We start from the raw sequence: 113,969 nt of genomic DNA, 5'->3' as shown, positions 1-113,969 counted from the left end.
CGCCGGGAGGCCAGTCCGGGCGGCGCGGGCGGCCATACTATCATGCGGCCCCGTTGACCCGGAACGCCTGACCGGCGCGCCCTCCGCACCGTGGCGTCGGGCCGACACCGCCGTGCTCGCTCACACCCCCGCAGGCTCGCCGCGCGCGAGTTCGAGACGCTGGGCGCCGAGCCGGCAGATTTCGGCGCGGCAGCGGCGCACGTGGCGTTCGGCCAGCTCGACGGCAACCCCGACGCCGCCCGCCCGAATCGCACCAATCAGCTCGGCATGCTCCGCATACGTTTCGCCGACGCGCTCGCCGTACACGAAGCCCAGCCGGTACACCACGTGGATGCGGTCGGTCACGCGCCGCAATGCCGCTGAAAGCTCGGCGTTACCCACGGCGTCGACGAGCGCGAGATGAAACGCCTCGTCGAGCGCGGCCACGCGGCGCGCGTCGGTGAGCCGAGCCGCCTCCGGCACGAGCCAGATCGCGCCCAGCGCGTCGAGCGCCTGCACCGCCGCGCGATCGCCGCGCGCGTGGCGCTCGCAGAGTCGGCGGATCGCGAAGGTTTCGATCAGCTCGCGCATTTCGTAAAGATCGTCGAAGCGGCTGAAGTCGATCGGCGCGACTTCCCAGCCGCCGCGCACGTAGCCGCGCATCAGGCCGTCGCCCTGCAGGCGCTGCAGCGCTTCGCGCGCGGGCGTGCGCGACACTTCGAAGCGCGCCGCGACGGCCGCCTCGGTCAGCCAGACGCCCGGCAAGAGGCGCAGCTCGAAGATGTCCTCGCGCAAACTCTCGTAGACGCGGTCGGCGCGCGACGCTCCGCCGCGTGCGGCGCGCAGCGGCGTGGGCGAGCTGGTGGCGTTAAGCGGGTTGGGCGAGCGCGTGGAAAGCGTCGAAACGAGCGAGCGGGCGTCGAGCGCGGAGGCCGGCGGCGTCAACGGCGCGGCGGGCTGTGCGTTTGTTTGCACATCGGCGCTCGCAAGCGGCGACGGCGACGACGGAATGAGTAGATTGGGTTCGCGCATGATCGGCGCAATTATCGGCAGCGCGGCAAGGCTCCGTATTGACCTCGCTCCAATCCTGCGTCCGTCGGCGCGCATACGCCCAGCAGCCCACGGAGGCGTCCCGGCGCCTTTGTATAATCGCGGTTTCGGCCCGCATTCACGCTGCATTCAGCCCGCATTCAACGCGCATTTAACTTTTTGACCGGCGTTCACCTTTCATGCTCAGTTTCGCCCTCGGCTTCATCGTTTCACTGCTGGTCACGCTGCTGATCGTGCGTTACGCGCATCTGCATGAAAGGTTTTCCGTCGATTCCGATCTCGCGGGCGTGCAGAAATTCCACGCGCGGCCCGTGCCGCGCATCGGCGGAACCGGCATTCTGGCGGGACTCGTGGTGGCCGCCGCGCAGCTTCACCACGCCTGGCCGACCGTGTCCGGCGGCATTCTCGGCATCGTCGCCTGCGGGTTGCCTGCGTTCGGCTCCGGGCTCGTCGAGGATCTGACCAAGAAGGTCTCGCCGCTCGCGCGCCTCGTCTGCACGATGGCCGCCGCCGCGCTCGCGTATTTCCTGCTCGGCATCGCGGTCACGCGCATCAGCGTGCCGCCGCTCGACTTCCTGCTTTCCTACGCGGCCATTTCGTGCGTGATCACGGTGCTGGCCGTCGCGGCGCTCGCGAATGCCGTCAACATCATCGACGGCTTCAACGGCCTCGCCTCGATGGTCGCCTTCATGATGTTCGCCTCGCTTGCCTACGTGGCGTTCCAGGTGCACGACCCGGTCGTGCTCTCGGCCTCGCTGATCATGATGGGCGCGGTGATGGGCTTCTTCATCTGGAATTTCCCGGCGGGCCTGATCTTTCTCGGCGACGGCGGCGCGTACTTCATCGGCTTCATGCTCGCCGAACTGGCGATCCTGCTCGTCATGCGCAACCGCGACGTCTCGGCCTGGTATCCGGTGCTGCTGTTCATGTACCCGATCTTCGAGACCTGTTTCTCGATCTACCGGAAGAAGTTCGTGCGCGGCATGTCGCCCGGCATTCCCGACGGCGTGCATCTGCACATGCTGGTCTACAAGCGCCTGATGCGCTGGGCCGTGGGCGCGCGCACCGCACGCGAACTCACGCGCCGCAATTCGCTGACGTCGCCGTATCTGTGGCTGCTGTGCCTGATCGCCGTGATTCCGGCCACGCTGTTCTGGCGCCACACGCTGCATCTGTTCTGCTTCGTGGTGGTGTTCGCCTTCACTTACGTGTGGCTCTACGTGAGCATCGTGCGCTTTCGCTCGCCGAAGTGGCTCGTGGTGCGCAAGCAGCGCCGGACCTGAAGCGGCGACGGCAGTGGCAGCGGCGGCGAGCGGCGCAAGTGCCGCACCCGCCGCGCATCCTCCGCGTACAGATGGCCCCGCTGCGCCCCGCCGTGCGGGTACAATTTACCGGATGGCTGCCCGGTGCCGGCCATCGCCTTACCGCACGCCGTTGTGCACCGCGATCAGGGAATCCATCACAAGGAGAGCCGACATGAGCCGTTACCTTGCTTTTGCCCTTGCGCTGTTCGCCGTCACCCTCGCCGCCTGCAACACCATCGCCGGAGCCGGCGAAGACATCTCGAAGGGCGGCAACGCCATCACCAATTCAGCGGACAAGGCCAAGTAACGCGATAGGCCTGCCCCCGGCCCCGCCTTCGCGCGGGGCCGTTTCGTTTGTGCTTCGCCCTCAATGCTGCGCGCGCAGCCTCGCCACTTCCTCCTCCAGCTCGCGGATGCGCGCGTCGCGCTCGTCCAGCGCCGCTTTCACGTCGGCGGCCTCGAAACGCTGCGGAATATGCTGCGGGCAGTTCAGATCCCACGCCGTCACCGTGAAGACGATCGCGCGGTCCGCGCGCGCCTTGTAGCCGGGCGGCATCAGCCGTTCGATCAAGGCCGGGTCGTCGTCGATCACGCGCGCCTCGCCCCAAATCTTGACGCGGCGCCTGCGCGCGTAATCGATCAGGAACAGATACGCCTTCGCGTTGTCGGTCAAATTGCCGAGCGTGATGTATTGCTGATTGCCGATGAAATCCGCGAACGCGATCGTGCGCGCGTCGAGCACGCGCAGGAAGCCCGGCGGCCCGCCGCGATGCTGGATGTACGGCTGGCCTTCGCTGTTCGCGGTGGCGAGGAACACGCTGCGCTGCGCCTCGACGAACGCCTCGATATCGGGCGTGAGGTCGGTGCCGAAACCGCGCTGCGTCTCCATCCGGGCATACATTTCGCGGGAACCCAGCTGCGTCTGCATCGCCTTCACGGTGGGCGTGAACGCGACGTCGCTCGGGTAAGCGTGAACGGGCGATTCCATCTTCGGCTCCTTCTGGCTGCGCGGCAGCGCGCTGGAGATACCAAGATAGGGCCTACCGTCGGCAAAGAGAATCCCGCGCGATCGGGAATCATCCTCCCGAATTTCGGGAGGCTCGCAGCACAGAGAAAAAGCGCGCGTGCATCGTAGCTCCTTTGCGCTGCGCGAAGCGCTACCCTTGTAGCTCGCGCCGCGCCGCGCGAGTCCACTCATCGCTTCGGCCGGGGCGTTCGCCTCATCCGCCGCAGCGCATTGGCTGTTTCAGGCCGGGAGGAAAGCATGTCGAAAACGATCTGGGTCGTCGTCGCCAACCGCGTCACCGCACGCATTTTCGCGACGGATAATCCGCTCGGCGCCATCGAGGAAGTCGAGACGCTGCTTCATCCCGAAAGCCGCGTGCAGGAACAGAGCCTCGTGAGCGACCGCTCTGGCCGCACCGAGCGCTCGGGCGGGTCCGGCCGCCAGTCGAGCGACCCCGACACGCAGCATCACGAGCACGAAACCACGGTGTTCGCGGCGCAGGTCGCGGCCCTGCTCGCGAAGGCGCGCAACGACGCGCGTTACGGCACGCTCGCGCTGATCGCGCCGCCCGCGTTTCTCGGCGCGCTGCGCAAGGCGCTCGACGCGCAGACGCGCCATCTCGTCACGCTCGAACTCGACAAGGATCTCGCGCTGCTCGATCCGCGCACGCTGCGCACGCATCTGCCCGAGCGGCTCGTGCGCGCGGAAACCTGAACCTTCGCGCGTAAAAATCGCGTCGATCCCGCGCCGATCCTGCGTAATGCCCGCCTAACCCGCGAGGTGCGCGAGACAGGTGCGCACGAAGCCGATCGCGTGTTCGCCGGCCAGCATGCCTAGCAGGCCGACGAGCGCGATCGTGGGCGGCGCCGGCGACTTCACGTCGAGCAAGCTGTAGAGCAGGCCCGCAAGCGCGCCCACCGCGAACGAAACCAGATAAGCCTTCATCGTTGCGCTCCCCGCCCTTGCGTCCGGTTCATCACGTCCGTCAGGCCATGTCGATCACGACGCGTCCGCGCGTGCCCGCGGCGACCGCCGCATAGGCGTCCTTCGCGCGTTCGAGCGGATAGTGCGCCGCCACCACGGGCGCGGCGAAGCGGCCCGCGTCGAACGCTTCGGCCAGCGCGCGCATGATCGGCGCGGCGTCGGCGACGCCGAGCTTGGCGCTGTCGGCGCCCAGCAGCTGCGTTTCGTTGTGATAGAAGTCGATCAGGTCGAACTCCACGCGGCGCTTGCCCGTCGCGCTGATCTCCACCACCCGGCCGCGCCGCTTGGCGAGCGAGAGCGCCAGTTCGAACGCCACGCCGCCGACCGCGTCGTACACCACGTCCGCGCCCGCGCCGCCCGTGAGTTCGCGCACGCGGCGCGCGGTGTCGGCGTCCATCTGCACGAAGGCGTCGATCAGGCGCGCCGCCGGCGAATCCGCGTCCGGCGCCTCGCGGCCGATGCCGATCACGCGCGCGCCGCGCGCCTTGGCGATCTGCGTGACCGCGCCGCCCACGCCGCCCGACACGCCGATCACGGCGATCGTTTCGCCCGCGGCCAGTTGCGCGTAATCCACGGTGCCGAGCCAGCCCACCACGAAATTCACGCCGATCGAAGCCGCCTGCGCATGCGTCAGCGACGCGGGCTTTTTCGCCAGCGCGGCCACGGGAATCTCGATGAACTCGGCGTGCGTGCCGTCGCGCGTAAAGCCGATGTCGCCGCCCGTGCCCCAGACTTCGGCGCCGAGCCATTCGTCGGGGCCGGCGACCACGACGCCGCTGAAATCGCGGCCCGGCACGCGCGGCGGCACGGTGTGATCGAAATGGCCCGAGACGTTCTTCACGTCGCTCGGATTGACCGACGCGTTTTTCACCTGGACCAGTGCGTGGCCGGCGGCGGGCTGCGGCGTCGGGAGATCGACGAATTCGAGGACGTCGGGCGTACCGAAGGTCGTGAAACGGATGGCTTTCATGGCATGACTCCGTGAGTGCGTTCTAGCGTGAGAAGCAGTCTAGATTGCCGGGATGCCGTGATGTGGACAGATGTTTTCGAATTTCGGACAAGGCGCGCGCAAGAAAACGGCCCGCGCGGTGGCGGGCCGTTTTGGCATCGTCGAGACACGCCGCTCAGAGCGCGTTCAGCGGAATCTTCAGATAGCGCACGCCGTTGGCCTCCGGCTCGGGCATGCGGCCCGCGCGGATATTCACCTGGATCGACGGCAGGATCAGATTCGGCATGGCCAGCGTGCGGTCGCGCGCCGTGCGCATCTGCACGAAGGCGTCTTCGGTCACGCTGTCGTTCAGATGGATGTTGCCGCGGCGCTGCGCGGTGACCGTGGTTTCGAACGCCGGGCCGCGCGACTCGGGCGGGTAGTCGTGGCACATGAAGAGACGCGTCTCGCCGGGCAGATCGAGCAGACGGCGCACCGAGCGATAGAGCGTGTGCGCGTCGCCGCCCGGGAAATCACAGCGCGCCGAACCGACGTCGGGCATGAACAGCGTGTCGCCGACGAACACCGCGTCGCCGATCTGGTAGGCAAGATCGGCGGGCGTGTGGCCGGGCACGTGCATCGCGCGCGCCGTGAGCGGACCGACGTGGAAGGTCTCGTTGTCCTTGAACAGATGATCGAACTCGCTGCCGTCGGCGGCCACCGTATCGCCGAGATTGAAGACCGTGCGGAACACGCCCTGCACCGTGCGGATGTGTTCGCCGATCGCGATCTTGCCGCCCAGTTGCTGCTTCAGATACGGCGCGCCCGAGATGTGGTCGGCGTGCGCGTGGGTTTCGAGCAGCCACTGCACGGTGAGCCCGTACTCGCGCACGAAAGCGATCACGCGGTCGGCGGAACCCGTGGACGTGCGGCCCGACTTCGGATCGTAGTCGAGCACGGGGTCGACGACCGCGCACACCGAGCCGCGCCCCGTGTGCACGACGTAGGTCACCGTGGACGTGGCGGGATCGAAGAACGGCTCGACGAGCGCCGCGGGGGACGCAGGGGTCACGGGGGCGGCAGCGATGGGGGACTCGGACATGGGTGCTCCAGACGACAAACTCGGACAGATTCGGACAACGGCGCGCAGCGGCCGGAACACGCTGCGACGCCTTCCCTTTCGAAAAATGCGACTAAAACGCGCGCGAGACTGCGGGGCGGCGTACGGGCCGACGCATTCATTCCGACAACGTCATCGCGATGCTTTATTGAAACACATATTATGAACGGATATAATGTTTGTCAACAAACTGTCAGCCTGTCCGGGACGCTGTGACGCGGCCGGGCCGACCGAACCTTGATCCGGCGCTCACCGGCGCCCATTCGCCGCACGACCATGAACTCACCGATCACTCCCGAAGCGCTCGGCGCCCTGCGCGAATCTGCCGAGAAATGCTGTGCGCTGCTCAAGGCGCTCGCGCACGAAGACCGTCTGCTGCTGCTGTGCCAGCTCACCGAAGGCGAGCGCAACGTGGGCGAGCTTGAAGCGCTCGTCGGCGTGCATCAGCCGAGTCTCTCGCAGCATCTGGGCGTGCTGCGAGAGGAAGGTCTCGTCGAAACGCGCCGCGAGGGCAAGTACATCTATTACCGCCTCGCCAGCCACGAAGTCATCCAGGTGATGCAGACGCTGTCGAGCCTCTACTGCGGCCGCCTCAAGGCGCGCCCCGCGTAAGCCGTGTGATGGCCAGGTGACGCCCATGAATATCGATCTCGCTCACTTCACGCCGCTCGCCTCGCTCGCGGGCGGTCTCATGATCGGTGCGGCGGCCGCGCTGCTCGTGCTCGGCAATGGGCGCGTGGCGGGCATCAGCGGCATCGTCGGCGGCTTGCTACGCGTACGCGATGCGGCGGGAGAGCGGGCGTGGCGGCTCGCGTTCGTCGCGGGGCTGTGCGCCGCGCCTTGGGTGTGGTGGCTCGCGCGGATGAATGTCGGCGCCACGTCGGATGCGACGTCGGGCGCGGCTTCGTCCACGACAGCCAGCGCCGCCCTGCCCGCTTCAAGCATCGCCGCAGTCATCACCGCATCGCCGCTCACGCTGATCGTCGCGGGCCTGCTCGTCGGCATCGGCACGCGTTACGGCTCGGGTTGCACGAGCGGTCATGGCGTGTGCGGCATCGCGCGCGGCTCGCTGCGTTCTTTTGCCGCAACCGGCCTCTTCATGGCCGCCGGTTTCGTCACGGTCTACGTGGCGCGGCACCTCGTCGGAGCCTGAAAAATGCGCGCAATCCGCCCATTCGTCGCCCTCGCCTGCGGTCTGCTGTTCGGCCTCGGCTTGATCGTCTCGGGTATGGCGAACCCGGCCAAGGTGCTAGCCTTCCTCGACCTCGCGGGCCGCTGGGACCCGTCGCTGGCTTTCGTGATGGCGGGCGCCATTCTCGTCGCCGCACCCGCTTTCCGTTTCGCGCGCACGCGCACCGCGAGCCTGCTCGGCGCGCCCATGCAACTGCCCACCGCCACGCGCATCGATCTGCGGCTCGCCATCGGCGCGCTGCTGTTCGGCGCGGGCTGGGGTCTCGCGGGCTTCTGCCCCGGTCCCGCGCTCGTCAGCGCCGCGAGCGGTCAGCCGCGCGCGTGGCTGTTCGTGGCCGCGATGCTCGCGGGCATGGCGCTGTTCGCCGTGTTCGAGTCGCGCACCCGCCGTTCTTAATCTGCCCCACTCAGGAGTTTTCGAGTCCATGCAAATCGTGCAACACGACGCGCGCTTCGCGAGCGCCGATCAGATCTCGCCCGCCGACCTCGCCGAGATCGCGGCTGCGGGCTTTCGCTCGGTCATCTGCAACCGGCCCGACGGCGAAGGCGGCCCGACGCAACCCGCGTCCGCCGAGATCCGCGCAGCCGCGGAGCAACTCGGCCTGCAATTCGCCTGGCTGCCCGTCACGCCCGGCAAGATCGGCCCCAATGAAATCGCGCAGTTCACGCAACTGCTCGCCGACCTGCCCGCGCCCGTGCTCGCCTACTGCCGCACCGGCAATCGCGCGACCAACCTCTGGCAGTTCGCGCAGGCCAGCGCCGCCGCGCATCCGGTCGCCGAACCGGTCGCGCCCGCCGTCACGGCCACGCCCGCCTGCGACTGGAACGCGGACGAGAAAGCCTGGGACGTCGTCGTGATCGGCGGCGGTCTCGCGGGCATCTGCGTGACGTCGAGCCTGCTGCGCCGCCAGCCGAATCTGCGGATCGCCATCGTCGAGCCCAACGATCATCACGACTATCAGCCGGCCTGGACGCTCGTGGGCGGCGGCGCATTCGACGTGAAGAAAACCCGCCGTCCGATGGCGAGCGTGATCCCGCGCGGCGCGACGTGGATCCGCGCCGCCGCCGAGCGCGTCGAGCCGCATGCGAACCTCGTGCGCCTCACCAACGGCGAGTCCGTGGCTTATCGCCAACTGATCGTCGCGCCGGGGCTGCGCCTCGCGTGGGAACGCATCGCCGGTCTGCAGGAAACGCTCGGCAAGAACAACGTCACCTCGAACTATCGCTACGATCTCGCGCCGTACACGTTCGAACTCGTGCAGCGCATGCAGGGCGGCACCGCGCTGTTCACGCAGCCGGGCATGCCGATCAAGTGCGCGGGCGCGCCGCAAAAGGCGATGTATCTGGCCTGCGATCACTGGATGAAGCGCGGCGTGCTCTCGAAGATCAAGGTCGAATTCGATCTCGCGGGCGCGGTGCTGTTCGGCGTGCCGACCTTCGTGCCGCCGCTCATGGAATACGTGAAGCGCTACGACGCGAAGCTCGAATTCAACGCGAACCTCGTTGCGATCGACGGCCCGGCGCGCAAGGCCACCTTCGAAGTGAAGGACGCCGACGGCAACGTCACGCGCGTGGAAAAGCGCTTCGACATGATTCACGTGGTGCCGCCGCAGGTGCCGCCCGATTTCATCCGCGACAGCGAACTCGCCGACGCCGCGGGCTGGTGCGAAGTCGATCACGCGACCTTGCAGCATCCGCGCTGGCCCAATGTGTTCTCGCTCGGCGACGTCAGCTCGACGCCCAACGCGAAGACGGGCGCGGCGGCGCGCAAGCAGGCGGTGATCGTCGCCGAAAATGTGCTGGCCGCGCGCGCGAACCAGCCGCTGCGCTATCGCTACGACGGCTACGGTTCGTGTCCGCTGACGGTCGAAAAGGGCAAGGTCGTGCTCGCGGAGTTCGGCTACGGCGGCAAGCTGCTGCCCACGTTCCCGCTCGACCCCACGCGTCCGCGCCGTCTGATGTGGTTCCTCAAGGCCAGCGTGCTGCCGCGCTTCTACTGGAGCGGCATGCTCAAGGGCCGCGAGTGGTTCACCGGCGCGGCGCACGAGTAAGCGTCGCGCTGCCTGCCGAACCTGACGTCACTTCGGAGAAGTTCCACATGGCGCATATGGATATGGTCACGCTGGTCAGCGCCGCGCTCGGCTCGGTCGTCGGCCTGATCCTCGCGCTGACGGGCGCGGGCGGCGCGATCGTCGCGGTGCCGCTGCTGGTGTTCGGGCTCGGCCTCGAAGTCGCGCAGGCCGCGCCGATCGGCCTGTTCGCGGTGGCGCTCGCGGCGGGCATCGGCGCGCTGCTCGCGCTGCGCGAAGGCAAGGTGCGCTACAAGGCCGCCGCGCTGATGGCGGTCTCGGGCGCAATCATCTCGCCCGCCGGGCTGTGGGTCGCGCATCGCGTGCCCGACGCGCCGCTCATGATGATATTCGCGCTCGTGCTGGCGCGCGTGGCGTGGCGCATGTTTCATCAGCAACGAGCGAGGACCGACGACGACGCGCTCGATCTGCAAGGCGGCGCCGACCTGTGCGCGTCCGACCTGCCCTGCCGTCTCAACGCCGATCGCGGCAAGCTCGACTGGACCGCGCCCTGCGCGCGGGCGCTCGCGCTCTCGGGTGCGATGGCGGGCTTTCTCTCGGGTTTGCTCGGCGTGGGCGGCGGCTTCGTGATCGTGCCCGCGCTCAAGCGCGCCTCGGACATTCCGATGCAAGGCATCGTCGCGACGTCGCTGGCCGTGATCGCGCTGGTCTCGACGGCGGGCGTGGCCGCGTCGGCGGCGAGCGGCCACATGCTCTGGCTCAACGCCGTGCCGTTCGCGGCGGGCGCGCTCGTCGGCATGCTGATCGGCCGCGTGTTCGCGCGCCATGTGAGCGGCGCGCGTCTGCAGCAGTCGTTCGCGGTGTTCGCGGGATGCGTGGCCGTGGGCATGGCCGTGAAGGCCGTCCACGCGATGATGGCGGCGGGCGTGGTGTAACGCGCGCGGCTTCGGTTCAAGCGGGGCGGCTGAGTGCCGCCGCGCCGCTCATCCCTCGAAATCGAGCCCGCCGATCAGCACGTCCGGCTCGCCCTGCGTGCGCGTGGAAAAGTCCACCGGACGCGCCGTCTCCCACGAGGCCATCTTGCGCATCGTCGCGTCGAGATAATGCGCGAAGCGCGCCTCGCCGCCGGGCTCCATGAGCCGCTCGATCTCGTCGACGTCCCACGTCAAAAACACGTTCAGCGGATACGCATACGGATGGCGGTTCTCGCTCGACGTCCCCGAAAGGCGCACGCGCGTGGGATGGCCGCGGCCCGCGTTCGGCACGACCTCCACGTGCACGTCCGGCCCAAACTGCTTCGCGAGCCGCGCGGCAATGCGCGGCGCGAATTCTTCCTCGAAGCGATGGACGGCTTCGTTGCTCATGCGCGCGTGTCTCCCTGTTCGGCGAATCGCGGATGCCGCTTGTGTGCGGCTTGTCCGTGCTGTGTTCGCAGCTTGCCGAAACATCCTACCGCGACGTCAGCGCAGCAGCCAGTCGCCGTAGGATTTGCTGCCGATCAACAACACTGCGTGCACGTCTCGCGCTTCAAGCGATACCTCACGCCGTCTCGCGCATTCGACGCGCCGCCAGCAAGGTGCTGCGCAGCCCTTCGAACGAATAGATCAGCAGCGCGACCCAGATCGCGCCGTATCCGAACGCGCGCACCGAGCCGAACGGCTCGCCATAGATCAGCACGCCGGTGAGCAACTGGAGCGTCGGCGTCACGTACTGAATGAGGCCGAGCATCGAAAGCGGAATGCGCCGCGCGGCCGCCGCGAACAGCAGCAGCGGCACGGCCGTGATGGGCCCCGCCGCCACCAGCAGCAGTTGCAGGCCGAGCGGCGCGCGCGCGAAATGACTCGCGCCCGCGAGGCCGATGATCGTCAGATAGATCAGCGCGACCGGAAACAGCAGCACGGTTTCGAGCGCGAGCCCTTCGAGCGCGCCGAGCTTCGCGGTCTTGCGCAAGAGCCCGTAGCCGCCGAAGGTCACCGCCAGCGCGAGGCTGATCCACGGCGGCGTGCCGTTCTGCCAGGTGAGCCAGGCCACGGCGAGCGTCGCGATGGCCACGGCGCACCATTGCAGCGGCCGCAGCCGTTCGCGCAAAAACGCATAGCCGAACACCACGTTGATCAGCGGATTGATGAAGTAGCCGAGACTCGCCTCGACGATATGCCCCGCGTTCACGGCCCAGATATAGAGCCCCCAGTTGGCCGACAGCAGCACGGCGCTCGCCGCGAAGCGCGCGAGCAGACGCCGGTCGCGCAGCGCGGGCCGCAGCCACGCCCAGTGATGACGCACCACGAGCACGCCGAGCACGAACACGAGCGACCACGCCATGCGATGCGCGAGCATTTCGAGCGCGGGAATCTGGTGCAGCGTCTTGAAGTAGACGGGAAACAGCCCCCACAGAGTGAAGGCGGAGAATGCGTACGCGATGCCGGGATTCATGATTCGTTCTGGTGTCTGACTGCGGGCCGGCCGCGAACTGTCGGCGATCGAACCGCGCTGCGAGAAGGCCGGGGCAAGCTGGCTCGCGCCCATCCGATGGACGCACTCACGCCGACGACAGGCCGACACGCGAGGTCCGGAGCGAGCGAAATATCGGCCAACCCTGCGCCGAACCGCCGGTTTTGCGACAATAGCGGATTTTCGCCGCCAGCCCTTGCCGCTGTCCAGCCTGACGACGCGCTTACGATCCCCACGCGATCGACGCCGCCGCGCCAGTCCGGACGTGATCGCGACACGGTGCGAAGCGTCATAGCCCAGGCAGTCAGGCCACTTTAGTCCGCGATAGTCCGCGCCGTCCGCGATGACCCTACCCCATATCGATCTGCTGTATTCCGTCTCCGGCCTCGCAGTTGGCTTTCTGGTCGGCCTGACCGGCGTGGGCGGCGGCTCGCTGATGACGCCGATCCTCGTCCTGCTGTTCAACGTGCACCCCGCGACCGCCGTCGGCACCGACCTGCTTTACGCGGCGGCGACCAAATCGGCGGGCACGCTCGTGCACGGCCTCAAGGGATCGGTGGACTGGCGCGTGACGCTGCGGCTCGCGGCCGGCAGCGTGCCCGCCGCGACCATCACGCTGATCCTGCTGCACCGCTTCGGCATGGATACGCCGCGCGCCGGGCATCTGATCCAGTCGGTGCTCGGGGCGGCGCTGCTCATCACGGCTGTCGCGCTGATCTTCCGGCCGCAGCTCGCGGCGTTCGCCTCGCGCCATCGCCATGCGCCGGGCGAAGCGCGCACGCTGTTCTTCACCGTGCTCACGGGCTCGGTGCTCGGCGTGCTGGTCTCGATGACTTCGGTGGGCGCCGGCGCGATCGGCGTGACGGTGCTGCTGCTGCTCTATCCCGCGCTGCCGACGGTGCGCATCGTCGGCTCCGACGTCGCGCATGCGGTGCCGCTCACGCTGCTCGCGGGCGCGGGGCACTGGCTGCTCGGCTCGATCGACTGGTCGATGCTGCTCTCGCTGCTGTGCGGCTCGCTGCCGGGTATCGCGATCGGCAGCATGCTGTCGTCGCGCGCGCCCGAGAAGCTGCTGCGCGTGCTGCTTGCGGCCACGCTGACGCTGGTCGGCGTGCGCCTCGTGCTGGCCTGAGCGTTACGCGGCTGAATTCAGCCTCGCGCGATTCAGCGTGGCGCGATTCACATAGCGAAACCGGCGCGCCGCGCCTCAGCGGCGCGCGCGCCACGACCCGCCGGCGCGCGCCATCGGCGTACCCGGCGTGCCCCCGGCCTGAAGCCGCTTCAGGCGCTTCAGGCGGATTCAACCCGCGTCAGAGATACGGCGCCTGGCGAAAAAACCGCCCGTTCAGATCGACCTCGAATTGACGCAGCCACTGCCCGCGCGCATCGATGCGATACGCCTGGGCCCAGGCGCCGCGCCGCACGACGAGGAGTTCGCCGTGCTCGGGATCGTCGGGATCGGTTTCGCCGCGCACGTCGAAATGGATGGGCGCAAAGCCATGCCGCGCACAGGCCAGCTCGAACGCGGCCCGGTCGATCAGCGGCAAATCGGTATAGGTGTGGATAGTCATGACAGTTACCTGCAATGAGTCCGCGCACGATCCACGGATAGCATGACCGGGACCTGCGCACTTCCAACATATACCGCCAATTGCGCGTCCGCTGTGTGTCAGTCCGCACTTGCGCGCGCGCTTTTCCTCGCGCGCTGGAAATAGTCCGATAAAAGCGAGCCGATAAACGCAGGCCGAAAACCGCGGACGATGAAAGCACCCCAAAAAAACAAAACGGGCTCCGGCGCGATGCCGGAGCCCGTTCGTGCCGCCCGCGCGCCCGGCGGTGCTGCCGGAGGCGCGAGTGATCGGCTTACGACTTTATTGCTGCATGACCGTCAGCTTGTTCGTCACCGACTTCACGCCCGCCACGCCTTGCGCGACCTGGCCGGCCTGATCGATCTGGTCCTGCGACGGCACCGAGCCGGTCAGCGTAACCGCGCCGCTGCGCGAGCGCACCGTGATGTTCGACACGTCGATGCCCTGCGCCTTCGAAAGCGCCTTGCGCACCGTGTAGCCCAGCTTGCGGTCGGCCTTCTTGCCGGCCGGAGCGGCCTTCGTGGTCGTGGCGGCAGCCGCGCCGCTCGCTGCCGAGTTGTCCTGCGCGTACACGCTGCACGCCACCGTCACGCAAGCGACTGCGGCCAGGGTCTTCAGAATAGCGACCGATTTCATGTTCTCTCCTTGTTGCTATCGCGTAAGTACTTCTCTCGTTGCTTCGCTCATTGCTTCGCCCAATGCTTAGCTCCGTAGCGAGGATGGACCGCTTCGGCCGACGGCAGACGGCGCATGCACCGTCTGCCGGTCGCGCACCGGCGGCTTCGTTACGACACCCGCGGGCAGCCGCCGGAGGCGCCTTCGAGGGCGCGCGCGACGACATAGCCGTGGTCTGGCCACGCTGATGCGAGAGAGTGCGAGAGGCTGGAATGGGCACGGTGCGCTGGGCGGGGGCGGGATCGGTCGATCCACCCTGACGCGCCCTGGCCGCGTACCTCGTTATTGTCTTTTGTTCGTTTTGTTCTGTGTCTCGCGGCGGACGGCAAGGGCCGCCGCGGCGCTCCACAATTTAGCCTGGGCGGGGCGCGAGCGCAAAGGATTTAAGGGCGCGGCGCGGCTTGCGCGCCACGGCAACCGCGCGGCACGCTCACGGCAACCTGTTAGCCGCCGCAACGGCGATTCTCATGTACCATCGGCGGGCGGACCGGCCGCGAACGGCCCGGGCGGACCGCCCGCCCGAAACGGCCGACGCAGCGAGCGCGCCGGGCGCACTGAGCACAGCGCGCGCCGACCGTGCAGACGCCACGTCCGCGCACGTGCACCGGCGTCCGACTACCCGGCGCGCATCGCCCGCCCCACGAACCTCCGAGGCCCGCCTTTCCCCGATGAAGTCCCCCACCGGCCGCAAACCTCCTCCCCGTCTCGTCGCGCGTTTCGTGGCGATTTCGTGGCGCGACCTGGCCGTCTCCTTCGGTCCCATCCTGCTCGTGAGCGTGGCCGCCATCTGGCTCGCCGTGCGCCTGATCCAGCCCGCGCCGCCCAGCACGCTCACCATGAGCGCCGGCCCCAAGGGCAGCACGTTCTGGAACGCCGCGCAGAAGTACAAGGCGATCCTCGCGCGCAACCGCATCACGCTGAACGTGCTGGAGTCGGAAGGCTCGGCGCAGAACCTGCAGCGGCTCGCCGATCCGGCTTCGCACGTCGACGTCGCCTTCGTGCAGGACGGCCTCGCCAGCAAGGTGCCCGACCGGCTCGTCTCGCTCGGCAGCGTCGCCTACGTGCCGCTCGCGGTGTTCTATCACGGGCCGCCCGTCACGCGGCTGTCGCAGTTCGAAGGCGAGCGCCTCGCCATCGGCGCGGAGGGCAGCGGCACGCGCGAACTCGCGCTGACGCTGCTCAAGGCCAACGGCATCGTGCCCGGCGGCAAGACGCAGTTGCTGCCGCTCTCCGGCGACGACGCCGCCCGCGCGCTCGTCGAAGGCAAGATCGACGCGGCTTTCCTGACCGGCGACTCCGCGCAGCCGCCCGTCATGGGCCGCCTGATGCGCATGCCGGGGGTGCGCTTTTTCGACTTCACCCAAGCCGATGCCTACGCACGTCGCTTTCCCTACCTCACGGCGATCACGATCCCGATGGGCGCGTTCGATTTCGGCCGCAACCTGCCGCCGCATCCGTTGCAGTTCATCGCGCCGACGGCCGAACTGGTCGCGCGCGACTCGCTGCATCCGGCGCTGTCCGATCTGCTCGTCGATGCAGCCAAGGAAGTGCACGGCCGCTCGACGCTGCTCCAGCGCGCCGGCGAATTCCCGGCGCCGCGCGCCCAGGACTTCCCGATCAGCGACGACGCCGCGCGCTACTACAAATCGGGCAAGGGCTTCCTCTACCGCGTGCTGCCGTTCTGGCTCGCGAGCCTCGCCGACCGCCTGCTGGTGGTGCTGGTGCCGATCATCGTCGTGCTGATTCCGGGGCTGCGGCTCGTGCCCGGCCTCTACGCCTGGCGGGTAAAATCGCGCATCTACCGCTGGTATGGCTCGCTGATCGCGCTGGAACGCGCGGCGCTCGCCGACAACTCGCCCGCCGAGCGGCGCACGCTGCTGCGCCAGCTCGACACCATCGAGGAATCGGTCAACGGCATGAAGATGCCGCTCGCGTATGCGGATCAGTTCTACGTGCTGCGCGAGCACATCGGCTTTGTGCGCTCGCGGCTGTCGCCCGCCCGCGAGGGCGGCGCGGCGCGCGGTGAGCATGGCGCGAGCGGTCTGGACGGATTCGGCGCAATCGGCGGATTTGGCGGTATGAGCGGCGCGCCCGAGAACGCCGAAGTCGATACGGGCGACGCGATGGACGAACGCGTCGCCGAAGAAGCGCCCGAGGCGAAGGAAGCCGGCGCGGAAGCGAACGTGGAAGCGAACACGGAAGATAACGCGGAAGCGAACGTGGAAGACAAGGCAGAAACACGCAACGAAACACGCGGCGCCTGACACCGCCCGCGCAGAAATTGCAGCACGCAGCACCGAATACGATCGATACTCAAACGACGGGTCGCCGCTGCGGCCCGCATGAAAGCCCATAGCGGAGGAACAGCATGATCAGCGGCATCGACGCCAGCCAGCCAGCCTGGTTCTACGACTTCGTGTCGCCGTTTTCGTATCTGCTGCTGGAGCAGTACGACAAGTGGCCGGGCTTCGACTTCGCGCCGACGCCGGTCCTGCTCACCGACCTGCACCGCCATTGGGGCCAGCCGCTCGGCGCATCGATTCCGGCCAAGCGCATCTTCACGTACCGTCACGCGCTGTTCCGCGCCGAACAACTGGGCATTCCGTTCAAGATGCCGCCCGCGCATCCGTTCGACTCGGTCAAGCCGATGCTGCTCGCCATCGCGGCGGGCGGCGACTTCGCCTGCGTGCGCGAGATCTTCCGCTTCATCTGGCGCGAAGGCCGCGACCCGTCGACCGAGGAAGGCTTCGAGCAATTGTGCGAGCGCGTGGGCATCGCGCACGGCGAGGCGCTGATCGAGGAAGAAGCGGTGCGCGCGCAACTGCGCCGCAACACCAACGACGCGATCTCGATGGGCGTATTCGGCGTGCCCACGTTCTGGATGAACAAGCAGTTGTTCTGGGGCGAAGACGCGCTGCCGATGGTGCTCTACTGCGCGCGCACGCCGAACTGGCTCGACTCGCGCGAGGTCAAGCGCATCAGCGCGCTGCCTTCGGGTTTGCCGAAGCCGGAAAAGGCCTGAAAACCTGCGGCGAACGCGGGCGAGCGACGTCCAAGCAACGTATAAACCACGTCCGCCGCCCGCGCTGATCCCCGCCATACCGCGCGCCCTATGGCCAGCGCGCGCGCCGCGGCTTAAGGTTATGCCTGACGCCGTGCGCACGAAGCGCGGCGCGTGCGCGCTCACTGCGTTCCCCGCGTTCCCGCTTTCATCGCCATGGACGACTCTGCCCTTTCCCTCGATATCTGGCTCGTGCGCGTGCTGCGCACGCTGCTGGTCGAGCGCAGCGTCACCCAGGCCGCGCTGCGGCTGAACCAGACGCAGCCCGCCATCAGCACCGCGCTGCGGCGGCTGCGCGAAGTGCTCGGCGACCCGATCCTCGTGCGCGGCAAGGCCGGCATGGTGCCGACGGAATACGGCGAGTCGCTGCTGCAATACGCCCAGCGCGTGCTGCGCGACGTCGATTTCGTCGCCACGCCGCACGGCGAATTCGATCCGCTGCGCTCGAAGCGCACGTTTCGCCTCGCCGCGCCCGACTATCTCAACGACTTCTTCATGCCGACGCTGATCGCGCGTTTTCGCGAGGCGGCGCCCGCTGCGCGGCTGGAGATCCTCTCGCTTTCGCCGACGCTCGACCATCACGCCGCGCTCGACGCGGGCGAACTCGACATCGTGATCGGCAACTGGCCGAAGCCCGATCCGCGTTTCGCGCGCAGCGACCTGTTCGCCGACAAGATCGTCTGCCTGATGCGCGCCGACCATCCGCTCGCCCACGCGCCGCTCTCGCGCGAAGATTACCTTGCGGCGGGCCATCTCGCGCCCACGCCCTACACCGGCGCGAACGCGAGTCCCGTCGAGCTGGGCTTCGCGAAGGCGCGCGCGCATCGCCATATCGTCGCGACGCTGCCGTATTTCGGCCTCGTGCCGCAAGTGCTGCTGCAATCGGATCTGATCTTCACGACCACGCGCCGCTTCGCGCTGCACTACGCGGGCATGCTGCCGCTCGCGGTGGTGGAGCCGCCGTTCGCGTTTCCGCGCATCCGCTGCTATCAGATGTGGCATCCGCAACCGGACCGTCCTAGCGACGTGGGCTGGCTGCGCGAGTTGATCGATGCCGTCTCGGTGTCGTTGACGGTGCCCGCGCGCAAGCGGCGCGCGAAGCAGGACACGTCCTCGAAAGCCGCCATCTGACGCCGCAAAAACAAAAAAGCCGGACAACAACGTCCGGCTTTTTTCAAACTTCCGCAAGCGTGAGCGCGCTACGCCCGCGCGAATCCGCTCTCCTGCGCATGCCGATGAACGTCGAGCGGCATCGCCACGCGCAACTGCATCAACTGCGCGGCCACGGCCACCGCAATCGACGACGGCGCCTTGTCGACGATTCCCGTCACGCCGATCGGGCAAGTGATCTCGTCCATGCGCTCGCGCGCGATGCCGCGCTCGGCCAGCCGCCGCTCGAACTTCACGCGCTTGGTTTTCGAGCCGATCAGCCCGAACCACGCGAAATCGCGCCGCTTCATGATGCGCAGCGACAGCTCGAAATCGAGCGCGTGATTGTGCGTCATCACGATGAAGTAAGCGCCCGGCGGCGCGCTGTCGACGATCGCCGCGGGCGTGTCGGTGGCCTCGACCTGCACGTTGGCGGGCACTTCGTCGGGGAACAGTTCGTCGCGCTCGTCGACCCATTGCACCACGCACGGCAGCATGCCGAGCAGCGTCACCAGCGCGTGGCCCACGTGCCCCGCGCCGAACAGCACGACGTGCATCGGCCCGTATTGCGGCACCGGCGTGCTGCGTCGGCCGATCACGACGCGCCCCGTCGCATCCACGCGCACACAATGATTCGGATGACTGATCATGTTGCGTTTTCCTCGCTGATCCGTGGACTCAGGCCCGCGCCATCGCACGCACCGCACGCACGCTCTTGAGGATTTCCTCAGCGGTCGCGGGGGCGTTCATCGGCGGATTGAAGCGGTAATCGGCCACGCTCGCCACGGCGTCGCGAATCGCGAAGAACACCGAGAACGGCAGCAGCAGCGGCGGCTCGCCCACGGCCTTCGAGCGGTGAATGCTGTCCTCCGCGTTGCGGTTCTTGAAGAGCTTCACGCTGAACTCGGGCGGCGTGTCGTTCACGGTCGGGATCTTGTACGTGGACGGCGCGTGCGTCATGAGCTTGCCGTCCGGCTTCCACCAGAGTTCCTCGGTCGTGAGCCAGCCCATGCCCTGAATGAAGCCGCCTTCCACTTGCCCCACGTCGAGCGCGGGATTCAGCGAATCGCCCACGTCGTGCAGCGCATCGGCGCGCAGCACGCGCATTTCGCCCGTGAGCGTGTCGATCACGACTTCGGACACGGCCGCGCCATACGAGTAGTAATAGAACGGCCGGCCGCGCAGCGTCGCCTGATCCCAGTAGAGCTTGGGCGTGGCGTAGAAACCGTCGGACCACAATTGCACGCGCGCGAGATAGGCCTTCTGCACCAGCGTGCCGAACGGCACCACTTCGTCGCCGACGATCGCGCAGTCGTTCGCGAACCGCACGTCCGCCGCGTTCACCGCGCCCTTGCCCCAGGTGGTGGCCGCGAGCGTCGCCAGCCGCTCGCGCAACTGGCGCGCGGCGTCCTGTGCGGCCTTGCCGTTCAGATCGCTGCCCGTCGAGGCCGCCGTGGCGGACGTATTCGCGACTTTGCTCGTGTCGGTGGCCGTCACGCGCACGCGGCCGAACTCGATGCCGAGTTCGTGCGCGACGACCTGCGCGACCTTGGTGTTCAGCCCCTGGCCCATTTCCGTGCCGCCGTGGTTCACGAGCACCGAGCCATCGGTGTAGATGTGCACCAGCGCGCCCGCCTGGTTGAAGTGCGTGACGTTGAACGCGATGCCGAACTTCACCGGCGTGATCGCGATGCCCTTTTTCAGCACCTCGTTGTTCGCGTTGAACGCGCGAACCGCCGCGCGGCGCGCGCGATAGCCGCTCGTTTGCGCCAGCTCGTCGATCAGTTCGTGAATCACGTTGTCTTCGATGGTCTGGCCGTACGGCGTTTCGTTGTTCTCCGTCTTGCCGTAGAGATTGCGCTTGCGGACGTCGAGCGGATCGAGGTCGAGCGAGCGCGCGATGTCGTCCATGATGTACTCGATCGCAAACGCGCCCTGCGGGCCGCCGAAGCCGCGGAACGCGGTGTTCGACTGCGTGTTGGTCTTGCCGCAGAAGCCCGAAATCGACACATCGGGCAGCCAGTAGGCGTTGTCGAAGTGGCAGACGGCGCGCGTCATCACCGGGCCGGAGAGGTCCGCCGAAAAGCCGCAGCGCGAGGTCATGTCCACGCTCACGCCTTCGATGGTGCCGTGATCGTCGTAACCCACTTCGTACGTGTAGTGGAAGTCGTGACGCTTGCCGGTCACCATCATGTCGTCGTCGCGATCGGGGCGCAACTTCACGGGGCACAGCAGCTTCCACGCCGCGAGCGCCGCGCAGCACGCGAACAGGCCCGACTGCGATTCCTTGCCGCCGAAGCCGCCGCCCATGCGCCGGCATTCCACCAGCACGTTGTGCGATTGCACGCCCAGCACATGCGCGACAAGGTGCTGCATTTCGCTCGGATGCTGCGTCGAGCACCAGACGTGCATGCCGTCGTCGTCCTTCGGCACGGCGTAGGCGATCTGCCCTTCCAGATAGAACTGCTCCTGCCCGCCCAGCAGCATCTCGCCTTCATGACGATGCGCGGCCCGCGCCGCGCGCGTGGACGCGTCGCCGCGCGCGAGCTTCATCGGCGGCAACACGTATTGCTGCGCGGCGCGCGCCTGCTGCGCCGTGAGGATCGGCGGCAGTTCCTCATAGTCGATTTCGGCGCGGCGCGCGGCGAGACGCGCCGTATCGTGCGACGTCGCCACCACGACGAACATCGGCTGGCCGACGTATTGCACGACGCCGTCCGCGAGCACCGGATCGTCGTGGATGATCGGGCCGCAATCGTTCACGCCCGGAATGTCCTCGGCGGTGAGCACGGCGACAACGCCGGGCGTCGCGCGCACCTTGGCGAGATTCATCGCGACGATGCGCGCATGCGCTTTCTGCGAGAGACCGAGCGCCGCGTGCAGCGTGCCCGCGACGACAGGAATGTCGTCGGTGTAGGTGGCGCGCCCGCTCACGTGCAGATGCGCCGATTCGTGCGGCCGCGAGACGTGGACCTGCGCGAACGGCTCGCGCGCTTTCGCTTCTTCCAGGAACGGTTCGGCTTGCTGGTTCATGATGTCGTTCTCCGTATGTTGTTCCGCTTTTTTCCCGTTTCCTGTCCGGTCAAACCGCGCTGCTTTCGATGCTGTCCGCGTTATCCGCACTTTCCGCCGCCACCGCGCGCACGTTCAGCGCCTGCGGCGCGAGCGGATTGTGCGGACGCGTTTCCAGCCAGAAGCGATACAAGGTGTTCTTCGCCGATTCGAGCCGATACTCGCTCGTCGCGCGCATGTCCGAGAGCGGCGCGTAGTCGTTGCCGAGCGCGATCATCGCGGCCTGCACGGTGGCTTCGTGCCACTGCGCATCGGCGAGCACGGCTTCGGCGTGGCTCGCGCGCTTCGGTGTGGCCGCCATGCCGCCGAACGCGATGCGCGGCTCGCGGATCGTCTCGCCATGCTCGCCATCGGCGAGATACGAAAACGCGGCGCACACGGCCGAGATATCGGAGTCGAAACGCTTCGAGACCTTGTAGGTGCGGAATTTCAGATTCGCGCGCGCGCCGCTGCGCGTGGGCACCTTGAGCGCGAGCACGAATTCGTGTTCGGCCATGTCCTTCTTCTGGTACGCGAGATAGAGGTCTTCGAGCGCCAGCTCGCGCTCGACTTCGCCGCCGCGCAGCACCACGCGCGCGCCCAGTGCGATCAGGCCCGGCATCGAGTCGCCGATCGGCGAGCCGTTCGCCACGTTGCCGCCGAGCGTGCCCGCATTGCGGATCGGCAGCGAGGCGAAACGCAGCCACATTTCTTCGAGTTCGGGATAGTGCTTCGCGAGTTCGGCATAGGCGCGCTCGACCGTCACGCCCGCGCCGATGCGTATCCATTGCTCGTCCACGTCGATCGCGCGCATCGCCTCGACCTGCCCCACGTAGACGATGTCGCCGAGATCGCGCATCTGCTTCGTGACCCACAGGCCGATATCGGTGCTGCCCGCGAGAATGCGCGTGTTCGGGCGCGCGGCCTTGATCGCGGCGAGCGCCTCGACCGTGCGCGGCGCGTCGAACTGCTGGCCGCGATGCTCGTAGTGGAAGGTCTCGGCGCGCTCGATCGTCGCGAGCGAGGCCGCAATCGCCTTCACGTCGACGGGCGCCTTGGGCGCGTCGAGCTTGAACATCTGCTCGGCGGCGTCGAGGATCGGGCGATAACCCGTGCAGCGGCACAGATTGCCCGTGAGCGCATTGGCGATCTCGTCGCGCGACGGCACGCTGCACGACGCCTTGCCCGCGCAGCCTTGCGCCGCTTGCTCGTGGCTGTGCTCGTGGCTGTGTTCATGGCCGTGCTTCTCGTAGAGCGACCACATCGACATGACGAAACCGGGCGTGCAGAAGCCGCACTGCGAGCCGTGGCAATCGACCATCGCCTGCTGCACGGGATGCAGCGAGCCGTCGGGCTGGCGCAGGTCTTCGACCGTGAAGAGCGCCTTGCCGTCGAGCGTCGGCAGGAACTGGATGCAGGCGTTGACGGCCTTGAAGCTGACGCCGCCCTCGGCGGTGCGCTCGCCCACGACGACCGTGCACGCGCCGCAATCGCCTTCGGCGCAGCCTTCCTTGGTGCCGGTGCAGCGCGCGTCTTCGCGCAGGTATTGAAGGACGGTGCGGGTCACGCCCGCGTCGCTGACTTCGCGGATCGCGTTGCGGTGATAAAAGCGGATCGGCTGATTCATGGTTTCTGGCTCGTCGTTGTATGCGTGTGCGCGGCAAGCGTCTGCGGCTCGCCACGCAACAGTGGACGATTTGAAAGCTATCACCACCAATATTGCGATCCCATAGGCGCAAGTGCATGGGGGATATATCGTTGAGACGATAAATCGCGCTCGCACGCGCATGGCGGGCTTATGTCGCGACGTCCTGATTGCGTTATTTCTCTCACGTTTCACGCAAACAGGACACCGAAATCTCCGCGTCGATGCCTCATCCCGGCGCTCGCGCCCCGTTTTTTCCGCGATGACACGGCCTGGCGGCGTCCGGGCTCGCCAAATTGCGCCAACATCGCGCAACCTCGCCCATTTCCGCCTGCGCAGATGACAGAACGTTTAAGCAGCGAAACACGCGCAAAAGGTGTTGTTCCGCTCACCGAAACGTTTTTTCAACGTCTGCATAAGAACCGGTTCCATGGGACAATCACGCCTTTCCCGCCGTTTTCCATCCGCGTTTTCCCCATGTCCGCTGATTTGGCGCCCCCGCGCTCCGCCGCATCGACGACCCTGCAGATCATTCCGGTCGTCTTTTTCACCTTCCTCTGCTACCTGACGATCGGCATTCCGCTTGCCGTGCTGCCGGGCTACGTGCACAACGACCTCGGTTTCAGCACCGTGGTGGCGGGCGCGGCGATCAGCGTGCAATACATCGCGACGCTCTGCTCGCGCGCCCTCGCCGGCCGCTCGGCGGACACGCTCGGCCCGAAGAAAACCGTGTCGATCGGCCTGATGATCTGCGGCGCGAGCGGCGTGCTGCTGCTGCTCGGCACGCTCGTCGATCACTGGCCCGGCCTCTCGCTGACGCTGCTGGTCGTGAGCCGCCTGCTGCTCGGCTGCGGCGAAAGCCTGTGCGGCACCGGCGCGATCCTCTGGGGCATCGGCCGCGTGGGCACCTCGCACAACGCCAAGGTGATTTCGTGGAACGGCATCGCCACCTATGGCGCGCTCGCGCTGGGCGCGCCGCTCGGCGTGGAGATGGTGCATTTCGTCGGCTACTGGACGCTCGGCGTCTCCGTGATCGCGCTGGCCGCGCTCGGCTTCTGGCTCGCGCGCCCGATCGCGCCGGTGCCGGTCGTGCACGGCGAGCGCATGTCGTACCGCAGCGTGTTCACGCGCGTGCTGCCGCACGGCCTCGGCCTCGCGCTCGGCTCGGCGGGTTTCGGCTCGATCGCCACTTTCATCACGCTGTTCTACGCGGCGCGCCACTGGGACAACGCCGCGTTCTCGCTGACGCTGTTCGGCCTGATGTTCATCGGCGCGCGCCTGCTGTTCGCCAACACCATCAAGACCTTCGGCGGCTTCCGCGTGGCCATCGCCTCGTTCTCGTGCGAGTGCGCCGGTCTTTTGCTGCTGTGGCTCGCGCCGACGCCGCATTTCGCGCTCGCGGGCGCGGCGCTCACGGGCTTCGGCTTCGCGCTCGTGTTTCCGGCGCTGGGCGTCGAGGCGGTCGGCCTCGTGCCGGCGGCGAGCCGCGGCGCGGCGCTCTCGGCGTACTCGGTGTTCCTCGATCTGTCGCTCGGCATCACCGGCCCGCTCGCGGGCTATGTGGCGAATCTGTTCGGCTATGGCTCGGTGTATCTGTTCGCGGCGATTGCGTCGGCGGCGGCCGTGGCGCTGTCGGTCTCGCTGCATCGCAAGAGCGTGAAGGCGGCCGCCGAAGCGAAAGCCGCCGCGAGCGCCACACAACGCGCCGACTGAGCTTTCGTCAGACTCGCGGCTACACCGCACCCAATAGAAAAACCGCCCGCAACGCGCTTCGCGCTGCCGGCGGTTTTTTTCATCGCAGCCGATATCGATGCCTTACTTCTTCTGCACCGTATCGGTCGCGAGCTTCTTGCCCGTCGCCTCGTTGTAGCGCTGCACGTATTCCTCGGTGAGCTTGCGCACCGCGCGGCCGATCTTGCGGTAATCCGACTCGTTGAGGTTCGCGAGCGACACGCGGCCCGACGGATGCGGCGTGCCGAAGCCCTTGCCAGGCAGCAGCACGACGCGCGCTTCGCTCGCGAGACGGAACAGCAGCTCGTTGGGCTGCACCTGCTTGAGCAGCCACTCGACGAAGTCGCGCCCGAACAGCTTCTCGCCCAGATATTCCATGTCGAGAATCGTGTAGTAATCGACCTGGTTCGGATCGCTCTCGTCGTAGGCGATGCCCATCTCTTCGAACAGCGCGCGCTTGCGGCTGCGGATCACGCGCTTGAGCGCGTTCTTGTACGCGTCGGGCGTATCCATCAGCGAGAACAGCGAGAACAGGACCATCTGCACCTGCTGCGGCGTCGACAGACCGGCCGTGTGATTGAGCGCGACGGTGCGGCTGTCGGCCACCAGACGGTCGATGAACTTGAGCTTGTCCGGCTCCGTCGTGATCGACTCGTAGCGCTTGTGCAGGATCTTCTTTTCGTCCTTCGGCAGCTTCGCGAGCGTGGCGTCGAGCACGTTGTCGCGATGCGTCGCGATCGCGCCCAGACGCCAGCCGGTCGCGCCGAAATACTTCGAATACGAGTACACGAGAATCGTGTTCTTCGGCGCGAGCGCGAACAGCGAAACGAAGTTGTCGGCGAAGGTGCCGTACACGTCGTCGGTCAGCAGGATCAGGTCCGGACGTTCCTTGATGATCTCGGCGATGTATTCGAGGCTTTCGTCATCGATCTTCACCGACGGCGGATTGCTCGGATTCACGAGGAAGAACGCCTTGACCTTCGGATCGCGCAGCTTGTCGAGTTCCTTCTTCGAGTACTGCCAGTGGTTCTCGACGGTCGCATTCAGATGCACGACGTTGAGCTGATAGTCGTTGAGTTCGGGAATCTCGATGTACGGCGTGAAGATCGGCATGCCGAGCGCGATGGTGTCGCCCGCCTTGATCAGGAAGTTCTCGCGCATCGTGTTGAAGATGTACGTCATGGCCGCCGTGCCGCCTTCCACCGCGAACACGTCGAACTCGCCCACGAACGGATGCTTGCCGATCATCTCGCGGCGCAGATACTGCCCGACGATGATCTCCGAGAGCTTGAGCATGCGGTCGGGCACCGGATAGTTACAGGCCAGAATGCCTTCGCACATTTCGTAGAGGAAATCGCCCGCGGAAAGACCGAGCTGGTCGCGCACATACGACACCGCGCCGCCGATGAAGTCGATGCCCGGCTCGCCGTGCTTTTCGTGCAGGAACTGGTCGAAGCGCTCGACGATGCCGGCGCGCTGCGGGAAGCCGCCCACGCCTTCGGGCATGTACGAGAACGAGCGCTCCGATTCGCGCATCGCGAAGAGACCGAGCTGCCAGAAGCCGTGGCGCGGAATGGTGGCGAGGAAGTTGGGGTTGCCGCGACCCGCGTTGAGCATCGAGAAGTTGGCCGGACGTTCGGCCGCGCCGCCGCCGGCCGCCTTGATCAGTTCGTCCTTGAGCTCGAACGGGCTCAGTGCGTCGAGACCCGCCTTTTCCTTCGTATCGTTGCCTTTACCTTTTGCCATGGTGCTCTCCATTGGAAGACGTGATGCGCGCCGCTTCGTTCGTCATGCTCACCGTGCGCGGTGAACGTCGTCGTTGCGTGGAACGCGGCGCGCGTTTCGACAGATCATCGAGGACGGGCCTGCGCTCCTCGCGCGGCCCGCTTTGGCTTCATGTCATGCGAGACCGACCACGAGCGGCCCGAGCAGCGTGAGCAGCACATTGGCGATCGCGTAGGTGATGGCGAACGGCACGGTCGGCACGGCGCTCTCGGCCTTGTCGAGAATGCCGCCGAACGCCGGGTTCGCACTGCGCGAGCCGGACAGCGCGCCCGCGAGAATCGCCGCGTTGTTGTACTTCAGCACGTAGCGGCCAAACAGCATGGTGAGAATCAGCGGCACGATGGTCACCACCACGCCGAGCAGGAAGATCGTGATGCCGCTCTGCTTGACCGTCACCACCGCCTGGAGGCCGGAGTTCAGACCCACCACGGCGACGAACGCCGCGAGCCCGAAGTCCTTGAGCAGTTGCGAGGCCGCGGGCGGCATCACGCCGTACATCGGATGCTTGCCGCGCATCCAGCCGAACAGCAGACCCGCGAGCAGGCAGCCGCCGCCCGAGCCGAGCGTGAGCGGAATGCCCGCCACGTTCACCACGATCAGGCCGATCAGCAAGCCGAGCACGAGGCCGACGCCCATGTAGATGAAGTCGGTCTTGTTGCTGTACGCAAGCTCGTAGCCGGCTTCCTGCACGGCGCGTTTGGTGTCGGTGGCCGTGCCGTAGATCGTGATGACGTCGCCGTGTTCGAGCTGCGTCTGCGGCAGCACCGGCACGGGCTGACCCGCACGCTCGATCTTCTCGATGTAGACGCCGTGCCGCATGTCGCGATCGACGTTCTTGCGCACGTCGGCGATCGTCGTGTGATTCATGCCCTTCTTCGTGAAGACGAGCTGGCGCGTCTGCATCACAAGGCTCATGCCGCCCGAGTCCGGCACTTCCGGCCCGATCAGCGCGCCCACTTCGACCATCTGCTCGCGGCGGCCGACCACGAGCACCACGTCGTCGCGACTCAGCACGAAATCGGGCGTCGAATCGAGCACCTTGCCCGCGCGCCGGATCTTCTCGATCGCGATGAAATCCTTCTCCGCCGCTTCGAGCTGCTTGACCGTCTGGCCCGCGCCCGCGTCCACGCGGAACACGCGGCCGAACAGTTCGGGCAGCGCCGTGATCTGGCCCGGCCCGCTCGCCGCCGAGCCGCCCGCCATTTCGCGTTCGGCGTCCATCGACGCGTCCTTGAGGCTGCGGCCCATGAACTTCGGCAGGATGTTCACGCAGACGATGATCGCGCCGAGCGAACCGAACACATAGGTCACGGCATAGCCGATCGCCACGTCGGCCTGCATCGCTTTCATCTGATCGGGCGGCAAACCCAGACGCGCGATGGCGTCGCCGGCCGTGCCGATGATCGCCGATTGCGTCATGCCGCCCGCCGCGAGACCGGCGGCGAGACCCTTGTTGAGGTGAAAGAGCTTCGCGCAGATGACCACCGTGACGAGGCCCGCGACGGCCATGAACACGGCCATGGCGATCTCACGCAGCGTCTTGCGGTTGAGCGAGTTGAAGAAGCCCGGCCCGGAGTCGTAACCCACGGCGTAGATGAACACCGCGAACATCACCGACTTCACGCCGTTGTCGATGGTCACGCCCGCCTGACTGATGACCACGGCCGCGAGCAGCGATCCGCCCACGCCGCCTAACTGGAACTTGCCGAAATTGATCTGGCCGATCCAGTAACCCACGGCCAGCGAGAGGAACAGAGCGATTTCCGGAGATTTGTGAAAGATGTCATGTAGCCATTCCATCGTGCCCTCGCTTGGAAAGTGTGACAGCCTGATGCCGATGAAACCCGACGCTTGAGCCGCCGCGCGGGTCAGCCGAACTTCGCCGCGAGCCCGACCACGACGGGCCCCATCAACGGCAACAGGATGTTCGACAACGCATAGGTGATCGTGTAACCGATCACGGGAGTGGAATTGCCGGTGACGCCCACGAGCGCACTGATCGCCGGCGTGCTGCACTGCTGCCCTGCAATCGCGCCGAGCAGCATCGGCGCTTCGAGCTTGAGAAACATGCGCCCGATCCAGAGTGAGAGGAGGCCCGGTATCAGCACCATCAGGATGCCGGCGAGCGGCAGCGCGAGGCCGTACTCGCGCACGAGCTTGATGGCGTCCGGACCGGCGGACAGACCCACGGCGGCGATGAAGGTCGCGAGGCCGAAGTCCTTGAGCACCTGGGCGGCCGCCGAAGGCAGCGAGCCGACCACGGGAAAGTGCGAGCGCGCCCAGCCGAACAGCAGGCCCGAGAGCAGGCAGCCGCCGCCGGTGCCGAGCACCAGCGAGACGCCGCCCACCTTCAGCCCGAAGCGGCCGATCAGCATGCCGACAAGCACGCCGAGCCCGAGATAGACGAAGTCGGTCTTGGTGGTCTGCTGGATCACGTAGCCGAGTCGCTGCGCGCCGCGTTTGACGTCGCTGGGCGCGCCGAGCAGCGTAAGCACGTCGCCGCGCCGCACCACCGTGCCGGGCAGCGCGGGCACCGTGGTGTCGAGCCGCGTGATCGCGCTCACGTAGATGCCGCGGCCCGCTTGCGCCGAGGCGCGTTCGCGCATCTGCGCGAGCGTGAGGCCGTCGGCGTCGCGGCGCGTGAGCATCACGTCCACCCGCTGCGCGAGCAGCTTCGTGAAGCCTTCGCCCGAGACTTCCTCGCCGAGACTGGCGGACGCATCGACCATGCTTTCGCGGCGCCCCGCAATGAAGACAACGTCGCCGCTCTGCAGCACGAGCTGACCGTCCGCGTCGATCTGGCGCTGTTCGCGCAGCACGCGCTCGACCGTGATGTTGTTGCCGAAACGCGCCTCGAACTGGGCGACCTGGATGCCGGCGGCGGGACCGGCCCTGAACGCGCGGCCCACCAGCGGCGGCAGCGCGAGACGCTGACCTTCGTCGAGCACGCCGTCGCCGCCGAGCTTGCGAAAGAGACGCGCGGCCTCGTCGCGCAGATTCACGCGCAGGATCAGCGGCGCGACCTGGCTCGTGAACAGCACGATGGTGATCAGACCGAACAGGTAACTCACGCTATACGCGGTCACGATGTGCGCCTGCAACGTGCCCACCGCCTCGGGGCTGATGCCGAGCCGCGCAATCGCCTCTGAAGCCGTGCCGATCACCGCCGACTCGGTCGCCGCGCCCGCCAGCAGGCCCGCGGCGGTGCCCGCGTCGAGCTTCATCAGGACGACTGCAATCATGACGAGCGTCATCACCGAGACGATCTCGACGATCGAAAGCAGCCCGTAACGCCAGCCCTTGCCGATGTTGGCGAAGAACTGCGGGCCGCCCGTGAAGCCGAGCGCGAAGATGAACAGCGCGAAGGCGATGTTCTTGAGATCGGGCGCGATACGCGCGCCCGTCTGACCGAGCAAAAGCGCCACGATCAGCGTGCCGCACACGCCGCCAAGCGAAATGGGCCCGAATCGAATCGAACCAATCAGATAACCGAGTGCGAGACTCGTAAACAGGGCAATCTCGGGTTGCGACTTCAGCAATTCGACGATCATGTCTGGTCTGCCGATTTACGTTCTTTTTGCCCAAACGCGCATAAAAAGACATGCCCATGGCATGTACGCATCTATTTCCGGGCGCATCGCATATTTGCGCGACACGCAATAAATCCGGAAAACCGCTTTTATTCGCTATTTATGTAAAGGCTGTGAACCGGCATAAAAATCATCGGCTGCAACGCATTGACAACAAACGTTTTTCGCCAGGAAATCTCCGCAATCGGCCCAGACATCGATTCCTCGCAAGCTTGTACAAGACCCGGAAAACCGCTATCCGCTGGATGAACACCGCTCGATCGTAATTCAAATTCAAATACGACTGCGCGAACGTGCCATATTCCCGCCTCATTCAATACCCATGCCAGCCGCGCATTTGAATCTTTTACAACCATGAAATGACACTGCTTTTTGAGATAGATATTGTAATTTCACAGGACTGTCAATATGATTTTCATTCAAAGTCGTAATCGCGAGCTAGCCGCCAGTCCGCTTCATTCGCGCTCGGCTGTTCTGTTCGAGCGCACGCCCCTTAACCGGTAAATGCATTCAGCATGCGAGGCGAATTTCCATGAACCAGATACACGCCATGCGCGTCTTCGTCAGGGTTGCGGAATCACAGAGCTTTCGCCGCGCCGCGCAGCACCTCGACGTTTCGAACGCGCTCGTCACCCGTTCGGTCGCGATGCTCGAAGCGCATCTGCACACGCGGCTCATCAACCGCACCACGCGTAATCTTTCGCTCACCGAAGCAGGTCAGCGCTATCTCGAGGGCTGCCGCAGCGTGCTGGAGGAACTCGATCACCTCGAACATACGCTCGCGCATACCGAGCGGGAGCCGAGCGGCACGCTGCGCGTGGTGGCCGCCGGCGCGCTGTCGCTCGCCACGCTCACGCCGCTGATCGACGGCTACCGGCGGCGTTATCCGCGCGTGCATGTGCGCCTCACGCTCGCCGAGCGGCCCGTGGACCTGGCGGAGGACGGCTTCGACGTGGGCATCGTGGCAGCGTCGACGGAAAGTGGCGACGGCAACGGCGAACTCGTCGAGCGCTCGCTCGGCACCACTTCGTTCGTGCCCTGCGCATCGCCCGCGTGGCTCGCGGAGCACGGCGAGCCGGGCACGCCCGACGCGCTCGCGCAGCACGCGGCCGTGACGCTGCCGCCCGAGGAGCGCAGCGCGACGTGGCGCTTCGCGAAGGCCGGCGAACGCGCGCAGCCGGTCACGCTCCAGCCCGCTTACGCGGTCAACAACATGCTGATGGTGCGGCTCGCGGCGCTCGCGGGCATGGGCGTGGCGATCGTGCCCGCGCCGCTCGTCGCCGACGATTTCGCCGCCGGCACGCTCAGGCGCCTGCTGCCCGACTACGAGATCGACGCGCCCGAGGCACGCATGTCGATCGTGTATCCGAGCCGCCAGTATTTGCCCGCCAAGACGCGGCGCTTCGTCGATCACGCGGTCGAGCATTTCGAGCACGCGCACGACGGCGCGCTGGCGAACCGGTCGGCGTCGAGCGTGGCGTCGTCGGCTTCGACTTCGGCAGGCGGCTCCGCGTGGCGGCCGATGAACGGCGCGCCCGGCAGCAGCGCCGTGTTGCAGGCGATGAACGAACGCTGAGGCACGTAAGGAAGCACGTAAGGCAGCACGTAAGAAGCGCTGCACCGCCGGCGCGGGCAGCGCCATCGCGGCTCAACCCGGCGGCGTGCCGTATTCCGCCGGCTCGCTTTCCAGACCCGCGGCGCCGCACAACTCGCGCAGCAGCGCCGCCTCGCGCTCGTGCACCTCGACCGGCAGCCACTGCGCGCCGGCCCACGCCAGATAGCGCGCGCGATGCTGGCCGTTGCGGAACGCCACCACGCCCACATGCGCGATGCCGAGCCAGCCTGCAATCCCCGCCGCGCGGCGCTTCGAGATCGTCACGTAGGGCATCTGCGGCACGCGTTCGTTTTCCGGATCGAGAAATTCGCGGATCCCGCGCACCTTGCCGACATGCCAGTCGTCGACGGGCTTGAGCACGTAGTCGGTGTCGTCGCGGTCGGCGCACAGCAGCAGCTTGTGCAGATCGACGACCACCACTTCGTGGCGCGTGCCGTCGGTCGTGAAGACGCGTTTGAAGCGCACATGATCGTAGCCGGGGTGATCGGGCAAGGACACGATCCAGTGCGTTCCGCACGCGGATTGCAGCGGTTTCGACAGCGTTGAAGGATTCGGTGGCAGCGCGCCGGGCGTGGGCAGTGACGTCGGGGACATGCGGGTGATGCGCCTCTCGCGGGGAGGAAAAACGGCCTAAGCTACGAGGGATTCGTGACGGTTTCGTGACCTATGCGGCGTGGATGCGCACGCCCCGCGCACGCGAGGAAAAGCCCGATGAGCCAAGGTGAAAAAGGCAACGACAGAAGCGACGAGCAACGCGACGACGCAGCGCCACGCGAAAGCACGCCGGACCACGCGATAACGGAGACGTTCGGCGACGCCGTGCGCATCGAAGCCCGCGCCCAGGTCGCGACGATCGTGCTCGATCGACCCGCGCAGCGCAACGCGATCGACCGCCCGACCGCCGATGCGCTCGCCGCCGCATTCGCGCGCGTCGAGGCGCATCCGCACTGGCGCGCGGCCGTGCTGTTCGGCGCGGGCGGCACCTTTTGCGCGGGCGCCGACCTCGGCGCGCTCAACGACGACACGCGGCGCAACGCCCTGCGCGAAGACGGCGGCGGCCCCGGTCCGCTCGGCCCGACGCGCATGCGGCTCGCCAAGCCTTGCATCGCGGCCGTGACGGGCTACGCCGTCGCGGGCGGGCTCGAACTCGCGCTGCTCTGCGATCTGCGCATCGTCGAGGAAGACGCCATGCTCGGCGTGTTCTGCCGCCGCGTGGGCGTGCCGCTGATCGACGGCGGCACGGTGCGTCTGCCGCGCCTGATCGGCCTGTCGCGCGCGCTCGATCTGATCCTCACGGGGCGCGCCGTCGACGCGCGCGAGGCGCTCGACTTCGGTCTTGCGAATCGCGTCGTCGGCAAAGGATGCGCGCGCGCCGAAGCCGAAGCGCTCGCAGCCACGCTCGCCGCGTTCCCGCAAGCGGCGCTGCTCGCGGATCGCCGCTCGGCCTGGGACAACAGCGCACTCGACGACTTCGCCGAAGCATTGCGCCGCGAAGGCGCCGGCGGCTATCGCGCCGCGCTCGACGAAGGGCTGCCGATGGCCGCGCGTTTCGCGCAAGGCGCGGGACGCCACGGCGAACCGCTTTGAGCGCGCGAAAACCTCGCCACACTTGATTCTTGAAGGCCCTTGTTCAAGGCGCTAAATTGAATCTGTCAGTCGCCACGATGCACCGCCCGCGCCGTCCGCCACACTGCATCGGCCCGCTTTTTTCCGGGCAATCCTCAGACGAGACGCCGACGCGAACAACAACCCCGCACGCGCATCAGGTGTGTTTTCGTGGAAGAACGCAAGAAAAGCGTGCCGGATGCAGCGAGGCGCATTTCAGTACAATTCGGCATTGGCTTAATCAGTACGCCAAATTCAGCACGATTGGCACGTTCAGCACAACCGTCGCACAAAAACAGCGCGCGAGCCGCTCACCGCCGGCCTCGCGAACCGAACCGACCACGCCGTCCCCGCCGAGAACCGGCCCACACGTCCATGCCCTTGCCCCTGCTTGCCCTTGCCGTCGCCGCGTTTGGTATCGGTACCACCGAATTCGTCATCATGGGACTGCTGCCCGACGTCGCGCGCGATCTGTCCGTGTCGATTCCGGCCGCCGGCATGCTGGTCTCGGCGTATGCGCTGGGCGTGACGATCGGCGCGCCCATCGTGGCGATCGCCATCGCCAACGTGCCGCGCAAGGCGGCGTTGATGCGGCTGATCGGCATCTTCATCGTCGGCAATCTGCTGTGTGCGCTGGCGCCGACCTATTCGATCCTGATGGCCGCGCGCATCGTCACGGCGTTCTGTCACGGCGCGTTCTTCGGCATCGGCTCGGTAGTCGCGGCCGGACTCGTCGCGCCCAACCGGCGCGCCCAGGCGATCGCGCTGATGTTCACGGGCCTCACGCTCGCCAATGTGCTGGGCGTGCCGCTCGGCACCGCGCTCGGTCAGCTTGCAGGCTGGCGCACGACGTTCTGGGCCGTGACGGTGATCGGCCTCTTCGCGGCGCTCGCGTTGCAAGTGTGCCTGCCGAAGCACATCGAAATGCAGAAGGCGAGCCTCATGCACGAATTCAGCGTGCTCAAGAATCCGCAGGTGCTGATGGTGCTGGGCATGAGCGTGCTGGCATCGGCGAGCCTGTTCTCGGTGTTCACCTACATCACGCCGATTCTCGAGGACGTGAGCGGATTCTCGCCGCACGAAGTGACCTTCGTGCTGCTGCTGTTCGGCCTCGGGCTGACGGTGGGCAGCACGCTCGGCGGCAAGCTCGCCGACTGGAAGCTGATGCGCTCGCTGCTGAGTCTGCTCGCGATGATCGGCGTACTGCTCGCGGTGTTCGCGTTCACGATGCACGATCAGATCGCGGCGATGGCGACCATTTTCGTGTGGGGCGTGCTCGCGTTTGCGATCGTGCCGCCGCTGCAGATTCTCATCGTCAATCGCGCGAGCCATGCGCCGAACCTCGCCTCGACGCTGAACCAGGGCGCGTTCAATCTCGGCAATGCGAGCGGCGCGTGGATCGGCGGCGTGGCGATCAGCGCGGGCGCGCCGTTGACGTCGCTGCCGTGGGTGGGACTCGCGATGGCGCTCGCCGCGCTCGGGCTCACCTTCGTCTCGGCGCAACTCGAGCGGCGCGCGCGTCGCCGCGTGGCGGTCAACGGGCCGACCTCGGTCGCCTGAACGGGACGTGTCGACTCGAAGCGCGACGTTCGACGTTCGACGTTCGACGTTCGACGCTCGGCGCTCGGCGCGATGACGCGCTGATTGACTGAAGCAGCGCGGCATCCCATGCCGCGTTTTTCGCGTGCGCAGTGTAGGATGGCGCCCGATGAAAACCGTCCTTACCCGAGATTTCCTCGCGCTGATCCTGAGCGTGGCCGTGGTCGGCCTGGGCTCCGGCGCGACCTTGCCGCTCACGGCGCTCGCACTCACCGACGCCGGATACGGCAGTGCCATCGTCGGCCTGCTGACTGCCGCACAGGCGCTCGGCGGGCTGATCGTCGTGCCGCTCACGGCGTGGATCGCGGGGCGATTCGGCTCGCGGCAAGTGATCGTCGGATCGGTGATTGCGGTCGCGGCGGCCACTGCGCTCATGCAGACCTGCGCGAATCTGTGGGTATGGGCGGCGCTGCGGATGGTGTGCGGCGCGGCGCTCATGCTGCTGTTCACGATCGGCGAGGCGTGGGTGAACGAACTCGCGGACGACTCCAATCGCGGACGCGTGGTCGCCATCTATGCGACGACCTTTACCTTGTTTCAGATGTCCGGGCCCGTGCTGGTGAGCCAGATCGCGGACTCTACGGCGTGGCGGTTTGCGATCTGCGGGGCGATTTTCCTGATCGCGTTGCCGATGCTGTTTGCCATCCGGTCGAGTCCGCACAAGTCGGATCTGCATGAGCCGCATGGGAGTTGGCGGCATGTGTTGCCGAAGATGCCGGCGCTGATTATCGCGACCGGTTTTTTTGCGTTGTTCGATACGCTTGCGCTGTCGTTGCTGCCGTTATTCGCAATGGGGCATGGGATTGGGAGCGAGCTGGCCGTGCTGTTTGCTTCGGTTGTGTTGCTCGGCGATACGACGATGCAGTTTCCCATCGGGTGGCTCGCTGATCGGCTCGGGCGCGAGCGGGTGCATGGGTTGATGGGCTTGATTGTTGTCGTGCTGTTGCCTTTGTTGCCTTTTGCTGTGGGGACGCCCTGGTTGCGGTGGCCTTTGCTTTTTGTTTTGGGGGCCGCTGCCGGGTCTATTTATACGTTGGCGATTGTCGCCTGCGGTGAGCGGTTTGAAGGCGGGGCGCTCGTTTCGGCTAGTGCGCTGGTTAGTGCTTCATGGAGTGTCGCCAGTTTTGGGGGGCCTATTGTTACCGGGGCTTTGATGGAGCATGCCGGGCGCGATGCCATGCTTTGGGTTTTGTTTGCCGCCGCGGTTGTTTTTCTTGGGGCTTTGAGGTGGGAACGGGTGCGCGGATTGGCTGGTGCTTCGCATATTCGGTGATTTTTTTGTTTTGCGCTTTTTCCTGTTTTCTTGTCGGTCTGCATGCGTTGCCCCTGTGCGGGGCGGCACCTACTTTTCTTTGCAGCCGCAAAGAAAAGTAGGCAAAAGAAAGCGGCTCACACCGCTAATGCTTCGCTGTGTTTCTCTCGACGTCATTCGGAGTGGTGCAGGAGCGTCCGTCGTCCCGCGCCCTCCCACGTAGTGACAAGGCATCCTCACATCCCGTTGCGCTCAACGCGCAACGGCCGGGTATGCGGGGGAAACCAAAGGTACTAATTTATCTTTTTGGGGCACTCGCAAACCTTCGGTTTGCTGCCATGCCCCACGGGGCGCGGAGCGCCCCCGGATGAATGACGGCTTTGTCACTGAGTTGAGTGGTGCGAGGCGACAGACGCCCCGGAACCACTATCGAAGAAGGTGCGGGGTGGACGGCGTCACACTGGCGGTTTGAGCCGCTTTCTTTTGCCTACTTTTCTTTGCGGCTGCAAAGAAAAGTAGGTGCCGCCCCGCACAGGGGCGACGCGTGCAGACCGACAAGAAAACAAGAAAAGCGCAAAACAAACAATCAACCTAATGCAGCCACTACCTCCCCAACACACTCCCCAAACCCCACCCGATACCCCTCCCCCTGACACCACCCACGCAGCGTCAACACATCCCCATCCTCAATAAACCCTCGCGTAGCCCCCCCTTTCAACTCAACAGGATTCTTCGCATTCCAGGTAATCTCCAGCAGGCTCCCAAACGAATCCGCCGTAGGCCCGGAGATCGTCCCGGACCCCATCAAATCCCCGACGCGCGTGTTACACCCACTCACCGTATGATGCGCGAGCTGCTGCGCCATGCTCCAGTACATGTGCCGGAAATTAGTCCGTGAAATCGTCGACGCCTCCTGCGCCCCGGCAGGCTGCAACAGCACTTCCAGCTCGATATCAAAAGCATGCTCCCCGCCATGCCGCAAATACGCGAGCGGCTGCGGCTCCTGCACCGGCTGCGCGACGCGGAACGGCTCCAGCGCATCAAGCGTCACAATCCAGGGCGAAATCGTCGAAGCAAAAGTCTTCGCATTGAACGGCCCAAGCGGCACATATTCCCACTGCTGAATATCGCGCGCGCTCCAGTCGTTGAGCAGCACCATGCCGAAAATATGCGCCTCGGCGTCCTCACACGCGATCGGCTCGCCCAGCGCATTGCCGCGCCCGATCACGAATCCCGTCTCCAGTTCGATATCGAGCTTGCGGCACGCACCGAACACCGGCCGATCCTGATCCGGCAACTTCAACTGCCCATTGGGCCGACGCACCGGCGTGCCGCTCACCACCACGGAAGAAGCGCGCCCGTTATAGCCGATCGGCATTTCCGACCAGTTCGGCAATAGCGCATTCTTCGGATCCCGAAACATCGATCCCACATTCGTCGCGTGTTCCTTCGACGAATAGAAGTCGGTATAGCCCGGAATATTCACCGGCAAATGCAGCTTCGCTTCCGCGAGCTTCACGAACGCGCGAGCGCGCAACGCCGCGTCATCGCGCAAGGCTGCCGTGTCGCGCGCAAGCAGCGACGAAAGCTGCACGCGCACGCTGCGCCACACGTCGCGACCCAGTTCGATGAAGTCATTGAGCGCGCCGCGCGCGAACACGTTGTGCTTCACCGTGGCCGGCAGTCTCAGCAGGCCCGCGTCATACAGCACCGCCAGGTCGATCACCGAATCGCCGATCGCCACGCCCACGCGCGCCGAGGCATGCTGCGCCGTGCTGAACACGCCGAACGGCAGATTCTGGATCGGGAATTCGCACGCGGCGTCGTTGGCGGACTCGATCCAGCTCTTGCGGCGCGGGTCGAGCGTGGCGCGCAGGTCGTCGGGAAGGGGTTGGCTGCTCATTGCTGCTCCGGATTGAAATGTTTCTCGAGGCCTTGCCAGCACTCGTAGTAATGCGCCTGCAACTGCGCCGTTTCGAGCGCGAAGCGCGTCGGCCGGATCAGCGTGCGGGTCTCGAACATGAACGCCATCGTGTCGCCGACCTTGTGCGGCTTCGTCGTATCGGCGTTCGAGGCTTTTTCGAAGGTCTCGGAGTCCGGGCCGTGGCCCGACATGCAGTTGTGCAGGCTCGACCCGCCCGGCACGAAGCCCTCGGCCTTCGCGTCGTACGCGCCGTGCACGAGGCCCATGAACTCGCTCGCGACGTTGCGGTGATACCAGGGCGGACGGAAGGTGTTCTCCGCCGCGAGCCAGCGCGGCGGGAAGATCACGAAGTCGATCGAGTCGACGCCCGGCGTGTCGGTCGGCGCGTGCAGCACGAGGAAGATCGATGGATCCGGATGGTCGAAGCTGATCGAGCCGATCGTATTGAAGTGGCGCAGATCGTATTTGTACGGCGCGTAATTGCCGTGCCAGGCCACCACGTCGAGCGGCGAATGGCCGATGTCGGCGCGCCAGAGCTGACCGTTGAGCTTGGTGACGAGTTCGAACTGTCCTTCAAGATCTTCGTACGCGGCGTGCGGCGTGAGGAAGTCGCGCGGATTCGCGAGGCCGTTCGAACCGATCACGCCCAGATCCGGCAGGCGCAGCAACGCGCCGAAGTTCTCGCAGAGATAGCCGCGCGCCGTGCCGTCCGGCAGATCGACCGTGAAGCGCACGCCGCGCGGAATCACGGCGATTTCGAACGGCTCGACGTCGAGCTTGCCCATTTCCGTGCGAATCGACAGGCGCCCTTCCTGCGGCACGATCAGCAATTCGCCATCGGTATTGAAGAAGAAGCGGTCGGTCATCGCGCGGTTGGCCGCGTAGAGATGGATCGCGCAACCGCTCATCGACGCCGCCGAGCCGTTGCCCGCCATCGTCACCCAGCCGTCGATGAAGTCGGTCGGCGCGGTCGGCATCGGCAGCGGGTCCCAGCGCAACTGATTGGGCGGCGTGGGCGGCACGTCGTTGAAATCGGCGACGAGGCGCGTCGCGCCGCCGATCTGGGCGTGCGCGACGAGCGGCGTGAACGGCTGATGCACCGCGCCCGGACGGATCCGATAGAACCACGTGCGGCGATTGTGCGAGCGCGGCGCCGTGAAGGCGGTGCCCGAAAGCTGCTCGGCGTACAGGCCGTACGCGCAGCGCTGTGGCGAGTTCTGCGCGGCCGGCAGCGCGCCGGGCAGCGCCTCGGTCGCGAACTCGTTGGCGAAGCCGCTCATATAGCCGTCGGTCGCGGCGCGATTGGCCGCGGCGTGGCGCAAGGGTGCATTCATCACTGTCTCCATGTTCTGCGTGCAGGCGCGTCTTCAGCATAGACGCCCCTCGGCACGCCGACTTTCGATTGATCGAGCCGGGCGCGGCGGCTTTCTCTGACAGAATCCGTCGCGCGATTTACGAATAGTAAAACGGATTATGATTAGTGAAATTCAACGTAAACCCTGGGAGGACGTCGAAACCCCGGCAAAGCCGCGTTTGCGTGGATATCGTTATCACCAATCCATGCATGCCGCAGGCCGGCGGACTGCTAACATCGAGTCATGCGGCCCCGAGGCTGCCCGATCCGATCACTCCGCGCTCCGAGACGCCCTCTTTTTCGTCACCATGCTTGCTCCCACCATTCCCGCGCTCGTCGCCCGCGCCGCCGATCATCCTTTTCTCGGCGAGCATCTGGCGATGGGGACCGGCGCGCACAGCGCCGTGGCCGTCGCCCACCGGCGCGGCGTGGAGTTGCTGAGCGCCTACGAACCGATCTACGACATCAGCGTGCACGGCGGCGCGCAATCGCTGACGGCGGATCTCGCGCAGGCCTCGCGTTTCGGCGACGAACTCGGTTTTCAGGCCGTGACGCTGCGCGAGGTCGACGGCAAGGTCGGGCCTTACGATCCGTTTTCCGACTCGCTCGACGATCCCGAGCTGGTCGCGCTCGACCGTTGCGTTCGCGCGCTGCACACGATCAACTTTCTCGGCTCGCAACAGCATGGGCTGCTCTTTCTGCGCGTGCACGAGCGTCTGCTTAAAAGCGTGAAATACGATCACGGGCGGCATTTTTCGAACGTGCTGGTCTCGTTCGGCCTGAATCCGGGGCGTGTGGTGATCGAGTTGCCGGCGGCGGCGGTCGCGCACCGGACCTTCGTCGGCTATCTGACGCAGAGTTATCAGCGCTATGGCTTCAAGGTGGCGGGCAATCTGCCGAATGCGGGACAGATTCTTTCGGTGTCCGACATGGCGCGGCTCGATTTCGTGAAGATGGATGCCAGCTCGGCGCTGCGCGATTCGATGGTGAAGCCGCTCGTGAGCTATGCCGCGCGCCTGCGCATTCCGCTGATCTTCAACCGCGTGGTCGATGCCGCGCAGTTCGAGCAATTACAGCAATACGACGTGCGCTTCGTGCAGGGGCCGGTGTTCACCGCGCAGGACAGCGCGGCCTGACTCGCTCCGCCATGAAAAACGCCGCGCTTTCTTGCGAAGGCGCGGCGTTTTTTTGTGCGTGGTTTTACGCGACGGACAAAAGGCCTAGAGGCTGATCGGCTCCTGCTCCAGCTCCACGCCGAAGCGCGCGAACACGTCATGGCGGATCGCCTGGGCCAGTTCGAGGATATCGGCGCCGGTCGCGCCGCCGCGGTTCACGAGCACCAGCGCCTGACGCTCGTGCACGGCCGCCTCGCGCAACGCGCGCCCTTTCCAGCCGCACTGGTCGATCAGCCAGCCCGCCGCGAGCTTCACGCGTCCGTCGGCTTGCGGATACGACACGACGCCCGGCTCGCGCATGACGAGCGCGTCGAACTGCTCGCCCTCGATCACGGGATTCTTGAAGAAGCTGCCCGCGTTGCCGAGCACGCGCGGATCGGGCAGCTTGGCGCGGCGCACGGCCACCACGGCTTCGAACACGTCCTGCGCGCACTGCGCTTCGCTCAGACCGCGCTGCGCGATCTCGCGTGCGAGATCGGCGTAACCGGCATTCGGCTGCCACGACTTCGGCAGACGGAACGTGACCGCCGTGATCACGAAGCGGTCGCGGCCTTCGCGCTTGAAGAAGCTGTCGCGATATCCGAACTCGCAGGCGGCCGCGTCGAATTCATAGGGCCTGCCGGTCTCCACTTCGATCGCGCGCACGGCCGCGCAGCGATCGCCCATTTCCAGCCCGTAAGCGCCGATGTTCTGGATCGGCGCGGCGCCCACCGTGCCGGGAATCAGCGCGAGATTTTCGAGGCCGGGCATGCCCGCCGCGAGCGTCCACGCGACGAAATCGTGCCAGTTCTCACCGGCGGCGGCCTGGACGTACCAGGCATCGCCGTCCTCGTGAACGACGCGCTTGCCCGCCAGCCCGACCAGCAGCACGAGGCCGTCGAAGTCGCGCGTGAGCACGACGTTGCTGCCGCCGCCCAGCACAAGCGTGCGCAAGCCTTGCGCGCGCGAATCGCGCACGGCGGCGACGAAATCGGCCTCGCTTTCGACGCGGCACGCGTAACGCGCGCGCACGTCGAAACCGAACGTGTTGTGCGCACGCAGCGGATAAGCGGCGGCGAACCACACGCTGTTGCGCGGGGACGGATCAGCAGACAAGGCGGAAGCGGACATCGCGGAAGAACGGATACGGAAAAGACGGACGGAGGACGCGGGCCAGATCAGGCCGAGCCGGACAAAGCCCGGTAGAACCCGGCAATGCGAGGCAGGCCCGGCCCGCCGCGCAACCTTGGGCAAACACGAAGGCGCCGGTAAAATAGCGTCGGTCCGTGATTATAGCGAGTGCGCGCGACGCCGCCGGAAAACGCCGGTGCGGCCCGCCCGCGCAGCGCCACTCGCACTTTTGGGAGAAAGCAATGCCATCGTTTGACGTCGTCAGCGAAGCCAACATGATCGAAGTGAAGAACGCGATCGAGCAATCCAACAAGGAAATCTCCACGCGCTTCGACTTCAAGGGCTCGGATTCGCGCGTCGAGCAAAAGGAACGCGAGCTGACCGCGTTCGCCGACGACGATTTCAAGCTCGGCCAAGTCAAGGACGTGCTGCTGTCGAAACTGGCCAAGCGCAATGTGGACGTGCGTTTTCTCGACTACGGCAAGATCGAGAAAATCGGCGGCGACAAGGTGAAGCAGATCATCACCGTGAAGAAGGGCGTGTCCGGCGATCTCGCGAAAAAGATCGTGCGCCTCGTGAAGGACAGCAAGATCAAGGTGCAGGCGAGCATTCAGGGCGACGCCGTGCGTGTGACCGGCACCAAGCGCGACGACCTGCAAAGCGTGATCGCCATGCTGCGCAAGGACGTGACCGATACGCCGCTCGACTTCAATAACTTCCGCGATTGATGCTGAGCGACTGAGCGTTCGCGAACTTTCGCGAACGCTCCCAATAGTCGGTTCGGCGGGCGCGGCGCGCACTCACGTGGGCGTCGCGCCCGTTTTGTATTTCTCCGCATTTTTCCGCGTACTTTCAGGCCGTCAATCGGGCTTGAACAGCAGCGGCATCATCACCTCACCGGTTTCCAGCAGCGTCTTGAGGTTCGAGAGGATGAGCGGCCAGCCGCCCGCCACCGCCTCGATAAACTTCGACCCCGGCCGCGCCATTCGGTGCGTGACCGTGAGCTTCGCCACGTCGTCCTGCGCGACGATTTCCATCGTGCACAGCGAGTCGCCTTCCGCGTTCAGGTCGGGACGAAACTGATTGCGCCAGCGGATCACCAGACGATGCGGCGGCTCGGATTCGACGATCTCGCCCGAATCGGCCACGCGTCCGTCGGCGAAACGCAACTGCCACGGCGAACCCGGCTGCCAGTCGCTTTCCGCGCGCACGCCGTGCCAGTAGCGCGCGGTGAATTCCGGGCTCGTGAGCGCCGTCCAGAGCGCCTGCGGCGCGGTGCGGATATAGGTGACGTAGACGAACACCGACTCCTGCGCGGCGTGCGTGCCGGCCTGCGTTGCTGCGCGGTCTTGCTGGCTCATGGCTGCCTCCTGACTTCGATGTCTGCGCGCTGCGCGCGCTTACTCCTCGAGCGAATGTTTGAGCTCCACGAGCGCGTCTACCTGCGCGCGCTCGAACTTGCCGATCCAGCGCGCGGCCATTTCGCCGATGGGCACTGGATTGATGAAATGACGCTTCTCGCGCCCTTCGCGACGGGTGACGACGAGATTCGCCGCTTCGAGCACGCCGAGATGCTTGGTGACCGCCTGGCGCGACATCGTCAGACCTTCGCAGAGCTGCGACAGCGTCTGGCCGTTCCTGGCGTGCAGCCGGTCCAGCAACTGGCGGCGGCTCGCGTCTGCGAGCGCGCGGAATACGGCGTCGTCGTTCATGGATTTTATTATGCAACCACGAGGTTGCATGTCAAGGTAAAACCGGCACGTGCCAGATGAACGCGCACGACGCTCATGGACGCTTACGCACGACGACCTTGCCCCCCCGCCGCGACGCCTGGCCCCACCGCCGCCCGGCTGACCGGCTCGCTGGGGAGCGCCTGCGCGCCGGCAACGGGCTTGCTGGACGTGACGGACGCGACGGACGCGACGGCCTTGCGCGGCCGCCCGCCCTTGCGCCCGTTCTCGCGCGCGGCGGCGGCCTTCGCCGGCGACTTGACCGAGCCCATCTGACGCGCCAGATCGCGCATCCAGAGCTTCGTGCCGTAGACGCCGCTCAGCAGCCCCGGCGCCCACACCGACTCGTCCAGGCGCGGGAAGTAGATCGACTGCCCGCCGCCCCAGATTTCGACGTCGGCAAGCTGGGCCGGCGTGGGCGCGTGCGCGAGCATCTGCAGGTCCTGAATGAGCGCGATGGGCACGGCGATGTCTACGCCGTTCGCGAACGACACTTCGAGTTTGTGATGCGTACGGCTGTACCGCGCGGCGACCGCAACCGGACTCGCCTGTGCCGCCCCCGCTGCGGCGTCGAACTGCTCGCGGCCGATGGTCTGGGCGCCCACGGGCTCGCGGTTGAGATGCTCCCTGCTGCTGGCCATGTTTGCGTTCTCCAGGTTGCGATGCGTTGCCATTCGCGGCACAAATGCGCGACTTCGGGTTCGATGGCCTGCGCGAGGCGCGCCACTTCACGCTCGCCGAGCGCGAAGCGTTCGCGCAACGCCAGCGGCCCGAGCGGGCAATTGAGGTTGAACACACACGAGCCTTGCGGACTCTCGACATGCACGTGCGCGGGCCGATGATCGTTCGAATAGATCACGACGCGGGCGCCGGATACGCGAAGCAGTGTGGGCATGGCGTAGACAATAACCTAACGTTGGGTTTCTGGAGCGCCGCGCGGCCCGTTTTCCGTGCACTCTCTTGCACTGGATCAACCCCAACGGGCGGCGTGATCGAGAACACAGCTTAGCCACGCGCGCCGCGTCTGAAACCTCGTCCGAATGGCGTAGGACGCATCATCAGGCGAAAAAAAACGGCGCCTGAGCGCCGCCTTTTTTTGCCGCGTGTCTGGCGTCAATCGAGCCTGAACTGCCCGACTGCTTCCGCGAGCCGCATCGCCTGACCGCGCAGCGCCGACGCCGCCGCCGTCGACTGCTCGACCAGCGCCGCATTCTGCTGAACCATTTCGTCGAGCTGGCTCACGGCGCGATTCACTTCCTGAATGCCGCGCGTCTGTTCGCCGGCCGCGCTCGTCACTTCGGCGATGATGGTCGTCACGTTCGACACGTTCGCCACGATCTCGTCCATCGTTTCGCCCGCGCGGCGCACGAGTTGCGAGCCGGAATTCACGCTCGTCACCGTCGATTCGATCAGCGCCTTGATTTCGCGCGCCGCCTGCGCGCTACGCTGCGCGAGGCTGCGCACCTCGCCCGCGACCACCGCGAAACCGCGCCCCTGCTCGCCCGCGCGCGCCGCTTCCACGGCCGCGTTGAGCGCGAGAATATTGGTCTGGAACGCGATGCCGTCGATCACGCCGATGATGTCGGCGATCTTCACCGAAGCCTTCTCGATCGCGCCCATCGTATCGACGACGTCGTTGATCACCGCGCCGCCGCGCGACGCCACCACCGACGCCGAATTGGCCGTCACGTCCGCCTGCTGCGCCGCGTTGGCCGACTGGCCGACCGTCGCCGTGATTTCCTCCATCGACGCGGCCGTTTGCTCGAGGCTCGCCGCCGCCGATTCGGTGCGGCCCGACAGGTCGACGTTGCCCGCCGCGATCTCGTCGCTCGCCGTGCGCACCGACTCGCTCGCATCGCGAATATGGCGCATCACGTCGCGCAGTTTGTCCATGAAGGCGTTGAACGAGCGCGCGATCTGCGCCACCTCGTCGTCGCCCGTGGCGGGCAGGCGCTGCGTGAGATCGCCCTCGCCCGCGCTGATCGCGTCCATCGCGTCGCGAATGCGCGAGAGGCGCTGGAACGACACGGCCGTGACCGCGCCCACCACCAGCGCCGCCACCACGGCCACCACCACGAGCGCGATCAGCGACGCGGTGAGCAGCGAGCGCATGCCCGCCGTGGCTTCGCTGCGGTCGAGCGCGACGATCAGACGCCAGTCGGTGCCCGGAATCGGCTGTGCGCGCATCAGCTTGGCGTCGCCGCCCACGTCAAACGACGGCGGGCGCGCCGACGCATCGAGCGCGGCCAGCTTGTCGCCCGTCAGTTCCGGCGCGAGATCGGTGACCGGCTTGAGCGTGAGCTTCGCGTCGTTGTGCGCGACGATCTGGCCCGCGCTGTCCACCAGCATCCCGAAGCTCGCGGGCGTCGGATGGATCGACTGCACGTTCGACACCACGTCGTCCATCGCGACGTCGCCGGAAATCACGCCCTTCACCTGGCCGTCGCGGATCACGGGCGCGGCGAACGCCACCACCAGCTTGCCGGTGCCCACGTCGACGTAAGGCGGCGTCACCACGCCCTTGCCCGCCGCGACCGCCTGCTTGTACCAGGGACGGCCGGTCGGATCGTAATCGGGCGGAATGCCGGTCGGATCGGAGAATTTCGCGGTCTTGTCGGCGTAGCCCACGTAGACGTTGGTGAAGCCGCCCGCCGCCGCGATCTGCTTGAGCGCCGCCGACGGATCGGGTTGAAGCACGGCGTCCTGCAGCGACTCGATCATGCGCGCGTGCGTCGCCGCCCATTCGCCGATGCCTTCGGCGTGGCTGGCCGCGACGGCCGAGAGCGTGGCGTCGATCGAATCCTTGTTATGCGAGCTGGCGACGTAGTAATCGAGTGCGGTATTGGCCGCGAGCGCCACGACGACGATGGAAACGCATAGCGCGACGATGCGCGCGCGAATGGTGGAGAACATGAGGAGGAGCGCCGGGGGAAGAAGTAATTCGGACCGCGAGTACGTATGGCAATAAGAAAATGACATACGGGTTAACGGCCCGCCGGCAGACGACTTAAGGCGCTTTTTTGGTGCAAATGCGCACAAAATGCAGTCAAACGTCTGACAAATGCGCGCAACTGATCAGACGACACGCGCAGAAAATGCGCGTCGGTTCACAACTCGAACATCTTTTTAGGGCGCCGCGCCGCGCTTGCCTCGCGGCGGGCTCCGTTTTGGCCTGTCTGGCCCATTTGATTTTGCGGCGCGCGCTCACTCGCTCGCGGCGGCGGCCTTCTTCTTTTTATCGCCGATACGGCTTTCGGTGCCGTTCATCAGCTTGCCGATGTTGGCGCGATGGCGCCAGAACAGCAGCGCGCTCATGGCGAGAATCGCGAGCGCAATCACGTGCGGGCCGAACAAGAAGACGTCGAACAGCGGCGCGAACACGGCGGCGGCCAGCGCCGCCAGCGACGAATAGCGCGTGAAGAAGGCGACGATCAGCCAGGTGAGCAGCGTCAGGCCGCCCAGCAGCGGATTGATGGCGAGCAGCACGCCCGCGGCCGTCGCCACGCCCTTGCCGCCCTTGAAGCGGAAAAACACCGGATACAGATGGCCGAGGAACACGGCGATGGCGGCGAGCGCGACAGCCGTGTCGCCGAGACCGAAACGCGGCCCGAAACGCACCGTGAGCCAGACGGCGAGCCAGCCCTTGAACGCGTCGCCGATCAGCGTGAGGATCGCGGCCTTTTTGTTGCCGCTACGCAGCACATTGGTCGCGCCCGGATTGCCGGAGCCGTAGGAGCGCGGATCGTCGAGGCCCATGAAGGCGCTCACGATCACCGCGAACGAAACCGAGCCGATCAGATAAGCCAGAACGGCGACGAACAGGTTGTACATGCACGAAACCCGAAGTAATGAAAACGAAACGTGAGACGAAGCGCGCGGGGCCCGGCCCGCAGCCAATGCCCGCAACGGCCGCGCCGCGGCGGCGAAGGCGCCCATTCTACCGAAGCGCGGGCGCGCCTTGATGGCGCGCCAGGGTAATCAGGGAGCGTACCGGCCCGCGTGCGGTGCGCCGGAGCTTATTCGACGCTCGCGCACTGAACCGGCTTCGCGTCGAGCAGCGACGTCAGCACGGCGGGCGCGAGACTCACCAGATAGCCGCGTTTGCCGCCGTTGAGCCAGATTTCGTCGAGATCGAGAATCGTCGCTTCGACGTAGACCGGCATGCGTTTTTTGGTCCCGAACGGCGAAGTGCCGCCGACCAGATAACCCGAATGGCGGTTCGCGACTTCGGGCTTGCAGGGCTCGACACGCTTCGCGCCAATCTGCCGCGCGAGATTCTTGGTCGACACCTTGCGGTCGCCGTGCATCAGGACGATGAGCGGCTTCGCGTTCTCGTCTTCCATCACGAGCGTCTTGACGACGCGGTGCTCGTCCACGCCGAGCTGGCGCGCGGACTCGCCCGTGCCGCCATGATCGACATATTCGTAAGGATGCTCGCCGAACGCGACGCCCGCGCGGCGCAGCATCTGCGTGGCGGGCGTTTCGGAGACGTGTTTCGATTTGCTCATGGCGCGCATTGTAATGCGCGAGCGGCGTGGGCCGCGCGCTCGCGCTCAGCCGCGCGGGTGATGCTTCTGATGCAGCAGACGCAGACGCTCGCGCGCGACGTGCGTGTAGATCTGCGTGGTGGAGATGTCGCTGTGGCCGAGCAGCATCTGCACCACGCGCAGATCGGCGCCGTGATTGAGCAAATGCGTGGCGAACGCGTGGCGCAGCGTGTGCGGCGACAGCGGCGCGTGCACGCCCGCGTTCAGCGCGTGACGCTTGATGATGTGCCAGAACTGCTGGCGCGTCATGCCGTCGGCGCGCGCCGTCACGAACAGCGCGTCGGCCGGGCGCGGGCCGACCAGCGCGGGCCGCGACTCGCGCAGATAACGCGTGATCCACGCCGACGCCTCTTCGCCGAACGGCACCAGACGCTCCTTCGAGCCCTTGCCGAGCACGCGCACGACGCCTTCGTTCAGGCCGACTTCCACGGTCTTGAGCGTGACAAGTTCGGTCACGCGCAGTCCGCTCGCGTACATCAGTTCGAGCATCGTGCGGTCGCGCAGCCCGAGCGGCGTGGCCACGTCGGGCGCGTTGAGCAGCGCTTCGACCTGCGCTTCGGTGAGCGTGGTGGGAAAACGCGGCGGCTGTTTCGCCGAACGCACGCGCACGGTGGGATCGACGCTCACGCGCCGCTCGCGCAGCGCCCAGCCGTAGTAGCGCCGGAATACCGACAGCCGACGATTCGCCGACGTCGATTTGTCGTCCTTGCGGCGCGCGCTGTAGGCGTAGAGATCGTCTTCGTGCACGCCGTCGAGGCCGTGCTCGCGCGCGCGTGCGAGCCACTCGGCGAACAGGCGCAGATCGCGCCGGTAGGCGTCGAGCGTGTTGCGCGAGAGACCGTGTTCGAGCCACATGGCGTCGCAGAACGTGTCGATGGCGAGCAGGCTCGTGGCGAGCGTGGCGGAAGCGGCGTCGGAAAGCGGCGCGGCCTCGTCTACGTCGCTTGCGTCGATTGCGTCGATGTGCCCGATGGGATCGGCATCGTCGAGGTCTTGCGCATCGTCCTCGAAACCGGCTTCGTGATCTTGCGCGTCTTCGTGCGAGTTTTCGTGCGCGGGGGTGTTCGTCATCGGATTCTTACGCCTTCATGGGCGAGCAGCCAGCGTTTGACGTCGCGGAAAAAACCGTCGCCGCCGTGGTGATTGAAGCCGCCGATGCCGCTCGCCGCGACCACGCGATGGCACGGAATCACGATCGGCAGATAGTTCGAGCCGCACGCCTGCCCCACCGCGCGCGCGCTGATGCTGCCGACGCGTTGCGCAAGTTCGCCGTAAGTCAGCACCGCGCCCGCCCCGATCGAGCAGATGCCGTCCCAGACGCGGCGCTGAAAGGCCGTGCCAGGCGACGCGAGCGGCAGATCGAACGACGCCGACGCATCGCTTAGATAGCGCGCGATCTGCGCGGCGGCCAGTTCGGCGAGTGCGGAATCGGGCGCGACACCCGGCGTCGAAGCGGGCAGATAGTGGATTTCGCGCACGCCGTCCGCGCTCGTGACGATGCCGACCTTGCCGAACGGTGCATCGATCACCGCGTTGTAGACGCGCGGCGCGAGCTTGCGCAAGGCCTGCCGGCTCGGCGTACGCGCGGACGCATCGGCGGAAAGATCTGCGGGCGCGTTCGCGGGAATGTTGGCAGCGGCGCGCATCGCCGCGTCTTCCGCGTCGTCCCACAGTGAATACGTTGCCGATGCGCTTGCCAATGGTTTCGTCATCGCCGCTCTCCTTGAATCGCCGCGCCGGTTCAATCGATCATACCGATCATGCTGCTTCCAGCGCCCACTGCACATGTTCGCGCACGACCGCCGATTCGTCCTGCGCGCGCGCCCGCAGCGCATCGACGATGGCTTCGCGGCGCGCGTGTGTTTCGCTTGTTTCGCTTGTTTCGCTTGTTTCGCTTGTTTCGCTTGTTCCGGTCGCGTCGTCCACACGCGGCGCGCGCAGCGCATTGCCCATCGCCACCGCGATATTGCGCGACCAGCTTTCGTAACCGATACGCCGGATCGCGCTGCCCTGCATGCGCTCGTCGAACTGCGCCGCGCTCCAGCCAAACAGCTCGACGAGACTCGCGCGGTCGAGCCCGTGGCGCACGTCGAAATCGGCGACCGGCGCGGCCTTCGCGAACTTGTTCCACGGACACACGAGCTGACAGTCGTCGCAACCATAGACACGATTGCCGATCAGCGGCCGCATGTCCAGGGGAATGCTGCCTTTCAGCTCGATCGTCAGATACGAGATGCAGCGGCGCGCATCGACGCGATACGGCCCGGTGATCGCGCCCGTCGGACACGCGTCGATGCAGCGCGTGCAACTGCCGCAATGCGCGCCGGGCGTTTCGGGGGCGGCGCTGGCCGGATCGTCCGCGTCGGTCGGCAGCGGCACATCGACGTAGATCTCGCCGAGAAAGAACAGCGAGCCCGCGTCGCGCTGAAGCAGCAGCGTGTGCTTGCCGCGCCAGCCGATGCCCGCCTTCTGCGCGAGTTCCACTTCGAGCACAGGCGCCGAGTCGGTGAAAACACGAAAGCCGAATGCGCCGATCTCGCCTTCGATGCGCTCCGCGAGTTGCTGCAAACGCGCGCGCATGACCTTGTGATAGTCGCGTCCGCGTGCGTAGATCGACACCACGGCGGCGTGCGGGTCGGCGAGACGCGCGTGTTCGCGCTGACGCCAGTCGTCGTGGATGGCGAGCCCGCGACGCCCTTCATCCGCGCCTTGCGAAGCGCTTTCGGCAGGCTGACCTGTTGCATGCTCCGTGGCCGCGGCCGCCGACGGATCAAGCGTGGCGGCCGGCAAATAGGCCATGCGCGCGGTGATGACACGTCGCGTACCGGCAACGAGCTCGGCGGGCCGGGCGCGTTTCATCCCATGTTTGGCCATATAATCCATCTCGCCGTGGCAGCCCGCTTCGAGCCACGCGGCAAGGCCCGCCTCGGCATGGGACAGGTCGGTGTCGCTGATACCGATCGCACCGAACCCCAGCTCGCGTCCCCATGCGCGGATTTGCGTCGCGAGCGCGGCCAGTGCCGCTGCGTCGAGCGTCGCCGACGCGCCGGCGCCCTGCGTCTGCTGCGCGCACGACGATGCACGCGACGCACTCGCCTTGTCAGGCGCGCGCGCGGCCTCTGCGGCCAATGTCTGGTTCAACGGGGAATGCGAGGGGTTCATCACGCTATTTTACGAGAATGCCCGACACGCCCGGTCACGACCACGCGAGCCCGCCCGCCGCTCCTGTTCTGCTCGAACGCCGTTTCGAGCTTGCGGATGAAAGCGCCACCGATGCGTTCGGCGCGCGTTTCGCGCACGCGCTCGACGCCGTGCGCACCGCCAGCACGCAAGTTTCCCGCCAGCCTGCCGACAATACGGCCAGTTCCGCACGCCACGCAGCCGTCAACGCATTCGGCGGCCTGCACGTTCAGCTTCTCGGCGACCTCGGCGCAGGCAAGACCTCGCTCGTGCGCGCCGCGCTGCGCGCGCTCGGCCACAACGGGCGCGTGCGCAGTCCGACGTACACGCTCGTCGAACCCTACACGGTCGCAAGCGCGAGCGGGGAACTCCAGCTTTATCACTTCGATCTGTATCGTTTCAGCGACCCGGCCGAATGGGCCGACGCCGGCTTTCGCGAATATTTCGCGCAAGGGGCGGTGTGTCTCGTCGAATGGCCGCAACGCGCGGGCGGCCTGCTCGGCGTGCCGGACCTGGTGTTCCAGCTCGAACCCGGCCCGGACGGCGAAGGCCGCGTGCTCACCGCGTACGCATACAGCGCATCAGGAAAGGCATGTCTAGAAAGATGTTAATCAAACCGTTCCGCTCGATCGAATCCGCCGCCACCGCCACGCACAACTGGCGGCGCCGGCAGATTCTGAAGGCGGGCGCGTCCACGCTGGTGCTCGGCCTCGCGGCGCCGCGCCTCGCCTGGGCGACCTCGGTCATGGGCGTGCGCGTGTGGCCTGCGCGCGACTACACGCGCGTCACGATCGAATCCGATCAGGCGCTCACGACCACGCAAACGCTGCTGCAGAATCCCGACCGCCTCGTGGTCGATCTGAGCGGCCTCGATCTCGACGACGCGCTCAAGAATCTCGTCTCCAAGATCACGCCGAACGATCCGCAGATCCAGGCCGTGCGCGTCGGGCAGTATCAGCCGCACGTCGTGCGCATGGTGTTCGACCTGAAGGGCTCGGTGAAGCCGCAGGTGTTCACGCTGCAGCCGGTCGGCTCGTACAAGTACCGGCTGGTGTTCGACCTGTATCCGGCCGTCGCGCCCGATCCGCTCATGGATCTGCTCGCGCAGACCGAGCACAAGCAGCAGCAGCTCGACGCCCACGAGGCGATGCGCCAGAACACGCCGCCCACGCCGTCCACGCTCGCGGGTCCGAACACGCCGCCGCGCCACGACAACAGCGAAGACTTCTTCCAGCGCTACGCGCAGAACGACGGCGGCACGGCTTCGGGATCGTCGGGATCGGCGGGACCGTCGTCGCCGCGTCCCGTGCCGCCGGTGCCGCCGGCGGTCGTGGTCAAGCCGAAGCCCGCGCCGAAGCCGCCCGTCGTCGCCCAGACCGACGACGACTCCGACAAGGACGACGACAACTACGGCTTCACCGCGCCGAAGTCCGGCAAGGGCGGCACCACGCGCCTGCTCACGGTCGCGATCGACCCCGGCCACGGCGGCGAGGACCCGGGCGCGATCGGCGGCGGCGGCACCTACGAGAAGCACATCGCGCTCGACATCGCCAAGCGCCTGCGCGCCAAGATCGACGCCCAGCCCAACATGCGCGCGATGATGACGCGCGACGCCGACTTCTTCGTGCCGCTGAACGTGCGCGTGCAGAAGGCCCGCCGCGTGGGCGCGGACCTGTTCGTGTCGATTCACGCCGATGCGTTCACCACGCCCGCCGCGCGCGGCTCGTCGGTGTTCGCGCTTTCCGAGCACGGCGCGACCAGCGCGGCCGCGCGCTGGATGGCGAACAAGGAAAACTCGTCGGACCAGATCGGCGGCATCAACGTGAAGACGGCGGACGCCGCCGTCAACCGCGCGCTGTTCGACATGTCGACGACGGCGCAGATCCGCGACTCGCTGCGCTACGGCGGCTTCGTGCTCAACGAGGTCGGCGAGATCAACAAGCTGCACAAGGGCTCGGTCGAGCAGGCCGGTTTCGCGGTGCTCAAGGCGCCCGATATTCCGTCGATCCTCGTGGAAACCGCGTTCATCAGCAATCCCGAAGAAGAGCAGAAGCTCAACGACGAGGCCTATCGCGACAAGATGGCCAACGCGATCATGAAGGGCATCAAGCGCTATTTCGCGGCCAATCCGCCGCTCGCGAAGAGCCGCATGACCTGATCGATCGACGCGTCAGATGCGAAAATGCCGCGCCTTCCTTGCGGAAGCGCGGCGTTTTTTCATGCGCCGATGCCGCGAACTCAAATGTGCGTGTTCAGCTGCGTGTGAGGTGCGTGTCAGGTGCGCGCCGCCACCAGACGCTGCCTGACCCAGCCGCCGAACACGTTCACGCCGAGGCCCGCCATCACGAGCGCCGCGCCGCCGATCTGCGCGGCGCTCAGGCGCTCGCCGAGCAGCAGCGCGGCCGCCGCGAGTCCGACGATCGGCACCAGCAGCGAGAACGGCGCGACCTGGCTGGCCGGATACTTCGCGAGCAGACGGCTCCAGAGGCTGTAGCCGAGTATCGTCGCGATGAACGCGAGATAGACGATCGCGCCGATCGAAGTCATGCCGATGCCTTCGAGCGCGGTTTCGATGCGCTGCGGCCCTTCCATGAAATACGAGAGCACGAGGAACGGCAGAGGCGGAATCAGGCTCGCCCACACCACGAGGCCGACCAGATCGACCTTGCCCACTTTCTTCGTGACGATATTGCCGAGCGCCCACATGCAGGCCGCGCACAGCGTGAGGATGAAGCCCGCGGCCGTCATGGTCTGCACGCCCACGCCTGCCGCCGCCGTCGATTGCAGGCCGATCAGCGCCAGGCCGCCCGCCGCGATCAGCAGGCCGATGACGTTCTGCGCGCGAAACCGCTCGCCGAGAAACACGGCCGCGAACACCAGCGTGAAGAACGCCTGCGCCTGCAGCACGACCGAGGCGAGTCCGGCGGGCATGCCCACGTACATCGCCGTGAAGAGAAACGCGAACTGGCCGAACGAAATGGTCGCGCCGTAGGCGAGCAGCCAGCGCAGCGGCAGTTTGGGACGCTTCACGAACAGCACCGCCGGGAACGCCGCCAGCATGAAGCGCAGCGCGCCGAGCAGCAGCGGCGGCACGCCGTGCAGACCCACCTTGATCACGACGAAATTCACGCCCCACGCGATCACCACCACCAGCGCCAGCAACAAATCCTTCGGCGACATCTCTCCGGCTCCCTCTATTGTTCTGTCGAATCTGTCAGTTTAGCGGCTGCGGCGCGTGCTCGCCCAGCCGGACAAATTGCGTCGATGCCGGCCGGGCGCGCGTCAGCCGTCCCACGAAGCCCGAGCGGACGCCTTACACGCCGCTTCGCGCTTGCCGACACAGCGCCGAAGCGGGCGTTAGAATGAGCGCCAGTCCGCGCGCGCAGCGCAGGCGCGGCCACGCTGCTGCTCTGCCGCCCTGCTGCCCCGCCGCCTTGCCCCACTCATTCGAACCGTCCGGCTCATCAAGGAAGCGTCCATGTCCTCATCGATCAAAGCGGTCCTCAAGCCTCATCAGCGCGACATCGGCAACCTGTACGTGCGCCGCGTGCTGCCGGCCATGGCCGCGCGACTCGTCGGCCCGTTCATCTTCTTCGACCACATGGGCCCGGCCACGCTCGCGCCCGGCGCGGGCGTCGACGTGCGTCCGCATCCGCACATCGGCCTCGCCACCGTCACCTATCTCTACGACGGCGCGCTGATGCATCGCGACAGCCTCGGCTCGGAGCAGAAGATTCTGCCCGGCGACGTCAACTGGATGACGGCCGGCCGCGGCATCGTCCATTCCGAGCGCACGCCCGACGAAAACCGCGCCACCGGCCTCACGATGCACGGCATCCAGACGTGGGTCGCGTTGCCGCTCGATCACGAGGACGTCGAGCCGTCGTTCTTCCATCACGAAGCCGCGACGCTGCCCGAAATCGAGCGCAACGGTGTGACGCTGCGCGTGATCGCGGGCACGGCGTTCGGCGCGACTTCGCCCGTCGAGACCTTCTCGGGCACGCTTTACGTGGCCGCCGACTTCGCGCCCGGCAGCGCCATCGCGCTCGAACCCGAGCACGAGGAGCGCGGCGTGTATCTGGTCGAAGGCGACCTGTCGATCGACGGCACGCCGCTCGACCAGCACAGCATGGCCGTGCTGGTGCCGGGCGAAACGGTCACGCTCGCGAGCGCGAACGGCGCGCGCGTGATGCTGCTCGGCGGCGAAAAGCTCGAAGGCGAACGCTTCATCGAATGGAACTTCGTGGCCAGCTCGCGCGCGAAGATCGACGCCGCGAAGGCCGCGTGGACGCGTCAGGAAATGGGGCAGGTGCCCGGCGAAACCGAATGGATTCCGCTGCCCGAGAAAAAGCCCGCGCATTGAAGCGCGGCGATTCGCCCCCATCTTCACGCGTGACTGCCAATTCCCAACGAGGACGCAATGGATACCACTCTGGCCACTTTTGAAAGAGACGTGATCGAAGCGTCGGCGCTCGCGCCGGTGCTGGTCGACTTCTGGGCGCCGTGGTGCGGCCCGTGCAAATCGCTCGGCCCGATGCTCGAAAAACTCGAAGCCGAGTACGCGGGCAAATGGCGGCTCGTCAAAGTGAATGTCGACGAAAATCAGGAGCTGGCCGCGCACTTCCAGGTGCGCAGCATTCCGCACGTCGTCGCGTTCGCCGACCGCCAGGCCGTCGACCAGTTCATCGGCGTGCTGCCCGAAGGCCAGCTGCGCGAGTTCATCGACCGGCTGATTCCCGATTCGGCGCAGGCCGCGCGCCAGGTCGCGCAGCAGGCCATCGAGGAAGGCCGCCGCGAGGACGCCTATGAAGCGCTGCAGGCCGCGCTCGCCTACGACCCCGGTTTCGACGACGCGCGCATGGACCTGATCGAGATGCTGCTCGCCGACAACCGCGCCGACGAAGCGCACAACGAAGTCGATCTGCTTTCTCCCAAGACCACGCAGGGCATCGACGCGCGCTTCAACGCGCTGAAGACGCGTCTGGACGCGCTCGACGCCGCCGCCGATTTGCCGCCGACCGACGCGCTCGAAACGCGCGTGGCGAACAATCCGGACGATCTGGAAGCGCAGTTCGATCTGGCGAGCGCGCTGATCGCGCGGCGCAAATACGCCGGCGCGCTGGAGCATCTGCTGGAAATCGTGAAGCGCGACCGGACGTTCCGCGAGGATATCGGCCGCAAGACGATGCTGTCGGTGTTCGATCTGGCCGCGCATCAGCCGCAACTGGTGAGCGAGTGGCGGCGCAAGCTGAGCGCGACGTTGAACTGAGCGGCGCTTGCCTGGTTGAGCGCGCCGCGCCGGATGGAGAAACGCCACGGGAGACCGTGGCGTTTTTTTTGACGGCGAATCCTTAAAAGAGGGACGGTTGGCCTTGAATTGAGGATCAACACGTAAATCCTTATAATGGGGATAAATATCCCTATTTTGAGGATTTATCGTGAGCCTCGCTGATTTCCTCTTCACTGCGGGCATGCAACGCGTGCTGGGCGCCACGCTGGTGCAACCCGAGCGCAGCTTCACGCTTCAGGAACTGCTGCGTCTTGCGGACAGCGGACGTGGCAGTGCGCAGAAACAGGTCGATCGTCTGATCGAGGCGGGCGTGCTGCGCGAAGATGCACGGCGCGGCCGCCAGCGCAGCATCCGCGCGAATACCGAATTTGTGCTGTATCCCGAACTGCTCGGCATCGCGCGCAAGTCGTTTGCCGTGGTGGAGCCGCTGAAAGAAGCGCTCGCGCCGTTCGCTGCGCGTATCGATTCGGCGTTCGTGTTCGGCTCAGTGGCGAAAGGTACCGACGGCGGCCGCAGCGATATCGACCTGATCGTGGTCGGCAACGTGCCGCTTCTTGAAGTCGCCGAGGCGATGCACACCGTCGAACAGGATTTGCTGCGCCCCATCAACTTTTCGTTGTATGAGCCGGGTGAATGGGCGGCGCTCGTGCAGTCAGATCCCGTCATGGCCCAGATCGTTCAGGGCCCCACTCTGACGATACTGTGATGACGCGCCCGCCCGAATACGACAATCTCATCAAGACGAAAGCCTTCGAAGCCGTGGCCCCGACGCCCGGCGCCGTCGCGGGCTTCCTGCGCAACGCGGCGGACTATCTCGTCACCGCGGAAGGTCTGGACCCCGAACGACATTTGCAGATCTTCACACTGGCTTACGAGGGCTATTTCCAGCTGGTGCAGGCCACGCTGGAGTTCTACGCGGTGCGCACGCGCGACGCGGGACGCAACCTCGCCATCCAGCGCGTGCCCACGTCATTGGGCGTGAGTGCGGCGGAATTCGCCTTCATCACGAAGGCTCATGAACGGCGCAACGGCACGTCGTACGTGTCGCCGTTTCCGCCGGTCTCGAAGGCCGAGGCGGCAGCCATGCTGGAGATTCTGCGCGCCTACCTGCCGGTCGCTCGCGCGCTAACCGGCGCGCATTGAGTTCCGATTACCCCGCCGCCCGCGCATTCGCCCGATGCGCCAGCGTCCGCAGCACATACGCCGCCGCTGCGAACCCGAAGCTCGCCGTCACGCAGACGCTCGAACCGAACCCCGCGCAGTTGAGCCCGACCGGCCCGTGATGGCCCGGCGAGGTCGTCACGTGTTCGGCCTCGTTGTCGACATCGCACACCGCCGCTTCCGGATAGATCAGCGGTTCGTCGGAGTACACCGCGCTCACCTTGAAGCGCGCCTTCGGCCCGCGCGGAAAGCCATGATGCTTGCGCAGTTGCCCGCGCACCTTCGAAAGCAGCGGGTCCTGGATCGTCAGCGCGAGGTCGTCGATGCGGATACGCGTCGGGTCGAGCTGCCCGCCCGCGCCGCCCACGGTGATGAGCGGCACGCGATGCTCCACGCACCACGCGATCAGCGCGGTCTTGGTGCGCACGCTGTCGATGGCGTCCACCACGTAATCGAATCCGCCGCCCAGCAGCGCGTCGAAATTCGACGGCTCGACGAAGTCCTCGACGAGCCGCACGTCGCAGGCCGGATCGATCAGCTTGATGCGCTCGGCCATCGCCTCGACTTTCGGCTTGCCGTAGTTGCCGTCGAGCGCGTGAATCTGGCGGTTGGTGTTGCTTTCGGCGACGTTGTCGAGGTCGATCAGCGTGAGCGTGCCGATGGCGCTGCGCGCAAGCGCCTCCGCCACCCACGAGCCCACCCCGCCGATGCCGATCACGGCAATGTGCGCGCGCTCGAACGCATCGAGGGCGGGTGCGCCGTAAAGCCGCGCCACGCCGCCGAAGCGACGGGCCCGGTCAGCAACATCCGCGGCGAGGCTCGCGGTAAGATCAGCGGGGCCGGCGGCGCCGGCGACAGGGGAAATCGGGGTACTGGACATGGCGGTAGCAATCGTAAGCGGACCGGCGCACTGCCCCGGTCCTCGCGAGACCCGTATTTTGCCTGATCGCGCCCGAGCTGGCCGGACGCGGCCGCATCGCTGCGGGTCCGCCGCCGTGGGCAGGCCGCCGAACCGTCGTTCGCGTCCCTATTTCCGCCTCTTCGATATACTTGTTCGCACTGAAGCGTCTGCATAAAACATGACCTCCCTCGCCGACCTCCGCAAGAACTACTCGCTCGGCTCGCTCGACGCCGCCGACGTCGACCCCGATCCCATCCGCCAGTTCCACACCTGGTTCGCCCAGGCGCTGGACGCGAAGCTGCCCGAGCCGAACGCCATGACGGTCGCCACCGTCGACGCGCAGGGCCGCCCCGCCGCGCGCATCCTGCTGATCAAGGGCGTGGACGAGCGCGGCTTCGTGTTCTTCACGAACTACGAAAGCCGCAAGGGCCGCGAACTGGGCGCCAATCCGCACGCAGCGCTGCTGTTTCACTGGGTTGAACTCGAGCGTCAGGTGCGCATCGAAGGCGCGGTCGAAAAGACCAGCGAGGCGGAAAGCGAGGCGTATTTCCAGTCGCGTCCGCTCGGCTCGCGCATCGGCGCCTGGGCGTCGGAGCAGAGCGCGGTGATCGAAAGCCGCGAGCAGCTCGAAGCGCGCGAGCGCGAAATCAGCGCGCAGTACGGCGAGAATCCGCCGCGTCCGGCGCATTGGGGCGGCTATCGCGTCGTGCCGACGGCGATCGAATTCTGGCAAGGCCGTCCGTCGCGGCTGCACGACCGCATTCGCTACGTGCGTGAGCACGCAGCCGACGCCTGGCGCATCGAGCGCCTCGCGCCGTAAGGCATCAGGCACATCGCTTCAAACGCGCCGCCCACGCGGCGCCGTATCAGCCACACCCGCCGTACCCCGGCGCGGCGACCGACACCGCCGCGCCGCCCCGTTTTGGCTTCATCGCTGGCATCGCAATTCGCTTGTGTCTTTGGGCTTCACTCGTTCATCGGACAGGGAGAAAACGCATGTTCTGGGAGAAAAAACTCGCGCAATGGGTCGACGAAGTGCGCAACAAGGCCAACCTGCCCGCACGGCTCGTGCTCTGGAGCGGTCAGCAATACGACTTCGGGAATTTCGCCGCGCCGCAGGTCACGCTGAAGGTCAATAGCGCGGCGGCGCTGCCGCTGCTGCTCGAACCGAGCCTCGACAATCTCGGCGAGGCCTACGTGAAGGGCAAGATCGACATCGAAGGCAAGCTCGCCGACATCATCAACATCAGCTATTCGCTCGCCCGCAACACGGTCACGAGCGCCAGCAAGCTCGCGCGCGTGCGCCGCTATTTCACGCACTCGAAGACCACCGACAAGCGCGCGATCCAGTATCACTACGATGTCTCGAACGACTTCTACAAGCTGTGGCTCGACGAGAACATGGTCTATTCCTGCGCCTACTTCGAGAACGGCGACGAAGACCTCGCCACCGCGCAACTGAAGAAGATCGATCACATCCTCACCAAGATCCAGTTGCAGCCGGGCCAGACGCTGCTCGACATCGGCTGCGGCTGGGGCGCGCTCGTGCTGCGCGCCGCGCAGAAGTTCGGCGCGCGCTGCGTGGGCGTGACGCTTTCGCAGAACCAGTTCGATCTCGCGACGCAGCGCGTCAAGGACGCGGGCCTGCAGGACCGCATCGAGATCCGTCTGCAGGATTACCGCGACGTCACGGGCCAGTTCGATCGCATCACGAGCGTGGGCATGTTCGAGCACGTCGGGCGCAAAAATCTGCCGGGCTACTTCACGAAGGTGCGCGAACTGCTCGCCGACGACGGCGTCGCCATGAATCACGGCATCACGTCGAGCGACGCGGAAAGCGGCGAGACAGCGCTGGGCGGCGGCGAGTTCATCGACCGTTACGTGTTCCCGGACGGCGAACTGCCGCATATCGGCCTCGCGCTCGAAGCGGCGCAGCGCGGCGGACTGGAGGCGGTTGACGTGGAGAGCCTGCGCCGTCACTATGCGCACACGCTCGACCTCTGGGCGGACAATTTCGAGGCGCGCGCGCAGGAAGCGAAGCAACTCGTCGACGACGAGAAGTTCCGCATCTGGCGCGTCTATCTGGCCGGCTGCGCGTACGCGTTCGAGCACGACGACGTGTCGATCTATCAGATCGTCTGCCGCAAGGCCGGACGCAGCGCGACGACGCTGCCCTGGTCGCGCCGCTACATGTACGAGAAGCCGCTGTAACACGGGGCGACGGCGCGGGCGGCGCGCAATACGGATTCGCCGCCCGTCCGCGCCAGGCGAACGGCGCTTTTTTGCCACCGGCCTTTCGCCACTGACCAGACGAACATGAACGAACGCGACGACGGCCTTTTCGGCGCCCTGGAGAACGACGGTTCCGGCCTCGCGCCTGAGGGTGGATCGAGCGCCGGATCGACCACACGCCGACCGCGCGAACGCCGCGCCGCGCGCGCGGTGGACACAACGCCCAGGGCCGAACCGCCGCAAACCGATCTGTTCGGCTTCGTGCCGCCCGAACTGCCGAAGCGCGCGAAAACCACCGTCGTCGCCAACGAAAGCGCCGACAGCGACCCCGCGCCAAAACCGAAACGCCCCAAACCCGCTCCGACGTCCGAATCCGGCGATACCCCGCCCGCCCCGAAGCGCCGCGCGCGCGGCGTGCTGCCCGCCGAACTCGCGCAGGACGTGCTCGATCTCGGCGCCGAACTGCCCCCGGGCGTGCGTCTGGGCACGTCGTCGTGGTCGTTTCCGGGCTGGCGCGGCCTCGTCTACGGCGACGACTACAGCAATTCGAAGCTCGCCCGCGACGGTCTTGCCGCTTACGGCGCGCATCCGCTGCTGCGCTCGGTGAGCATCGACCGCTCGTTCTACGCGCCGCTCACGGTCACCGACTACCTGCGCTACGCGCAGCAGGTGCCGGACCACTTCCGCTTCATCATCAAGGCGCCCGCGCTCATCACCGACGCCAGCGTGCGCGGCGATCGCGGCGAGCCGGTTTCGGCCAATCCCTGCTTCCTGAACCCCGAACTGGCGGCGCGCGAATTCGTCGAGCCGTGCCTCGCGGGACTCGGCGCGAAAGCGGGCGCGCTGGTGTTCCAGTTTCCGCCGCTGACCGACCAGTTGCTCGCCGATCCGACGACCTTCGTCGAGCGCCTCGCCGCGTTTCTGGCCGCGCTGCCGCCGCTTCCGGCACCGGCCGCCGACGCCGCGCCGGGCGATGCGACCTGCTACGCCGTCGAGATCCGCGACGCCATCCTGCTCACGCCGCGCTTCGTGCGCATGCTGCGCGCGGCGGGCGTGCGCTACTGCGTGGGCCTGCACGCGCGCATGCCCGACCCGCTGCGCCAGGCCGCCGCGCTCGCGCTGATGGACGGCGAAGCGCCCGCCGGTCCGCTGATCGTGCGCTGGAGCCTGCACAGCGGCTTCAAGTACGAGCAGGCGAAGGCGCGCTACGAGCCGTTCGACAAGCTCGTCGACGAAGACCCGCACACGCGAGACGCGCTCGCCGAACTCGCGGCACGCTACGTGATCGCGGGCCAGCCGGTACTGATCACGACCAACAACAAGGCCGAAGGCTCGGCGCCGCTGACCTGCCAGAAGCTCGCGCGCGCCATCGCCGATGAAGTGCAGCGTCTGCGTGCCGAAGCCACCGCCTCCATCGATTCGTCCGCGCAATAAAAAACGGCGGACGCCGCAAAGCGCCCGCCGTTTTCATCGGCTATCCAGTCGGAAGATCAGTCAGCCTTGAGCCGATGCGCGAACTTCTGGCGGAATTTCGCCACCTTCGGCGCCACCACGAACGCGCAGTAGCCCTGATCCGGATGCTGCGCGAAGTAGTTCTGGTGATACGCCTCGGCCGGGAAATAGTTGCCGTCGAGCGGCAGCACCTGCGTGACGATCTTGCCGTCGTAGACGCCCTCGGCCGCCAGCTCGCGAATGGCCTGTTCGGCGATATCGCGCTGCGCATCCGAATGCGTGAAGATCGCCGAGCGGTATTGCGTGCCGACGTCGTTGCCCTGGCGGTTCAACTGGGTCGGATCGTGAATCGCGAAGAAGATGTCGAGAATCTCGCGATAGCCGATCTTCGCGGGATCGAAATCGACCTTCACGACTTCGGCGTGGCCGGTTTCGCCGTCGCAGACCTGCTCGTAGGACGGGTTCGTGGTGTGGCCGCCCGCGTAGCCCGATTCGACCGCGAGCACGCCGTCCACGCGCAGAAATACCGCCTCGAGGCACCAGAAACATCCGCCGCCGAGGGTGGCCGTTTCGACTGTCTGACTCATGCTGAACTCTCCTGTGATGGGGCGCCGGCGCTGCGCCGCGCCGGCTTCGCACGCCGCGCATGGCGCCACGCCGCCCCAGGTAACCCGGCGCGCGAGTGGGTGTACAGCCTGTCGCGCGCCGCTTTTCGCTAAAATTGGGGCAATCCGCTGAAATTCCACATGACTTTGCTGATCGCCACCCATTACGCCGAAGGCGCGCAACGATGACCCGCCGCGCCAGCCCGCCCAATTTCGACGCCGCCGCCTTCCGCCGCGCGCTCGGCCAGTTCGCGACCGGCGTCACGGTCATCACGACCCAGGCGCCCGACGGCTCGCTGATCGGCATCACCGCGAGTTCGTTCAACTCGGTGTCGCTCACGCCGCCGCTCGTGCTCTGGAGCCTCGCCACGCGCTCGGCCTCGATGCCGGTGTTCCGCAGCAACAGCCATTATGTGGTGAATGTGCTCGCGGCGTCGCAGCTCGACCTGTGCAAGCGCTTCGCCACCGTGAAGGGCGACCGCTTCGAAGGCGTTTCGCACGCGGCCGGCGACACCGGCATGCCCGTGCTCGACGGCGCCATCGCCTGGTTCGAATGCCACAACCGCAGCCGCTACGACGAAGGCGACCACGTGATCTTCGTCGGCGAAGTGGAGCGTTGCGGCGTGCGCGAGGATCTCGACGCCGACTCGCCGCTGGTCTTCCACGGCGGCGGTTTCCATCGGCTGCAATCGCTTTAGGCGGATCGCAGGCACGATCCGCCGCGCCAACGCCAAGGGCCGCTCGAAGCGGCCCTTTTTACATCGGCGCGTGCAAAAACGTCAGACCGGTGCCGTCTTCTGCTCGGCGCGCTGCGCGATCAGATCGACGGGCACGCCCGCCTCCACCTTGAGCGTCGTGAGCACGATGTTCGAGCGGATGTCCATCACACCGGGCGCCTTGTAGAGCTTGTTGAGCACGAAGTCCGAGTAATGCTTGAGGTTGTGCGCGAGCACCCGCAGCAGGTAATGCGTTTCCCCGGTCACGACGTACGCTCCCACCACCTCCGGCCAGTCGCGCAGCGCCGTCACGAAGCGCTCGTGCCAGCTTTCCTGGTCGTTGCGCATCGACACCTGCACGAAGGCTTCCATCTCGAAACCGAGAATCTCCCGGTTCAGACAGGCGCGATAGCGCTCGACCACGCCTTGCTCTTCGAGCAGGCGCAGTCGCCGCAAACACGCGGACGGCGACAGTGAAATGCGTTCGGCCAGATCGAGGTTACTGATGCGGCCCTCGTTCTGCAGCACGGAGAGAATCCGGCAATCGGTAGCGTCGAGCGAGATAGCGTTCATATTTGGTCTCCTTTCCCGTCTTGTAACAAATTATGTGCCAAGAACTGTAGCTTGCGGCGTTTTTTTCGCAAGCACATTTCGCGGCGGGTTGCCTATCATTCGAAAAATAACGAGACAACCTTGTCAGCAAGATGAACGACCTCTGGGACATTTCCCCGCCCATCCACCCTGCAACGCCCGTCTGGCCGGGCGATACGCCCGTGACCGTCGAGCGCGTCTGGCGCATGGAAGCGGGTTCGCCGGTGAACGTGGCGCGCGTCACGCTTTCGCCGCACACCGGCGCGCACACCGACGCCCCGCTCCATTACGACGCCGACGGCGCGCCCATCGGCGAGGTGCCGCTCGATACGTATATCGGCGCGTGCCGGGTGATCGATTGCATCGGCGCGACGCCCGTCGTGCTGCCCGAACACGTGCAGGCCGCGCTGGACGGCATCCCGCCGCGCGTGCTGCTGCGCACTTACGCGAGCGCGCCGCAGGACAGCTGGGACAGCGCGTTCTGCGCGGTCGCGCCCGAAACCGTCGATCTGCTCGCGGCGCACGGCGTGCGGCTGATCGGCATCGACACGCCGTCGCTCGACCCGCAGGAATCGAAGACGATGGACGCGCATCACCGCATCCGCGCGCATCGCATGGCGATCCTCGAAGGCGTGGTGCTCGACGCCGTCGCGCCCGGCGACTACGAACTCATCGCGCTGCCGCTCAAATTCGCGACGCTCGACGCCAGCCCCGTGCGCGCCGTGCTGCGCGCGCTGCCGGCATCGGCAAACTGACTCTCCTCCCCACCGGAATTGCATCGACCATGAACGACCGACACGCAGCCCTCGCGCTCGACCGCGCCGACCCGCTCGCCGCGCGGCGCGACCAGTTCGCGCTCGCGCCCGATACCATTTATCTCGACGGCAACTCGCTCGGCGTACCGCCGAAAGCGAGCGCCGCGCGCGCCCAGGCCGTGATCGGCGGCGAATGGGGCGAAGGCCTGATCCGCAGCTGGAATACGGCGGGCTGGTTCGCGCTGCCGCGCCGCCTCGGCAACAAACTCGCGCCGCTGATCGGCGCGGCCGAAGACGAAGTCGTGGTCACCGACACCATCTCGATCAATCTCTTCAAGGCGCTCTCCGCCGCGCTGCGCGTGCAGAACGCGCGCGATCCGAAGCGTCGCGTGATTGTCTCGGAACGCTCGAATTTCCCGAGCGATCTGTACATCGCGCAAGGCCTGATCGAGCAGCTCGATCGCGGCTACGAACTGCGTCTCGTCGACGACCCGAGCGAATTGCCCGCGGCGATCCGCGAGGACGTCGCCGTCGCCATGATCACGCACGTGAACTATCGCACCGGCGAAATGCACGACATGCGCGCGCTCACGGAGCACATCCACGCGCAAGGCGCGCTCGCGCTCTGGGATCTCGCGCATTCCGCGGGCGCGGTGCCGGTCGATCTGAATGGCGTGAACGCCGATTACGCGGTCGGTTGCACGTACAAGTATCTGAACGGCGGCCCCGGCTCGCCCGGTTTCGTGTGGGTGCCGAGGCGCAATCAGAATACCTTCTCGCAACCGCTGTCGGGCTGGTGGGGGCACAAGTCGCCGTTCGAAATGAATCCGCAATATCGTCCCGACGACGGCATCGGCCGCTATCTGTGCGGCACGCAGCCGATCGTTTCGATGGCGCTGGTCGAATGCGGCCTCGACGTGTTCCTGCAAACGGGCATGCCGGCGATCCGCGAAAAATCGCTCGCGCTCACCGATCTCTTCATCGAGCTGGTGGAGACGCGCTGCGCCGGTTTCGACCTCACGCTCGTCACGCCGCGCGAGCATGCGCGCCGCGGCTCGCACGTGAGCTTCGAGCATCCGCACGGCTATGAAGTGATGCAGGCGCTGATCGCGCGCGGCGTGATCGGCGACTATCGCGAGCCGCGCGTGCTGCGCTTCGGCTTCACGCCGCTCTACATCGGTTACGCCGATGTCTGGGACGCCGTCGAAACGCTGCGCGACGTGCTCGCCACGGAACAATGGCGCAAGCCGGAATTCGCCGCGCGCGGCGCGGTGACCTGAGGAGCGCACGATGAACGACCACATGCAGATTCCCGGCGTGCCCGAAGAAACGAATGCGTCGAACGACGCGCCGCGCGGCGGTTGTCCGTTTGGGCATGGCGCGGCGACGGCAGCGGCACCGGCTCACACGGAGGCAGCACCAGCCGCCGAACAAGGCGACGGCTGGCACGACGCGCAACTCGACTTCTCGAAGTCGATGAGCTACGGCGATTACCTCGGCCTCGACAAGGTGCTCAACGCGCAGCATCCGCTCTCGCCGGATCACAACGAGATGCTGTTCATCGTCCAGCATCAGACGAGCGAGTTGTGGATGAAGCTCGCGCTCTACGAACTGCACGCCGCGCTCGCGAACGTGCATCGCGACGCGTTGCCGCCCGCGTTCAAGCAGCTCGCGCGCGTCTCGCGCATTCTCGAACAACTGGTGCAGGCGTGGAACGTGTTGTCGACCATGACGCCTTCGGAGTACACGTCGATGCGGCCGTATCTGGGCGCTTCGTCGGGCTTCCAGTCGTATCAGTACCGCATGATCGAGTTTCTGCTCGGCAACAAGAACGCGCAGATGCTCAAGCCGCACGAGCATCGACCCGAGATCCACGCGCAGGTGAAGGCGACGCTCGAGGCGCCCTCGTTCTACGACGAAGTGATCCGCCTGCTCGCGCGGCGCGGGTTCGCGATCGCGCCCGAGCGGCTCGCGCGCGACTGGACGCAGGCGACGGAGCACGACAGCAGCGTCGAGGCCGCGTGGCTGGAGATCTACCGCAATCCGTCGAAGCACTGGGATCTGTACGAAATGGCCGAGGAACTCGTCGATCTCGAAGACGCGTTCCGCCAGTGGCGCTTCCGCCACGTGACCACGGTCGAGCGCATCATCGGCTTCAAGCAGGGCACGGGCGGCACCAATGGCGCGCCGTATCTGCGCAAGATGCTCGATGTCGTGCTGTTTCCGGAGCTGTGGCACGTGCGCACGGTGCTGTGACGCGCGACGCTCGCGCGCCGTAAACGACATCGCGCCGGTTCGGCGGGCTTCTTTCGGGAAGCCTCGCCGAACCGGCGCGATGGTTTCAGACTGCCTTCTTAGCCGGCTGGACCCGCTCAGACCACCACGGTCTGCGCTTCGCCTTCCTTGCTTTCGCGCACGACGCCGATCTTCCAGACCTGCTCGCCCGCCGCCGCCAGCAGCGACGCGGCCGCATCGGCCTGATCCGCCGCCACGATCACGGCCATGCCGATGCCGCAGTTGAACACGCGGTGCATTTCCGCGTCGGCGACACCGCCTTCCTTCTGCAGCCACGAGAACAGCGGCGGCAGCGGCCATGCCGCGTGATCCAGTTCAGCCGTGAGGCCTTCGCGCAGCACGCGCGGAATGTTTTCGACCAGACCGCCGCCGGTGATATGCGCCATGCCCTTCACGTCGACGGTTTCCATCAGCTTGAGCAACGGCTTCACGTAGATGCGCGTGGGCGCCATCAGCGCGTCGCCCAGCGAGCGGCCGTCGAAGTCGGCGTTCAGGTCGGGATTCGCGCGCTCGATGATCTTGCGCACGAGCGAGAAGCCGTTCGAGTGGATGCCGCTCGACGCGAGGCCCAGCACCACGTCGCCGGGGACGATCGTGCTGCCGTCGATGATCTTGCTCTTTTCCACGGCGCCGACCGCGAAGCCCGCGAGGTCGTATTCGCCGTCCGGGTACATGCCCGGCATTTCGGCCGTTTCGCCGCCGATCAGCGCGCAACCCGACAGCTCGCAGCCCTGCGCGATGCCCTTCACGACCGTGGCCGCCGTGTCGACGTCCAGCTTGCCGCAGGCGAAATAGTCGAGGAAGAACAGCGGCTCGGCGCCCTGCACGAGAATGTCGTTCACGCTCATCGCGACGAGATCCTGGCCGACCGTATCGTGTTTGTTCAGATGAAACGCGAGGCGCAGCTTGGTGCCCACGCCGTCGGTGCCCGAAACGAGCACCGGTTCCTTGTAACGCTTCGGCACTTCGAAGAGCGCGCCGAATCCGCCGATGCCGCCCATCACGCCTTCGCGCAGGGTCTTCTTCGCAAACGGCTTGATGCGGTCGACGAGCGCGTCGCCCGCGACCATGTCGACGCCGGCGTCGGCGTAGGAGAGGCCTTGCGCCTGATTAGCGGGGCCGGATTTCGGTTGATTCATGGGGAAGTGCCAGAAGGTCGGTAAAATGCGATTTTAACCGATTGCAGGTGCCCCGCCGCCGCGGCTGGGGCGAGTATTTTGGAGACGGGCGGCGAGACGCCGCCAGGAATGCGCCGGCCGCGTGCTGTCAGCCCCGCTGAGCCGCGCCCGGACACGCATCGAGCACGCCTGGGCGCGCGCATGCCGCACGATCGCGCCCGTCCGCCAAACCGCGCTCCAGAACCGGAAACCACGATTTGTCGCCGAACACACCGATTTTCACGCCGTATCAGCGCCAGGCCTTCATCTGGGCCGCGCTCGCGCTCGCCTTCGGCATCGTGCTGTGGCTGCTGCGCCCGGTCCTCACGCCCTTCCTGCTCGGCGGCCTGCTCGCCTACATCCTGCAGCCGGGCGTGGCGTGGCTCGTGCGCCGCCGCGTGCCGCGCGGCCTCGCCGCGCTCGCCATGATGCTGCTGTTCGCGCTGCTCGTGACGATGCTGGTCGTGCTGCTGCTCGCGGTGATCCAGAAAGAAGGGCCGCAACTGAAACAGCAGGTGCCGGCGATGATCACGCATCTGCACGACTGGCTCACGCCCAAGCTCGCGTTTCTCGGCGTCAGCGATTCGATGCTCGACTTCCAGAGCCTGCGCGACCTGATCACGAGCCGCGTCGAAGGCAGCGCGCAGACCATCGCGCTCTACGCGTGGACGTCGATCCGCACCAGCAGCAACGTGGCGATCGAAGTCGTCTCGAACGCCGTGCTCGTGCCGCTCGTGCTGTTTTATCTGCTCTACGACTGGAACGCGATGCTGGTGCGCGTGCAGACCTTCATCCCGCGCCGCTGGTTTGGGCGCACGATGGAGCTGGCGGGCGAAATGGACCGCATGCTCGCGCAATATCTGCGCGGCCAGTTGCTGGTGATGGCCGTGCTGGCCGCGTTCTACGCGATCACGCTGTCGATCGCGGGCTTCGAAGTCGCGCTGCCGGTGGGCGTGTTCACGGGCCTCGCGGTGCTGATTCCGTATCTCGGCTACGCGACCGGCCTCGTGCTCGCGCTGATCGCCGCGCTGCTCCAGTTCGGCAACTGGTACGGCTTCGGCGCGGTGGCGCTGATCTACGGCGTGGGCCAGGTGCTTGAGGGCTTTTTCCTCACGCCGCGCCTCGTCGGCGAGCGCATCGGCCTGCATCCGCTCGCGGTGATCTTCGCGTTGCTCGCGTTCGGGCAACTTTTCGGCTTCTTCGGCGTGCTGCTCGCCTTGCCCGCGAGCGCGATCCTCTCGATCGCGCTGCGCGAACTGCGGCGCAGCTATCTCGCGAGCGCGCTCTACAAGAACTGACTTCCGCCAGACAACCGTGCAGCGACAGTTAACGCTCGATCTCGGCACCCCGCCGCCATCGACCTTCGACAACTTCCACACCGGCGCCAACGCGGAGCTGGTCGCACGCCTGCGCGGTCTGGACGCCGCGCTCGCCGCGGGCGCGCACGCCGCCGACCCGCAGGCCGACCGCACGTTCTACATCTGGGGCGAACCGGGCAACGGCCGCTCGCATCTGCTGCACGCGCTCGCCTGCGAGACGCCGCCCGGACGCGTGCGCTATCTCGGACCGAAAAGCGGCCTCGCCGCCTTCACCTTCGACGCGCGCGTGCCGATCTACGCCGTCGACGACTGCGACTCGCTCTCGGGCGCGCAGCAGATCGCGCTGTTCAACCTCTTCAACGAAGTGCGCTCGCATCCGGGCACGGCGCTGGTCGCCACCGGCAACGCCGCGCCGATGGGCCTCGCGGTGCGCGAGGATCTGCGCACGCGCCTCGGCTGGGGCCTCGTGTTCCACCTCGCGCCGCTCTCGGACGCGGGCAAGGCGGCCGTGCTCAAGCACGCGGCGCGCGAACGCGGCATCAATCTCGCCGACGACGTGCCCGCCTATCTGCTCACGCATTTCCGCCGCGACATGCCGAGCCTGATGAAGCTGCTCAACCAGCTCGACCGTTTCTCGCTCGAACAGAAGCGCGCGGTGACGCTGCCGCTGCTGCGCACGATGCTGGCGAAGGGTGACGGCGAGGACGCGGCGAATGGCGACGAAACAGCGCTGGAAGGCGGCGACGAAGGCTTCGGCGAGACTGATGCGCTGTTCGGCAGCGAGACGGGCGACGACGCGGCTGAATCCGCTGAATCGACCGCATCGGCCGAATCCACAGAATCCACAGAATCCGTCGATCACGACGCGCCTCAAGCCCCGAACGAACCCGCCGCGCCCACCGCCCCCGACTTCGCCGCCCCGCGCGGCGTCGAACTCGAACTGTTCCCGAACGAGCCAGCCGGCGAATCGGCGCAGGAAGCCGGTTACGAAGCACCCAAGCCGCCCGCGCTGCAACCGCGCACGCCGCTGGGCGCGCCGCCGTTCCAGCCGCCGACCGACAACGTCGAAGGCGAGCTGGGCGCGCCGTTCCGCGCGGTGGTGCACCGCGAGCTGGGCACCGAACTGAAGGGCGAAGTGGAAGCCGACGTCAGCGACGAAATGAGCGGCGAACTGAACGGCGACCTCGATCCGCCCGCCGCCGATCCGAACGCCCCGGCCAATCCGGCCCATCCCGCCGCGCCCGCCGATCCTGCTGCCGCCGCGGCCCAAACCGAACCCGCCGTCTCGCCGGACGAGCACGACCCGGCACGCTCCGGCCCGAATACCGCGCAGTCCGAACCCGGCGCATCCCAGCAGACCCCGAACGCCCCCGAGCGCCCCGGCTCGCCGCCCGACGCGGGCGCGGGCAACGGCTTCACCCGCTTCAAGTAAAATGAGCGCCCATGGCTAATCTCGCACTTTTCGATCTCGATCACACGCTGATCCCCACCGACAGCGACCACGAATGGGGCCGCTTCATGGTGAAGCTCGGCATCGTGGACGCCACCAGCTTCGCCGAGCAGAACGACCGCTTCTACGCCGACTACAAGGCCGGCAAGCTCGACATCCACGCTTACCTCGTCGCCATGCTCACGCCGCTCGCGAAGTATTCGCGCGCGCAGCTCAAGACGTGGCACGACCAGTTCATGCACGAAGTCATCCGTCCGGCCATCCTGCCGGCCGCGCTGGAACTGGTGCGCGAGCACAAGGAAGCGGGCGATGTGTGCTGCGTGGTCACGGCCACCAACGAGTTCATCACGGCGCCCATCGCCGAGGCGTTCGCGGTGGACAAGCTGATCGGCTGCGAGGTCGAAACCGTCGACGGCCATCCGGCCTCGGGCTTCACGGGCCGCCCGACGGGCACGCCGAGCTACCGTGAAGGCAAGATCGTGCGCGTCGAAGCGTGGCTCGCCTCGCTCGGCAAAACGTGGTCGGACTTCGAGCACAGCTACTTCTATAGCGACTCGCACAACGACATTCCGCTGCTCGAAAAGGTCACCGACCCGATCGCGACCAACCCCGACGACACCCTGCGCGCCCACGCGCAACAAAAGGGCTGGCGCATCCTCGATTTGTTCCAGGCATCGTGATCAAGAAATTCATCCGCAAGCTGTTCGGCCAGGACGACAGCGCCGCCGCGCACGACGACGCAGGCGCGCAAGCCGCAGCCTCCCACTCCGCATCCGACGACGAAGCCGCGCCCCGCACGCGCCGCAAGCCCGCTGCAAAGTCCGGCACGCGCGCCACGCTCACCAAGCCGCGCGCCGCCATGGGCGCGAGCGAGCCGATCTCGCCCGTGATCCTCTCGGCCGACGTGCACGGCATCAACCCGTCGCTGATCTCCCGCAACGCCGTGCGCGTGACCGAAGGCCTGCAGCAAGCGGGTTTTCGCGCGTTCATCGTCGGCGGCGCGGTGCGCGACCTGCTGCTCGGCGTCGCGCCCAAGGACTTCGACGTGGCCACGGACGCCACGCCCGACCAGGTGCAGAAGCTGTTCCGCCGCGCGCGCATCATCGGCCGCCGCTTCCAGATCGTGCACGTGCAGTTCGGCCAGGAAATCATCGAAGTCTCGACTTTCCGCGCGCTCGTCGATGCACCGCCGCCGCCCGCCGAATCGGCTCCGCCGGCCAAGCGCATGCGCCGCGACGAACTCGACCGCAAGACGCACCACGTCGACGCGAGCGGCCGCGTGCTGCGCGACAACGTCTGGGGCGAGCAGCACGAGGACGCCACGCGCCGCGACTTCACGATCAACGCGATGTACTACGATCCGGCCACGCAAACCGTGCTGGATTACCACAACGGCATGGCCGACATGCGCGCGCGCCTGCTGCGCATGATCGGCGACCCGGCCACGCGTTATCGCGAAGATCCGGTGCGCATGCTGCGCGTGGTGCGTTTCGCGGCCAAGCTCGGTTTCGACATCGAAGAAAACACCCGCGGTCCGATTCAGGATCTCGCCGACCTCATCAACAACGTGCCTGCGGCGCGTCTGTTCGACGAGATGCTCAAGCTGCTGCTCTCGGGTCACGCGCTCGAATGCCTCAAGTGGCTGCGCAAGGAAGGCCTGCATCACGGCCTGCTGCCGCTGCTCGACGTGGTCCTCGAACAGCCGCAGGGCGAGCGCTTCATCTCGCTCGCGCTGTCCAGCACCGACGCGCGCGTGCGTGCGGGCAAGCCGGTTTCGCCGGGCTTCCTGTTCGCCACGCTGCTCTGGCACGACGTGCAGCAGCGTCTGCAGCAATACACGGCCGAGGGCGAATTCCCGGTGCCGGCGCTGCACCGCGCGATGGACGACGTGATCGACGCGCAAACGGAGAAACTGGCGATCCATCGCCGCTTCTCGTCGGACATGCGCGAAATCTGGGGCCTGCAACTGCGCCTCGAAAAGCGCGGCCGCAGCGCCATCAAGCTGCTGGAGCATCCGCGTTTCCGCGCGGGCTATGATTTCCTGCTGCTGCGCTGCGAATCGGGCGAGCTCGACGCCGAAATCGGCCAATGGTGGACCGATTTCATCAGCGGCGACCCGACCGCGCGCGAAACCCTGCTCACGCAGGGCGGCACGAAAGAGCGTTCGCCGCGCAAGCGCCGCCGTCGCGGCGGAGCGAAACGCAAAACGGGCGAAGCCGCGGTGGGCGCCGAAAGCGCCGGCGCGGATGGCTCGTTCGGCGACGACGGCAACCCGCACGAGGACTGACGCCATGCAAGGCGCGGCAAAGTGCGGTAAGGTCCATCGTCAACCGCAACGATAGTCGGAAGTGAAGCCATGACGGTTGCCTGGCTGGGAATCGGCGCGAATCTGGGGGATGCGCGCCAGACCCTCAAAGACACGGTGGTGTGCCTCGCGCAACAGCACTCCATCACCGTGCTCGCGAAATCGAGTCTGTACCGCACCGCGCCGATCGACGCGGGCGGCGACGACTATTTCAACTGCGTCGTGAAGCTCGACACGCGGCTCGCCGTGCGCGAGCTGCTCGGCCTGTGTCACCGCGTCGAGCATCATTTCGGCCGCGAACGCCCCTTTCGCAACGCGCCGCGCACGCTCGACATCGACATCCTGCTGTACGGCGGCGAGATCATCGACGAACCCGATCTCATGGTGCCGCACCCGCGCATGACCGTGCGCGCGTTCGTGCTCGCGCCGCTCGCCGAGGTCGATCCCGAACTGGAGATTCCCGGCAAGGGCCGCGTGAGCGACTTCCTGCCCGGCGTGGCCGACCAGCGCATCGAGAAGATGAAGCCGCTGTGCCAGTGTCTGGGCATGGCGTCGCAGGCGCCGGCCGACGCATCGTCTAACAGCGCCTCCGCCAGCACGACGGACGCGACGGCCGCGACGCCGGGCACGCCCACGGGCCGTTGCGGATGAGCACGCCGCTACCCGTCGTCACCGCGCGCGCGGCCCGTCCGGCGTATCAGTACATCGCGATCGAAGGGCCGATCGGCGCGGGCAAGACCGCGCTCGCCACGCGTCTGGCCGAACGCTGGTCGATGCAGACCCTGTTCGAGTCGCACGCCGACAATCCCTTTCTCGAACGCTTCTGGCGCGACGCCTCGCGGCACGCGCTGGCCGCGCAGCTCTCGGTGGCCCTGCAGCGCGAGCGCCTCTCGCACGAAGTGGCCGCGCGCCGCGCCGCCGGTGTGCCGCTCGTGACCAATTTCCTCGCCGAGCGCAACGACGTGTTCGCGCGCCTCACGCTCCCGGAAGACGAACTGCCGCTCTATCGCGCGCTGGCCGAACGGCTGCCCGCGCAGACGAGCGCGCCCGACCTCGTCGTCTATCTGCAGGCGAGCCCGGAAGCGCTCTACGCGCGCATCCAGAAGCGCGCGGTGGCTGCGGAGCAGCACATTTCCGATGCCTTTCTGCGTAGCCTCTGCGACAGCTACAACGAATTTTTCTATCATTACGACCATGCGCCGGTGCTGACCGTCGGCGTGGAAAATCTGCACCCGCTCGATTCCGATGCGGACCTTGCGCTGATCGCCGAACGTATCGAAACCATGCGCGGCCGCAAGGAATCCTTCGTCAAGGGCACGTCGCTCTAAGCGGCGCGCTCCTCTCCGGTTTCTCTCTTTTCCAAACGGATTCCCCATGACTTACCTGCAGGAAACGAGCCGCAGCGCGGTCACCGTGCCCAAACTCCAGGCAATGCGCGACGCGGGCGAGCGCATCGCCATGCTGACCTGCTACGACGCGAGCTTTTCGGCGCTGTGCGACCGTGCGGGCGTCGATTCCGTGCTGATCGGCGACTCGCTCGGCAACGTGCTCCAGGGCCACACGACCACGCTGCCCGTCACCATCGACGACATCGCCTATCACACGGCGTCGGTGGCGCGCGCGCAGCCCAAGGCGCTGATCGTCGCCGATCTGCCGTTCGGCACCTTCGGCACGCCCGAAGACGCCTTCGCGAACTCGGTCAAGCTGATGCGCGCGGGCGCGCAGATGGTGAAGATCGAGGGCGGCGAATGGCTCGCGCCCACCGTCAAGATGCTGGTCGAGCGCGCGGTGCCCGTGTGCGCGCACATCGGTCTTACGCCGCAGTCGGTGCATGCGTTCGGCGGCTTCAAGGTGCAGGGCAAGAGCGATGCGGGCGCGACGCAACTGATCCGCGACGCGCTCGCGCTGCAGGACGCCGGTGCGCAACTCGTGGTGATCGAAGCGGTGCCGGCGGCGCTCGGCACGGAAGTCACGAAGCAGCTGCGCATTCCGACCATCGGCATCGGTGCGGGCGTCGAGTGCTCGGGACAGGTGCTGGTGCTGCACGACATGCTGGGCATTTTCCCCGGCAAGCGTCCACGTTTCGTGAAGGACTTCATGGCCGGTCAGCCCGACATCGAATCGGCCGTGCGCGCCTATGTGCAGGCCGTCAAGGAAGGCAGCTTCCCCGGTCCCGAACACGTGTTCTGACGCGTTCTGCTGACGCGTTCTGATTCAGCCGATGCACGCGCGGGCCGCACACGCCCGCGCCCGTTCCCTCCCCTCTCATTCCGCCCATTCCGGGTCGCACGTGAACATGATCGTGAGCCAGCGGTGCGCTTCGTCGCCGCCGATGGCCCGGCCGATCTCGTCGCGGATCGCGTCCCATTCGGCGAGCCGCTTCGCCGGCATCTCGGGCGGCACCACGAAATACAGCTCGATTTCGCGCGACCGCCCCACTTTCGCCACGTAGGCGCGGTGATACTGGAACGCGTAACGCTCGACGAATTTCACGGCGATCGCATCGACCTGCGCCTTGAGGTCGGCGGGCGCCACGAGCAGCATGTCGAGCAGCGCCTGGCGGATCTCCGCGAGCGGAATCGGCATGATGACCACGCAGACGAAGGCCAGCGCCGCAGGGTCGATATACGGCGTGTAGCTTGCCCACGCCGTGCCTTCGATCGCGTAGCCCGCGCCGAACGCGATCAACAGCGCCGCCGTGATGCCCGCCGACATGATCCACGACTTGATGTCGAGCCGCAGGAAGTCCGAGCGGATGCGCCGGTTCGCGCGCACTTCGAGCAGGGCCATCGCCGCGCAGACGCTCACCGTCATCACCGCGTAGACCAGCGCCGGGCCGAAATGCAGCGCGTGGCCGCCGCCCAGCAGGCTGGTGATCGCGTTGATCAGCGCATAGACGGTGACCGCGACGAGCAGCGTGCCGTTCAGCGCGAGCACCATCGGTTCGAGATGCCAGAAACCCATCGTGAAACGCTCGCGCCATTTGCGCGGCAAATCGACGTCGACGGCATGCGAGGTGATCAGGCGGACGACGGCGAGCGCGAGCGCGCTCATGCTGGCGTCGACGAGCGAGTAGACGCCGTCGAAAATGATCGAGAAAGAGCCGGAAAAGAGGCCGAACAGCACGCCGCCCGTGGCGATCAGCAGCGTGGTGGCGATCGAGAGGCGCAGCACGGCGCTCTCGTCCCGCATGTTCAAGAAGGAAGGTCGTGCCATGCCGCCGCTCTCCGCGGCCCTGCCGGGGCCAGGCAGCTAGCAGGCTAACCGAGGCGCGCGAAATCTGTCGCGCGCCTGTCCGGTCGTTCAGATCAGCAGCAAGCGCGCGGGCAGCGCGCCGCGCAGCGCGTTGGTCAGCAGCAGCGCTTCGGCGTCGAGCACGTCGTCGCGCGTGAGCACGCGCTCCTGCGCGCCGAACGCCTCGTCGTCGAGCAGCACGCCGCGCATCACGCCCGGCAGCAGCCCCGATGCGAGCGGCGGCGTGAACCACTGGCCGTCGAGTTTCACGAACACGTTCGAGCGCCCGCCTTCGGTCAGCTCGCCGCGTTCGTTGAAGAACAGCATGTCGAAGCCGCCCTGCGTCTCCGCTTCGCGCCACGCGTGGTCGAAGTCGACACGGCGCGTGGATTTGCGCAGCAGCAGCGCATCGGCGGATGCAACCGGCGCATAGCCGTGATCCGAAGCCAGTAACACGCCCACGGTTTCCGACGCCAGCGGCGCGAGCGGCGCGCTCGTGAGCACGAACTCGCCGTGCTTGGCGAGCGCCACGCGCACGCGATGCGGCGCGTCCTCGTCGACAAAGCTCGCGCAGGTCTCGCTCAAGCGCGCCCGCAACGCCTCGACGTCGCACGGAAAATCGAGCCACGCCGCACTCGCCGCGAGCCGCGCGAGATGACGGTCGAGGTGACGCACGCCTTGCGCGCGCGTCGCGTACATCGTCTCGAACAGTTCGATGCCGGGGTCGGCCTGAGTCAGAAAACGTGCTTTCAAACGGCACTCCTCGTATTCGTCGGCGGCCACGCTGTCGAGCACGATGCCCGCGCCCACGCCCATCTGGCCGCGGCGCATGACCGCGTCGCCGGATTGTGCGGCGTCGAGCGTTAGCGTGCGGATCACGACCGAGAGGCAAAAGTCGCCGCAGGCCTCGCCGTCCGGCGCGGCGTCGAGCCAGCCGATCGTGCCCGTGTACAGCCCGCGCGGCCCTTGCTCCAGCGCCTCGATCAACTCCATCGTGCGATGCTTGGGCGCGCCCGTGATCGAACCGCACGGGAACAGCGCGCGCATCGCGTCGGCGAACGTGGTGCCTTGGCGCACGATGGCCTCGACCGTCGACGTCATCTGCCAGACCGACGCATACGGCTCGACGCTGAACAGCGCCGGCACGCGCACCGAGCCCGTCTGCGCCACGCGCGACAGATCGTTGCGCAGGAGATCGACGATCATCACGTTTTCAGCGCGATTCTTGGGATCGTTCGCGAGGAATTGCGCGGCGGCGGCATCGCGCGCCGCATCGGGGTCGCGCGCGGCGGTGCCCTTCATCGGTTTCGCGCGCAACGTTTCGCCGTGCTTCTCGACGAACAGTTCCGGCGAGCACGACAGCACCCAGCGGTCGCCCGGCAATGCGATCAGCGCGCCATAACGCACGCGCTGACGCTCGCGCAGACGCCGGTACAGCGCGACGGGCGTGCCGAACGTCTCGAAATCGAGCCGGTACGTGTAGTTGATCTGATACGAGTCGCCGATGCGCAGGGCGTCCTGCACGGCGTGGATGTCGTGCTCGAAACGCTCGCGATCGACACCCATCGTCACCGCCGCGATGCCCGCGGGCGCGGGCGATTCACGGCCTTCGCGCGCGGCGAGCCACGCGTCGGCTTCCTCGCGCGAGAGCTTTTCGCAGTGCGCGAACAATAAAAAACGCAGCGCGGCGTGGCCGTGCTGCGTTGGCTGACTGGCGGGGGACGTTGACGATGGCGCCGATGACGCCGCATCGTGCTTCGCGAATTCAAGCGCGCGCCCGAATTCGTAATCGCCGATCACGAGCGCGTGGCGCCCCGCGCGCTGTTCGGCCTGCACCTGGGCGCAGGCCGCGTCGAGATCCGCCGCGCGTTCGCACGCGACTTCGCGCACGAACCCCGTGTAGAGGCGGCTCGAGCGGCGCGTGGCCGTCGAGTCGCCGTCGTCGAGCAGCGCGAACACCGCGCCGCCAGGATTGACTGCCATGGACTTGCTACCTGCTACTGCATCGATGCAACCCGACGCGCGTGGGAGCGCGCATCAGTCGAAGAAGCTCTTCACGCGGTCGAACCAACTCTTGCTCTGCGGGCTGTGGCGCGAACCGCCTTCCACGAGCGACTTCTCGAACTGCTGGAGCAGATCGCGCTGGTTGTCGGTGAGCTTGACCGGCGTTTCGACCTGCACGTGCACGTACAGATCGCCCGCGATGCTCGAACGCAAACCCTTGATGCCCTTGCCGCGCAGACGGAACGTCTTGCCCGACTGCGTGCCTTCCGGAACCGTGAAGGTCGCGCGGCCCGCCAGCGTAGGCACTTCGATCTCGCCGCCGAGCGCCGCCGTGGTGAACGGAATCGGCATCTGGCAATGGAGGTCGTCGCCGTCACGCTCGAAGACCGCGTGCTGCTTGATGTGGATTTCCACATACAGGTCGCCCGACGGACCGCCGTTGATGCCCGGCTCGCCGTTGCCGGCCGAGCGGATGCGCATGCCGTCGTCGATACCCGCCGGAATCTTCACTTCGAGCGTCTTGGTTTCCTTCACCTTGCCCGCGCCGTGACAGGCCGTGCACGGTTCGGGGATGTAGGAACCCGTGCCGTGGCACTTCGGACAGGTCTGCTGGATGCTAAAGAAGCCCTGCGACATGCGCACCTGGCCGGAGCCGTGGCAGGTCGGGCAGGTTTCCGGCTTGGTGCCGGGCTTCGCGCCCGAGCCGTGGCAGACTTCGCAGCCGCTCCAGCCCGGCACGCGGATTTGCGTCTCGTAGCCGTGCGCCGCCTGCTCCAGCGTGATTTCCATGCTGTAGCGCAGGTCCGCGCCGCGGTACACCTGCGGGCCGCTACGGCCGCCGCGCGCACCGGCCGCCTGGCCGAAGATGTCGCCGAAAATGTCGCCGAAGGCGTCGGCGAAACCGCCGAAGCCCTGCGCGCCCGCGCCGCCCATGTTGGGATCGACGCCCGCATGGCCGTACTGGTCGTATGCCGCGCGCTTTTGCGAGTCCGACAGCATTTCGTAGGCCTCTTTGACCTCCTTGAAATGCTCTTCCGCATCCTTGTTGTCCGGATTGCGGTCGGGGTGATACTTCATCGCCAGCTTGCGATACGCCTTCTTGATTTCGTCGTCGCTCGCGTTCTTCGCGACGCCCAGAACCTCGTAGTAATCCCGTTTCGCCATATCGGTTCAACGCCGGCCTGACGCTTTGCAGCGCACGCCGGCTCCTCTTGAATGCTGGATCTCGTGACCCGTTCGCCGTTCCTTTCACGCCCCGCGCGGGCACTTTTCGCGCCCTTGCGGCCCCTGTTACAGAACGGCCTCCATAAAACAAATGTGCCCGGAGAGCCGGAAGGCTCGCCAGGCGCTGCAATGCTGACGCGCATCGTAACCGATGCGGCCGTGCTCCGGTCCATTCGTTCGAGCCGCCACCCGTGGGCGGCGGCCCGTTCGCACCGGCTTAGTCCTTCTTGACTTCCTTGAACTCGGCGTCGACCACGTCGTCGGCATCGTTCTTCGCGGCCTGCTCGGCGCCGGCTTCGGCACCCGCGCCCGCTGCGGCGCCGGCCTGCTGCGCCTGCATGTCGGCGTACATCTTTTCGCCGAGCTTCTGCGATGCCGCCGACAGCGCCTCGACCTTCGCCTCGATCGTCGCCTTGTCAGCCGACGAATCCTTCAGCGTGTCTTCGAGTTCCTTCAGCGAAGCTTCGATCTTTTCCTTTTCGGAAGCGTCGATCTTGTCGCCGTACTCGGCCACGGCCTTCTTCGTGCTGTGAACCAGCGCATCGCCCTGGTTGCGCGCGTCGGCCAGCTCACGCAGACGGTGATCTTCTTCCGCGTTCGCTTCGGCGTCCTTCACCATCTTTTCGATTTCGGCTTCCGACAGGCCCGAGTTCGCCTTGATGGTGATGCGGTTTTCCTTGCCGGTCGCCTTGTCCTTCGCGCCGACGTGCAGAATGCCGTTCGCGTCGATGTCGAAGCTCACTTCGATCTGCGGCACGCCGCGCGGTGCGGGCGGAATGCCTTCGAGGTTGAACTCGCCCAGCAGCTTGTTGCCCGCCGCCATTTCGCGTTCGCCCTGGAACACCTTGATCGTCACGGCCGACTGGCTGTCGTCCGCCGTCGAGTAGACCTGCGAGTGCTTGGTCGGGATCGTGGTGTTCTTGTTGATCATCTTCGTCATCACGCCGCCGAGCGTCTCGATACCGAGCGACAGCGGGGTCACGTCGAGGAGCAGCACGTCCTTGCGGTCGCCCGACAGAACCTGACCTTGAATCGCGGCGCCGACTGCAACGGCTTCGTCCGGGTTCACGTCACGGCGCGGATCCTTGCCGAAGAACTCCTTCACCTTTTCCTGCACCTTCGGCATACGCGTCTGGCCGCCGACGAGAATCACGTCGTCGATGTCGCCGACCTTCACGCCTGCGTCCTTGATCGCGACGCGGCACGGCTCGATGGTGCGCTCGATCAGGTCTTCGACCAGCGCTTCCAGCTTGGCGCGCGTGATCTTCAGGTTCAAGTGCTTCGGACCCGATGCGTCCGCCGTAATGTACGGCAGGTTGATTTCGGTCTGCTGGCCCGACGAGAGTTCGATCTTGGCCTTTTCAGCGGCTTCCTTCAGGCGTTGCAGCGCGAGCACGTCCTTCGAGAGGTCGACGCCCTGCTCCTTCTTGAACTCGCCGATGATGTAATCGATGATGCGCTGGTCGAAGTCTTCGCCGCCGAGGAACGTGTCGCCGTTGGTCGAGAGCACTTCGAACTGCATTTCGCCGTCGACGTCCGCGATTTCGATGATCGAGATGTCGAACGTGCCGCCGCCGAGGTCGAACACGGCGATCTTGCGGTCGCCCTTTTCGGCCTTGTCCAGACCGAACGCGAGCGCGGCTGCGGTCGGTTCGTTGATGATGCGCTTGACTTCCAGACCGGCGATGCGGCCCGCGTCCTTGGTGGCTTGACGCTGGCTGTCGTTGAAGTACGCGGGAACCGTGATCACGGCTTCGGTGACCGGCTCGCCGAGGTAGTCTTCAGCGGTCTTCTTCATCTTGCGCAGCACTTCTGCGGAAACCTGCGACGGCGCGAGGTTCTGACCATGCGCTTCGACCCAGGCGTCGCCGTTGTCGTGCTTGACGATCTTGTAGGGCATCAGGTTGATGTCCTTCTGCACTTCCTTCTCGTCGAAGCGGCGGCCGATCAGGCGCTTGACCGCGTAAAGCGTGTTGCGCGGGTTCGTGACCGACTGGCGCTTGGCCGGCGCGCCGACCAGGACTTCGTTGTCGTCCATGTAGGCGATGATCGACGGCGTCGTACGGGCGCCTTCGGAGTTCTCGATCACCTTGACCTGATTGCCTTCCATCAGCGCCACGCACGAGTTCGTGGTGCCGAGGTCAATACCAATAATTTTGCCCATTTTTGTCAAATCTCCAATTTTGATCGCTGCGCGGACGCCGCTTTGCGCGGTTTTCGACGCGGTTTCAACAAGGTTGCAATCCGCGTGATCGCGGCTGGCGTCCACTTCAATTCGGAACTGCTGCCCAAATAAGTGCCGCGTTGGCGCTTTTCAAGGGGTTTGGGCTATGCGTCCGTTAATTTTTTTCAATCGGCGACGCATTTTCGCGATGTTTTGGAAAAAGCGCCACCTTCGCTTTCTAAAGCCTTACGAAACGACCGTGAGGCCGCCGGAAAGCACGACTGCGCTACAGCGGATGACGGCAGCGCGACGCTGCGTCTTCAGTCTGACTGCCGACGCCCGGCGGTGCGCGCCATTTACACCGCTTACTTCGGCTGCGACACCGTGACGAGCGCCGGACGCAGCACGCGGTCGGCGATCACATAGCCCTTTTGCAGCACGCTGACGACGGTGTTGGCTTCCTGCTCCGACGGCACCATCGAGATAGCCTGATGGCGGTGCGGATCGAACTTCTCGCCGACCGGGTTGATCGCGAGGACCTTGCCCTTTTCCAGCGCGCCGCTCAGCTGCTTGAGCGTGAGCTCGACGCCTTCGTTGACCTTCGCGAGGTCATCCGAGCCGTGCGCGAGCGCGGCTTCGAGGCTGTCGACCACCGGCAGCAGGTGCTCGGCGAAGTTTTCGATGGCGAACTTGTGAGCCTTGGCGACGTCTTCCTGCGCACGGCGGCGGACGTTTTCCGTCTCAGCCTTGGCGCGGATGAAGGCGTCCTGCAGCTCGGCCACCTTCGCTTGCGCCTCGGCAAGCGCGGCGTCCGCGCCGCCTTGCTCCACCTGGCCGGCGTCGGCCTGCGGCTGTGCGGCGGCCTGGGACGCGTCGTCCGCGGGCGTGGGGTTCTGGCTCGTCGGGTTCTCTTGCGTGTTTTCCATGTCGCTGAACGTCGTTGAATAGTAAAAAGGGACACGAAGCACCGGCCCGTGCGGACCGTCTGTTCCGCCGCCCCGGCAGCCGTTGTGCCGGCGCGACAGATGCTTCGTACATTGCGACAGCACATGGGTGCCGGATCGCTTGTTTCAAGGGCTTTCCAGCGGTTTTTTATACAACGGTCAAACCGCCGAAACTGCCCGTTACAATCATTACCGCAGTGCGGAAAGATTGAAATTGAGTGCGCCGCCCACCTGACCTACACTCAGGAACAGGTGCTGCTCAATCACACGTATACCCTGAGCGCGGCACCGCACCGATTGAACCCGAAACCGGGTTCACCTGGCCGTTTTGGCGCGATCCCTTGGGGAGTACCGTGAAACTGACCTTTGCCATATCGGTGGTCGCTCTGGTACTCATCGCCGGAACCACCACCATCTGCATGTCCGGCGTCGTGAACGAGAACACCACCGAATACGGCGGCGTCCACGCCACGATGGAAGCCCTCTTCAATCCTCACGCGAAAGTTTGTCGATAGTGCGGCGGTCCCGCTTGGTCGGTCTGCCCTGCAATACGGCCGCCGGTTCGCGAAAGAGCCGGCGCCGTTCCTGCTCGGCCGCGCGCCGGGCGCGCCCGGCTTCGGTTTCCGCGTAAAGCGTCTGCGCCACGCTGGCCGGGCCGCGCACCTCGCAGATTCCCAGCACATCCACTTCCCAGACCACGTGATCGATTTCGAATTCCACGCGATCGCCCACGCGCACTTCCTTCGACGCCTTCACCGCTTCGCCGCCAATGCGCACGCGGCCTTTGCCGACCGCATCGGTAGCCAGCGAGCGCGTCTTGAAAAAGCGCGCGGACCAGAGCCACTTGTCGATGCGCAGTCGCGCGCCCGGCTCCGTCGAAATTTTGTAGTTCATACGTTGCGTCCTGATTAAGCGAAACGCGCTCGGCGCAGCAGCTTCACGCCACCGCGCCCGCAGCGTGCACGCCGGCGCTCGCCGCCTGCACAGGCCAGCCTTGCAGGTTTTGCGCCACGATCTCGCCGAGCGCCGCGATCCACGCGCGCGAGTCGTTCAGGCACGGAATACGGTGGAACTCCTTGCCGCCGCCGTGCAGGAATTCGTCGCGGACTTCCATGCCGATTTCCTCGATGGTTTCCAGGCAATCGGCCGTGAAACCCGGACAGAATACGTCCGCACGCCGCACGCCCGCCTGCCCCAGCTCCTTGAGCGTGGGCGCCGTGTACGGCTGCAGCCACTGCGCGCGCCCGAAGCGCGACTGGAACGTGACGCGGCACTCGACCGACGTGAGTTCCAGCGCGTGCATGAGCAGCGACGCCGTCTGCTGACACTGCTCGTGGTACGGGTCGCCGAGATCGAGCGTGCGGCTCGGCACGCCATGAAAGCTCAGCACGAGACGATCCCCGGCCGCGAAATCGGGTTTGCCGTGCGCGTTCCAGTATTGATGCACCTGCGCGGCCAGCGCGGCGATATAAGCCGGATGGTCGTGATAGCCGCGCAGCGTGCGGATCTCGGGCTGATTGCGCATGCGCCGCAGTGCAGCAAACGCGGCGTCGAAGGCCGTGGCCGTGGTCGAGGCCGAATACTGCGGATACATTGGCACGAGCAGGATGCGTTCGGCGCCCGCGAGCTTGAGCTGATTGAGCATCGCCGGGATGTCGGGCGTGCCGTAGCGCATCGCGTAATCGACCAGCACCGTGTAGTCGTTGATTTGCAGCAGATGGCGCAGCGCGTCGGTCTGCTTTTGCGTGTGCACGCGCAGCGGCGAGCCCTCGGGCGTCCACACGGCGGCGTACTTTTTCGCCGACGAGCGCCCGCGCAGCGGCAAAATCAGCGCGCGCAGAATGACCTGCCAGATGGGCGCGGGAATCTCGACCACGCGCGGGTCGGAGAGAAACTGCGCGAGATAGCGGCGCACGGCGCGCGGCGTGGGCGCGTCGGGCGTGCCGAGATTGATCAGCAGCACCGCAACACGATGCGCGACAGCGGATTGCAGGGGCCGCTCGAGGTCGAAACGCATAGGCGATCAGGGACGCCGCGCGAGCAGCGCAGCAACGGTTGCACAAGGGATCATTATAGCGGGCGGCTTCGGGTCAGCCAGGCGGCGGGCGGGCCGCGCGTGTGCGGCGGCGTACGTCAGGCAACGCAGCGCAGTTTGCGCCGCAACGTTAGCCATTCGGCTAATGGCGCGGCGCGCCGCTTTCGCCGATCATGGCCGGCAAGCCGCTCAGTTCTGGCTGAGCGTGAGCGAGAGCAGCCGCGCGGTGATGTCCACGATCGGAATCACGCGGTTGTAGGCCATGCGCGTCGGGCCAATCACGCCCAGCGTGCCCACGATCTTGCCGTTCACTTCGTACGGCGCGGTCACCACGCTCATTTCCTCGATCGGCACGAGTTGCGACTCGCCGCCAATGAAGATCTGCACGCCCTGCGCGTGGCTGGAGACGTCCAGCAGTTGCAGCAGGCTGGTCTTCTGGTCGAACACGTCGAACAGCTTGCGCAGGCGCGCCATGTCCGAGGACAGGTCGGCCACTTCGAGCAGGTTGCGCTCGCCCGAGATCAGCACGGTCTCGCCGGTGTCCGACTCCTCGGTGCTCGCGGTCACGGCGGCGTGCATGAGCGTGGTCATGTCGCCGCGCAGCGCGTCGATTTCCTCGCGCAGGCGGCGGCGCACCTCGTCGAACGAGAGGCCCGCGAAATGCGCGTTGATGTAATTGGAGGCTTCGATCAGCTCGGAAGGCGCGAAGTCGCGCTGCGTCGCCATGATGCGGTTCTGCACGTCGCCTTCGGGCGTCACGATAATCAGCAGGATGCGCTTGTCCGACAGGCGCATGAACTCGATCTGCTTGAACACGTGGCTGCGGCGCGGCGTGAGCACCACGCCGGCGAACTGCGAGAGATTCGAGAGCACGCTGGCCGCGGCCGCCACCACCTTCTGCGGCTCGCCGGGGCGCAGCGTGGTTTTCACCGCGCGCGTGAGCGCGTCCTCGTCGCCGGACGGCTCGACGGTGAGCATGGTGTCGACGAACAGGCGGTAGCCGCGCGGCGTGGGCACGCGCCCCGCCGAGGTGTGCGGACTGGACACGAGCCCCAGCTCCTCCAGGTCCGACATCACGTTGCGGATGGTCGCCGGGCTCAGCTCCAGCCCGGAGAATCGCGACAGCGTGCGCGAGCCAACCGGCTGACCTTCGGCGATGTAGCGCTCGATCAGCGTCTTGAGGAGGGTTTGTGCGCGGGGATCTAACATGACTGAAAATTTTAGCCTAATGCCGGGTTCGGGGCGAGTACGCACGCGGGCGCGCGGGCGGCGGGCCGAGCCGGCAGCGGGCCGCCGGCTGGCGGAACCCGCTACGCGGCGTAGCCCCCGAAATGGGTCGCTGTCATCGGCGCGTCACCGGCTTTTGGGAGAAAGGCGCCGCGTTGCGCGGGAAAAGCACCCGCGGGCGCATCGCCCGCGAGGCGGCGTTTTTTCGGCCGCCGCCCCGCCCGTATTGGCTCACAGGTTCCTTTTCGGGACCTGACTATGGTGTAATTGCGGCATGCAGATCCAGAAGATTGAGAGCCAGTTCAAGACGGTTGCGCTCGTCGGGCGCAGCAACACCCAAGGCATCGGCGAGCCGCTGATGGCGCTCGCCCAGACCATTTCGCAACGCGGCTTCGACGTCGTGTTCGAAGCGCAGACCGCCCAGGAAATCGGCGCCACCGGCTATCCGTCGCTCCAGCCCGCCGAAATCGGCGCGCGCGCGGACGTGGCCGTGGTGCTCGGCGGCGACGGCACGATGCTCGGCATCGGCCGCCAGCTCGCGCCCTACCGCACGCCGCTCATCGGCATCAACCATGGGCGGCTCGGCTTTATCACCGACATTCCGTTCTCCGACATGCAGGAGATCGTGCCGCAACTGCTCGCGGGCAGCTTCGAGCGCGAGGAGCGCTCGCTGCTCGAATCGCGCATCACGCGCGACGGCGCTCCAATCTATCAGGCGCTCGCGTTCAACGACGTGGTGGTGAACCGCAGCGGCTTCTCCGGCATGGCCGAGCTGCGCGTGCACGTGGACGGCCGCTTCATGTACAACCAGCGCTCGGACGGCCTGATCGTCGCCACGCCCACGGGCTCCACGGCTTACGCGCTCTCGTCGCAAGGGCCGATTCTGCATCCGCAGCTACAGGGCATCGTGCTCGTGCCGATCGCGCCGCACGCGCTCTCGAACCGCCCGATCGTGCTGCCCGACGACTGCAAGGTGAGCATCCAGATCGTCGCGGGCCGCGACGTCAACGTGAATTTCGACATGCAGTCGTTCACGGCCGTCGAACTGAACGACGTCATCGAGGTGCGCCGCTCGCGCCATACCGTGCCCTTCCTGCATCCGGTCGGCTATAGCTACTACCGTACGCTGCGCAAGAAGCTGCACTGGAACGAGCATCCGTCGCTGCAGGACGACCCGCAGGACTAAGCGCGCCCAAACCCGCCACAACCCTGTATAAACGGCACGCCAGCCCGACCCAAGACGCCATGCTCCGCCACCTTTCGATACGCGACTTCGTGATCGTCGCCGCGCTCGACCTCGAATTCGACAGCGGTTTTTCCGTGTTCTCCGGCGAGACGGGCGCCGGCAAGTCGATTCTCATCGACGCCCTCGCGCTCACGCTCGGCGCGCGCGCCGACGCGGGCGTCGTGCGCACGGGCGAAAGCCGCGCCGACATCACCGCCGAATTCGACACGCCGCCGCACATTCAGCAATGGCTCGACGAGCAGGCGCTCGCGCTGCCCGACGGCGAGCGCGTCGTCATGCTGCGCCGCGTCGTGGACAGCAACGGCCGCTCGCGCGCCTTCATCAACGGCACGCCCGCCACGCTCGCGCAGTTGCGCGATGTGGGCGAACGGCTCGTCGACATTCACGGTCAGCACGCGCATCAACTGCTGATGCGCCCCGACGCGCAGCGCGAGCTGTTCGACACGCACGCGGGCATCACCGACCTCGCCGCCGCCGTCACGCGCACGTGGCGCGATGCGCGCGACGCGCGTCTGGCCGTGCAGACCGCCATGTCGCGCGACCGCGAGCTGCAACTGGAGCGCGAGCGTCTCGCGTGGCAGCTCGCCGAACTCGACAAGCTCGCGCCGCAGCCGGGCGAATGGGAAGAAGTGAACGCGGAGCACACGCGGCTCTCGAATTCCGCGAATCTGATCGACGGCGTGCAAGGCGCGCTCGCGGCGCTCTCCGAATCCGACGACGCGATGATTTCGCATCTGAACTCGATCGTCTCGAAGCTGCGCGACCTCGCAGAAGTCGACAACGAACTCAACGACGCGCTCGCCGCGCTCGAACCGGCCGCCATCCAGCTTCAGGAAGCGTCCTATTCGCTCTCGCATTACGCGCAGCGTCTCGACCTCGATCCGCACCGGCTCGCGCAGGTGGAACACCGTCTGGATGCGCTGCATTCGGCGTCGCGCAAATTCCGTCTGCCGGCCGAGTCGCTGCCCGACGAACACGCGGCGCGCCGCCAGCAACTCGCCGCGCTCGACGCCGCCTCCGATCTCGACGGCCTGCGCGCCGCCGCGGACAAAGCACAGAACGCCTACCTCGCCGAAGCGCGCCGGCTGTCGAAAGCGCGCGCCAAGGCCGCGCAGACGCTCGGCGCGGCGGTCACGCAAGGCATGCAGGAATTGTCGATGGCGGGCGGCAGTTTCGAAGTGGCGCTCGTGCCGCTCGGCAACGGCTCGAATGGCGAGCCGATCGGCGGCCAGCACGGGCTTGAGCAGATCGAGTTCCGCGTCGCGGGCCACGCGGGCGTGCCGCTGCGCCCGCTCGCGAAGATCGCTTCGGGCGGCGAACTCGCGCGTATCAGCCTCGCGCTCGCCGTGATCGCCAGCGCCGCGAGCCCCACGCCCACGCTGATCTTCGACGAAGTGGACACGGGCATCGGCGGCGGCGTGGCCGAAGTGGTCGGCCGTCTGCTGCATCAGCTCGGGCAAGCGCGCCAGGTGCTGTGCGTCACGCACCTGCCGCAAGTGGCCGCGCGCGGCGATCACCATTTCCAGGTGTCGAAGTCCGGCGACGGCAACGGCGGCACGGTCTCGGTCGTCACGCCGCTCGACAAGCCGGGCCGCGTGGAAGAAGTCGCGCGCATGCTCGGCGGGCTGGAGATCACCGCGACCACGCGGCGGCATGCGAAGGAGATGTTGGCGGCTTAGGTTGGTGGCTTAGGTTGGTGGCTTAGGTTGGTGGCTTAGGTTGGTGGCTTAGGTTGGTGGCTTAGTTTGGCAACCTCGGTTGGCAGCTTCGGGCGCACAAAACACGGCATCCCGGATACCGCAACGCGGATGCGCGCGAACCGGCCTATAGTCTGTCCGGTGATCCGTTACGAATGAGGGCAACGAGGTGGATATGAAGCCTGCGCAGATCAAACCCGTCAGCTACCTGGAAAATCACGCGGCCGAGATTGTCCGCGACGTCGCGCAAAGCCGCGAGCCGCTGCTCATCACCGAAGACGGCGAGCCGAAGGTCATCGTGCAGGACGCGCAATCGTACGACGACATGCAGCAGACGCTCGCGCTGCTCAAGATTCTCGCCTTGGGCCGCAAGGAAATCGAAGCGGGAGAAGTCGTCGCAGCGAAGGATGTGTTCGCCGAACTCAAGCAAATGGACAAGGACGACGGCGTCGTATGAACGTCGTTTTTCTGCGCTCCGCGCGGGACGACCTGCAGGACTTGCGGCGCTATCTGCGCACGAAATTCGGCAATGAAACCTGGCTCGCGACCTTCGCGAGCATCGAAGACGCCGTCACCCTGCTCACGAAGTTTCCGCAATCTGGCGCGATCCCGCCCGAACTGGCCGAACTGGGTCTCCCCGGCTTTCATCAGGTGATCGCAGGCATGAACCGGATCGTGTATCAGATCGACGATCCGGACATCGTCGTCCACTTGATCGTCGATACACGGCGGGATCTGAAAGACGTGCTGGCGCGGCGTCTGCTGAAAGCCTGACGCCTCCCCTCACCCTTCCCCAAACACCCGCTTCCACAACGCGAGCACGGTCTCGCGCTCGCGCTCGACGCGCGCCGGATCGACGCGCGCCGTCTCCATGCCGTCGAGCCGCAGCTGATGCTGAAGCTTGCGATACAGCCGGTACGCCGCGCCGATCGTGTCCGCCTCCTCCTCGCTCATCAGCCCGAAGCGCGACACCTCGCGCAGCAGCGCGATATTGCCGGTATTGCGGATCAGCTCCGGGTCCTGCGCCGCGTGCAGCAGCACCCAGTACTGCACGAGAAATTCGATATCCACCATGCCGCCGCGATCGTGCTTCAGATCGAACAGCTCGGTGCGGTTCGGATGGCCGTCCTCGACGCGCTGACGCATCTGCACGATCTCCTGCGCGAGCGGCGCGGCGTCGCGCGGCGTGGTGAGCACCTGCACGCGGATCGCCTCGAACGCATGGCCGATGCCCGCGTCGCCCGCCGAAAAACGCGCGCGCGTCAGCGCCTGGTGCTCCCACACCCACGCCGTATTCGCGGCGTCGCCTTCGCGTAGCTGATAGCGGCGGAAGGCGTCGAGATCGGTGACGAGCAGCCCCGATTCGCCGTTCGGCCGCAGCCGCAGATCGACGTCGAACAGCGTCCCCGCGCCCGTCGCGGTCGTGAGCCAGGTGATCAGGCGGCGCGCGAAAGTCGCGTAGATTTCGGCGGCGCGCTCGTCCTCGTCGTCGTAGAGAAAGATGATGTCGAGGTCCGACGCGTAGCCCAGTTCCTTGCCGCCCAGCTTGCCGTACGCGATCGCCGCGAAGCGCGGCACCTCGCGGTGGCGTTTCGCGAACTGCTTCCAGACGGTTTCGATGGTCGCGTCGAGCACCGCGTCGGCGAGTTCCGAGAGGCGGTCGCTCACGTGCTCGACCGAGAGCCGTCCGGCCAGGTCGTTGAGCAGGATGCGGAACACTTCGGCCTGGTGCGCGTGGCGCAGCAAGTCCATTTGCTGCTCGACATCGGCGGCGGCCGCGAGGCGCGCGCGCAGCAGGCGCGAAAACTCGGGCCAGTCGAACGGCGAGGAAATCGCCTCGTCGTCGAGCAGTTCATCGAGCAGTTGCGGATGGCGAATCAGATAGCCCGACGCCCAGCGCGACGCGCCGAGCACCTTGAGCACGCGGTCGAGCGCATCCGGGTATTCGGTCAGCAGCGCGAGATAGGCGCCGCGCCGGATCACCGTTTCGAGCAGGTCGAACATGCGCGCAAGCGTGACGCCGCGCCGCGCGCGCGGCTCCAGCGTGCGCGCCGCGTCGAGCGCGCGCTGCGCGACGACGTCGAAGCGCTCGCGGCTCTTCTCGGGCAGGCCCGTGTAGCGCGCCGAGGTCCACAGCCCGCGCAGGCGCGCAAGCAGCGGCGCCGGATCGTCGATACCGAGTTCCGCGAGACGTTCGAGCAGGGCGCCGTCCGCGCTTTCCTCGGCGAGCGCGCCGCTCCACACCCACGCCGCCGCGCCGTCCTCAGGCGCGCCGCAGCCGCTTTCGCCGGCCACCTTGTCGGAGAAAATCTGGTCGAACTGGTGCTCGACCTTTTCGCGGTGCGCGTCGAGCACGCTCATCAGCGTGGCGTAGTCGGCGAATCCCATCGACTTCGCGAGCGCCGCGCGTTCGGCGTCGTCGACGGGCATCGCGTGCGTCTGCGCGTCGTCGCGGTATTGCAGGCGGTGCTCCAGCTCGCGCAAAAAGTTATAGGCGAGCGTGAGGTCGTGGCAGACCTCGGGCGCGATCAAGCCGCGCGCCGCCGCGTAGCCGAGCACGGCGAGCGTCGGGCGCACGCGAAAGCCCGCGTCCTGGCCGCCGCGAATCAGCTGGAACACCTGCGCGCTGAATTCGATTTCGCGGATGCCGCCGCGCCCGAGCTTGATGTCGTCGGCCTTGTCGGGGCGCATCATGGCGCGGCGCTGCGCTTCCTGACGGATCTGCAGATGCAGCGAGCGGATCGCGCTGATCACGCCGAAATCCAGGTAACGCCGGTACACGAAGGGCTTCACGAGCGAATCGAGTTGCGTGGCGAGGCGCTGCGCGCTGTCGCTTTCGCGCTCCGACACCAGCCGCCCCTTGATCCACGCGTAGCGCTCCCACTCGCGGCCCTGCACGTAGAAATATTCCTCCAGCATGCCGAGGCTGCACACGAGCGGGCCCGAGTCGCCGTTCGGCCGCAGCCGCATGTCGACGCGGAACACGAAGCCGTCCGCGGTCACGTCCGAGAGCGCGCCGATCAGCCGCTTGCCCACGCGCGTGAAGTAATCCTGAGTGGCGATCGGCGAGCGCTGGCCGCCGGTGGTTTCGCCGTCGTCTTCGTAGACGAAGATCAGGTCGATATCCGACGACACATTGAGCTCGCGCCCACCGAGCTTGCCCATGCCGACCACGCCGAGCGTGAGCTTTTCGCCGTTCGGGCCGCGCGGCTCGCCGAACACGGTTTCGAGATCGGCGCTCACGACCGCCAGCGCGCGCTGGATCGTGACTTCCGCGAAATCGGTCATCGTGCCGGTGACTTCGGCGACGTCGGCGACACCGCCGAGATCGCGCTCCATCACCGCGCAGATTACTTCCACGCGCAACTGGCGCAGCGCGGTTTTCAACTGTTCGTCGGTGAGGGCGGTCGGTGCGATCGGTGCGATCGGTGCGGTCGGTGCGGTCGGTGCGATCGGTGCGGCCGGTGCTGCTTGAGCGTCTGCCTGAGCAGGTGCGCCGCTTGCTGCGTCACGCGTCTGGCCGCTCGCCTGCGCGCACAGCGCGTCGAGCCGCGCGACGATGCGCTCGCGCGTGAGCGGCGCGGCGGCGAGCGCTTCGACCTGGGCTTCGAGGCCGGGACGGGCCGCATAAGCGCGCGCCGCATAGCGCGAATAACTGGAACTCAGAAGGGGAATGTCAGTCATGAAAGCCTGGCCCGGCGGAATAAGCGGAGATAAACGTCGATGATCGCGCGGATGAAAGATGCACGGGAAAGGGAAAATACACGGGACGCACGTGGGACGCACGCAAAACACGCGCGAACCGCGAAGCGACGAAGATGACGCGCACGAGGATCCGCCATGAAGTTTTGCTGTGACGTTCCGTTGCAAGGCTTGCAAATGCGAGGCCCCGAGCCTGTGCGCAGGCGCCTCGCCCGCAACGTGGCGCCGGACACCGAAGTGCGCGCCACCCGCCCTGCCCGTCATGTAAAACGCCGCGCGCCACCGGCCATCCCGGCTTCCCCGGATGGCCTTGTATACGGCCCTGTGTGATACATTTCGTCGTCAGATCGCAACGCTACCATACCCCACCCGCCGCAGCATGTCCGAGCGTAACGACCCCGCCGGCCCGCACCCCACCGGACACGCCAGCCGGGAAAGTGCAGACGCGGGCTCCCAGCATCACCACCCGGTACTCCGTCACACGGCGCGCGTGCTGGCGTGCATCGCGCTCGTCCTGTATTTCATCGTTTCGGTGCTGCTGCTCGGTCTGCGCTACGTCGTGCTGCCGCATGTGGACGACTTCCGTCCGCGCATCGAAAAGCTCGTTTCCGACAAGATCCACGCCGATTTCCGCATCGGCAAACTCTCGCCGCACTGGTCCGGCTTCCAGCCCGGCATCGACGTGGCCGACCTCACGATCCGCAATCGCCAGGGCCAGCTCGCGCTGAACGTGCCGCACGCGACCGCCTCGGTGTCGTGGCGCTCGCTCGTGCTGTTCGAGCCGTTGCTGTCGAGCATGATCGTCGAGCGGCCCGACGTGCTGATCACGCGCGAAGACGACGGCACGCTCACAGTCGCGGGCGTGCCCGTACCCACCGCGCATACCGGCAACGCCACGTTCACGACCTGGCTGATGCGCCAGGAAGCCATCGTGCTGCGCGGCGGCACGCTGCGCTGGGCCGACGCCACGCGCGACGCGCCCGAGCTGAAGCTGTCCGACATCCGCCTCGCGATTCTCAACGACGGTTACGATCACCGCATCGCGCTGCAGGCGCCCGCCGAGGGCACGGTGCTGCACGGTCCGCTCGATTTCCGCGCGCAGTTCAAGCACTCGCGCCTCGCGCCCGCCGGCAAGCCGAACACCTGGAGCGGCAACGCCTATGTGTCGACCGGCCCCGTCGATCTGCCCACGCTCGCGCGCTACGTTCCGCTGCCGATCACGACCTATGCGGGACGCATCGACAACACCATCTGGGCGCATTTCGAGAACGGCCGCATCCAGTCCGCCGACGGCGTGCTGAGCGGCAACACGATCGCGCTGCGCGTGAAGCCCACGCAGCCTCTCCTCGATCTGCCGGTCGCCGGCTTCAACTGGCGCATGGGTCTCGCGCCCGGCGACTTCACGCTGCAACTGCGCGACTTCCACGCCGAACTCGGCCAGCCGCCGCTCGAAGACGGCACGCCGCTCGTGCGCACCCTCGCGCTCACCACGCTCGACGCGCGCTTTCGCCAGCAGACGCTGCAGGCGGGCCAGCTCGTGAGCGTGCGCGGCGACCGCATCGACCTCGGCATCCTCGCCGAATTCATGCGCGCGCTGCCGCTGCCCAGCCGCGTGCTGAACGCGCTGGTGCGCTTCAATCCGCAAGGGCTCGTCGCCGATTACGAACTCGCGCTCGAACGCGCCGCGCCCGAAGCGGGCGAAGCGGCCACCGAGCAGCGCTCGACGGCGGCGGAGCCGATCCTGCACTACCGCTTCAAGGGCGACCTGCAGGGCATCAGCGTGGCGGCGCAGGAACCGGGGCCGGGCCTCACGCCGCGCAATCACCCGCGCGCGGGCCTGCCGGGCTTCGAAAATCTCTGGGGGCATATCGACGCCGACGAGTCGCACGGCACGATCCGCCTCGACGCCTCGAAGTCGGCAGTCACGCTGCCGGGCGTGTTCGACGACCCGCGCCTGACCTTCGACCGTCTGTACGGCACGGCAAAGTGGACCGTGGCCGCGCAGCGCAATCCGGGCGACAAGCTCAAGGCCTTCGCCGTCGACGTGACCGAGCTGGGCGTGCAGAACCCGGACGCGAGCGCCAGGATGACCGCGCACTACACGAATCCGGGCCACGGTCGCGGCGCGCTCGACCTCGTCGCGCATTTCGACGAGGCCAAGGTCAACGCCATCGCGCGCTATCTGCCCACCAGCATCAGCGAGAAAACGCGCATCTATCTTGGCCACGGGCTGCAGGCGGGCATCTCGAAAGGTGCGACCATCGAGATTCACGGCGACCTCGCCAAATTCCCCTATTCGCGCGATCCGGACGCGGGCCAGTTCCGCATCGTCGCGCCGTTCCAGAACGGCCGTTTCGATCCGTCGCCGTATCCGCCCAAGACCATGCGCAACGGCGTGCCCAATGTGTGGCCCGCGTTCGACGGCATCGACGGCGTGTTCACGCTCAAGGAAAAGCAGTTGCGCTTCGACGTGGCGCGCGGCCATTACCGCGACTTCGTGCTGCGCGACGTGAACGGCCGCATCGACGAACTGGGCGTCAAGGGCTCGGACCTCGTGATCCAGGGCGCGGGCCGCGGGCCGCTCGCCGACCTGCTCGCCTATGCCGACAACAGCTCGATCGGCGCGCTCTCGAAGCACGCGCCCGCAAAGGTGCGCGCGCAAGGGCCGGCCACGCTCGCGCTCAAGCTCACGATCCCGCGCAAGCCGATGCCGAAGGTGCTGGTGGCCGGCGCGATCGGCTTCGAGAACAACACGCTGGCCGCCGACAACGTGCCGCCGCTCTCCGCGCTCAACGGCAAGGTGCGCTTCACGAACCGCAGCGCCCAGGTCGAGCGCCTCACGGGCCGCTTCCTCGGCGGCGACCTGCGCGCGAACGGCGGGCTGCGCGAGGACGGCCGCTACAAGCTGGACGTGGCGGGCAACGTGGCCGTCGATGCGGCGCGCGGGCTCAACCTGCACGGCACGGCGGCGGCGGTGCTCGACCGCTTCTCGGGCACGGCGCCCTACTCGCTTTCGGTCGACGGCGCGCGCGGCCATCTGCCCGACGTGAAGGCGAGTTCCGATCTCACCGATCTCGCGATCGACCTGCCCGCGCCGTTCGGCAAGGCCGCGGGCGCGCAGATGCCGCTGCGCTTCGATCTGCAACCGGGCACCGGCGACGCGGGCACGGTCGCCGGCGCCACCGACGACGCGAATTATCAGCACGCGGAACTCGCGCTCGGCCCGCTCGCGGCGCGTTACGTGCTGCGGCGCAATCCGGGCCATGTGCCGGACGTGGTGCGCGGCGCGATCGGCATGAACAAGCCCGCCGACCTGCCCGCCGAAGGCGTGACGGCGGCCGTCGACCTGCCCGCCTTCGACGCCGACGCCTGGCGCCTCGTAGTCCAGCAACTGCGCGGCAAGGCGGCAGCGAGCAACACAACCGCTGCGGCGGAACATGCTGATCGAGCCGATCACCGCGAAGCCGCCAGCACCGGCGCACCGGCGAACGCGGCCGCGACGGCCATGACGAACGGCGCCTCCAGCCCCGCCGCGACGAGCGCGGCCAACGCCGTGGCGAATCCGGCGAGCGGCGCGTCGGTCAATGCGCCGAACACGGCGTCGGCCAACACGGCGGCCAGCGCGGCAAACGTTGCCGCCGCCCCGCTCGCCCCCGGCGGCGCGTTCGCGCAGTACCTGCCGTCGCGCTTCGCGGTCCACGTCGGCATGCTGACGCTGCTCAAGCGCCACTGGGAAAACGTGATCGTCGGCGCCTCGCGCAGCGGCGAGCACGGCAACGAATGGCAGGCCAATCTCGCCTCGAACCAGGTCTCGGGCCACGTCTCGTGGAAACCGGGCGCCGTGCCGGGATCGCCGGGCACGCTCGAAGCGCGCCTCGCGCGTCTGGTCGTGCCCGCCGCGACCGAAAACGACCTGCTCGGCCAGGCCGTTTCGCAGCCCGCGCAGAACATGCCGTCGATCGACCTCGTGGTGAACCAGCTGATCGTGCGCGGCCGCGACCTCGGCCGCCTGCAGATCAACGCGCACAACTACGACGAGAACGGCGTGCCGGTCTGGCAGCTCGACAAGCTCGACATCCTGAACCCGGACGCGCACTTCACGGCCACCGAAAACTGGCGCGCGATCGGCGACGAAACCGCGCCTGCCGACACGGCCGGCGGCGCCTCGCAGACGCCGCGCCGCACCGCGCTCGATTTCCACGTCGATATCAAGGACGCGGGCAAGCTGCTCGAACGCGCGGGCGTGGCGCACGCCGTCAAGAACGGCGAAGGCACGCTGAGCGGCAATCTGGTCTGGCGCGGCGGCCCCTCGAAGATCGACTTCCCGACGCTCAACGGCAATCTCGCGCTCGACCTGCGCCACGGCCAGATCCTCAAGATCGATCAGGGCGTGGCCACGCTGCTCGGCGTGCTGAGCCTGCAAAGCCTCGCGCGCTTCGCGACCATGGACTTCCGCGACGTGATCGGCCAGGGCCTGCCCTTCACGAGCATCACGGGCACGGGGCAGATCGAGAACGGCATCGGCCGCACCAGCGACTTTCGGCTCGTCACCGCGCCGGGCCGCGCGCAGATGCAGGGCACCGTCGATCTCGCGCACGAAACCCAGGACCTGCGCGTGCATGTCGTGCCCACGGTGAGCGCGGGCGCGGGCGTGGTGGTCGCCGCGATCATCAATCCGCTGCTCGGTCTCGCGGCGCTGGCCGGCGACATCGCGCTCTCGCACACGGTCGAGTCGGCGTTCGCGCGCGACTACGCGATCACGGGCTCCTGGGCCAAACCCCACGTCGAGCGTCTGCGCGGCGATCAGGGTAAGATGGACACGCAGGTCCCGGCGGCGGCGCATTGAGGTCCGGATCACGGAACTCCTCCTTGCTGGCGCGGCCGCCCGAACGGGCCGGCAACGAACACCGTCCACTCACGAGCCGCCGATGAGCGAATCTCCCTCCCACGCCGCCCCGTCCACCCCACCGATCACCCCGTTCCGCGTCGCGGCGCTGCAGATGGTCAGCACGCCCGATCCGGCGCGCAACCTCGCCGAAGCCGAACGCCTGATCGCCGACGCCGCCGCGCAGGGCGCGCAGCTCGTGCTGCTGCCGGAGTACTTCTGCTTCATGGGCCACAAGGACACCGACAAGCTCGCGATCCGCGAAGCCTACGGCGACGGCCCGATCCAGCGCTTTCTCGCCGATGCCGCGCAGCGCCACGGCGTATGGATCATCGGCGGCACGCTGCCGCTGAAAGCGCCCGAGGAAACCCGCGTGCTCAACACCACGCTCGTGTTCGACCCGAGCGGCGCGGAGCGCGCGCGTTACGACAAGATTCACCTGTTCAACTTCGAGAAAGGCGCCGAATCGTTCGACGAGGCGCGCACCATCCGCCCCGGCACCGAGGTGCAGACCTTCGATGCGCCGTTCGGCCGCGTGGGCCTGTCGGTCTGCTACGATCTGCGCTTTCCCGAGCTGTACCGCCGCATGGGCGGCCCGGACGGCTGCGCGCTGATGGTCGTGCCGTCGGCGTTCACGTACACCACGGGCCGCGCGCACTGGGAGATCCTGCTGCGCGCCCGCGCGACCGAGAACCAGTGCTACGTGCTCGCCGCGGCGCAGGGCGGCACGCACGAGAACGGCCGCCGCACCTGGGGCCACAGCATGCTGATCGACCCGTGGGGCGAAGTCGTCGACGTGCTCGACGAAAACCCCGGCGTGGTGATCGGCAACCTCGACCTCGACCGTATCGCCGCCGTGCGCGCGAGCCTGCCTGCGTGGCGGCATCGCGTGCTCGACCGTGCCTGACGAACCCGGGCGCGCCACTTGAATTGAGCGCACCGCGCCCGAATCTTCCTTCACAGACTCATCGATTGATCCCACTGAGCGCATGAACATCATCGAACCCGGCATCCGCAATCTGGCGACCGCGAAGGACTTGCTCCTCACGCCCTACGGCCTCGACGAGGCAGTGCTCACGCGCACGCTCGGCGAGATCTTCACGCACCGCATCGACTACGCCGACCTCTACTTCCAGACCACCCGCAGCGAAGCGTGGAGCCTGGAAGAAGGCATCGTGAAGTCGGGCAGCTTCAGCATCGACCAGGGCGTGGGCGTGCGCGCGGTCTCGGGCGAGCGCACCGCGTTCGCCTACTCCGACGACCTTTCGCCCGAAGCGATCCGCCAGGCGGCCATCGCCACGCGTTCGATCGCCCAGGCCGGCGGCGGCAAGCAGAAGATCAAGGTGGCCACCTCGCTCAAGGGCATCGCGGGCCGCGATCTGTATCTGCCCTCCGACCCGCTCGGCTCGCTCGAAGCCACCGAAAAGGTCAAGCTGCTCGAACGCATCGAGCAGATGGCGCGCGGGCGCGATCCGCGCATCACCCAGGTGATGGCGGGTCTCGCGGGCGAATACGACGTGGTGCTGGTCGCGCGCAGCGACGGCGCGCTCGCCGCCGACATCCGTCCGCTCGTGCGCGTCTCGGTCACGGTGATCGCCGAACAGAACGGCCGCCGCGAAGTGGGCAGCGGCGGCGGCGGCGGCCGTTACGACTACGGCTATTTCACCGACGACGTGCTCAGCAAATACGTCGACGACGCCGTGCACGCGGCGCTCGTGAACCTCGAAGCACGTCCGGCGCCCGCGGGCGCGATGACCGTCGTGCTCGGGCCGGGCTGGCCCGGCGTGCTGCTGCACGAAGCCATCGGCCATGGTCTCGAAGGCGACTTCAACCGCAAGGGTTCGTCGGCGTTCGCGGGCCAGATCGGCCAGCGCGTGGCGGCCAAGGGCGTCACCGTGGTCGACGACGGCACGATTCCGAATCGCCGCGGCTCGCTCAACATCGACGACGAAGGCAACCCGACGCAGTGCACGACGCTGATCGAGGACGGCATTCTCAAGGGCTACATTCAGGATTCGCTCAACGCGCGCCTGATGAAGATGCCGGTGACCGGCAACGCGCGCCGCGAGTCGTACGCCGCGCTGCCGATGCCGCGCATGACCAACACCTACATGCTGAACGGCGACAAGGACCCGCAGGAAATCCTCGCCTCGGTGAAGAACGGCCTCTACGCCGTGAACTTCGGCGGCGGCCAGGTCGACATCACGAACGGCAAGTTCGTGTTCTCGGCGTCCGAGGCGTACATGATCGAGAACGGCAAGATCACCTACCCCGTGAAGGGCGCAACGCTGATCGGCAGCGGCCCGGAATCGCTCAAGTACGTGAGCATGATCGGCAACGACATGCGCCTCGACTCGGGCGTGGGCGTGTGCGGCAAGGAGGGCCAGAGCGTGCCGGTGGGCGTCGGCCAGCCGACGCTGCGCATCGACCGCATGACGGTCGGCGGCACGGTTTAAGGCCGGGGCGCGCGCAGGTCAGTCCAGGCGCGCGATGCGTGGCGATGCGGAAATTCCGCACCGCCACGCGGATTTTCTGCACCGCACCGCACAATCGCGCGGATAATCCGCTTTTTCGCGCAAACCCGCTTGCCAGCCGCGAGAGCGCCGGGGTATAAAGGCAATCAACCTTTTCGACGTAACGAACGCTTTTTCAGCGAAACCGTTTTAAAGACACCCAATCCGCCATGTTCGCCACGAAGTTTTATTTTTACTTCTTTTGGTATCTCAGACCGCTGGCGGATCGAGAGGGTTGATAGTACGCGCAGGACCCCGAACACACGAGAAACCGCCAGCAAAGCCTGGCGGTTTTTTTTCGTCCCGCACTTTTCGTGCATTGCCTCAGAGCCGCATTTTCATCTAACCGATTTTTGAAGCACCGTCCGACCGACGCACGCTACGCACCCAGGATCAGGAGAAAACAACATGCCCCCGCACAACACCGACGATGTCCGTATCCGCGAACTGAAGGAGCTGACGCCGCCCGCGCACCTGATCCGCGAATTCCCGTGCTCGGAAGCCGCTTCGACGCTGATCTACGAATCGCGCCGCGCGATGCACCGCATCCTGCACGGCATGGATGACCGGCTGATCGTGATCGTCGGACCGTGCTCGATTCACGACACGAAGGCGGCGGTCGAGTACGCGAAGCGCCTCGTCGAGGAACGCAAGCGCTTCAAGAACGAACTCGAGATCGTCATGCGCGTGTACTTCGAAAAGCCGCGCACGACGGTGGGCTGGAAGGGTCTCATCAACGACCCGTTCATGGACAACAGCTTCAAGATCAACGACGGCCTGCGCACGGCGCGCGAACTGCTCGTCTCGATCAACGAACTGGGCCTGCCCGCGGGCACCGAATACCTCGACATGATCAGCCCGCAGTACATCGCCGACCTGATCTCGTGGGGCGCGATCGGCGCGCGCACGACCGAGTCGCAGGTGCACCGCGAACTGGCGTCGGGCCTCTCCTGCCCGGTCGGCTTCAAGAACGGCACGGACGGCAACGTGAAGATCGCCGTCGACGCGATCAAGGCCGCGTCGCAGCCGCACCATTTCCTCTCGGTGACGAAGGGCGGCCACTCGGCCATCGTCTCGACGGCAGGTAACGAGGACTGCCACGTGATCCTGCGCGGCGGCAAGACGCCGAACTACGATGCGGAAAGCGTGAACGCCGCGTGCGCCGACATCGGCAAGGCGGGTCTGGCCGCGCGTCTGATGATCGACGCGAGCCACGCCAACAGCTCGAAGAAGCACGAGAACCAGATTCCCGTGTGCGCCGACATCGGCCGCCAGATCGCGGCGGGCGACGAGCGCATCGTCGGCGTGATGGTGGAATCGCACCTCGTGGCGGGCCGCCAGGACCTCAAGGAAGGTTGCGAGCTCACCTATGGCCAGAGCATCACGGACGCGTGCATCGGCTGGGAAGACAGCGTGAACGTGCTCGAAGGTCTCGCGGAAAGCGTCAAGCAGCGCCGCGTCGCGCGCGGCAGCGGCAATTAAGCGGCAACGCCTTCATCGGCAAACCGCGCGCGGCGCAGGCTTCAAAGCCGCGCCGCGCGCTCCGGACGCACGGCGCCGATGCACAGATCGGCAATGCCGATCACGTTGCCGATCAGGCGTCCGCGCCGGTCGAGATGCGCCTCGGGCCGCATCGACTTCAGGCAGTTCATACCGAGCGCGCGCACGATGTTGCTCGCCGTTTCCTTGCGCGACATCACGCCCTTGCGGCACAGATACATCGCGTTGACCACCTGCGAATAGCCGTAGCGGCGTCCCGAGACGCGCCCGCCGCGCAGGCCCAGATGCACGCCGAGCAGATAGTCGCAGTACGCGAGCCGCCCGCTGCGCGCGAGGCGTCGCGAAAAATCCTTGTCCTCCAGCCAGCCGTACAGCACGAGCCGTTCGTCGAAACGCAGATCGGCGATCGCGTGCGCGCGGCACGCCATGTTGCAGCCGTAAAGCTCGTCGCACGCACGCAAGGGCGGCCGCTGGCGCGCCTCGTCGTGCGCGCCGTCGATGAGCGCGAGCGCTTCGTCCCACGTCGCCGGCTGACCTTGTGCGCCGTCGCGCAACGTGCGCCCCGACACGCCGACAAGCCCGCTATCGGCCTCGAACGCCTCGATGCATTGCGCGATCCAGTGACGCTCGGGCGCGAAGTCGTCGTCGAGAAAAATCACGATGTCGATATCGGGCGCGAGCGCGTCGAGCGCGCGATTGCGCTGCACGCTCGACCCCGCGCTGCCGATCAGCACATCGACGCGCAGACCTTCGGCGTCGTAGGGACCGAGATCGTCTTCGCAGCTCGCGGAAAGAATGATCTGCGCGGGCGGCACCGTTTGCCGCGCGAGCAGGCGCACGGCCCACGCGGTGGCGGCCGGGCGGCCCTTGGTGGCGATCACGGCGGCGACGCGCGCGCCCGTCGCAGCGGACGCACGCGCGTGCTGCGTGGTTGCGCCGTCCACGAACGAAGGTGGGGATGCATCGCCTGTGATTATCGTCATCGGTTTCTCCGCATTCGCCGGGCACACGACGGTCGCTGCGCGTGTCGTCTGCGCCACGCACATCGCGCGCACGTTCTTCCGCTTGCTCCGAGATTACCCGAGGTCGCGGTCGTCGCCGAGTCGCCAGAACGAAGTTGTCCGAAACATTCTATTCATCGGCTGAATTCAACGAAACGTTGTCGAACACAAAGCGACACACGCGTTCGCACGCGCCCATCCCGCCAATCTGCCGGTCGGTTTACGCCATTTTTCGCACTTTTTCCGTGCGTTTATCGATGCCGCATCGCCCATAGCGCGGCCTCGTGAGCGGCACGGATTCAATAGAAATTTTCGGGTTCCACTTTTGCTACGGCTCGCCTACAACATTCTGAGGATATGAAAATTTGACCGGCTGAATTCCGCTTACCCGAGACACTCGTCCCCTTTTGACCGCGTCTGCACGCTGGAGCCAGGCTGTGGAAAACAAGATCGTTTCTTCCGGGACGAGCCTCTACGCACAGGACCACGAGGCGCGCAGCGCCGTGCGCGACCGGCCGGTCGTCTTCTACGTGCAGCCGTTGATCGCGCGCTATCGCGTCGAGGTGATCGAATCGCTGAACCGCCTGTTCTGCGTGAAGGTGTTCGCGTGCTCGGAAGGCATGGAGGCGAACGGTTTTTCGCGCGAGCGGCCCGATTGCGAGGAATTCGTCGAGACGCGCATTGCGGGCCTGTCCTCGCGGCGCATCCGCATGCAAAGCCGCGTGCTCACGCGCATCGTTCTCGAACGTCCCGACGCCGTGCTGATTTTCGCCGACGTCCGCTATCTCTCGCTCTGGCTCGCGCTCATCGCGGGCCGCGCCATGCGCGTGCCGGTGCTGATCCACGGTCAGGGGCTGTATCGCCACACGCATGCGGGATTCGTGCGCACGCTCTGTTACCGGATCGCGGTCGCGCTCGCGCAGCGTTACGTCTGCTATACCGAGGCGTCGCGGCGCTCGCTCGTGCGCATCGGCTGCCCGGCGCGCAAGCTCGTGGTCGCCAACAACTCGCTCCAGGTTTCGTCGACGGTCGAGCCGAGCGCGAAAACCGGCACGGAAAACGGCGTGCTCTTCATCGGACGGCTGCGCGAGAATTCGCAGATCGAGGGCTTGATCGAGGTGATCGCGCAATTGCATCGCGAAGGCTGCGATATCGCGCTGCATGTGGTCGGCGGCGGCGAGCATGCCGCGAGTCTGCAGCGCCGCTATCGCGACCGCAGCGACGTGATCTGGTACGGCGCGCTCTACGACGACGACACCATCGCCGCCATCAGCCGCCGCTGCCGCGTGGGCTGCTATCCGGGCTCGGCGGGGCTGTCGGTCGTGCACATGTTCGCGCTCAGTCTGCCGCCCGTCGTGCACAACCGGCTGCGCCAGCACATGGGACCGGAGCCGGGCTACGTCGAAGACGGCCACACCGGTTTTCTGTTCCGGCGCGACGGCGGCGTCGCCGCGCTCGCCGCCACGCTGCGCCGCGCGTGGGCGCTGCCGCCCGATACGATGCGCGAGATGGCCACGGCCGCGCACGCGGCCTATTGCCGGCTCAACACGCCGACGCTCGGGCATCAGCTTGCGGAAATCGTCGAGGCGTCGCTGCGGGCTTGAGTGCGTCTGAGTCGCATTTGACGCACGCCGCACGCCGCGCCCGACATCGACGCGCATCGACGCGCATCGACACTCAGTGCACAAGCGTCAGCGCTTGCGCCACACGCGATACAGCATCCACCCCGCGCCCGACGCGAGGCCCAGCGTCATCGACCACGCGATGCCCATCACGCCCCAATGCTGCGTGGCGATCGGCACGCTCACCGCGAGCGTCGCGACCTGGATCAGCGAGGCCACCGTGACGGCGCGCGCATCGCCGACCGCGCGCACATACGACGCGAGCACCGAATTCAGCGCGCTGATCGCCATGTTGATGACGAAGATGCGAAACAGCGGCACCGCCGACAGCCACGCCGCGCCGAGCACGAGCGAGAACAGCGGCTCGGCCGCGAATCGCAGCACGATCACCACGACGGCGAGACCGAGCGCCGTCACGCCGAGGTAGATGCGGAACAGCCGCGCGGCCGCCTGCGCGCCGCCGCGATGATGCGCGGCGAAGGTCGGAAAGAGGTATTGCGACATGGCGATGGCGGCATCGGCGAGCAGCATCTGCGCGAGCTTCGACGACATCTGCCATGCGCCCAGTTGCGCCGGCCCGAGCAGCTTGCCGACCACCACTTTGTCGAACTGGTTGGTGATGAGGATGATCACGCTGCTCGCCCAGATCCAGCGCGAGAACCCCACGTAATGGCCGATGCCCGACCAGCGCAGCCGGATCGGCGGACGCGGCGCGAGCGTGGTCCACGTCAGCACGCTCTTGAAGGCCTCGCCGACCATCATGCCGAGCAACAGCGCGTACGGCCCCATGCCCGTGAGCGCGAGACCCACGCCGACCGTGCAATCGACGCACGCGGCGGCGATCTCGATGCCCGCGATATGCTGGAAGCGCCGCTCGCGCTGCGCAATGAAATAGGCCGGCGACGCGAGGCCGCGCAACAGCGGCAGCAGCGCCGCGAGCTGCACGAGGCCGAGCGCGCCGCCGAGATGGAATTGCGCGTCCATCAGCGGCGCGCAGGCGACCAGCAGCAGCGCGATCAGCAGGCCGCGCGTGGCGAGCGTGGTCCAGACGCTACCGGTCTGATCGCGCGTGGGCGGCGTCGGCCCCTGGATCACGGCCTGCGCAAGCCCGGTGTCGGAGAGCGCTTCGGCGATCGCGACCGCGAGCAGCGCCACGCTCGCGAGACCGATCGCGGACGGCCCGAGAATGCGCCCGATCACCAGAAATTTGACGGCCACGAGGCCGCGCACAACGACCTGCTGCAGCAACACCCACGTCGCCGCGCCGGGACCGAACCCCGCCTTGACCGGCCACGCCGGCACCCGCATCGCGCGCAATCCGCTTCTCCTTATCCGGTACTGATGCCGTACTCGCTCGTGCAATGCGCGCGTGAACGGCGCGCAGCGCCGGCCCTGGGTCTCGCGGGGCCGACCTCTGGACGTTACCGCGGCGCAAATGTCACCAGACGCCATCTGCCAGGCGGAATCGGACGCGCGATGTTGCGGCGTGTGGCGCGTACCGCATAGCGCACCCGCCCGCGCACCCACCGCTGGCTGCCAGGCATTTTCGGCCAACCCGGCCCGCATTTTGGCGCGTGGCGCACGCGCGTCGCTGCTATGGTGAAACGCACAATCCTCAGACAGGCCGACCACATGGAAACCGTGTCGATCGCCAGATACCGCCGTGACGATGCCGATGACGTCGATTCAGCCGATGCCGCCACGAGCGGCACCGCCAGCGACGGCACGACGGCCGACGGCGAGTGGATCGCGATCATCGAACCCAACTTCACGGGCCACCGCTGGCGCTACGTCGAATGGGTCGCGCAGGCCTGCGTGGAAGGCGGCCATCGCTGCCTCGTCGTCACGGACACGGCGTATGCCGAGCATCCGCTCGTCCAGCGCATCCTGCGCGAGGCGCGGCCCGATCTGCGCGTCGTGCTGCTCGATCTGCATACGGTGCCGCGCGGCCTGCAATACGCGTGCAGCGTGTACATGCGCTTTCGCGACTTCTACGCGCGCGCGCTCGCCGACATCAGCCGCACGACGCGCGTGAAACTCGTGGTCGTGCCCTACGCCGATTACTTTTTCTACACGCTCGCGGCGCTCGACACGCCCTTCGGCAAGACGCCGTGGATCGCCATCGTGATGGGCATGACCTTCCATCACGCGCAGGCCGGGCTGCGCACGCCGCGCCGTCCGTTCGTCGATCTCGTGAAGTCGATGCTGTTCCGGCGCGGTCTGCGCGCACGCGGTCTGCGCACGCTGCTCACCATCGACCCGACGCTGCCGGACTGGCTCGCGCGCATGACGCGCACGGCTGCGTCGCCCGAATCGACGTCGCACGCGAATTCGCGCCCGACTCGCCTCGCCTACGTCGCCGATCCGTTTCCGGAGATCGACGCCGTCGATCCGCAGATCGCGCGCGCGCGTCTCGGGCTCGATGCGCGTACGCGCTATCTGCTCGTGTATGGCGCGATCGGCGAGCGCAAGGGCATCCGCGAACTGATGCAGGCGCTGATGCACAAGGGCGACGCGCCCTGCCTCGTGATCGCCGGTCAGCAGGACGACGAAACGCGCGCCTTCATCAACGCGCACGCGCCGCATCTGACGCCCGCGCCGGTGATCTTCGACCGCTTCGTGCCCGACGACATGGAACGCGATCTGTTCTCCGCCTGCGACGCCGTCTGGCTCGGCTACCACAAGCACTACGGCATGAGCGGCGTGCTGGTGCAGGCGTATCGCTTCGGCAAGCCGGTGCTCGCGAGCGCCGACGGCCTGATCGGCTGGTTCTGCCGCGACGGCGCGCTCGGTCCGCTGCTCGACGATCTCGAACCCGCCACCATCGCCCACGCGATCGACACGCTCGCGCAGGGCTGGAACGCGCGCGCGCCCGGTGCGGGCATCGCGCGCATGGACGCGCATCTGCTCGCGCGCAACACGCTCGATCAGTTCAAGCACACGTTGCAGGACGCGATGGTGTGAGCGCTTTCAGGCGGGCGGAGCGAACGCGTTCAGGGGAGCGCATTCATCACGCCACGCCGCCTATCTTGCCGTCGACATCGGGCGTGCCGGAAGCCGGCGCGGTCGTGACCGGTCCCGGCGCAGTCGGCGCGGAGGCCGCGCTCGCGCGGGCCGGACGGCGGTCGGGAAACACCGCATCGCGCAGACGCAGGAACGGAAACTCGATTGCGCGCGTCGTCACATAACCGAGCACGATCGCGACGAAGAACTGCGCGCCGAGCACGACCGGCCACGCGGCCAGCGCGGGCACGTGCAGCGCCGCGAGCTTGCGGATCAGAAAGTCGCCGGGCGCGAGCGCGAGCGAATGCCAGAGGTAAATCCCATACGAATACACGCCGAGCCACGCGATTGCGCGATACAGCCATGACGCGCGCAAGCCGCCCGAATGTTCGAGCACGAGCACGAGCAGCGCGCAGAAGCCCGCGGCCTGCAGCGTGAAGCCGATGCTTTCGTCGAGCGCCACATGACGCGTCGCCAGCGTGAGCCACGCGACGAGCAGCAGCACCGCGCCCACGAGCCAGCCCTTGCGCGCGGCGATCCCGCGCCAGACCTCGGGCTTCATCCAGTAGACGGTCGCGAGCATCACGCCGAACAGCAGACTGTCGATGCGGTACTGCGTGTAATTGAACGCGGCGTCGAGATTGCCGCTCGCCACGGCGATGCTGCGCGCGCCGAGCACGAGCGTGCACAGCACGGCCATCACGCCGATCAGCGCGTTGGCGCGCAGCCGGAAATGCGCGAGCACGATCAGCAGCGCGGGCAGGAACAGATAGAAATGCTCCTCGACGGCGAGGCTCCACGTCTGCGCAATCGAGGTGCCGAAGTAGTTCTGCAGATGCGTGAGGTTCTGCCACAGGAAGGTGTCGCGCGGATGCCGCCCGGACACCACGTGAAAGAGAATCAGCGCGTAGTACGCGGGCCAGATCTTGAAGATGCGGCGCACGACGAAGCGGCGCGCGGCGATGCGTCCGTTCTGCGCGTACTGCCGCAGCAACAGGCCGCCGACCAGAAAGCCCGAGAGCGTAAAGAACAGATTGACGCCTTCGTGACCGAAGCTCTTGAGCGGATATTCGAGGATGTCGACCCACGCGTAGCCGGTGTGGACCGTATGAAAGTGAAAGCCCATCACCGCGAGGATCGCGATGCCGCGCACGAAGTCGAGTTCGATCGATCGTCCGCGCACCGCGGGCGGCGTGCCGCGCAACAGATTCATGACGCCTCCTCGCAATGGCGATCCCCGATGCGGGGTTGATTCGTTGCTTTGCTTCGCTGCTTCGCTTTCGTTAGCCAACGACGCGCCAACCGACCCGCGCCCAGTCATCCGGCGCGGCATGCTCGCCGACCCCATCTTGCGCAAGCCCGCCTGTCGGCGTGCGCCAACTTCCCGGCGTTCTCGGCCAGACGCACGGTGACAGATCGATCATTTTTTTTCAGCCGCCACAATTCTGTCCCTTCGCGCCAGCGTCATGGCAACGCGTTCGCTGCGTTTTATATTGGGGCGAAACTCCGCATGCGGCGTCGGCCGCCTGCGCAACCACGCACCGCACCGGGAGGAACGCCGATGCGCAACAAACATGCGGTCCTCTGGATCTGGCTGTGCTTCGTGCCGCTCGCCTTCGACTACAAGGCGCCCGACTCGCAGTTCGGCCACGGCGCGCAATGGCTGGCGGTGTTTCCCGCGCTGGCCGCCGCCGCCATCCTGATGATGATCGGCCCGCGCTTCACGCGCGAGTCGCGCCTGCGCTCGTTCGTGACAGTCATGCTCGCACTGAGTCTCGGCGGCAGTCTCGTCGCGCAACTGCTCCAGCACAATCCGGTCGGCAACTATCTGCGCGTGATCCTGCCGTTCCTGCTGTTCGCGCTCGGCTACTTCGCGATGTGCCGCCCATGGCATCCGGTGCGCATCGCGCAGATACAGAACGCGCTCTACTACGCGAACGTGCTGGGCCTCGTCTTCACGTTCCTGTTCGGCATGTTCGCCGTGGGCGGGCCGCTGTCCGATATCCGCTTTCGCATCGTCTCGCCGACCATGCTCGCGTTGCAGGCGATGCTGCTGCATCAGTTCATCGTCGCGCGGCGCTTCTCGGTGTGGATGGTGCTCGTGTTCCTCGCCACGCTCGTGGTCGAGCTGCTGAGCGTCACGCGCAGCCTGCTGCTCGCGACCGTGCTGCTCACCATGTTCGCCGCGTGGCTCGCCGCGCCGTCGATCGGTCATCTGATCAAATCGGCCGTGCGCACCGGCGCGGCGCTGCTGTGCGTGGTGGCGATCGCGGTGGGCACCGCGTGGCTGTTCCCGTCGATCACGAATCACTGGTCGCAGCGCATCTTCGCGGCGCAGAACTCCGACTCGGACCGCGACCCGACCACCATCACGCGCATCGCCGAAATCCGCGATCAGTACGATCAGGTGACGGCGTCGGCGGAAACGCTGCTGTTCGGCAAGGGCTACGGCCACGTCTACCGCTACTCGCCGATCTATTTCCCCTACGTGCGCGAGACCTTCAGCAAGGCCGACTACTTCGACACCAGCGACTGGGTCGCGGGCCACAACTTCTGGGTCTATCAGCTCTACGCGGAAGGCGTCGTGTTCGGCGCGTGCATGCCGATCGCGGTGCTCGCCGCGCTCGTCGCGGCCGGTTTCGCGTTCCGGCGCTGGCATCGCATCGCGCCGCGCGAGCCGCTGCTGATGCCGTTCAGCATGGCGATCCTGATGCTGGCCGCGCTGCCGGGCGCGTCGATCGGCGGCAATCCGCTCGGGCCGCGTTTCTCGGGCCTGATGTATGGCGTCGCGCTCGGTCTCGTCGTCGCGCTGTATTCGCAGCTTCATTACCGCATCGACGTGCAGCGCCGCCGCGCACAGGCCGACCCGTACTCGCATCCCCCGCAACGCCCGCGCAGGCACGAACGCACCGAGCCCGCCTTTCGTCCCCCGGCGCCCGCGCCGGCGCCGCTCACTCCCTACGCGACTCCGGAGCCCCGATGAAAATCCTGCACCTCGTGTCCACCGTCGATCCACGTTCGGGCGGTCCCATCGAAGGCGTGCGCCAGAGCGGCCTTGCGATGGCGGCCCTCGGTCATCGCATCGAAGTCGCCTCGCTCGATCCGATCGACGCGCCCTATGTGCGCGATTTTCCGCTGCCGCTTCACGCGCTCGGTCCGGCGCGCGGCCATTATGGTTACTGCCCGGCTTACGCGTCCTGGCTGCGCGAGAACGCCACGCGCTTCGACGCCGCGATCGTTCACGGTCTCTGGCAATACCACGGCTACGGCGCGTGGCGCGCGCTGCGTTCGACGCGTCTGCCCTACTACGTCTACGCGCACGGCATGCTCGATCCGTGGTTCCGCATCACCTATCCGCTCAAGCATCTGAAGAAATGGGCCTATTGGCCGTGGGCCGAATACCGTGTGCTGCGCGACGCCGCCGCCGTGATCTTCACGACCGAGGAAGAGCGCCTGCTCGCGCGCGAATCGTTCTGGCTGTATCGCGCCAACGAGCGCGTCGTGCCGTTCGGCACCCATCCGCCCGCGCTCGACGCCGGCACGCTGCGCGAGGAATTCCTGCGCGCGCACCCGCATCTGCAGAACAAGCGCATCGTGCTGTTTCTCGGCCGTCTGCATCCGAAGAAAGGTTGCGATCTGCTGGTGCACGCGTTCGCCGAACACGCGCGCGCGACGCCCGACGCCCATCTGCTGATGGCCGGCCCCGACAAGAACGACTGGCAGCCCGCGTTGCAGGCGATCGCGCAGACCCACGGCATCGCGCATCGCATCAGCTGGCCCGGCATGCTGCAAGGCAATCTCAAGTGGGGCGCGTTCCATGCGAGCGATGTGTTCGTGCTGCCCTCGCATCAGGAGAATTTCGGCGTGTCAGTGGCCGAGGCGCTCGCGTGCGGGCTGCCCGTGCTGGTGTCGGACAAGGTCAACGTGTGGCGCGACATCGAATCGGACGGCGCGGGCTTCGTCGCGCCCGATACGGTCGCGGGCACGGCCGGACTGCTGTCGGCCTGGCGCGGTCTCGACGAGCAACAGCGCGGCGTGATGCGCGCGCAGGCGCAGCGCACCTTCGAGACGCGCTATGCGATGAGCGGCATGGTGCGCTCGCTGCTCGCGCTGCTGCACGAGCATCCGTCGCATGCCGCCGCGCGTGCGCGCACGCCGCGCGCGCTGCACGTCGATGCCGCCGAGCAGCCGGAAGCGACGGCCACGTTGCGCAACTGAGTCCGTATGGCAAACAGGCCGGGTACAACACGGCAGATCACACAGATAACGATTGAACAATCACACGCGGCGCAGTCAGGCCGCATGGCGACGGAGCGGCGCAGCACGCGATGGCGTTGCGCGCCGGCCGGGGGTGAGCGATTCCTGAACTGAGGGGACAAGCCATGTCACACAGCATACCGGGTGGTTCGAGCGTGACGAGCGCCGACGCAGCGGCACTCGCAGACACACACATCAACGCCAACATGAACGCACAAGCAGACGCACACACAGAACAACAAGCACGCGCCGGGCGGCGCGCAACACGTGGATCGCGCGGCGCGCTGGGCGCGGCGGCGGCACTCGCGGCACTCGCGGCACTCGTTTCGCTGGTCGCGGGCTGCGCGTTCTCGCCGGGCATGACGGCGCCGTCGAGCGTCACGCAGGCAAAGGCCGCCACCCAGGCGGCGCAATCGGGCGGCGCGAACAACGACGCGCCGCCGCCTAACGCGCTCGTCGAGATCAACCCCGCGCTGATCGCGAAGGAACACGCCGCGCGGCCCACCGTCGTGCCCAACGACGTCGAGTCGCTGTTCGGCACGCCCAAGCCCTACACGCTCGGTCCCGGCGATGTGCTCTCCATCGTCGTCTGGGATCACCCCGAAATGAATCTGCCGACCACCTCGTCCAGCAGCAACGGGCAACAGGATCAGAGCACGAGCCAGGTGGTGTCAGGCTATACGGTCGATTCGTCGGGCACGATCCAGGTCGCGTACGTCGGGCCGATCCACGTGGCCGGGCTGACCGAACTCGACGCGCGCAATCTCGTGGCCAGCAAGCTCTCGTACTATCTGCACAATCCGCAGGTGACGCTGCGCATCGAGGCGTATCGCAGCCGCCGCGTCTACGTGGACGGCGAAGTGCGCACGCCGGGCCTGATGGTGCTCAACGACATGACGATGTCGCTGCCCGAGGCGATCAACCGCGCGGGCGGCTTCACGGCGGCGGGCGACCGCTCGCGCGTGAGCGTGACGCGCGGCAAGAAGACGGTGCTCGTGAACATTCCCGACATGATCAAGAAGGGCGTGAATCCCGACAACATCATCCTGCAGAACGGCGACCTGATCCGCGTGTTTTCGGAGAACGACAGCAAGGTGTACGTGCTGGGCGAAGTCGGGCATCCGGGCAGCATTCCGCTCGACAACGGCCGCCTCACGCTGAACGAAGCGCTCGGTAACGCGGGCGGCATCAGCCAGGGTTCCGGCGACGCCTCGCAGGTCTACGTCGTGCGCGGGCAGAAGGAAGGCCATCGCACCGTGTATCACCTCGATGCTTCATCGCCCGAATCCATGGCCACCGCCGACGAGTTCGAACTGAACCCGAGCGACGTGATCTTCGTCGACGCCTCTTCGCTCGTGAAGTGGAGCCGCGTGGTCAACCTGATCCTGCCGAGCACGCAGGCGGCCTCGGCGGGACGCGCGGTCGGGTACGGGTATTGATCGGCGCGTGGTGTTGAGCGAGCGCGCGTAGCACCGCGCGCTGCATGTAAAACGGGCCCTGTTTCAAGGGCCCGTTCTGTATTTCACGATCACTCGATCACTCGAACCGCCGGCGGATAAACCGGCACGGATTGCCGCCGTACACGCCGCCCGCCTCCAGCGAGCGGTGCACGACCGACAGCGGCGTGACGACCGCCGAGCGCCCGATGGTCACGCCCATCTGCACGACGCATTTCGACGACACCCACACGCCGTCCTCGATCACGATGGGCGCGACGCGCAGGTCCATGTTCGTGCGCATGTCGTGCGAGCCCGCGCTCAGAAACGCGCCCTGCGAGAGACACACGTTCGAGCCGACGCGGATCGGCGCCTGGTTATAGAGCCAGACGTCGACGCCGATCCAGCAGTTGTCGCCCAGTTCGAGATTCCACGGCGCCTTCACGCGCATCGGATGCACGAGCCGGCAGCCCTGTCCGATCTTCGCGCCGAACAGCCGCAGCAGACCCACGCGCAGCGCCGAGAACGGCAGCAGCCGGTTGTCGAGCACGCAGGTCTCCACGACGTACCACGCGGCCTGCACGAGCTTGCCGCGCCGCGCGACATAGTTGCCCTTGCCCGCGCGGCTCAGGTCGA

At 66.7% G+C, this 113,969-nt stretch carries 99 protein-coding genes and 2 pseudogenes (1 of these 101 running past the window's edge); 53 read left to right on the top strand and 48 right to left on the bottom strand.

What is annotated here, in order from left to right; translation table 11 throughout:
• Positions 1-120: 120 nt before the first annotated feature.
• Positions 121-1,011 carry a GntR family transcriptional regulator gene (locus tag SB764_RS19105; protein WP_410864333.1) on the bottom strand — a complete coding sequence of 297 codons (891 nt, stop codon included), beginning with the start codon at positions 1,009-1,011 and terminating at the stop codon, positions 121-123.
• Between the two features lie 197 nt (positions 1,012-1,208).
• Between SB764_RS19105 and SB764_RS19100 the strand changes: the two genes are divergently transcribed.
• Together SB764_RS19100 and SB764_RS19095 are read left to right on the top strand one after the other, a co-directional pair.
• Positions 1,209-2,312, top strand: coding sequence for an MraY family glycosyltransferase (locus SB764_RS19100; protein WP_065057227.1), 1,104 nt, complete (start codon positions 1,209-1,211; stop codon positions 2,310-2,312).
• Between the two features lie 193 nt (positions 2,313-2,505).
• Positions 2,506-2,640 (top strand): entericidin A/B family lipoprotein, encoded by a 135-nt coding sequence (locus SB764_RS19095; RefSeq protein WP_065057226.1) that lies wholly within the window; start codon positions 2,506-2,508, stop codon positions 2,638-2,640.
• Between the two features lie 60 nt (positions 2,641-2,700).
• On the opposite strand, the gene SB764_RS19090 is transcribed toward SB764_RS19095, so the two are convergent.
• On the bottom strand, positions 2,701-3,321 hold the full coding sequence (locus tag SB764_RS19090; RefSeq protein ID WP_065057225.1) for a pyridoxamine 5'-phosphate oxidase family protein: 621 nt from the start codon (positions 3,319-3,321) through the stop codon (positions 2,701-2,703).
• 276 nt (positions 3,322-3,597) lie between these two features.
• Between SB764_RS19090 and SB764_RS19085 the strand changes: the two genes are divergently transcribed.
• Positions 3,598-4,053, top strand: a complete 456-nt coding sequence (locus SB764_RS19085; RefSeq protein WP_065057224.1) for a host attachment protein — start codon at positions 3,598-3,600, stop codon at positions 4,051-4,053.
• Between the two features lie 54 nt (positions 4,054-4,107).
• On the opposite strand, the gene SB764_RS19080 is transcribed toward SB764_RS19085, so the two are convergent.
• The 3 genes from SB764_RS19080 to SB764_RS19070 form a co-directional block, all read right to left on the bottom strand.
• Entirely contained in the window at positions 4,108-4,284 is a 177-nt protein-coding gene (locus SB764_RS19080) for a DUF1427 family protein (RefSeq protein ID WP_065057223.1), read from the bottom strand.
• 40 nt (positions 4,285-4,324) lie between these two features.
• Positions 4,325-5,293 carry a quinone oxidoreductase family protein gene (locus SB764_RS19075; RefSeq protein ID WP_410864330.1) on the bottom strand — a complete coding sequence of 323 codons (969 nt, stop codon included), beginning with the start codon at positions 5,291-5,293 and terminating at the stop codon, positions 4,325-4,327.
• Between the two features lie 154 nt (positions 5,294-5,447).
• The gene (locus tag SB764_RS19070; protein WP_065057221.1) at positions 5,448-6,353 is read right to left on the bottom strand and encodes an MBL fold metallo-hydrolase; all 906 of its coding nucleotides are present in this window, start codon (positions 6,351-6,353) and stop codon (positions 5,448-5,450) included.
• 294 nt (positions 6,354-6,647) lie between these two features.
• Between SB764_RS19070 and SB764_RS19065 the strand changes: the two genes are divergently transcribed.
• Genes SB764_RS19065 through SB764_RS19045 form a run of 5 tightly spaced genes read left to right on the top strand, consistent with a single transcriptional unit; the run spans position 6,648 to position 10,527 of the window.
• Positions 6,648-6,983: an ArsR/SmtB family transcription factor gene (locus SB764_RS19065; RefSeq protein WP_065057220.1), complete on the top strand. Its 336-nt coding sequence runs from the start codon at positions 6,648-6,650 to the stop codon at positions 6,981-6,983.
• 25 nt (positions 6,984-7,008) lie between these two features.
• Positions 7,009-7,524, top strand: coding sequence for a YeeE/YedE family protein (locus tag SB764_RS19060; RefSeq protein ID WP_065057219.1), 516 nt, complete (start codon positions 7,009-7,011; stop codon positions 7,522-7,524).
• A 3-nt stretch (positions 7,525-7,527) separates the two neighbouring features.
• Positions 7,528-7,959 (top strand): YeeE/YedE family protein, encoded by a 432-nt coding sequence (locus SB764_RS19055; protein ID WP_074981658.1) that lies wholly within the window; start codon positions 7,528-7,530, stop codon positions 7,957-7,959.
• A gap of 28 nt (positions 7,960-7,987) precedes the next feature.
• Positions 7,988-9,613, top strand: a complete 1,626-nt coding sequence (locus SB764_RS19050) for a bifunctional protein tyrosine phosphatase family protein/NAD(P)/FAD-dependent oxidoreductase (protein WP_082991592.1) — start codon at positions 7,988-7,990, stop codon at positions 9,611-9,613.
• A 56-nt stretch (positions 9,614-9,669) separates the two neighbouring features.
• Positions 9,670-10,527: a sulfite exporter TauE/SafE family protein gene (locus SB764_RS19045; RefSeq protein WP_410864377.1), complete on the top strand. Its 858-nt coding sequence runs from the start codon at positions 9,670-9,672 to the stop codon at positions 10,525-10,527.
• 48 nt (positions 10,528-10,575) lie between these two features.
• Here SB764_RS19045 and SB764_RS19040 read toward each other — a convergent pair whose 3' ends face one another.
• Both SB764_RS19040 and rarD read right to left on the bottom strand, forming a co-directional pair.
• Positions 10,576-10,956 (bottom strand): DUF5594 family protein, encoded by a 381-nt coding sequence (locus tag SB764_RS19040; protein ID WP_410864327.1) that lies wholly within the window; start codon positions 10,954-10,956, stop codon positions 10,576-10,578.
• Positions 10,957-11,131: 175 nt separating this feature from the next.
• A complete protein-coding gene (gene rarD / locus SB764_RS19035; RefSeq protein ID WP_065057215.1) occupies positions 11,132-12,025 on the bottom strand; it encodes an EamA family transporter RarD in 894 nt (297 codons plus the stop codon).
• Positions 12,026-12,386: 361 nt separating this feature from the next.
• On the opposite strand from rarD, the gene SB764_RS19030 reads away from it, so the two are divergent.
• Positions 12,387-13,175 (top strand): sulfite exporter TauE/SafE family protein, encoded by a 789-nt coding sequence (locus tag SB764_RS19030; protein WP_410864325.1) that lies wholly within the window; start codon positions 12,387-12,389, stop codon positions 13,173-13,175.
• A gap of 178 nt (positions 13,176-13,353) precedes the next feature.
• Here SB764_RS19030 and SB764_RS19025 read toward each other — a convergent pair whose 3' ends face one another.
• Both SB764_RS19025 and SB764_RS19020 read right to left on the bottom strand, forming a co-directional pair.
• Positions 13,354-13,614, bottom strand: coding sequence for a hypothetical protein (locus SB764_RS19025; RefSeq protein WP_065057213.1), 261 nt, complete (start codon positions 13,612-13,614; stop codon positions 13,354-13,356).
• A 300-nt stretch (positions 13,615-13,914) separates the two neighbouring features.
• Complete coding sequence (locus tag SB764_RS19020) at positions 13,915-14,268, bottom strand: BON domain-containing protein (protein ID WP_065057212.1); 354 nt, start codon at positions 14,266-14,268, stop codon at positions 13,915-13,917.
• Positions 14,269-14,975: 707 nt separating this feature from the next.
• On the opposite strand from SB764_RS19020, the gene SB764_RS19015 reads away from it, so the two are divergent.
• From SB764_RS19015 to SB764_RS19005, 3 genes are all read left to right on the top strand, one after another.
• On the top strand, positions 14,976-16,571 hold the full coding sequence (locus SB764_RS19015) for a TAXI family TRAP transporter solute-binding subunit (RefSeq protein ID WP_410864322.1): 1,596 nt from the start codon (positions 14,976-14,978) through the stop codon (positions 16,569-16,571).
• 104 nt (positions 16,572-16,675) lie between these two features.
• Complete coding sequence (locus SB764_RS19010; protein WP_065057211.1) at positions 16,676-17,329, top strand: 2-hydroxychromene-2-carboxylate isomerase; 654 nt, start codon at positions 16,676-16,678, stop codon at positions 17,327-17,329.
• 195 nt (positions 17,330-17,524) lie between these two features.
• Entirely contained in the window at positions 17,525-18,499 is a 975-nt protein-coding gene (locus SB764_RS19005) for a LysR family transcriptional regulator (RefSeq protein WP_074981648.1), read from the top strand.
• Positions 18,500-18,567: 68 nt separating this feature from the next.
• On the opposite strand, the gene xdhC is transcribed toward SB764_RS19005, so the two are convergent.
• The 3 genes from xdhC to xdhA are packed head-to-tail and all read right to left on the bottom strand — an operon-like array spanning position 18,568 to position 23,195.
• Positions 18,568-19,167: a xanthine dehydrogenase accessory protein XdhC gene (gene xdhC, locus SB764_RS19000; RefSeq protein WP_074981646.1), complete on the bottom strand. Its 600-nt coding sequence runs from the start codon at positions 19,165-19,167 to the stop codon at positions 18,568-18,570.
• A gap of 28 nt (positions 19,168-19,195) precedes the next feature.
• Entirely contained in the window at positions 19,196-21,550 is a 2,355-nt protein-coding gene (gene xdhB / locus SB764_RS18995; protein WP_321901324.1) for a xanthine dehydrogenase molybdopterin binding subunit, read from the bottom strand.
• Positions 21,551-21,599: 49 nt separating this feature from the next.
• Entirely contained in the window at positions 21,600-23,195 is a 1,596-nt protein-coding gene (gene xdhA / locus SB764_RS18990; protein ID WP_183038547.1) for a xanthine dehydrogenase small subunit, read from the bottom strand.
• Positions 23,196-23,690: 495 nt separating this feature from the next.
• On the opposite strand from xdhA, the gene SB764_RS18985 reads away from it, so the two are divergent.
• The gene (locus SB764_RS18985) at positions 23,691-24,926 is read left to right on the top strand and encodes an MFS transporter (protein ID WP_065057206.1); all 1,236 of its coding nucleotides are present in this window, start codon (positions 23,691-23,693) and stop codon (positions 24,924-24,926) included.
• A 102-nt stretch (positions 24,927-25,028) separates the two neighbouring features.
• On the opposite strand, the gene SB764_RS18980 is transcribed toward SB764_RS18985, so the two are convergent.
• The 4 genes from SB764_RS18980 to SB764_RS18965 all read right to left on the bottom strand — a co-directional run bounded on the left by SB764_RS18980 (position 25,029) and on the right by SB764_RS18965 (position 30,675).
• Complete coding sequence (locus tag SB764_RS18980) at positions 25,029-26,690, bottom strand: bifunctional aspartate transaminase/aspartate 4-decarboxylase (protein ID WP_065057362.1); 1,662 nt, start codon at positions 26,688-26,690, stop codon at positions 25,029-25,031.
• A 153-nt stretch (positions 26,691-26,843) separates the two neighbouring features.
• Positions 26,844-28,529 (bottom strand): aspartate-alanine antiporter, encoded by a 1,686-nt coding sequence (aspT, locus tag SB764_RS18975; RefSeq protein WP_410864319.1) that lies wholly within the window; start codon positions 28,527-28,529, stop codon positions 26,844-26,846.
• 68 nt (positions 28,530-28,597) lie between these two features.
• Positions 28,598-30,280: an aspartate-alanine antiporter gene (gene aspT / locus SB764_RS18970; protein ID WP_065057204.1), complete on the bottom strand. Its 1,683-nt coding sequence runs from the start codon at positions 30,278-30,280 to the stop codon at positions 28,598-28,600.
• Positions 30,281-30,408: 128 nt separating this feature from the next.
• On the bottom strand, positions 30,409-30,675 hold the full coding sequence (locus SB764_RS18965; protein WP_146229914.1) for a hypothetical protein: 267 nt from the start codon (positions 30,673-30,675) through the stop codon (positions 30,409-30,411).
• Positions 30,676-30,851: 176 nt separating this feature from the next.
• Here SB764_RS18965 and SB764_RS18960 point away from each other — a divergent pair, with 176 nt between their 5' ends.
• Positions 30,852-31,895: a LysR family transcriptional regulator gene (locus SB764_RS18960; protein WP_082991590.1), complete on the top strand. Its 1,044-nt coding sequence runs from the start codon at positions 30,852-30,854 to the stop codon at positions 31,893-31,895.
• A 72-nt stretch (positions 31,896-31,967) separates the two neighbouring features.
• Here the strand turns inward: SB764_RS18960 and SB764_RS18955 are convergent, their stop codons facing one another.
• Complete coding sequence (locus SB764_RS18955; RefSeq protein WP_065057202.1) at positions 31,968-32,528, bottom strand: plasmid fertility inhibition factor family protein; 561 nt, start codon at positions 32,526-32,528, stop codon at positions 31,968-31,970.
• Between the two features lie 117 nt (positions 32,529-32,645).
• Here SB764_RS18955 and SB764_RS18950 point away from each other — a divergent pair, with 117 nt between their 5' ends.
• The 3 genes from SB764_RS18950 (at position 32,646) to SB764_RS18940 (ending at position 36,411) form a co-directional block, all read left to right on the top strand.
• On the top strand, positions 32,646-33,521 hold the full coding sequence (locus SB764_RS18950) for a crotonase/enoyl-CoA hydratase family protein (RefSeq protein ID WP_410864316.1): 876 nt from the start codon (positions 32,646-32,648) through the stop codon (positions 33,519-33,521).
• A gap of 393 nt (positions 33,522-33,914) precedes the next feature.
• The gene (locus SB764_RS18945) at positions 33,915-35,099 is read left to right on the top strand and encodes an MFS transporter (RefSeq protein WP_110325519.1); all 1,185 of its coding nucleotides are present in this window, start codon (positions 33,915-33,917) and stop codon (positions 35,097-35,099) included.
• Positions 35,100-35,247: 148 nt separating this feature from the next.
• Positions 35,248-36,411 carry an MFS transporter gene (locus tag SB764_RS18940; protein WP_074981634.1) on the top strand — a complete coding sequence of 388 codons (1,164 nt, stop codon included), beginning with the start codon at positions 35,248-35,250 and terminating at the stop codon, positions 36,409-36,411.
• Between the two features lie 565 nt (positions 36,412-36,976).
• Here SB764_RS18940 and fahA read toward each other — a convergent pair.
• Entirely contained in the window at positions 36,977-38,293 is a 1,317-nt protein-coding gene (fahA, locus tag SB764_RS18935; RefSeq protein WP_410864314.1) for a fumarylacetoacetase, read from the bottom strand.
• Positions 38,290-39,648: a homogentisate 1,2-dioxygenase gene (gene hmgA, locus SB764_RS18930; protein ID WP_322006728.1), complete on the bottom strand. Its 1,359-nt coding sequence runs from the start codon at positions 39,646-39,648 to the stop codon at positions 38,290-38,292. Before hmgA ends, fahA begins: the two co-directional genes overlap by 4 nt.
• A 328-nt stretch (positions 39,649-39,976) precedes the next feature.
• Between hmgA and SB764_RS18925 the strand changes: the two genes are divergently transcribed.
• Positions 39,977-40,804 (top strand): EAL domain-containing protein, encoded by an 828-nt coding sequence (locus SB764_RS18925; protein WP_065057198.1) that lies wholly within the window; start codon positions 39,977-39,979, stop codon positions 40,802-40,804.
• An 84-nt stretch (positions 40,805-40,888) separates the two neighbouring features.
• Here the strand turns inward: SB764_RS18925 and murB are convergent, their stop codons facing one another.
• The gene (gene murB / locus SB764_RS18920) at positions 40,889-41,953 is read right to left on the bottom strand and encodes a UDP-N-acetylmuramate dehydrogenase (protein ID WP_410864312.1); all 1,065 of its coding nucleotides are present in this window, start codon (positions 41,951-41,953) and stop codon (positions 40,889-40,891) included.
• A 242-nt stretch (positions 41,954-42,195) separates the two neighbouring features.
• On the opposite strand from murB, the gene SB764_RS18915 reads away from it, so the two are divergent.
• The gene (locus SB764_RS18915) at positions 42,196-42,681 is read left to right on the top strand and encodes a YajQ family cyclic di-GMP-binding protein (RefSeq protein ID WP_065057196.1); all 486 of its coding nucleotides are present in this window, start codon (positions 42,196-42,198) and stop codon (positions 42,679-42,681) included.
• A gap of 132 nt (positions 42,682-42,813) precedes the next feature.
• On the opposite strand, the gene SB764_RS18910 is transcribed toward SB764_RS18915, so the two are convergent.
• The 10 genes and pseudogenes from SB764_RS18910 to queG form a co-directional block, all read right to left on the bottom strand.
• Entirely contained in the window at positions 42,814-43,314 is a 501-nt protein-coding gene (locus SB764_RS18910) for an SRPBCC family protein (RefSeq protein ID WP_321871032.1), read from the bottom strand.
• Between the two features lie 39 nt (positions 43,315-43,353).
• Entirely contained in the window at positions 43,354-43,665 is a 312-nt protein-coding gene (locus SB764_RS18905; RefSeq protein ID WP_110325511.1) for an ArsR/SmtB family transcription factor, read from the bottom strand.
• Between the two features lie 83 nt (positions 43,666-43,748).
• Positions 43,749-44,324, bottom strand: coding sequence for a DUF2442 domain-containing protein (locus SB764_RS18900; RefSeq protein WP_321865233.1), 576 nt, complete (start codon positions 44,322-44,324; stop codon positions 43,749-43,751).
• A gap of 38 nt (positions 44,325-44,362) precedes the next feature.
• Positions 44,363-44,578: pseudogene (locus SB764_RS18895) on the bottom strand (DUF4160 domain-containing protein); the annotation flags it as partial.
• 218 nt (positions 44,579-44,796) lie between these two features.
• On the bottom strand, positions 44,797-46,596 hold the full coding sequence (locus SB764_RS18890; protein WP_074981618.1) for a methyl-accepting chemotaxis protein: 1,800 nt from the start codon (positions 46,594-46,596) through the stop codon (positions 44,797-44,799).
• A 291-nt stretch (positions 46,597-46,887) separates the two neighbouring features.
• On the bottom strand, positions 46,888-47,514 hold the full coding sequence (plsY, locus tag SB764_RS18885; protein ID WP_065057191.1) for a glycerol-3-phosphate 1-O-acyltransferase PlsY: 627 nt from the start codon (positions 47,512-47,514) through the stop codon (positions 46,888-46,890).
• 185 nt (positions 47,515-47,699) lie between these two features.
• Positions 47,700-48,191, bottom strand: a complete 492-nt coding sequence (gene ybaK, locus SB764_RS18880; RefSeq protein ID WP_065057360.1) for a Cys-tRNA(Pro) deacylase — start codon at positions 48,189-48,191, stop codon at positions 47,700-47,702.
• Between the two features lie 45 nt (positions 48,192-48,236).
• Positions 48,237-49,301 carry a site-specific tyrosine recombinase XerD gene (gene xerD / locus SB764_RS18875; RefSeq protein WP_410864309.1) on the bottom strand — a complete coding sequence of 355 codons (1,065 nt, stop codon included), beginning with the start codon at positions 49,299-49,301 and terminating at the stop codon, positions 48,237-48,239.
• A complete protein-coding gene (locus SB764_RS18870; protein WP_234775354.1) occupies positions 49,298-49,792 on the bottom strand; it encodes a methylated-DNA--[protein]-cysteine S-methyltransferase in 495 nt (164 codons plus the stop codon). The genes xerD and SB764_RS18870 overlap by 4 nt, the downstream gene beginning before the upstream one ends.
• A gap of 196 nt (positions 49,793-49,988) precedes the next feature.
• Positions 49,989-51,248: a tRNA epoxyqueuosine(34) reductase QueG gene (gene queG / locus SB764_RS18865; protein ID WP_410864375.1), complete on the bottom strand. Its 1,260-nt coding sequence runs from the start codon at positions 51,246-51,248 to the stop codon at positions 49,989-49,991.
• Between the two features lie 161 nt (positions 51,249-51,409).
• Here queG and tsaE point away from each other — a divergent pair, with 161 nt between their 5' ends.
• Positions 51,410-52,021: a tRNA (adenosine(37)-N6)-threonylcarbamoyltransferase complex ATPase subunit type 1 TsaE gene (tsaE, locus tag SB764_RS18860; RefSeq protein WP_410864307.1), complete on the top strand. Its 612-nt coding sequence runs from the start codon at positions 51,410-51,412 to the stop codon at positions 52,019-52,021.
• Positions 52,003-53,568: an N-acetylmuramoyl-L-alanine amidase gene (locus SB764_RS18855; protein WP_110325501.1), complete on the top strand. Its 1,566-nt coding sequence runs from the start codon at positions 52,003-52,005 to the stop codon at positions 53,566-53,568. The genes tsaE and SB764_RS18855 overlap by 19 nt, the downstream gene beginning before the upstream one ends.
• Before the next feature lie 116 nt (positions 53,569-53,684).
• Here SB764_RS18855 and SB764_RS18850 read toward each other — a convergent pair whose 3' ends face one another.
• The gene (locus SB764_RS18850) at positions 53,685-54,590 is read right to left on the bottom strand and encodes an EamA family transporter (RefSeq protein ID WP_065057187.1); all 906 of its coding nucleotides are present in this window, start codon (positions 54,588-54,590) and stop codon (positions 53,685-53,687) included.
• Positions 54,591-54,888: 298 nt separating this feature from the next.
• Here SB764_RS18850 and SB764_RS18845 point away from each other — a divergent pair, with 298 nt between their 5' ends.
• The 4 genes from SB764_RS18845 to SB764_RS18830 all read left to right on the top strand — a co-directional run bounded on the left by SB764_RS18845 (position 54,889) and on the right by SB764_RS18830 (position 57,843).
• Positions 54,889-55,773, top strand: coding sequence for a pirin family protein (locus tag SB764_RS18845; protein ID WP_065057186.1), 885 nt, complete (start codon positions 54,889-54,891; stop codon positions 55,771-55,773).
• A gap of 57 nt (positions 55,774-55,830) precedes the next feature.
• On the top strand, positions 55,831-56,679 hold the full coding sequence (gene trxA, locus SB764_RS18840) for a thioredoxin (RefSeq protein ID WP_065057185.1): 849 nt from the start codon (positions 55,831-55,833) through the stop codon (positions 56,677-56,679).
• A gap of 202 nt (positions 56,680-56,881) precedes the next feature.
• Positions 56,882-57,406, top strand: a complete 525-nt coding sequence (locus SB764_RS18835; protein ID WP_221224221.1) for a nucleotidyltransferase domain-containing protein — start codon at positions 56,882-56,884, stop codon at positions 57,404-57,406.
• Complete coding sequence (locus SB764_RS18830) at positions 57,406-57,843, top strand: hypothetical protein (RefSeq protein WP_065057183.1); 438 nt, start codon at positions 57,406-57,408, stop codon at positions 57,841-57,843. The genes SB764_RS18835 and SB764_RS18830 overlap by 1 nt, the downstream gene beginning before the upstream one ends.
• A gap of 7 nt (positions 57,844-57,850) precedes the next feature.
• Here SB764_RS18830 and tcdA read toward each other — a convergent pair whose 3' ends face one another.
• Positions 57,851-58,741: a tRNA cyclic N6-threonylcarbamoyladenosine(37) synthase TcdA gene (gene tcdA / locus SB764_RS18825; protein ID WP_065057182.1), complete on the bottom strand. Its 891-nt coding sequence runs from the start codon at positions 58,739-58,741 to the stop codon at positions 57,851-57,853.
• Between the two features lie 199 nt (positions 58,742-58,940).
• Between tcdA and pdxH the strand changes: the two genes are divergently transcribed.
• The 3 genes from pdxH (at position 58,941) to SB764_RS18810 (ending at position 62,428) form a co-directional block, all read left to right on the top strand.
• Entirely contained in the window at positions 58,941-59,582 is a 642-nt protein-coding gene (pdxH, locus tag SB764_RS18820; protein ID WP_065057181.1) for a pyridoxamine 5'-phosphate oxidase, read from the top strand.
• Positions 59,583-59,758: 176 nt separating this feature from the next.
• Entirely contained in the window at positions 59,759-60,973 is a 1,215-nt protein-coding gene (locus SB764_RS18815; RefSeq protein ID WP_065057180.1) for an SAM-dependent methyltransferase, read from the top strand.
• Between the two features lie 105 nt (positions 60,974-61,078).
• Positions 61,079-62,428: a DUF72 domain-containing protein gene (locus SB764_RS18810; RefSeq protein ID WP_410864303.1), complete on the top strand. Its 1,350-nt coding sequence runs from the start codon at positions 61,079-61,081 to the stop codon at positions 62,426-62,428.
• Between the two features lie 56 nt (positions 62,429-62,484).
• Here the strand turns inward: SB764_RS18810 and msrA are convergent, their stop codons facing one another.
• On the bottom strand, positions 62,485-63,033 hold the full coding sequence (msrA, locus tag SB764_RS18805; protein WP_110325495.1) for a peptide-methionine (S)-S-oxide reductase MsrA: 549 nt from the start codon (positions 63,031-63,033) through the stop codon (positions 62,485-62,487).
• Between the two features lie 203 nt (positions 63,034-63,236).
• Here msrA and SB764_RS18800 point away from each other — a divergent pair, with 203 nt between their 5' ends.
• Positions 63,237-63,749, top strand: coding sequence for a flavin reductase family protein (locus SB764_RS18800; protein WP_065057178.1), 513 nt, complete (start codon positions 63,237-63,239; stop codon positions 63,747-63,749).
• A gap of 81 nt (positions 63,750-63,830) precedes the next feature.
• Here the strand turns inward: SB764_RS18800 and SB764_RS18795 are convergent, their stop codons facing one another.
• Positions 63,831-64,340: an Lrp/AsnC family transcriptional regulator gene (locus tag SB764_RS18795; protein WP_065057177.1), complete on the bottom strand. Its 510-nt coding sequence runs from the start codon at positions 64,338-64,340 to the stop codon at positions 63,831-63,833.
• A 131-nt stretch (positions 64,341-64,471) separates the two neighbouring features.
• Between SB764_RS18795 and kynB the strand changes: the two genes are divergently transcribed.
• The 3 genes from kynB to kynA are packed head-to-tail and all read left to right on the top strand — an operon-like array spanning position 64,472 to position 67,369.
• Positions 64,472-65,113, top strand: coding sequence for an arylformamidase (gene kynB / locus SB764_RS18790; RefSeq protein WP_410864301.1), 642 nt, complete (start codon positions 64,472-64,474; stop codon positions 65,111-65,113).
• Between the two features lie 29 nt (positions 65,114-65,142).
• Entirely contained in the window at positions 65,143-66,393 is a 1,251-nt protein-coding gene (kynU, locus tag SB764_RS18785) for a kynureninase (protein ID WP_065057175.1), read from the top strand.
• Positions 66,394-66,403: 10 nt separating this feature from the next.
• A complete protein-coding gene (gene kynA / locus SB764_RS18780; protein WP_124262545.1) occupies positions 66,404-67,369 on the top strand; it encodes a tryptophan 2,3-dioxygenase in 966 nt (321 codons plus the stop codon).
• 116 nt (positions 67,370-67,485) lie between these two features.
• On the opposite strand, the gene purM is transcribed toward kynA, so the two are convergent.
• Positions 67,486-68,547 carry a phosphoribosylformylglycinamidine cyclo-ligase gene (gene purM / locus SB764_RS18775; protein ID WP_065057173.1) on the bottom strand — a complete coding sequence of 354 codons (1,062 nt, stop codon included), beginning with the start codon at positions 68,545-68,547 and terminating at the stop codon, positions 67,486-67,488.
• 236 nt (positions 68,548-68,783) lie between these two features.
• Between purM and SB764_RS18770 the strand changes: the two genes are divergently transcribed.
• From SB764_RS18770 to panB, 7 genes and pseudogenes are all read left to right on the top strand, one after another.
• Complete coding sequence (locus SB764_RS18770) at positions 68,784-69,863, top strand: AI-2E family transporter (RefSeq protein WP_065057172.1); 1,080 nt, start codon at positions 68,784-68,786, stop codon at positions 69,861-69,863.
• A gap of 16 nt (positions 69,864-69,879) precedes the next feature.
• A pseudogene (gene hda, locus SB764_RS18765) lies at positions 69,880-70,602 on the top strand (DnaA regulatory inactivator Hda); the annotation flags it as partial.
• A 725-nt stretch (positions 70,603-71,327) separates the two neighbouring features.
• Positions 71,328-72,014 carry an HAD family hydrolase gene (locus tag SB764_RS18760; RefSeq protein ID WP_065057171.1) on the top strand — a complete coding sequence of 229 codons (687 nt, stop codon included), beginning with the start codon at positions 71,328-71,330 and terminating at the stop codon, positions 72,012-72,014.
• Positions 72,011-73,621, top strand: coding sequence for a polynucleotide adenylyltransferase PcnB (gene pcnB / locus SB764_RS18755; RefSeq protein WP_065057170.1), 1,611 nt, complete (start codon positions 72,011-72,013; stop codon positions 73,619-73,621). Before SB764_RS18760 ends, pcnB begins: the two co-directional genes overlap by 4 nt.
• Positions 73,622-73,690: 69 nt before the next feature.
• Positions 73,691-74,290, top strand: coding sequence for a 2-amino-4-hydroxy-6-hydroxymethyldihydropteridine diphosphokinase (gene folK / locus SB764_RS18750; protein WP_183712671.1), 600 nt, complete (start codon positions 73,691-73,693; stop codon positions 74,288-74,290).
• Positions 74,287-74,967 (top strand): deoxynucleoside kinase, encoded by a 681-nt coding sequence (locus SB764_RS18745; RefSeq protein ID WP_065057168.1) that lies wholly within the window; start codon positions 74,287-74,289, stop codon positions 74,965-74,967. Before folK ends, SB764_RS18745 begins: the two co-directional genes overlap by 4 nt.
• Before the next feature lie 46 nt (positions 74,968-75,013).
• Positions 75,014-75,829 (top strand): 3-methyl-2-oxobutanoate hydroxymethyltransferase, encoded by an 816-nt coding sequence (gene panB / locus SB764_RS18740; protein WP_065057167.1) that lies wholly within the window; start codon positions 75,014-75,016, stop codon positions 75,827-75,829.
• Positions 75,830-75,904: 75 nt separating this feature from the next.
• Here panB and SB764_RS18735 read toward each other — a convergent pair whose 3' ends face one another.
• The 5 genes from SB764_RS18735 to grpE all read right to left on the bottom strand — a co-directional run bounded on the left by SB764_RS18735 (position 75,905) and on the right by grpE (position 83,191).
• Positions 75,905-76,855 carry a cation diffusion facilitator family transporter gene (locus tag SB764_RS18735; protein ID WP_176080390.1) on the bottom strand — a complete coding sequence of 317 codons (951 nt, stop codon included), beginning with the start codon at positions 76,853-76,855 and terminating at the stop codon, positions 75,905-75,907.
• An 87-nt stretch (positions 76,856-76,942) separates the two neighbouring features.
• Positions 76,943-78,856 (bottom strand): aminodeoxychorismate synthase component I, encoded by a 1,914-nt coding sequence (pabB, locus tag SB764_RS18730; protein ID WP_176080389.1) that lies wholly within the window; start codon positions 78,854-78,856, stop codon positions 76,943-76,945.
• A gap of 54 nt (positions 78,857-78,910) precedes the next feature.
• A complete protein-coding gene (gene dnaJ / locus SB764_RS18725) occupies positions 78,911-80,041 on the bottom strand; it encodes a molecular chaperone DnaJ (protein WP_065057164.1) in 1,131 nt (376 codons plus the stop codon).
• Between the two features lie 277 nt (positions 80,042-80,318).
• Positions 80,319-82,265: a molecular chaperone DnaK gene (gene dnaK, locus SB764_RS18720; RefSeq protein WP_065057163.1), complete on the bottom strand. Its 1,947-nt coding sequence runs from the start codon at positions 82,263-82,265 to the stop codon at positions 80,319-80,321.
• Between the two features lie 365 nt (positions 82,266-82,630).
• A complete protein-coding gene (gene grpE / locus SB764_RS18715) occupies positions 82,631-83,191 on the bottom strand; it encodes a nucleotide exchange factor GrpE (RefSeq protein ID WP_065057162.1) in 561 nt (186 codons plus the stop codon).
• Positions 83,192-83,562: 371 nt separating this feature from the next.
• Between grpE and SB764_RS18710 the strand changes: the two genes are divergently transcribed.
• Entirely contained in the window at positions 83,563-83,724 is a 162-nt protein-coding gene (locus SB764_RS18710; RefSeq protein WP_167371393.1) for a hypothetical protein, read from the top strand.
• Here SB764_RS18710 and SB764_RS18705 read toward each other — a convergent pair.
• The 3 genes from SB764_RS18705 to hrcA all read right to left on the bottom strand — a co-directional run bounded on the left by SB764_RS18705 (position 83,696) and on the right by hrcA (position 86,453).
• Positions 83,696-84,103, bottom strand: coding sequence for an RNA-binding S4 domain-containing protein (locus SB764_RS18705; protein WP_065057160.1), 408 nt, complete (start codon positions 84,101-84,103; stop codon positions 83,696-83,698). The genes SB764_RS18710 and SB764_RS18705 overlap by 29 nt on opposite strands.
• A 43-nt stretch (positions 84,104-84,146) precedes the next feature.
• The gene (hemH, locus tag SB764_RS18700) at positions 84,147-85,226 is read right to left on the bottom strand and encodes a ferrochelatase (protein WP_065057159.1); all 1,080 of its coding nucleotides are present in this window, start codon (positions 85,224-85,226) and stop codon (positions 84,147-84,149) included.
• Between the two features lie 207 nt (positions 85,227-85,433).
• Positions 85,434-86,453 (bottom strand): heat-inducible transcriptional repressor HrcA, encoded by a 1,020-nt coding sequence (hrcA, locus tag SB764_RS18695; RefSeq protein WP_065057158.1) that lies wholly within the window; start codon positions 86,451-86,453, stop codon positions 85,434-85,436.
• A gap of 292 nt (positions 86,454-86,745) precedes the next feature.
• Here hrcA and SB764_RS18690 point away from each other — a divergent pair, with 292 nt between their 5' ends.
• The 4 genes from SB764_RS18690 to SB764_RS18675 all read left to right on the top strand — a co-directional run bounded on the left by SB764_RS18690 (position 86,746) and on the right by SB764_RS18675 (position 90,188).
• Positions 86,746-87,657 (top strand): NAD kinase, encoded by a 912-nt coding sequence (locus tag SB764_RS18690; protein WP_065057157.1) that lies wholly within the window; start codon positions 86,746-86,748, stop codon positions 87,655-87,657.
• A 59-nt stretch (positions 87,658-87,716) separates the two neighbouring features.
• On the top strand, positions 87,717-89,396 hold the full coding sequence (gene recN / locus SB764_RS18685; protein WP_183038531.1) for a DNA repair protein RecN: 1,680 nt from the start codon (positions 87,717-87,719) through the stop codon (positions 89,394-89,396).
• 193 nt (positions 89,397-89,589) lie between these two features.
• Entirely contained in the window at positions 89,590-89,871 is a 282-nt protein-coding gene (locus SB764_RS18680; protein ID WP_065057155.1) for a type II toxin-antitoxin system Phd/YefM family antitoxin, read from the top strand.
• Positions 89,868-90,188: a type II toxin-antitoxin system RelE/ParE family toxin gene (locus tag SB764_RS18675; RefSeq protein WP_065057154.1), complete on the top strand. Its 321-nt coding sequence runs from the start codon at positions 89,868-89,870 to the stop codon at positions 90,186-90,188. Before SB764_RS18680 ends, SB764_RS18675 begins: the two co-directional genes overlap by 4 nt.
• 9 nt (positions 90,189-90,197) lie before the next feature.
• On the opposite strand, the gene glnE is transcribed toward SB764_RS18675, so the two are convergent.
• Positions 90,198-93,098 carry a bifunctional [glutamate--ammonia ligase]-adenylyl-L-tyrosine phosphorylase/[glutamate--ammonia-ligase] adenylyltransferase gene (gene glnE, locus SB764_RS18670; RefSeq protein WP_410864294.1) on the bottom strand — a complete coding sequence of 967 codons (2,901 nt, stop codon included), beginning with the start codon at positions 93,096-93,098 and terminating at the stop codon, positions 90,198-90,200.
• 397 nt (positions 93,099-93,495) lie between these two features.
• Between glnE and SB764_RS18665 the strand changes: the two genes are divergently transcribed.
• The 4 genes from SB764_RS18665 to aroG all read left to right on the top strand — a co-directional run bounded on the left by SB764_RS18665 (position 93,496) and on the right by aroG (position 101,996).
• Positions 93,496-97,962, top strand: coding sequence for a YhdP family protein (locus SB764_RS18665; protein WP_410864292.1), 4,467 nt, complete (start codon positions 93,496-93,498; stop codon positions 97,960-97,962).
• Positions 97,963-98,044: 82 nt separating this feature from the next.
• Positions 98,045-98,908, top strand: a complete 864-nt coding sequence (locus SB764_RS18660) for a carbon-nitrogen hydrolase family protein (protein ID WP_065057152.1) — start codon at positions 98,045-98,047, stop codon at positions 98,906-98,908.
• An 82-nt stretch (positions 98,909-98,990) separates the two neighbouring features.
• Positions 98,991-100,457, top strand: coding sequence for a metalloprotease TldD (tldD, locus tag SB764_RS18655; protein WP_065057151.1), 1,467 nt, complete (start codon positions 98,991-98,993; stop codon positions 100,455-100,457).
• 465 nt (positions 100,458-100,922) lie between these two features.
• Positions 100,923-101,996: a 3-deoxy-7-phosphoheptulonate synthase AroG gene (gene aroG, locus SB764_RS18650; protein ID WP_065057150.1), complete on the top strand. Its 1,074-nt coding sequence runs from the start codon at positions 100,923-100,925 to the stop codon at positions 101,994-101,996.
• Positions 101,997-102,037: 41 nt separating this feature from the next.
• Here aroG and SB764_RS18645 read toward each other — a convergent pair whose 3' ends face one another.
• Complete coding sequence (locus SB764_RS18645) at positions 102,038-102,997, bottom strand: glycosyltransferase (RefSeq protein ID WP_321854899.1); 960 nt, start codon at positions 102,995-102,997, stop codon at positions 102,038-102,040.
• 455 nt (positions 102,998-103,452) lie between these two features.
• Here SB764_RS18645 and SB764_RS18640 point away from each other — a divergent pair, with 455 nt between their 5' ends.
• Positions 103,453-104,619: a glycosyltransferase gene (locus SB764_RS18640; RefSeq protein ID WP_237181321.1), complete on the top strand. Its 1,167-nt coding sequence runs from the start codon at positions 103,453-103,455 to the stop codon at positions 104,617-104,619.
• Between the two features lie 87 nt (positions 104,620-104,706).
• Here the strand turns inward: SB764_RS18640 and SB764_RS18635 are convergent, their stop codons facing one another.
• Positions 104,707-105,954, bottom strand: coding sequence for an oligosaccharide flippase family protein (locus SB764_RS18635; protein WP_065065072.1), 1,248 nt, complete (start codon positions 105,952-105,954; stop codon positions 104,707-104,709).
• Between the two features lie 315 nt (positions 105,955-106,269).
• On the opposite strand from SB764_RS18635, the gene SB764_RS18630 reads away from it, so the two are divergent.
• Complete coding sequence (locus SB764_RS18630) at positions 106,270-107,601, top strand: glycosyltransferase (RefSeq protein ID WP_110325475.1); 1,332 nt, start codon at positions 106,270-106,272, stop codon at positions 107,599-107,601.
• 46 nt (positions 107,602-107,647) lie between these two features.
• Here the strand turns inward: SB764_RS18630 and SB764_RS18625 are convergent, their stop codons facing one another.
• Entirely contained in the window at positions 107,648-108,853 is a 1,206-nt protein-coding gene (locus SB764_RS18625; RefSeq protein WP_410864289.1) for an acyltransferase family protein, read from the bottom strand.
• 348 nt (positions 108,854-109,201) lie between these two features.
• Between SB764_RS18625 and SB764_RS18620 the strand changes: the two genes are divergently transcribed.
• From SB764_RS18620 to SB764_RS18610, 3 genes are all read left to right on the top strand, one after another.
• Complete coding sequence (locus SB764_RS18620; protein WP_065065073.1) at positions 109,202-110,623, top strand: sulfite exporter TauE/SafE family protein; 1,422 nt, start codon at positions 109,202-109,204, stop codon at positions 110,621-110,623.
• Positions 110,620-111,858 (top strand): glycosyltransferase, encoded by a 1,239-nt coding sequence (locus SB764_RS18615; RefSeq protein ID WP_065065074.1) that lies wholly within the window; start codon positions 110,620-110,622, stop codon positions 111,856-111,858. Before SB764_RS18620 ends, SB764_RS18615 begins: the two co-directional genes overlap by 4 nt.
• Before the next feature lie 164 nt (positions 111,859-112,022).
• Positions 112,023-113,336: a polysaccharide biosynthesis/export family protein gene (locus SB764_RS18610; RefSeq protein WP_321905396.1), complete on the top strand. Its 1,314-nt coding sequence runs from the start codon at positions 112,023-112,025 to the stop codon at positions 113,334-113,336.
• Between the two features lie 97 nt (positions 113,337-113,433).
• Here SB764_RS18610 and SB764_RS18605 read toward each other — a convergent pair whose 3' ends face one another.
• On the bottom strand, positions 113,434-113,969 hold the 3' portion of the coding sequence (locus SB764_RS18605; protein WP_237181319.1) for a DapH/DapD/GlmU-related protein. 145 nt of this gene lie beyond the right edge of the window; only the last 536 of its 681 coding nucleotides appear in the window; its start codon lies off the right edge, out of view — the gene reads right to left on this strand; it ends in the stop codon at positions 113,434-113,436.

Source organism: Paraburkholderia sp. SIMBA_027, from assembly GCF_046535315.1.
Lineage (GTDB): Bacteria > Pseudomonadota > Gammaproteobacteria > Burkholderiales > Burkholderiaceae > Paraburkholderia > Paraburkholderia tropica.
Note: the sequence above shows the minus strand (reverse complement) of the source record. Positions and strands in the feature narration are given on the sequence as shown.

Excerpts from the sequence above, each read along its gene's own strand:
- SB764_RS19105 (WP_410864333.1), bottom strand. The coding sequence starts at position 1,011 with ATGCGCGAACCCAATCTACTCATTCCGTCGTCGCCGTCGCCGCTTGCG.
- SB764_RS19100 (WP_065057227.1), top strand. The coding sequence starts at position 1,209 with ATGCTCAGTTTCGCCCTCGGCTTCATCGTTTCACTGCTGGTCACGCTG.
- SB764_RS19095 (WP_065057226.1), top strand. The coding sequence starts at position 2,506 with ATGAGCCGTTACCTTGCTTTTGCCCTTGCGCTGTTCGCCGTCACCCTC.
- SB764_RS19090 (WP_065057225.1), bottom strand. The coding sequence starts at position 3,321 with ATGGAATCGCCCGTTCACGCTTACCCGAGCGACGTCGCGTTCACGCCC.
- SB764_RS19085 (WP_065057224.1), top strand. The coding sequence starts at position 3,598 with ATGTCGAAAACGATCTGGGTCGTCGTCGCCAACCGCGTCACCGCACGC.
- SB764_RS19080 (WP_065057223.1), bottom strand. The coding sequence starts at position 4,284 with ATGAAGGCTTATCTGGTTTCGTTCGCGGTGGGCGCGCTTGCGGGCCTG.
- SB764_RS19075 (WP_410864330.1), bottom strand. The coding sequence starts at position 5,293 with ATGAAAGCCATCCGTTTCACGACCTTCGGTACGCCCGACGTCCTCGAA.
- SB764_RS19070 (WP_065057221.1), bottom strand. The coding sequence starts at position 6,353 with ATGTCCGAGTCCCCCATCGCTGCCGCCCCCGTGACCCCTGCGTCCCCC.
- SB764_RS19065 (WP_065057220.1), top strand. The coding sequence starts at position 6,648 with ATGAACTCACCGATCACTCCCGAAGCGCTCGGCGCCCTGCGCGAATCT.
- SB764_RS19060 (WP_065057219.1), top strand. The coding sequence starts at position 7,009 with ATGAATATCGATCTCGCTCACTTCACGCCGCTCGCCTCGCTCGCGGGC.
- SB764_RS19055 (WP_074981658.1), top strand. The coding sequence starts at position 7,528 with ATGCGCGCAATCCGCCCATTCGTCGCCCTCGCCTGCGGTCTGCTGTTC.
- SB764_RS19050 (WP_082991592.1), top strand. The coding sequence starts at position 7,988 with ATGCAAATCGTGCAACACGACGCGCGCTTCGCGAGCGCCGATCAGATC.
- SB764_RS19045 (WP_410864377.1), top strand. The coding sequence starts at position 9,670 with ATGGATATGGTCACGCTGGTCAGCGCCGCGCTCGGCTCGGTCGTCGGC.
- SB764_RS19040 (WP_410864327.1), bottom strand. The coding sequence starts at position 10,956 with ATGAGCAACGAAGCCGTCCATCGCTTCGAGGAAGAATTCGCGCCGCGC.
- rarD (WP_065057215.1), bottom strand. The coding sequence starts at position 12,025 with ATGAATCCCGGCATCGCGTACGCATTCTCCGCCTTCACTCTGTGGGGG.
- SB764_RS19030 (WP_410864325.1), top strand. The coding sequence starts at position 12,387 with ATGACCCTACCCCATATCGATCTGCTGTATTCCGTCTCCGGCCTCGCA.
- SB764_RS19025 (WP_065057213.1), bottom strand. The coding sequence starts at position 13,614 with ATGACTATCCACACCTATACCGATTTGCCGCTGATCGACCGGGCCGCG.
- SB764_RS19020 (WP_065057212.1), bottom strand. The coding sequence starts at position 14,268 with ATGAAATCGGTCGCTATTCTGAAGACCCTGGCCGCAGTCGCTTGCGTG.
- SB764_RS19015 (WP_410864322.1), top strand. The coding sequence starts at position 14,976 with ATGAAGTCCCCCACCGGCCGCAAACCTCCTCCCCGTCTCGTCGCGCGT.
- SB764_RS19010 (WP_065057211.1), top strand. The coding sequence starts at position 16,676 with ATGATCAGCGGCATCGACGCCAGCCAGCCAGCCTGGTTCTACGACTTC.
- SB764_RS19005 (WP_074981648.1), top strand. The coding sequence starts at position 17,525 with ATGGACGACTCTGCCCTTTCCCTCGATATCTGGCTCGTGCGCGTGCTG.
- xdhC (WP_074981646.1), bottom strand. The coding sequence starts at position 19,167 with ATGATCAGTCATCCGAATCATTGTGTGCGCGTGGATGCGACGGGGCGC.
- xdhB (WP_321901324.1), bottom strand. The coding sequence starts at position 21,550 with ATGAACCAGCAAGCCGAACCGTTCCTGGAAGAAGCGAAAGCGCGCGAG.
- xdhA (WP_183038547.1), bottom strand. The coding sequence starts at position 23,195 with ATGAATCAGCCGATCCGCTTTTATCACCGCAACGCGATCCGCGAAGTC.
- SB764_RS18985 (WP_065057206.1), top strand. The coding sequence starts at position 23,691 with ATGTCCGCTGATTTGGCGCCCCCGCGCTCCGCCGCATCGACGACCCTG.
- SB764_RS18980 (WP_065057362.1), bottom strand. The coding sequence starts at position 26,690 with ATGGCAAAAGGTAAAGGCAACGATACGAAGGAAAAGGCGGGTCTCGAC.
- aspT (WP_410864319.1), bottom strand. The coding sequence starts at position 28,529 with ATGGAATGGCTACATGACATCTTTCACAAATCTCCGGAAATCGCTCTG.
- aspT (WP_065057204.1), bottom strand. The coding sequence starts at position 30,280 with ATGATCGTCGAATTGCTGAAGTCGCAACCCGAGATTGCCCTGTTTACG.
- SB764_RS18965 (WP_146229914.1), bottom strand. The coding sequence starts at position 30,675 with ATGGTTGTAAAAGATTCAAATGCGCGGCTGGCATGGGTATTGAATGAG.
- SB764_RS18960 (WP_082991590.1), top strand. The coding sequence starts at position 30,852 with ATGAACCAGATACACGCCATGCGCGTCTTCGTCAGGGTTGCGGAATCA.
- SB764_RS18955 (WP_065057202.1), bottom strand. The coding sequence starts at position 32,528 with ATGTCCCCGACGTCACTGCCCACGCCCGGCGCGCTGCCACCGAATCCT.
- SB764_RS18950 (WP_410864316.1), top strand. The coding sequence starts at position 32,646 with ATGAGCCAAGGTGAAAAAGGCAACGACAGAAGCGACGAGCAACGCGAC.
- SB764_RS18945 (WP_110325519.1), top strand. The coding sequence starts at position 33,915 with ATGCCCTTGCCCCTGCTTGCCCTTGCCGTCGCCGCGTTTGGTATCGGT.
- SB764_RS18940 (WP_074981634.1), top strand. The coding sequence starts at position 35,248 with ATGAAAACCGTCCTTACCCGAGATTTCCTCGCGCTGATCCTGAGCGTG.
- fahA (WP_410864314.1), bottom strand. The coding sequence starts at position 38,293 with ATGAGCAGCCAACCCCTTCCCGACGACCTGCGCGCCACGCTCGACCCG.
- hmgA (WP_322006728.1), bottom strand. The coding sequence starts at position 39,648 with ATGAATGCACCCTTGCGCCACGCCGCGGCCAATCGCGCCGCGACCGAC.
- SB764_RS18925 (WP_065057198.1), top strand. The coding sequence starts at position 39,977 with ATGCTTGCTCCCACCATTCCCGCGCTCGTCGCCCGCGCCGCCGATCAT.
- murB (WP_410864312.1), bottom strand. The coding sequence starts at position 41,953 with ATGTCCGCTTCCGCCTTGTCTGCTGATCCGTCCCCGCGCAACAGCGTG.
- SB764_RS18915 (WP_065057196.1), top strand. The coding sequence starts at position 42,196 with ATGCCATCGTTTGACGTCGTCAGCGAAGCCAACATGATCGAAGTGAAG.
- SB764_RS18910 (WP_321871032.1), bottom strand. The coding sequence starts at position 43,314 with ATGAGCCAGCAAGACCGCGCAGCAACGCAGGCCGGCACGCACGCCGCG.
- SB764_RS18905 (WP_110325511.1), bottom strand. The coding sequence starts at position 43,665 with ATGAACGACGACGCCGTATTCCGCGCGCTCGCAGACGCGAGCCGCCGC.
- SB764_RS18900 (WP_321865233.1), bottom strand. The coding sequence starts at position 44,324 with ATGGCCAGCAGCAGGGAGCATCTCAACCGCGAGCCCGTGGGCGCCCAG.
- SB764_RS18890 (WP_074981618.1), bottom strand. The coding sequence starts at position 46,596 with ATGTTCTCCACCATTCGCGCGCGCATCGTCGCGCTATGCGTTTCCATC.
- plsY (WP_065057191.1), bottom strand. The coding sequence starts at position 47,514 with ATGTACAACCTGTTCGTCGCCGTTCTGGCTTATCTGATCGGCTCGGTT.
- ybaK (WP_065057360.1), bottom strand. The coding sequence starts at position 48,191 with ATGAGCAAATCGAAACACGTCTCCGAAACGCCCGCCACGCAGATGCTG.
- xerD (WP_410864309.1), bottom strand. The coding sequence starts at position 49,301 with ATGACGAACACCCCCGCGCACGAAAACTCGCACGAAGACGCGCAAGAT.
- tsaE (WP_410864307.1), top strand. The coding sequence starts at position 51,410 with ATGCCCGACACGCCCGGTCACGACCACGCGAGCCCGCCCGCCGCTCCT.
- SB764_RS18855 (WP_110325501.1), top strand. The coding sequence starts at position 52,003 with ATGTCTAGAAAGATGTTAATCAAACCGTTCCGCTCGATCGAATCCGCC.
- SB764_RS18850 (WP_065057187.1), bottom strand. The coding sequence starts at position 54,590 with ATGTCGCCGAAGGATTTGTTGCTGGCGCTGGTGGTGGTGATCGCGTGG.
- SB764_RS18845 (WP_065057186.1), top strand. The coding sequence starts at position 54,889 with ATGTCCTCATCGATCAAAGCGGTCCTCAAGCCTCATCAGCGCGACATC.
- trxA (WP_065057185.1), top strand. The coding sequence starts at position 55,831 with ATGGATACCACTCTGGCCACTTTTGAAAGAGACGTGATCGAAGCGTCG.
- SB764_RS18835 (WP_221224221.1), top strand. The coding sequence starts at position 56,882 with ATGCAACGCGTGCTGGGCGCCACGCTGGTGCAACCCGAGCGCAGCTTC.
- SB764_RS18830 (WP_065057183.1), top strand. The coding sequence starts at position 57,406 with ATGACGCGCCCGCCCGAATACGACAATCTCATCAAGACGAAAGCCTTC.
- tcdA (WP_065057182.1), bottom strand. The coding sequence starts at position 58,741 with ATGTCCAGTACCCCGATTTCCCCTGTCGCCGGCGCCGCCGGCCCCGCT.
- pdxH (WP_065057181.1), top strand. The coding sequence starts at position 58,941 with ATGACCTCCCTCGCCGACCTCCGCAAGAACTACTCGCTCGGCTCGCTC.
- SB764_RS18815 (WP_065057180.1), top strand. The coding sequence starts at position 59,759 with ATGTTCTGGGAGAAAAAACTCGCGCAATGGGTCGACGAAGTGCGCAAC.
- SB764_RS18810 (WP_410864303.1), top strand. The coding sequence starts at position 61,079 with ATGAACGAACGCGACGACGGCCTTTTCGGCGCCCTGGAGAACGACGGT.
- msrA (WP_110325495.1), bottom strand. The coding sequence starts at position 63,033 with ATGAGTCAGACAGTCGAAACGGCCACCCTCGGCGGCGGATGTTTCTGG.
- SB764_RS18800 (WP_065057178.1), top strand. The coding sequence starts at position 63,237 with ATGACCCGCCGCGCCAGCCCGCCCAATTTCGACGCCGCCGCCTTCCGC.
- SB764_RS18795 (WP_065057177.1), bottom strand. The coding sequence starts at position 64,340 with ATGAACGCTATCTCGCTCGACGCTACCGATTGCCGGATTCTCTCCGTG.
- kynB (WP_410864301.1), top strand. The coding sequence starts at position 64,472 with ATGAACGACCTCTGGGACATTTCCCCGCCCATCCACCCTGCAACGCCC.
- kynU (WP_065057175.1), top strand. The coding sequence starts at position 65,143 with ATGAACGACCGACACGCAGCCCTCGCGCTCGACCGCGCCGACCCGCTC.
- kynA (WP_124262545.1), top strand. The coding sequence starts at position 66,404 with ATGAACGACCACATGCAGATTCCCGGCGTGCCCGAAGAAACGAATGCG.
- purM (WP_065057173.1), bottom strand. The coding sequence starts at position 68,547 with ATGAATCAACCGAAATCCGGCCCCGCTAATCAGGCGCAAGGCCTCTCC.
- SB764_RS18760 (WP_065057171.1), top strand. The coding sequence starts at position 71,328 with ATGGCTAATCTCGCACTTTTCGATCTCGATCACACGCTGATCCCCACC.
- folK (WP_183712671.1), top strand. The coding sequence starts at position 73,691 with ATGACGGTTGCCTGGCTGGGAATCGGCGCGAATCTGGGGGATGCGCGC.
- SB764_RS18745 (WP_065057168.1), top strand. The coding sequence starts at position 74,287 with ATGAGCACGCCGCTACCCGTCGTCACCGCGCGCGCGGCCCGTCCGGCG.
- panB (WP_065057167.1), top strand. The coding sequence starts at position 75,014 with ATGACTTACCTGCAGGAAACGAGCCGCAGCGCGGTCACCGTGCCCAAA.
- SB764_RS18735 (WP_176080390.1), bottom strand. The coding sequence starts at position 76,855 with ATGGCACGACCTTCCTTCTTGAACATGCGGGACGAGAGCGCCGTGCTG.
- pabB (WP_176080389.1), bottom strand. The coding sequence starts at position 78,856 with ATGGCAGTCAATCCTGGCGGCGCGGTGTTCGCGCTGCTCGACGACGGC.
- dnaJ (WP_065057164.1), bottom strand. The coding sequence starts at position 80,041 with ATGGCGAAACGGGATTACTACGAGGTTCTGGGCGTCGCGAAGAACGCG.
- dnaK (WP_065057163.1), bottom strand. The coding sequence starts at position 82,265 with ATGGGCAAAATTATTGGTATTGACCTCGGCACCACGAACTCGTGCGTG.
- grpE (WP_065057162.1), bottom strand. The coding sequence starts at position 83,191 with ATGGAAAACACGCAAGAGAACCCGACGAGCCAGAACCCCACGCCCGCG.
- SB764_RS18705 (WP_065057160.1), bottom strand. The coding sequence starts at position 84,103 with ATGAACTACAAAATTTCGACGGAGCCGGGCGCGCGACTGCGCATCGAC.
- hemH (WP_065057159.1), bottom strand. The coding sequence starts at position 85,226 with ATGCGTTTCGACCTCGAGCGGCCCCTGCAATCCGCTGTCGCGCATCGT.
- hrcA (WP_065057158.1), bottom strand. The coding sequence starts at position 86,453 with ATGTTAGATCCCCGCGCACAAACCCTCCTCAAGACGCTGATCGAGCGC.
- SB764_RS18690 (WP_065057157.1), top strand. The coding sequence starts at position 86,746 with ATGCAGATCCAGAAGATTGAGAGCCAGTTCAAGACGGTTGCGCTCGTC.
- recN (WP_183038531.1), top strand. The coding sequence starts at position 87,717 with ATGCTCCGCCACCTTTCGATACGCGACTTCGTGATCGTCGCCGCGCTC.
- SB764_RS18680 (WP_065057155.1), top strand. The coding sequence starts at position 89,590 with ATGAAGCCTGCGCAGATCAAACCCGTCAGCTACCTGGAAAATCACGCG.
- SB764_RS18675 (WP_065057154.1), top strand. The coding sequence starts at position 89,868 with ATGAACGTCGTTTTTCTGCGCTCCGCGCGGGACGACCTGCAGGACTTG.
- glnE (WP_410864294.1), bottom strand. The coding sequence starts at position 93,098 with ATGACTGACATTCCCCTTCTGAGTTCCAGTTATTCGCGCTATGCGGCG.
- SB764_RS18665 (WP_410864292.1), top strand. The coding sequence starts at position 93,496 with ATGTCCGAGCGTAACGACCCCGCCGGCCCGCACCCCACCGGACACGCC.
- SB764_RS18660 (WP_065057152.1), top strand. The coding sequence starts at position 98,045 with ATGAGCGAATCTCCCTCCCACGCCGCCCCGTCCACCCCACCGATCACC.
- tldD (WP_065057151.1), top strand. The coding sequence starts at position 98,991 with ATGAACATCATCGAACCCGGCATCCGCAATCTGGCGACCGCGAAGGAC.
- aroG (WP_065057150.1), top strand. The coding sequence starts at position 100,923 with ATGCCCCCGCACAACACCGACGATGTCCGTATCCGCGAACTGAAGGAG.
- SB764_RS18645 (WP_321854899.1), bottom strand. The coding sequence starts at position 102,997 with ATGACGATAATCACAGGCGATGCATCCCCACCTTCGTTCGTGGACGGC.
- SB764_RS18630 (WP_110325475.1), top strand. The coding sequence starts at position 106,270 with ATGGAAACCGTGTCGATCGCCAGATACCGCCGTGACGATGCCGATGAC.
- SB764_RS18625 (WP_410864289.1), bottom strand. The coding sequence starts at position 108,853 with ATGAATCTGTTGCGCGGCACGCCGCCCGCGGTGCGCGGACGATCGATC.
- SB764_RS18620 (WP_065065073.1), top strand. The coding sequence starts at position 109,202 with ATGCGCAACAAACATGCGGTCCTCTGGATCTGGCTGTGCTTCGTGCCG.
- SB764_RS18615 (WP_065065074.1), top strand. The coding sequence starts at position 110,620 with ATGAAAATCCTGCACCTCGTGTCCACCGTCGATCCACGTTCGGGCGGT.
- SB764_RS18610 (WP_321905396.1), top strand. The coding sequence starts at position 112,023 with ATGTCACACAGCATACCGGGTGGTTCGAGCGTGACGAGCGCCGACGCA.